The organism is Rhizobium sp. YTUHZ045 (assembly GCF_051124255.1).
Taxonomy (GTDB): Bacteria; Pseudomonadota; Alphaproteobacteria; order Rhizobiales; family Rhizobiaceae; genus Rhizobium.
The window spans coordinates 3808060-3923402 of sequence record NZ_CP101432.1 but is presented as its reverse complement, the minus strand read 5'-3'; the positions used below and the strand labels follow the sequence as shown (position 1 = coordinate 3923402).

108 protein-coding genes, 3 pseudogenes and 1 riboswitch (1 of these 112 running past the window's edge) are annotated in these 115343 nt (G+C 61.7%); of the genes and pseudogenes, 73 read left to right on the top strand and 38 right to left on the bottom strand.

The annotated features are described in order from the left end of the window. From NMA58_RS19320 to NMA58_RS19310, 3 genes are all read left to right on the top strand, one after another. On the top strand, positions 1–191 hold the final stretch of the coding sequence (locus NMA58_RS19320; protein ID WP_430959604.1) for a septation protein A. 454 nt of this gene lie to the left of the window's left edge; only the last 191 of its 645 coding nucleotides appear in the window; its start codon lies beyond the left edge, outside the window; it ends in the stop codon at positions 189–191. Continuing rightward, complete coding sequence (locus tag NMA58_RS19315) at positions 188–775, top strand: DUF2585 domain-containing protein (protein WP_434711626.1); 588 nt, start codon at positions 188–190, stop codon at positions 773–775. Before NMA58_RS19320 ends, NMA58_RS19315 begins: the two co-directional genes overlap by 4 nt. 87 nt (positions 776–862) lie before the next feature. After that, a protein-coding gene (locus NMA58_RS19310) for an IS630 family transposase (RefSeq protein ID WP_176536422.1) occupies positions 863–1805 on the top strand; the annotation gives its coding sequence in 2 pieces (ribosomal slippage) (positions 863–1198 and positions 1200–1805; 942 coding nt in all). Between the two features lie 191 nt (positions 1806–1996). Here the strand turns inward: NMA58_RS19310 and NMA58_RS19305 are convergent. The 5 genes from NMA58_RS19305 to ccmA form a co-directional block, all read right to left on the bottom strand. Then, positions 1997–2605, bottom strand: coding sequence for a DsbE family thiol:disulfide interchange protein (locus tag NMA58_RS19305; protein WP_434711625.1), 609 nt, complete (start codon positions 2603–2605; stop codon positions 1997–1999). Then, on the bottom strand, positions 2602–2769 hold the full coding sequence (ccmD, locus tag NMA58_RS19300) for a heme exporter protein CcmD (protein ID WP_097598197.1): 168 nt from the start codon (positions 2767–2769) through the stop codon (positions 2602–2604). The genes NMA58_RS19305 and ccmD overlap by 4 nt, the downstream gene beginning before the upstream one ends. Before the next feature lie 3 nt (positions 2770–2772). Beyond that, complete coding sequence (locus tag NMA58_RS19295; protein WP_434711624.1) at positions 2773–3534, bottom strand: heme ABC transporter permease; 762 nt, start codon at positions 3532–3534, stop codon at positions 2773–2775. Between the two features lie 47 nt (positions 3535–3581). Beyond that, entirely contained in the window at positions 3582–4241 is a 660-nt protein-coding gene (gene ccmB / locus NMA58_RS19290; protein WP_434711623.1) for a heme exporter protein CcmB, read from the bottom strand. Positions 4242–4479: 238 nt separating this feature from the next. Continuing rightward, entirely contained in the window at positions 4480–5124 is a 645-nt protein-coding gene (gene ccmA / locus NMA58_RS19285) for a heme ABC exporter ATP-binding protein CcmA (protein WP_434711622.1), read from the bottom strand. A gap of 261 nt (positions 5125–5385) precedes the next feature. Here ccmA and acnA point away from each other — a divergent pair, with 261 nt between their 5' ends. The 3 genes from acnA to NMA58_RS19270 all read left to right on the top strand — a co-directional run bounded on the left by acnA (position 5386) and on the right by NMA58_RS19270 (position 9862). Next, positions 5386–8076: an aconitate hydratase AcnA gene (gene acnA / locus NMA58_RS19280; RefSeq protein ID WP_430959610.1), complete on the top strand. Its 2691-nt coding sequence runs from the start codon at positions 5386–5388 to the stop codon at positions 8074–8076. Positions 8077–8421: 345 nt separating this feature from the next. Beyond that, positions 8422–9162 (top strand): DUF1223 domain-containing protein, encoded by a 741-nt coding sequence (locus NMA58_RS19275; RefSeq protein WP_434711621.1) that lies wholly within the window; start codon positions 8422–8424, stop codon positions 9160–9162. A gap of 298 nt (positions 9163–9460) precedes the next feature. Further along, a complete protein-coding gene (locus NMA58_RS19270) occupies positions 9461–9862 on the top strand; it encodes a DUF2794 domain-containing protein (protein WP_085779745.1) in 402 nt (133 codons plus the stop codon). A gap of 6 nt (positions 9863–9868) precedes the next feature. On the opposite strand, the gene NMA58_RS19265 is transcribed toward NMA58_RS19270, so the two are convergent. The 4 genes from NMA58_RS19265 to NMA58_RS19250 form a co-directional block, all read right to left on the bottom strand. Then, on the bottom strand, positions 9869–10426 hold the full coding sequence (locus NMA58_RS19265) for a GNAT family N-acetyltransferase (protein ID WP_097598192.1): 558 nt from the start codon (positions 10424–10426) through the stop codon (positions 9869–9871). Between the two features lie 107 nt (positions 10427–10533). Next, positions 10534–11262 carry a Bax inhibitor-1/YccA family protein gene (locus NMA58_RS19260; RefSeq protein WP_085779743.1) on the bottom strand — a complete coding sequence of 243 codons (729 nt, stop codon included), beginning with the start codon at positions 11260–11262 and terminating at the stop codon, positions 10534–10536. 174 nt (positions 11263–11436) lie between these two features. Next, positions 11437–13980, bottom strand: coding sequence for an ABC transporter permease (locus NMA58_RS19255; protein WP_434711620.1), 2544 nt, complete (start codon positions 13978–13980; stop codon positions 11437–11439). Next, entirely contained in the window at positions 13977–14684 is a 708-nt protein-coding gene (locus NMA58_RS19250; protein ID WP_434711619.1) for an ABC transporter ATP-binding protein, read from the bottom strand. Before NMA58_RS19250 ends, NMA58_RS19255 begins: the two co-directional genes overlap by 4 nt. 72 nt (positions 14685–14756) lie before the next feature. Here NMA58_RS19250 and NMA58_RS19245 point away from each other — a divergent pair, with 72 nt between their 5' ends. Together NMA58_RS19245 and thpR are read left to right on the top strand one after the other, a co-directional pair. Next, positions 14757–15401, top strand: coding sequence for an arylesterase (locus tag NMA58_RS19245; RefSeq protein WP_434711618.1), 645 nt, complete (start codon positions 14757–14759; stop codon positions 15399–15401). A gap of 68 nt (positions 15402–15469) precedes the next feature. After that, on the top strand, positions 15470–16063 hold the full coding sequence (gene thpR / locus NMA58_RS19240; protein ID WP_097598187.1) for an RNA 2',3'-cyclic phosphodiesterase: 594 nt from the start codon (positions 15470–15472) through the stop codon (positions 16061–16063). Here thpR and NMA58_RS19235 read toward each other — a convergent pair. After that, positions 15970–16470, bottom strand: coding sequence for a low molecular weight protein-tyrosine-phosphatase (locus NMA58_RS19235; protein WP_434711617.1), 501 nt, complete (start codon positions 16468–16470; stop codon positions 15970–15972). The two genes, thpR and NMA58_RS19235, sit on opposite strands and share 94 nt — an antisense overlap. A 33-nt stretch (positions 16471–16503) precedes the next feature. Here NMA58_RS19235 and NMA58_RS19230 point away from each other — a divergent pair, with 33 nt between their 5' ends. Beyond that, the gene (locus tag NMA58_RS19230; protein ID WP_085779737.1) at positions 16504–16809 is read left to right on the top strand and encodes a 4a-hydroxytetrahydrobiopterin dehydratase; all 306 of its coding nucleotides are present in this window, start codon (positions 16504–16506) and stop codon (positions 16807–16809) included. Between the two features lie 67 nt (positions 16810–16876). Further along, positions 16877–17269 carry a YkvA family protein gene (locus NMA58_RS19225; protein ID WP_085780227.1) on the top strand — a complete coding sequence of 131 codons (393 nt, stop codon included), beginning with the start codon at positions 16877–16879 and terminating at the stop codon, positions 17267–17269. Between the two features lie 15 nt (positions 17270–17284). Here NMA58_RS19225 and NMA58_RS19220 read toward each other — a convergent pair. Then, positions 17285–17827, bottom strand: a pseudogene (locus NMA58_RS19220) (sigma-70 family RNA polymerase sigma factor). Positions 17828–18163: 336 nt separating this feature from the next. Between NMA58_RS19220 and NMA58_RS19215 the strand changes: the two are divergent. From NMA58_RS19215 to NMA58_RS19195, 5 genes are all read left to right on the top strand, one after another. Continuing rightward, entirely contained in the window at positions 18164–18685 is a 522-nt protein-coding gene (locus NMA58_RS19215; RefSeq protein ID WP_085779735.1) for an invasion associated locus B family protein, read from the top strand. 245 nt (positions 18686–18930) lie between these two features. Beyond that, entirely contained in the window at positions 18931–20160 is a 1230-nt protein-coding gene (gene rlmN / locus NMA58_RS19210; RefSeq protein WP_434711616.1) for a 23S rRNA (adenine(2503)-C(2))-methyltransferase RlmN, read from the top strand. A 93-nt stretch (positions 20161–20253) separates the two neighbouring features. Further along, complete coding sequence (locus NMA58_RS19205) at positions 20254–21207, top strand: ABC transporter substrate-binding protein (protein ID WP_085779733.1); 954 nt, start codon at positions 20254–20256, stop codon at positions 21205–21207. Positions 21208–21328: 121 nt separating this feature from the next. Then, positions 21329–22207 carry an ABC transporter permease gene (locus NMA58_RS19200; protein WP_434711615.1) on the top strand — a complete coding sequence of 293 codons (879 nt, stop codon included), beginning with the start codon at positions 21329–21331 and terminating at the stop codon, positions 22205–22207. Further along, the gene (locus NMA58_RS19195; RefSeq protein ID WP_085779731.1) at positions 22204–22998 is read left to right on the top strand and encodes an ABC transporter ATP-binding protein; all 795 of its coding nucleotides are present in this window, start codon (positions 22204–22206) and stop codon (positions 22996–22998) included. The genes NMA58_RS19200 and NMA58_RS19195 overlap by 4 nt, the downstream gene beginning before the upstream one ends. Positions 22999–23058: 60 nt before the next feature. Here the strand turns inward: NMA58_RS19195 and NMA58_RS19190 are convergent, their stop codons facing one another. Both NMA58_RS19190 and NMA58_RS19185 read right to left on the bottom strand, forming a co-directional pair. Next, a complete protein-coding gene (locus NMA58_RS19190) occupies positions 23059–23700 on the bottom strand; it encodes a LysE family translocator (RefSeq protein WP_434713455.1) in 642 nt (213 codons plus the stop codon). A gap of 184 nt (positions 23701–23884) precedes the next feature. Then, positions 23885–24736 (bottom strand): SDR family NAD(P)-dependent oxidoreductase, encoded by an 852-nt coding sequence (locus NMA58_RS19185; RefSeq protein ID WP_434711614.1) that lies wholly within the window; start codon positions 24734–24736, stop codon positions 23885–23887. A 178-nt stretch (positions 24737–24914) separates the two neighbouring features. Here NMA58_RS19185 and NMA58_RS19180 point away from each other — a divergent pair, with 178 nt between their 5' ends. Together NMA58_RS19180 and NMA58_RS19175 are read left to right on the top strand one after the other, a co-directional pair. Beyond that, positions 24915–26138 carry an argininosuccinate synthase gene (locus tag NMA58_RS19180; RefSeq protein WP_434711613.1) on the top strand — a complete coding sequence of 408 codons (1224 nt, stop codon included), beginning with the start codon at positions 24915–24917 and terminating at the stop codon, positions 26136–26138. A gap of 253 nt (positions 26139–26391) precedes the next feature. Further along, entirely contained in the window at positions 26392–27033 is a 642-nt protein-coding gene (locus NMA58_RS19175) for a LysE family translocator (protein ID WP_434711612.1), read from the top strand. Between the two features lie 30 nt (positions 27034–27063). Here the strand turns inward: NMA58_RS19175 and NMA58_RS19170 are convergent, their stop codons facing one another. Next, positions 27064–27495, bottom strand: a complete 432-nt coding sequence (locus NMA58_RS19170; protein WP_434711611.1) for a hypothetical protein — start codon at positions 27493–27495, stop codon at positions 27064–27066. Between the two features lie 226 nt (positions 27496–27721). Between NMA58_RS19170 and NMA58_RS19165 the strand changes: the two genes are divergently transcribed. The 4 genes from NMA58_RS19165 (at position 27722) to ppa (ending at position 33180) form a co-directional block, all read left to right on the top strand. Beyond that, positions 27722–29809 carry a M3 family metallopeptidase gene (locus NMA58_RS19165; protein ID WP_434711610.1) on the top strand — a complete coding sequence of 696 codons (2088 nt, stop codon included), beginning with the start codon at positions 27722–27724 and terminating at the stop codon, positions 29807–29809. A 159-nt stretch (positions 29810–29968) separates the two neighbouring features. Continuing rightward, a complete protein-coding gene (gene typA, locus NMA58_RS19160; protein WP_085779724.1) occupies positions 29969–31789 on the top strand; it encodes a translational GTPase TypA in 1821 nt (606 codons plus the stop codon). A gap of 200 nt (positions 31790–31989) precedes the next feature. Next, a complete protein-coding gene (locus tag NMA58_RS19155; protein ID WP_011427107.1) occupies positions 31990–32496 on the top strand; it encodes a GNAT family N-acetyltransferase in 507 nt (168 codons plus the stop codon). 147 nt (positions 32497–32643) lie between these two features. Next, positions 32644–33180 (top strand): inorganic diphosphatase, encoded by a 537-nt coding sequence (gene ppa, locus NMA58_RS19150; RefSeq protein WP_064805467.1) that lies wholly within the window; start codon positions 32644–32646, stop codon positions 33178–33180. 4 nt (positions 33181–33184) lie between these two features. On the opposite strand, the gene NMA58_RS19145 is transcribed toward ppa, so the two are convergent. Together NMA58_RS19145 and NMA58_RS19140 are read right to left on the bottom strand one after the other, a co-directional pair. Beyond that, a complete protein-coding gene (locus NMA58_RS19145; protein ID WP_434713454.1) occupies positions 33185–33496 on the bottom strand; it encodes a DUF167 domain-containing protein in 312 nt (103 codons plus the stop codon). Further along, entirely contained in the window at positions 33493–33792 is a 300-nt protein-coding gene (locus NMA58_RS19140; protein WP_430959624.1) for a YggT family protein, read from the bottom strand. The genes NMA58_RS19145 and NMA58_RS19140 overlap by 4 nt, the downstream gene beginning before the upstream one ends. 139 nt (positions 33793–33931) lie before the next feature. Here NMA58_RS19140 and NMA58_RS19135 point away from each other — a divergent pair, with 139 nt between their 5' ends. After that, positions 33932–35164, top strand: coding sequence for an MFS transporter (locus NMA58_RS19135; RefSeq protein WP_434711609.1), 1233 nt, complete (start codon positions 33932–33934; stop codon positions 35162–35164). A 13-nt stretch (positions 35165–35177) separates the two neighbouring features. Here the strand turns inward: NMA58_RS19135 and NMA58_RS19130 are convergent, their stop codons facing one another. The 6 genes from NMA58_RS19130 to hemC form a co-directional block, all read right to left on the bottom strand. Beyond that, on the bottom strand, positions 35178–35933 hold the full coding sequence (locus NMA58_RS19130; protein ID WP_434711608.1) for a glutamine amidotransferase: 756 nt from the start codon (positions 35931–35933) through the stop codon (positions 35178–35180). Then, positions 35920–36405, bottom strand: coding sequence for a TerB family tellurite resistance protein (locus NMA58_RS19125; RefSeq protein WP_085779719.1), 486 nt, complete (start codon positions 36403–36405; stop codon positions 35920–35922). The genes NMA58_RS19130 and NMA58_RS19125 overlap by 14 nt, the downstream gene beginning before the upstream one ends. Positions 36406–36422: 17 nt before the next feature. Further along, positions 36423–38024: a heme biosynthesis protein HemY gene (locus NMA58_RS19120; RefSeq protein ID WP_434711607.1), complete on the bottom strand. Its 1602-nt coding sequence runs from the start codon at positions 38022–38024 to the stop codon at positions 36423–36425. 4 nt (positions 38025–38028) lie between these two features. After that, on the bottom strand, positions 38029–39294 hold the full coding sequence (locus NMA58_RS19115) for a COG4223 family protein (protein WP_434711606.1): 1266 nt from the start codon (positions 39292–39294) through the stop codon (positions 38029–38031). 68 nt (positions 39295–39362) lie between these two features. Beyond that, positions 39363–40070, bottom strand: coding sequence for a uroporphyrinogen-III synthase (locus NMA58_RS19110; RefSeq protein WP_434711605.1), 708 nt, complete (start codon positions 40068–40070; stop codon positions 39363–39365). A gap of 7 nt (positions 40071–40077) precedes the next feature. Further along, positions 40078–41007: a hydroxymethylbilane synthase gene (gene hemC / locus NMA58_RS19105; protein ID WP_434711604.1), complete on the bottom strand. Its 930-nt coding sequence runs from the start codon at positions 41005–41007 to the stop codon at positions 40078–40080. Between the two features lie 71 nt (positions 41008–41078). Between hemC and tsaD the strand changes: the two genes are divergently transcribed. Genes tsaD through NMA58_RS19080 form a run of 5 tightly spaced genes read left to right on the top strand, consistent with a single transcriptional unit; the run spans position 41079 to position 44551 of the window. Beyond that, on the top strand, positions 41079–42176 hold the full coding sequence (gene tsaD / locus NMA58_RS19100) for a tRNA (adenosine(37)-N6)-threonylcarbamoyltransferase complex transferase subunit TsaD (RefSeq protein WP_221113722.1): 1098 nt from the start codon (positions 41079–41081) through the stop codon (positions 42174–42176). Continuing rightward, positions 42173–43156, top strand: a complete 984-nt coding sequence (locus NMA58_RS19095) for an NAD(P)H-dependent glycerol-3-phosphate dehydrogenase (RefSeq protein WP_434711603.1) — start codon at positions 42173–42175, stop codon at positions 43154–43156. The genes tsaD and NMA58_RS19095 overlap by 4 nt, the downstream gene beginning before the upstream one ends. A gap of 10 nt (positions 43157–43166) precedes the next feature. After that, positions 43167–43460: a YciI-like protein gene (locus NMA58_RS19090; RefSeq protein WP_085779712.1), complete on the top strand. Its 294-nt coding sequence runs from the start codon at positions 43167–43169 to the stop codon at positions 43458–43460. A gap of 2 nt (positions 43461–43462) precedes the next feature. Then, the gene (locus tag NMA58_RS19085; protein ID WP_285195355.1) at positions 43463–43894 is read left to right on the top strand and encodes an EVE domain-containing protein; all 432 of its coding nucleotides are present in this window, start codon (positions 43463–43465) and stop codon (positions 43892–43894) included. A gap of 6 nt (positions 43895–43900) precedes the next feature. After that, on the top strand, positions 43901–44551 hold the full coding sequence (locus tag NMA58_RS19080; RefSeq protein ID WP_434711602.1) for a class I SAM-dependent methyltransferase: 651 nt from the start codon (positions 43901–43903) through the stop codon (positions 44549–44551). 37 nt (positions 44552–44588) lie between these two features. Here the strand turns inward: NMA58_RS19080 and NMA58_RS19075 are convergent, their stop codons facing one another. Next, positions 44589–45080 (bottom strand): hypothetical protein, encoded by a 492-nt coding sequence (locus tag NMA58_RS19075; protein WP_434711601.1) that lies wholly within the window; start codon positions 45078–45080, stop codon positions 44589–44591. Positions 45081–45395: 315 nt separating this feature from the next. Between NMA58_RS19075 and sdhC the strand changes: the two genes are divergently transcribed. The 18 genes and pseudogenes from sdhC to NMA58_RS18985 all read left to right on the top strand — a co-directional run bounded on the left by sdhC (position 45396) and on the right by NMA58_RS18985 (position 63174). Then, positions 45396–45791, top strand: a complete 396-nt coding sequence (sdhC, locus tag NMA58_RS19070; RefSeq protein ID WP_434711600.1) for a succinate dehydrogenase, cytochrome b556 subunit — start codon at positions 45396–45398, stop codon at positions 45789–45791. A 10-nt stretch (positions 45792–45801) separates the two neighbouring features. Beyond that, on the top strand, positions 45802–46182 hold the full coding sequence (gene sdhD, locus NMA58_RS19065; protein WP_085779708.1) for a succinate dehydrogenase, hydrophobic membrane anchor protein: 381 nt from the start codon (positions 45802–45804) through the stop codon (positions 46180–46182). A gap of 7 nt (positions 46183–46189) precedes the next feature. Further along, positions 46190–48031 carry a succinate dehydrogenase flavoprotein subunit gene (gene sdhA, locus NMA58_RS19060; protein ID WP_434711599.1) on the top strand — a complete coding sequence of 614 codons (1842 nt, stop codon included), beginning with the start codon at positions 46190–46192 and terminating at the stop codon, positions 48029–48031. Positions 48032–48049: 18 nt separating this feature from the next. Beyond that, complete coding sequence (locus tag NMA58_RS19055; protein WP_011427088.1) at positions 48050–48829, top strand: succinate dehydrogenase iron-sulfur subunit; 780 nt, start codon at positions 48050–48052, stop codon at positions 48827–48829. A 222-nt stretch (positions 48830–49051) separates the two neighbouring features. After that, positions 49052–49567: an AprI/Inh family metalloprotease inhibitor gene (locus NMA58_RS19050; RefSeq protein WP_434711598.1), complete on the top strand. Its 516-nt coding sequence runs from the start codon at positions 49052–49054 to the stop codon at positions 49565–49567. A 63-nt stretch (positions 49568–49630) separates the two neighbouring features. Next, positions 49631–50794 (top strand): cell division protein ZapE, encoded by a 1164-nt coding sequence (gene zapE, locus NMA58_RS19045; protein WP_434711597.1) that lies wholly within the window; start codon positions 49631–49633, stop codon positions 50792–50794. Between the two features lie 174 nt (positions 50795–50968). Next, the gene (gene mdh / locus NMA58_RS19040; protein ID WP_004679265.1) at positions 50969–51931 is read left to right on the top strand and encodes a malate dehydrogenase; all 963 of its coding nucleotides are present in this window, start codon (positions 50969–50971) and stop codon (positions 51929–51931) included. Between the two features lie 34 nt (positions 51932–51965). Continuing rightward, positions 51966–53159: an ADP-forming succinate--CoA ligase subunit beta gene (gene sucC / locus NMA58_RS19035; protein WP_085779704.1), complete on the top strand. Its 1194-nt coding sequence runs from the start codon at positions 51966–51968 to the stop codon at positions 53157–53159. 19 nt (positions 53160–53178) lie between these two features. Continuing rightward, the gene (gene sucD / locus NMA58_RS19030; protein WP_008528022.1) at positions 53179–54081 is read left to right on the top strand and encodes a succinate--CoA ligase subunit alpha; all 903 of its coding nucleotides are present in this window, start codon (positions 53179–53181) and stop codon (positions 54079–54081) included. A gap of 167 nt (positions 54082–54248) precedes the next feature. Then, positions 54249–57233, top strand: coding sequence for a 2-oxoglutarate dehydrogenase E1 component (locus NMA58_RS19025; protein ID WP_434713453.1), 2985 nt, complete (start codon positions 54249–54251; stop codon positions 57231–57233). A 15-nt stretch (positions 57234–57248) separates the two neighbouring features. Continuing rightward, positions 57249–57557, top strand: coding sequence for a YciI family protein (locus tag NMA58_RS19020; RefSeq protein ID WP_085779703.1), 309 nt, complete (start codon positions 57249–57251; stop codon positions 57555–57557). A gap of 39 nt (positions 57558–57596) precedes the next feature. Beyond that, on the top strand, positions 57597–58856 hold the full coding sequence (gene odhB / locus NMA58_RS19015; protein WP_097598163.1) for a 2-oxoglutarate dehydrogenase complex dihydrolipoyllysine-residue succinyltransferase: 1260 nt from the start codon (positions 57597–57599) through the stop codon (positions 58854–58856). 11 nt (positions 58857–58867) lie between these two features. After that, a complete protein-coding gene (locus NMA58_RS19010; RefSeq protein ID WP_097598162.1) occupies positions 58868–59617 on the top strand; it encodes a DUF4241 domain-containing protein in 750 nt (249 codons plus the stop codon). Beyond that, a complete protein-coding gene (locus NMA58_RS19005) occupies positions 59614–60144 on the top strand; it encodes a hypothetical protein (RefSeq protein WP_434711596.1) in 531 nt (176 codons plus the stop codon). Before NMA58_RS19010 ends, NMA58_RS19005 begins: the two co-directional genes overlap by 4 nt. Continuing rightward, entirely contained in the window at positions 60141–60893 is a 753-nt protein-coding gene (locus NMA58_RS19000; protein WP_434711595.1) for an SDR family oxidoreductase, read from the top strand. Before NMA58_RS19005 ends, NMA58_RS19000 begins: the two co-directional genes overlap by 4 nt. A gap of 17 nt (positions 60894–60910) precedes the next feature. Beyond that, positions 60911–61141 (top strand): annotated as a pseudogene (locus tag NMA58_RS18995) (LysE family translocator); the annotation flags it as partial. Positions 61142–61165: 24 nt separating this feature from the next. Further along, complete coding sequence (lpdA, locus tag NMA58_RS18990; protein WP_434711594.1) at positions 61166–62572, top strand: dihydrolipoyl dehydrogenase; 1407 nt, start codon at positions 61166–61168, stop codon at positions 62570–62572. Positions 62573–62673: 101 nt separating this feature from the next. Beyond that, positions 62674–63174, top strand: a complete 501-nt coding sequence (locus NMA58_RS18985) for a cytochrome b (protein WP_434711593.1) — start codon at positions 62674–62676, stop codon at positions 63172–63174. 12 nt (positions 63175–63186) lie between these two features. Here the strand turns inward: NMA58_RS18985 and NMA58_RS18980 are convergent, their stop codons facing one another. Then, on the bottom strand, positions 63187–64263 hold the full coding sequence (locus NMA58_RS18980; RefSeq protein WP_434713452.1) for a TraB/GumN family protein: 1077 nt from the start codon (positions 64261–64263) through the stop codon (positions 63187–63189). A 176-nt stretch (positions 64264–64439) separates the two neighbouring features. Next, positions 64440–65375: a tyrosine recombinase XerC gene (locus NMA58_RS18975; RefSeq protein ID WP_434711592.1), complete on the bottom strand. Its 936-nt coding sequence runs from the start codon at positions 65373–65375 to the stop codon at positions 64440–64442. Between the two features lie 139 nt (positions 65376–65514). Here NMA58_RS18975 and NMA58_RS18970 point away from each other — a divergent pair, with 139 nt between their 5' ends. Together NMA58_RS18970 and NMA58_RS18965 are read left to right on the top strand one after the other, a co-directional pair. Continuing rightward, entirely contained in the window at positions 65515–66465 is a 951-nt protein-coding gene (locus NMA58_RS18970; RefSeq protein ID WP_434711591.1) for a GNAT family N-acetyltransferase, read from the top strand. A gap of 4 nt (positions 66466–66469) precedes the next feature. Beyond that, positions 66470–66910, top strand: a complete 441-nt coding sequence (locus tag NMA58_RS18965) for a GNAT family N-acetyltransferase (protein ID WP_434711590.1) — start codon at positions 66470–66472, stop codon at positions 66908–66910. Positions 66911–66927: 17 nt separating this feature from the next. On the opposite strand, the gene NMA58_RS18960 is transcribed toward NMA58_RS18965, so the two are convergent. Further along, complete coding sequence (locus NMA58_RS18960) at positions 66928–67860, bottom strand: dihydrodipicolinate synthase family protein (RefSeq protein ID WP_434711589.1); 933 nt, start codon at positions 67858–67860, stop codon at positions 66928–66930. A gap of 186 nt (positions 67861–68046) precedes the next feature. Here NMA58_RS18960 and NMA58_RS18955 point away from each other — a divergent pair, with 186 nt between their 5' ends. From NMA58_RS18955 to NMA58_RS18920, 8 genes are all read left to right on the top strand, one after another. Further along, positions 68047–70263 carry a primosomal protein N' gene (locus NMA58_RS18955; RefSeq protein ID WP_434711588.1) on the top strand — a complete coding sequence of 739 codons (2217 nt, stop codon included), beginning with the start codon at positions 68047–68049 and terminating at the stop codon, positions 70261–70263. Between the two features lie 70 nt (positions 70264–70333). After that, positions 70334–70723, top strand: coding sequence for a DUF4345 domain-containing protein (locus NMA58_RS18950; RefSeq protein WP_434711587.1), 390 nt, complete (start codon positions 70334–70336; stop codon positions 70721–70723). Positions 70724–70978: 255 nt separating this feature from the next. Next, positions 70979–71545 (top strand): F0F1 ATP synthase subunit delta, encoded by a 567-nt coding sequence (locus NMA58_RS18945; protein WP_085779690.1) that lies wholly within the window; start codon positions 70979–70981, stop codon positions 71543–71545. Next, entirely contained in the window at positions 71545–73074 is a 1530-nt protein-coding gene (gene atpA / locus NMA58_RS18940) for a F0F1 ATP synthase subunit alpha (protein ID WP_008527976.1), read from the top strand. The genes NMA58_RS18945 and atpA overlap by 1 nt, the downstream gene beginning before the upstream one ends. A gap of 26 nt (positions 73075–73100) precedes the next feature. Then, positions 73101–73985: a F0F1 ATP synthase subunit gamma gene (locus NMA58_RS18935; protein WP_097598151.1), complete on the top strand. Its 885-nt coding sequence runs from the start codon at positions 73101–73103 to the stop codon at positions 73983–73985. 22 nt (positions 73986–74007) lie between these two features. After that, positions 74008–75435, top strand: coding sequence for a F0F1 ATP synthase subunit beta (atpD, locus tag NMA58_RS18930; protein ID WP_183705101.1), 1428 nt, complete (start codon positions 74008–74010; stop codon positions 75433–75435). Next, a complete protein-coding gene (locus tag NMA58_RS18925; RefSeq protein WP_097598149.1) occupies positions 75435–75674 on the top strand; it encodes a hypothetical protein in 240 nt (79 codons plus the stop codon). Before atpD ends, NMA58_RS18925 begins: the two co-directional genes overlap by 1 nt. Then, entirely contained in the window at positions 75674–76081 is a 408-nt protein-coding gene (locus NMA58_RS18920) for a F0F1 ATP synthase subunit epsilon (RefSeq protein ID WP_085779686.1), read from the top strand. Before NMA58_RS18925 ends, NMA58_RS18920 begins: the two co-directional genes overlap by 1 nt. 402 nt (positions 76082–76483) lie before the next feature. Here NMA58_RS18920 and NMA58_RS18915 read toward each other — a convergent pair whose 3' ends face one another. From NMA58_RS18915 to NMA58_RS18895, 5 genes and pseudogenes are all read right to left on the bottom strand, one after another. Then, complete coding sequence (locus NMA58_RS18915; RefSeq protein ID WP_085779685.1) at positions 76484–77221, bottom strand: sugar transferase; 738 nt, start codon at positions 77219–77221, stop codon at positions 76484–76486. A 167-nt stretch (positions 77222–77388) separates the two neighbouring features. Beyond that, positions 77389–78608: pseudogene (locus NMA58_RS18910) on the bottom strand (acyltransferase family protein). 89 nt (positions 78609–78697) lie between these two features. After that, complete coding sequence (locus NMA58_RS18905; protein WP_434711586.1) at positions 78698–79708, bottom strand: ABC transporter substrate-binding protein; 1011 nt, start codon at positions 79706–79708, stop codon at positions 78698–78700. A 64-nt stretch (positions 79709–79772) separates the two neighbouring features. Next, the gene (locus NMA58_RS18900; RefSeq protein WP_434711585.1) at positions 79773–80585 is read right to left on the bottom strand and encodes an ABC transporter ATP-binding protein; all 813 of its coding nucleotides are present in this window, start codon (positions 80583–80585) and stop codon (positions 79773–79775) included. Further along, positions 80582–81388: an ABC transporter permease gene (locus tag NMA58_RS18895; RefSeq protein WP_097598145.1), complete on the bottom strand. Its 807-nt coding sequence runs from the start codon at positions 81386–81388 to the stop codon at positions 80582–80584. The genes NMA58_RS18900 and NMA58_RS18895 overlap by 4 nt, the downstream gene beginning before the upstream one ends. 148 nt (positions 81389–81536) lie before the next feature. After that, a riboswitch (TPP riboswitch) is annotated at positions 81537–81650 on the bottom strand. Positions 81651–81982: 332 nt separating this feature from the next. On the opposite strand from NMA58_RS18895, the gene soxR reads away from it, so the two are divergent. The 9 genes from soxR (at position 81983) to NMA58_RS18850 (ending at position 91148) form a co-directional block, all read left to right on the top strand. Next, complete coding sequence (soxR, locus tag NMA58_RS18890) at positions 81983–82453, top strand: redox-sensitive transcriptional activator SoxR (protein ID WP_434711584.1); 471 nt, start codon at positions 81983–81985, stop codon at positions 82451–82453. Positions 82454–82577: 124 nt separating this feature from the next. After that, positions 82578–83348, top strand: coding sequence for an SDR family NAD(P)-dependent oxidoreductase (locus NMA58_RS18885; protein WP_097598320.1), 771 nt, complete (start codon positions 82578–82580; stop codon positions 83346–83348). 103 nt (positions 83349–83451) lie between these two features. Beyond that, complete coding sequence (locus NMA58_RS18880; protein ID WP_085779680.1) at positions 83452–83793, top strand: ArsR/SmtB family transcription factor; 342 nt, start codon at positions 83452–83454, stop codon at positions 83791–83793. A 77-nt stretch (positions 83794–83870) separates the two neighbouring features. Beyond that, a complete protein-coding gene (locus NMA58_RS18875) occupies positions 83871–84764 on the top strand; it encodes a LysR family transcriptional regulator (RefSeq protein WP_085779679.1) in 894 nt (297 codons plus the stop codon). A 134-nt stretch (positions 84765–84898) separates the two neighbouring features. Further along, positions 84899–85378: a formate dehydrogenase subunit gamma gene (locus NMA58_RS18870; RefSeq protein WP_183705099.1), complete on the top strand. Its 480-nt coding sequence runs from the start codon at positions 84899–84901 to the stop codon at positions 85376–85378. Next, the gene (locus NMA58_RS18865) at positions 85375–86931 is read left to right on the top strand and encodes a formate dehydrogenase beta subunit (RefSeq protein ID WP_434711583.1); all 1557 of its coding nucleotides are present in this window, start codon (positions 85375–85377) and stop codon (positions 86929–86931) included. Before NMA58_RS18870 ends, NMA58_RS18865 begins: the two co-directional genes overlap by 4 nt. Positions 86932–87135: 204 nt before the next feature. Further along, positions 87136–90015: a formate dehydrogenase subunit alpha gene (gene fdhF, locus NMA58_RS18860; RefSeq protein ID WP_434711582.1), complete on the top strand. Its 2880-nt coding sequence runs from the start codon at positions 87136–87138 to the stop codon at positions 90013–90015. Between the two features lie 73 nt (positions 90016–90088). Then, positions 90089–90913, top strand: coding sequence for a formate dehydrogenase accessory sulfurtransferase FdhD (gene fdhD, locus NMA58_RS18855; RefSeq protein WP_085779674.1), 825 nt, complete (start codon positions 90089–90091; stop codon positions 90911–90913). Continuing rightward, positions 90903–91148 (top strand): formate dehydrogenase subunit delta, encoded by a 246-nt coding sequence (locus NMA58_RS18850; protein WP_430959651.1) that lies wholly within the window; start codon positions 90903–90905, stop codon positions 91146–91148. Before fdhD ends, NMA58_RS18850 begins: the two co-directional genes overlap by 11 nt. A 249-nt stretch (positions 91149–91397) precedes the next feature. Here NMA58_RS18850 and NMA58_RS18845 read toward each other — a convergent pair whose 3' ends face one another. The 3 genes from NMA58_RS18845 to rocF form a co-directional block, all read right to left on the bottom strand. Beyond that, the gene (locus NMA58_RS18845) at positions 91398–91874 is read right to left on the bottom strand and encodes a chemotaxis protein CheW (RefSeq protein WP_430959652.1); all 477 of its coding nucleotides are present in this window, start codon (positions 91872–91874) and stop codon (positions 91398–91400) included. 196 nt (positions 91875–92070) lie between these two features. Then, positions 92071–93270, bottom strand: a complete 1200-nt coding sequence (gene rocD / locus NMA58_RS18840; protein WP_434711581.1) for an ornithine--oxo-acid transaminase — start codon at positions 93268–93270, stop codon at positions 92071–92073. A gap of 21 nt (positions 93271–93291) precedes the next feature. Then, positions 93292–94227, bottom strand: coding sequence for an arginase (rocF, locus tag NMA58_RS18835; RefSeq protein WP_064811477.1), 936 nt, complete (start codon positions 94225–94227; stop codon positions 93292–93294). Between the two features lie 122 nt (positions 94228–94349). Here rocF and NMA58_RS18830 point away from each other — a divergent pair, with 122 nt between their 5' ends. Then, positions 94350–94787 carry an Lrp/AsnC family transcriptional regulator gene (locus NMA58_RS18830; RefSeq protein WP_176536244.1) on the top strand — a complete coding sequence of 146 codons (438 nt, stop codon included), beginning with the start codon at positions 94350–94352 and terminating at the stop codon, positions 94785–94787. Between the two features lie 6 nt (positions 94788–94793). On the opposite strand, the gene NMA58_RS18825 is transcribed toward NMA58_RS18830, so the two are convergent. The 3 genes from NMA58_RS18825 to NMA58_RS18815 form a co-directional block, all read right to left on the bottom strand. Beyond that, a complete protein-coding gene (locus NMA58_RS18825; protein WP_434711580.1) occupies positions 94794–101537 on the bottom strand; it encodes a translocation/assembly module TamB domain-containing protein in 6744 nt (2247 codons plus the stop codon). Between the two features lie 60 nt (positions 101538–101597). Beyond that, positions 101598–103526: an autotransporter assembly complex protein TamA gene (locus tag NMA58_RS18820; RefSeq protein WP_434711579.1), complete on the bottom strand. Its 1929-nt coding sequence runs from the start codon at positions 103524–103526 to the stop codon at positions 101598–101600. A 167-nt stretch (positions 103527–103693) separates the two neighbouring features. After that, positions 103694–103951 carry a YMGG-like glycine zipper-containing protein gene (locus NMA58_RS18815; RefSeq protein WP_011427043.1) on the bottom strand — a complete coding sequence of 86 codons (258 nt, stop codon included), beginning with the start codon at positions 103949–103951 and terminating at the stop codon, positions 103694–103696. Between the two features lie 327 nt (positions 103952–104278). Between NMA58_RS18815 and hemA the strand changes: the two genes are divergently transcribed. From hemA to NMA58_RS18780, 7 genes are all read left to right on the top strand, one after another. Continuing rightward, on the top strand, positions 104279–105493 hold the full coding sequence (hemA, locus tag NMA58_RS18810) for a 5-aminolevulinate synthase (protein ID WP_434713451.1): 1215 nt from the start codon (positions 104279–104281) through the stop codon (positions 105491–105493). 296 nt (positions 105494–105789) lie between these two features. Next, positions 105790–106812: a LacI family DNA-binding transcriptional regulator gene (locus NMA58_RS18805; RefSeq protein ID WP_434713450.1), complete on the top strand. Its 1023-nt coding sequence runs from the start codon at positions 105790–105792 to the stop codon at positions 106810–106812. 54 nt (positions 106813–106866) lie between these two features. Continuing rightward, positions 106867–108105 carry an ABC transporter substrate-binding protein gene (locus NMA58_RS18800; protein WP_085779669.1) on the top strand — a complete coding sequence of 413 codons (1239 nt, stop codon included), beginning with the start codon at positions 106867–106869 and terminating at the stop codon, positions 108103–108105. 74 nt (positions 108106–108179) lie between these two features. Then, positions 108180–109097: a carbohydrate ABC transporter permease gene (locus tag NMA58_RS18795; RefSeq protein WP_183705322.1), complete on the top strand. Its 918-nt coding sequence runs from the start codon at positions 108180–108182 to the stop codon at positions 109095–109097. Continuing rightward, entirely contained in the window at positions 109094–109957 is an 864-nt protein-coding gene (locus NMA58_RS18790; protein ID WP_434711578.1) for a carbohydrate ABC transporter permease, read from the top strand. Before NMA58_RS18795 ends, NMA58_RS18790 begins: the two co-directional genes overlap by 4 nt. Positions 109958–110084: 127 nt before the next feature. Then, positions 110085–112007 carry a glycoside hydrolase family 127 protein gene (locus tag NMA58_RS18785; RefSeq protein ID WP_434711577.1) on the top strand — a complete coding sequence of 641 codons (1923 nt, stop codon included), beginning with the start codon at positions 110085–110087 and terminating at the stop codon, positions 112005–112007. Positions 112008–112030: 23 nt separating this feature from the next. After that, positions 112031–113104: an ABC transporter ATP-binding protein gene (locus NMA58_RS18780; RefSeq protein WP_430959660.1), complete on the top strand. Its 1074-nt coding sequence runs from the start codon at positions 112031–112033 to the stop codon at positions 113102–113104. A gap of 12 nt (positions 113105–113116) precedes the next feature. On the opposite strand, the gene dxr is transcribed toward NMA58_RS18780, so the two are convergent. Beyond that, positions 113117–114307: a 1-deoxy-D-xylulose-5-phosphate reductoisomerase gene (dxr, locus tag NMA58_RS18775; protein ID WP_434711576.1), complete on the bottom strand. Its 1191-nt coding sequence runs from the start codon at positions 114305–114307 to the stop codon at positions 113117–113119. A gap of 374 nt (positions 114308–114681) precedes the next feature. On the opposite strand from dxr, the gene NMA58_RS18770 reads away from it, so the two are divergent. Continuing rightward, positions 114682–115332, top strand: a complete 651-nt coding sequence (locus NMA58_RS18770) for a hypothetical protein (RefSeq protein WP_434711575.1) — start codon at positions 114682–114684, stop codon at positions 115330–115332. The last annotated feature ends 11 nt before the right edge of the window (positions 115333–115343 follow it).

Sequence of the window (115343 nt, the reverse complement as noted above, 5' to 3'; positions counted from 1 at the left end):
CCATCCGCTGGGGCGTCTTCTTCCTGTTTCTCGCCGTGCTGAACGAAGTCGTCTGGCGCAATTTTTCCGACGATACCTGGGTCGCCTTCAAGGTCTGGGGCACGATGCCCATCACCATCATCTTCACGCTGGCGCAGATGCCTCTGGTGCTCAAACACAGCATCAACCTGGAAACGGATGGCGAGAAGTGACCGCTGCAGACGCCGAATATCGGGTCAGGCATCAGAGCTTTTGGTTCGTCGCCTGCATCGCAGTCCTGGCTGCCCAGATCATCGCAGAATATATGATGGGCCGTGTGCCGATCTGCGCCTGCGGTTATGTCAAGCTGTGGGAGGGCGGGGTCAATACCAGCGGCAATTCGCAGCATCTGTCGGACTGGTACACGCCGTCGCACATCATCCACGGGTTCCTGTTCTACGGACTGAGCTATCTGCTCTTGCGCCGCAAGCCGCTGATGGCGCGTCTGCTCCTGGCGCTCGCCATCGAGTCCGGCTGGGAATTATTGGAAAACTCGCCTCTCATCATCGACCGCTACCGCACGGCCACGATCGCGCTCGATTATTACGGCGACAGCATCCTCAATTCGGCAATGGACACCGTCTTCATGTGCCTCGGCTTCTTCTTCGCCTGGCGCGCGCCGGTGGCGCTGACGGTCGCGGTCGCCATCTTCTTCGAGATTTTCACCGGCTATATGATCCGCGACAATCTGACGCTCAACGTGCTGATGCTGATCTGGCCGGTTGAAGCGATCAAGGGCTGGCAGAGCGGGGTTTAGAGCACGCTTCGATTTTTCAGAATCGCAGATTCGCAAATCAGCTGAAATATGATTCTCTGTCCTACCGGAAAAGGACGGCCGGCAAGGATGACGCACCCATATTCTGAGGATCTTCGCGAACGGGCGATGGCGCGCCTGAACACCGGAGAAACGATACGATCGATCGCAGCAGCACTTGCGATTGCTCCCTCCTGTGTTTCGAAGTGGAAGAAGCGCCTTGCGGAGACCGGCGCTCTGACGCCCGGCCGCGTCGGCGGTCGCAAGCAGCGGACTTTGTCCGGCGAACGGGCCGACTGGCTGCGCCAGCGCTGTCGATCCGGCCCGTTCACGACGCGAGGCCTTGTGGCGGAACTGGCCGAACGCGGCATCAAGACCGAGCGACGCGCCGTTTGGGTGTTCGTCCGGGCCGAGGGCCTGAGTTTCAAAAAAAACGGTTCTGCCGGCCGAGCAGACGCGGATGGATATCGCCAGGAAACGGTTGCGTTGGAAGACCCATCAACGGCGGATCGAAGCGCAGCGGCTGGTCTTTCTCGATGAGACCTGGATCAAGACCAACATGGCGCCCCTCAGGGGGTGGGCACCGCGTGGTCAACGCCTATGTGCCGCGGTTCCGCATGGGCACTGGAAAACCCTGACATTCATTGCCGCCTTGCGCTGCGACCGCATCGACGCCCCTTGGGTCATCGATGGGCCGATCAACGGCGAACTCTTTACCCTCTATATCCAGAGGATCCTCGTGCCCACGCTCGCCAAGGGCGACATCGTCATCCTCGACAATCTCGGCAGCCATAAGGGCCAAGCTGTCCGTCGTGCCATCCGGGCCGCAGGCGCGCACCTCTTCTTCCTGCCGCCTTACAGCCCGGACCTCAATCCCATCGAGCAAGTCTTTGCCAAGCTCAAGCACCTAATTAGGAGAGAACAGCCTCGCACAGTCGAAGCGACATGGCGCAAGGCTGGTGAAATGCTCGACTGCTTCTCGCCAGCAGAATGCGCAAACTACCTCACAAACTCAGGATATGCTTCCGTATGAAAGCAGCAGGCTCTAGGGCCAGGAAAAGTTCCCTCCCCAACCCCTCCCCACAAGGGGCTTGGATGCCGCGCCGCCTCTATCCCTTTCATCGTCTGATCCGCAGAAACGTTGATGGTTTGTCGTGGGGCGGTTCCGCGACAGTCCCTCCCCCTTGTGGGGAGGGGTTGGGGAGGGCCTTCCTTGGATATGAATTACGAAGCCGGCTTGCCCAGCACCTTTTCCATCGCCGGAAACAGGCCTTCCTTCAGGCTGATCTCGTCGAAGGGGCCGACGCGCTTGTAGAGAATGGTGCCGTCGGGGCCGACCAGATAACTTTCCGGTATACCATAAACACCCCAGTCGATCGCCGCCTTGCCGTTCGGATCGATTCCGATCGCCTGATAGGGATTGCCGAGTTCGCCGAGGAAGCGCAGGGCGTTCTCGTTCTTGTCCTTGTAATTGATGGCGACAATGTTTAGCCGGCCGTCTTTCGCCAGTTCCTTCAGGATAGGGTGCTCGTCGCGGCAGGGGATGCACCATGAGGCGAAGACGTTGACGAGGGTCAGCTTGCCGCTGACTGCGGAGTCGGTCAGCGCCGGCAGGTTGGTGCCCTCGAGCGGAGGAAGGTTCAGCGACGGCGCCTTGGTGCCGATCAGGGCGGACGGAATTTCGGCGATGTTCTTGCCGTGAAAATCCTGGTCGTAGAGCATCTTCGCGGCCGTCGCGGCAATGCCGCCGAACACGATCAGCGGCAGAAGCGCCAGTGCATAGCGGCCAAATCCACCTGGCTTGGCAGTTTTGGTATCCGGCGTCTCGGTCATTCGCCGTCCTTTGGCCGCGCCGAGCGGCGGCGGATACCGGCGGCTTCGAGGCTCGCAAGCTCGCGGCGGCGCGCCCGGCCGTCGGCCCAGGTCCACAGGATGACGGCGATCGTCACCAATGCGGCGATGCCATAGGATGCATAGACATAGAAGGCGTGCGTCACGACCTATTCCTCCCGACTCGCCATGCGGGCGGCGAGACGGCGCTGGGCGGCAACACGGCGGCGCCAGATCTCGTTTCTCATGGCCATGATATGCAGCGTGAAGAACAGCAGGGTGAAGGCGATCGCCATGACGAAGAGCGGGCGCAGGAATTCCGGATCAATCGCCGGGCCGCCAAGGCGCATCACGCTTGCCGGCTGATGCAGCGTGTTCCACCAGTCGACGGAAAACTTGATGATCGGGATGTTGACGAAGCCCACGAGGGTCAGCACGGCGGAGACGCGCGCCGCCCTCGAAGGATCGTCGATGGCGCGGCTCAGCGCAATGAGGCCGAGATACATCAGGAAGAGGATAAAGACGGAGGTGAGCCTCGCATCCCAGACCCACCAGGTGCCCCACATCGGCTTGCCCCAGAGCGAACCGGTGATGAGCGCAATCAGGGTAAAGGCGGCGCCGAGCGGGGCTGCTGATTTGGCGGAAACATCGGCGAGCGGGTGGCGCCAGACGAGCGTGCCGATCGCCGAGAGGCTCATGATCGTGTAACACATCATCGAAAGCCAGGCCGCGGGCACGTGGATATACATGATGCGCACGGTCTCGCCCTGCTGGTAATCGCCTTCGGTCGCGAAGCTCAGATAAAGACCGACCGCAAAACAGAGGGTGGTGATGCCGGCCATCCAGGGAATGATGCGGGCCGCCAGCGCCAGGAACCGCGTCGGGTTGGCGAGATCGCTGATTTTGCTGATGGCAAGGCTGGTTTGGCTCATGAGCGCTTCCTTACCTTGATCCGGCTTTTCCCGCAATCGAAAGGCATTCAATCCGACGTGTTTCGCAGCGCCAAGGCGGCGGCGGCCGGGCCGATGACCGCGAAGAAGAGCGTCAGTGCGATCAATATGAGGAAAGGCGGCAGGAATGGCGCCGGTTCCTCGACCGCGGCATAGGTGGCGCTGACGCCGAAGATCAGTACCGGAATGGTCAGCGGCAGCACGAGGATCGAGACCAGCAGACCACCGCGGGGCAGAGCGACGGCGACCGCAGCGCCGACGGCGCCGATGAAGGTGATCGCCGGCGATCCGACGAAGAGCGTCAGCACTGTGGCGCCGATCGCCGTCTCGTCCATGTTCATGAACAGGCCGAGCAGCGGCGAAGCGATGACCAGCGGCAGGCTGGTCGCGGTCCAGTGGGCGAAGCATTTGAGGAGCACGGTCAACACCAGCGGCGTTTCCTGCATCAGCATCAGATCGAGCGATCCGTCGTCGCGCTCGGCCTGGAACAGGCGGTCGAGGCCGAGAAGGGCGGCGAGCAGTGCGCCAATCCAGACGATGGCGGGGCCGATGCGGGAGAGAAGCTTGAGGTCAGGGCCGACGCCGAAAGGGATGACGGCGACGACGGTCAGGAAGAACAACACGCCGATCAGTGCGCCGCCGCCGGCGCGAATCGAGAGTTTGAGGTCGCGGAGGAAGAGGGCGATCATGCTGGGTGGCACTCTGCATCTACGGAGGACGGGGCACCGCCCTCTGCCCTGCCGGGCTTCTCCCCCGCAAGGGGGGAGATCGGCAAGATGCACCGGCTTCGCGAAATCTTGATCGCACGCCAGGCGCCTGCGATCATCTGTGGCGTTTGATCAGGGCAAGAGGGCGCCTCCTGCCGATCTCCCCCCTTGTGGGGGAGATGCCCGGCAGGGCAGAGGGGGGTAGCCACACCGAGAAACATCAACCCCACACCCCCTGATCCACACCGGCGAAGCCCGTCATCTTCATTTCCTGCACATTCTTCAGACCCAGCGGCTGATGCGTCGCTGCCAGCACGATGCCGCCTTTGGCCAGATGCGCCTCGATCAATCCGGCAAACAGCCGGTCGGCACTCGCATCCAGTGCCGCCGTGGGTTCATCGAGGATCCAGATGGGGCGGTGGGCGACGAGCAGCTTGGCGAAGGCGAAGCGGCGCTGCTGGCCGGCGGAGAGATAGCCGAATGGAAGGTGGGTGATCCCCGAGAGGCCGACGGCTTCGGCGGCATCTTCGAGAGCGAGGCCGGCGGTGCCCGGGCTGCTGAGGAAGGACTGCCAGAATTCCAAATTCTCTGCAACCGTAAGTTCATTCTTCATCGCATTTCGGTGGCCGAGGTAGTGGCTGACCTCGCCCGGATGGCGGCCTTGCGGGCTCTCTTTATCGCGGAAGATGACAGTTCCTTTTTCGGGCTTCAGAAGGCCGGCGGCAACGCGCAGCAAAGTGGATTTTCCCGATCCATTTTTGCCGGTCAGGACAAGGGCTTCTCCTGCCGTCAAGTGAAAGGAAATGTTTACGAAAATGAGATCCTCACCGCGCCTTGCAGCCAGATTTTCGGCGGTGAGTTGCATGCGTCGGCTCTTTCTTCGTTGCGGCTTTCGGAAGGCTCAAAAAATGTCTGGTTTTGGCAGTGCTCGGGTATGGCAAGTTTTTAGGAAATTATCTATAAGACCGGCAACCACGCCAGCGGTCGGCGTGAATTTCATCCTTGCGCCGAACTTGGAGCATCTGCTCCACGTGCGGACAGCGGAAATGGCCGTACCCGCATCCTGATGTGCATTAAGTGCATAGGCGTTCGCACGACTGTGTTGGCTATCAGAACGGGGTCTCTCGTGTCTAAATCTCTTGACAGTTTCAATTGTCGTTCCACGCTTTCCGTTGGTGGAAAGGACTATGTCTATTACAGCCTGCCCAAGGCTGAGGCAAACGGTCTGGCCGGCGTATCGAAGCTTCCCTATTCGATGAAGGTGCTGCTCGAAAACCTGCTGCGCTTCGAAGACGGCCAGTCGGTCACCAAGGAGCACATCCTCGCCGTTGCCGCGTGGCTGAACAACAAGGGCGCTGTCGAAAACGAAATCGCCTATCGCCCGGCGCGCGTGCTGATGCAGGACTTCACCGGCGTTCCCGCGGTCGTCGATCTGGCCGCGATGCGCGACGCGATGGTGTCGCTCGGCGGCGATCCCGAGAAGATCAACCCGCTCGTTCCTGTCGACCTCGTCATCGATCATTCCGTCATCGTCGACGAATTCGGCACGCCGCAGGCGTTCGCCAAGAATGTCGAGCTGGAATATCAGCGCAACGGCGAACGCTACCGCTTCCTGAAGTGGGGTCAGCAGGCATTCAAGAACTTCCGGGTCGTTCCCCCCGGCACCGGCATCTGTCACCAGGTCAATCTCGAATATCTCGGCCAGACCGTCTGGACCAAGGAAGAGGACGGCGAGACGATCGCTTATCCGGATACCTGCGTCGGCACCGACAGCCACACGACGATGATCAACGGTCTCGGCGTTCTCGGCTGGGGCGTGGGCGGTATCGAGGCTGAAGCCGCCATGCTCGGCCAGCCGGTTTCGATGCTTCTGCCCGAAGTTATCGGCTTCAAGCTGACCGGCAAGCTCAAGGAAGGTGTCACCGCGACCGACCTCGTTCTGACCGTCGTGCAGATGCTGCGCAAGAAGGGTGTCGTTTCCAAGTTCGTCGAATTCTTCGGCCCCGGCATGGACAACATGCCGCTCGCCGACCGTGCGACGATCGGCAACATGGGTCCGGAATACGGCGCGACCTGCGGCTTCTTCCCGGTTGACGGCGAAACCATCAACTATCTCACCATGTCCGGCCGCACGCATGATCGCATCGCGCTTGTCGAAGCCTATTCGAAGGCCCAGGGCATGTGGCGCGAAGGCGACGGTTCCGACCTCGTCTTCACCGATACGCTGGAGCTCGACCTCGGCGACGTCGTGCCGTCGATGGCAGGCCCCAAGCGTCCGGAAGGCCGCATCGCGCTTGAAAACATCGCTTCCGGTTTCGCGACGTCGATGGAAGCCGACTACAAGAAGCCCGGGCAGCTCAACAACCGCTATGCAGTCGAAGGCACCGATTTCGATCTCGGCCATGGTGACGTGGCGATTGCCGCCATCACCTCCTGCACCAACACCTCCAACCCGTCGGTGCTGATCGCTGCCGGCCTTCTCGCCCGCAATGCCGTTGCCAAGGGCCTGAAGACCAAGCCGTGGGTCAAGACGTCGCTCGCGCCCGGATCGCAGGTCGTCGGCGAATATCTCGCCAAGTCGGGCTTGCAGGCCGACCTCGACAAGCTCGGCTTCAACCTCGTCGGCTTCGGCTGCACCACCTGCATCGGCAACTCCGGCCCGCTGCCGGCGCCGATCTCCAAGACGATCAATGACAAGGGTCTGATTGTTTCCGGCGTGCTCTCCGGCAACCGCAACTTCGAAGGCCGCATCTCGCCCGACGTCCAGGCGAACTATCTCGCTTCGCCGCCGCTTGTCGTCGCCTACGCTCTTGCCGGCACGGTCCAGAAGGACCTGACCAAGGAGCCAATCGGCGAAGACCAGAACGGCAAGCCGGTCTACCTCAAGGATATCTGGCCGACCTCGCACGAGGTGCAGGAGTTCATCCAGAAATACGTCACCCGCGAACTCTACGAAACCAAGTATGCCGACGTCTTCAAGGGTGATGCCAACTGGCAGGCCGTCCAGGTCCCGCCGGGCCAGACCTATGCCTGGGACGACAACTCCACCTATGTCCAGAACCCGCCCTATTTCGTCGGCATGGGCAAGAAGGGCACCGGCGTCTCCGACATCAAGGGCGCCCGCGTCCTCGGCCTGTTCGGTGACAAGATCACCACCGACCACATCTCTCCGGCCGGTTCGATCAAGGCGGCATCGCCGGCCGGCGCATACCTCATCGGCCATGACGTTGCCGTTGCCGACTTCAACCAATACGGCACGCGGCGCGGCAACCATGAAGTGATGATGCGCGGCACCTTCGCCAATATCCGCATCCGCAATCACATGCTCGGCCCGAACGGCAAGGAAGGCGGCTACACGATCCACTACCCGTCGAAGGAAGAGACATCGATCTACGACGCCGCCATGCAGTACAAGGCCGAAGGCGTGCCGCTCGTCATCTTCGCCGGCGTCGAATACGGCAACGGCTCCTCGCGCGACTGGGCTGCCAAGGGCACCAACCTGCTCGGCGTCAAGGCCGTGATCGCCCAGAGCTTCGAGCGCATCCATCGCTCGAACCTGGTCGGCATGGGCGTCATCCCCTTCGTCTTCGAAGAGGGCACGACCTGGCAGAGCCTCGGCCTCAAGGGCGACGAGCTCGTCACCATCGAGGGGCTGGACAAGATCAAGCCGCGCGAGAGGAAGATCGCCAAGATCACCTATGGCGACGGCACGGTGAAGGAAGTTCCGCTGCTGTCGCGCGTCGATACGCTCGACGAGGTGATCTACCTCAACAATGGCGGCATCCTGCAGACGGTTCTGCGTGATCTCGCTGCCTGATTGTCGAGCATGATGCCGAAAAGTGTGAGCGGTTTTCGGAAAACATCATGCTCTGCTTCTTTGATGTAGATCCGGATTAAGATTTTAGGCCGAATCGGCCTGAAATCATCCGGATCTAGGAGATTGCTATGATAATGGCCGCCGGAGAGCAATTTCCGGCGGCTCCTCTTTGCGGCGACAGTATTCGATGGGGCTCACGATGATTTGTTTTCAGCGCTTTCCGGGCGAGCTACGTCTCACCCGTTCGTGACTTTTCGTTTGGACCCGGAAGGATTATTCGTACGTTCATGTCTCAGAGCCTTCGGTTCCTAAACGCCGCCGGCGCTGAAAAAGAGGTGCAGGTGAATGTCCCCCCGTTTCTTGATTTCGCTGATCGCCGGCGTTGCTTTTGCAGGCTCGCTGCATGCCGAAAACGGCAAGCCGAGAGGCGTCGTCGAGCTTTTCACGTCACAGGGCTGCTCCTCCTGTCCTCCCGCTGATGCCGCCTTCCGCAAGCTGGTGAACCAAGGCGATGTCATCGCGCTCGCCTATCACATCGACTACTGGAATTATCTCGGCTGGGCCGATACGCTGAGCTCGAAGGAAAATACCGAGCGGCAGTACGGCTATGCCAGGACGATGGGTCGCAGCAACGTCTATACGCCGCAAGCCATCGTCAACGGGCGCGGCCATTTGGCCGGCGCCGATCTCACCGGCATCAACAGCAAGATCGACACCTACAGCAGCGAAGGCAATGGGCTGACCGTTCCCATCAGCGCGGCGATGCGCGGCGACGAGCTGGAGATCAAGATCGGTGCCGGACAGGGCAAGGCCAATGTCGTCATGGTGTATTTCGACAAGGAGAAGACAATCGAAGTCGAAAAAGGCGAAAACAGCGGAAAGAAGATCTCCTATCTGCACAGCGTCACCAACGTCGAAACTGTCGGCATGTGGGATGGCAAGGCGACCAGTCTGACGCTACCGGCGAGCGTCTTGCAGCGGCCGCAGCTCGAGGGCTGCGCAATCCTGCTACAGTCGGCCACGGCCGACGGCGATCCGGCGGCGATCCTCGGCGCGACCGTGGTGATGGCGGGAAAAAGCATCTGATATTTCACCCGAGTACGGGTGAAATGCGGGCGGCCCGGCCGAGCGTATTCGGGGCTGGGGTTAAGGTCGATACGCTCCGCCGGGCCCTTTGGCGCGCTGGCGCCAAACCGGGATGCATAAATCTCCCGCAAATGAGGCGCTGTTTTGACTGAAATGCGGCACTGGGGAGAAAGCATTGCTTGGTCCCCAGCGAACGTGACTGGACGTGCGGCGAATGTGAGGAGCGCCGCTCTTGCAATTTGCGGCGGCTCGGGCAAACTGTCACTCTCCTGTCACAAGCGGAGGCCTTGGAGACCTGATGACAGATCAGCCGGATTTGCGACACGGCGAAAGCCGCTCCGTCGACAATAGTTCCTCGGTCATCGTCGATCTCAGGGAATACAAACAAAGCAAGGACCCGCTTCCGGTGACTTTCCACCGGCGCGAGCTGGATGCGATCCTCTGGATCTACGGCCGCATGGTGGGCGAGGGGGAATGGCGCGATTACGCCATCGACCATCTGAAGGACAGAGCGGTCTTTTCCGTCTTCAAGCGCTCCGGCGAGATGCCGCTCTTCCGGATTGAAAAGAACCCGAAGCTTGCCGCCAAGCAAGGTGCCTATTCCGTGATCAATATCAACGGCATGATCCTGAAGCGCGGACACGAGTTGAACCAGGTCCTCAAGGTATTCGACAAAACCTTGAAACTCGTGGATAAATAACTCTTATCAGCCCGCAAACAGCGTACCGGGGTAGGTGGAGGGATTCGGATCGGTTGTCATGCCCTCGCCGAGGCTGCGCTGCATGAGCATCGTGTCCAGCCAGTGGCCGTGCTTGTAGCCGGTGCCCTTCATCAGGCCGACCTCCACAAAACCTGCCTTCAGATGAAGCGCGATCGAGGCCGGGCTCGCGCCACCGATGACGGCTACCATCTGACGAAAACCAAGCGCGGTGCAGCGGTCGATCAGCTCGATCATCAGTGCCTTGCCGATGCCACGGCCGCGGGCTTCGGGGGCCAGGTAGATCGAATCCTCCACCATCCAGCGATAGGCGGGGCGGGTGCGGAAGGCCGACGCATAAGCGTAGCCCAGGAGTTTCCCGTCCGCATCGGCCGCGGCGATGTAGGGATATTGCTGACTGACTATCGCGGAAAAACGCTGGGCCATTTCGGCCTCGGAGGGCGGCGCAATCTCGTAGCTTGCAACGCCATTCAGGACCGAGTCACGATAGATCTCCGTGATGGCGGGGATGTCGGCTTGGGCGGCGTTGCGCAGAAGGAAGGACATCGGGGCGGCAGGTCCATCGGAAGAGCAGGCTCCTCTAAAATCATCCCTGCGAAACCGGCGCAACAAAAAAGGCGGCCGAAGCCGCCTTTTCGATCTCATTGCGCCTGTTATCTGCGGTTGCCCATGAACTGCAGCAGGAACATGAAGAGGTTCAAGAAGTCGAGGTAAAGCGTCAGTGCACCCATGATCGCCTTGCGACCGGCGACAGCGACGTCATCGGCTTCATAGTAGAGTTCCTTGATCCGCTGCGTGTCGTAGGCAGTGAGGCCTGCGAAGATCAGCACGCCGATCACCGAGATCGCGAACTGCAGCGCGGATGAAGCCAGGAAGATGTTGACGAGCGAGGCGATGATCAGGCCGAAGAGACCCATGATCAGGAACGAACCCATCGCCGACAGGTCACGCTTCGCGGTATAGCCGTAAAGCGACAGTGCGCCGAAGGAGGCGGCGGTGACGAAGAAGGTCTGAACAACGCTCTGGCCGGTATAGACCAGGAAGATCGACGAGAGCGACAGCCCTACCAGGGCGGCGTAGATCCAGAAGGTGGTCTGGGCGGCGGAGACGCTCATCTGATGAATGCGGAAGCTCAGGAAGAAGACGACCGCAAGGGGGGCAAGGATGACGACCCAGCGCAACGGCGACTGGAACAGAAGCGCGCCAAACTGGGTGAGCTGGCCGTCCTGGACCGCGAAGTTGAATCCGAGATATGCGGCCACGCCGGTGATCGCCAGGCCCAGCGCCATCAGGTTGTAGACCTTGAGCATATATGCGCGCAGGCCTTGATCAATCATCTCGCCGGTCTGGACGCGGCTTTGATAGTTACGAAGATCAGCCATAGTTTCCTCTTACAAGCTCCGAAGGAGATACGGTGTCGGGGTTCTCGACCCGGGCGCCGCTGCGGAGCTCCAGCATGCCTGCAGACAATATGAGGCTTTCGCCCTTTGCAAACAAGGGGCCTGCAACGGCGCGGCCGGTTAAATCGCCGTAAGGTGAAGGCTTTTGGGACAGCTTCAAAGCTCGCGCAGCACGGGCGCCGCCTTCTGCCCGAGGATGCGCCAGGTGCCGATGAGACCGATGCCGACTGTCAGAACGAGTGCCGTCACCAGCGTCAGGCCCGCCACGTCAGGCAGGAAGGCAGACGGCAGTCGCATGATGCGGGCGACGATGAACCAGGCGGCGACGGCGCCGGCAAAGAGTGCGAAGATCGCAGTCGCCAGTCCGAGGATCAGATATTCGTAGCTGAAGGCACGAATCAGCATGGCGCGCGTGGCGCCGAGCGTCTTCAGCACCACCGCATCGTGGGTGCGCGCCCTGTTGCCGGCGGCGAGCGCACCGGCCAGGACAAGGATCGAGGCGATGAGCGCCACCGATGCGGCGGCACGGATCGCTGTCGCAAGCTGCCTGACGAGCTGGTTGACGATGTCGATCGCGTCCTTGACTCGCACGCTGGTGATCGTCGGATAGGTATTGGTGACGGATTTCAGGATCGCCGCATCTTCGGCCGGCGTCGAGGAGGGATCGGTCAGGGTCGCCAGCCAGGCATGCGGGGCGCCGCGGAAGGTGTTCGGTGAGAAGACCATGACGAAATTGATCGACAGTGATTCCCATTGGACGCGGCGCAGATTGGCAATCTTTGCCGTGATATTGCGCCCCAGCACGTTCACGGTCACCGTGTCTCCGATCTTGAGCCCGAGTTCATGCGCCTCTTCCGAGGAGAAGGAGACGAGCGGCTCGCCGCTATAATCCTTGTCCCACCAGATGCCTTCGGTGAGGGCGGCATTTTCCGGCAGCGTGTCGGCGTAGGTGATGCCTCGATCGCCGTTCAGCACCCAGCGGCCGGCGGCCGGCACATTCATCTTGGTGACGTCCTCGCCGTTGAAGGCGACGATCCGGCCGCGCAGCATCGGCACCTCCATCAACTTGCCCTTCGGCGCCTGCGTCTGGACAAGATTTCGGAAGGCGTCGACCTCGGCACTCTGGATATCGACGAAGAAGAAGTTGGGTGCACCCTCGTTCATTCGGCCGGTCAGCTGCTGGCGCAGGTTGCCGTCGATCAGGGTCAGGGTCACCAGCAATGCCAGGCCGAGGCCGAGCGAGAGCACGACCGATGGCGTCAGCGCGCCGGGGCGGTGGATGTTGCCGATTGCGAGCCTCAGCGCCGGCGAATGAACGCGCGGGCTGCGGCGCGCGAGCCAGGCGATCAAGGCGGCGACGAGGCGCAGGACGACGAAGGCGAAGACGATTGCGCCGACGAAGACGACGCCGATGAAACGGTCATAGGCGGTGAGGATGGCAAGGCCGGCAAGGGCAGCCATGAAGAGGGCGGCAAGCAGGATATAGGGCCAGGACGGTAGACGGAGGGCCTCAAAACCCTGCTCGCGGAAGAGCGCGGTGGCCGGTACTTCGCGGGCATGGCCGAGCGGCAGAATGGCGAAGGCGAGCGTGGTCAGGATGCCGAAGAGCGTCGCAAGCAGCAGGGCACTGGGATAGAGGGTCGGCTCGGTCGAGACCGGCAGGAATTGCGCCAGGAACTGTGCTGCAAAGATCGGCGACAGGGCGCCGATGACGAGGCCGGCCATAATGCCGCCAAGGGCGATGATGGCGATCTGAAAGAGATAGATCAGAACGACGACGGCGGCCTGAGCGCCGAGGCATTTGAAGGTGGCGATGGTGGTGCGCTTGGAATCGAGGAAAGCACGCACGGCGTTGGCGACGCCAACACCACCGACGATCAGGGCTGTGAGGCCGACCAGCGTCAGAAATTGCGAGAAACGGGTGATGTTTTCAGTGAGCGAGGGTGCTGCGCGGTCGCTGGTGCGGATCGCCCAGCCGGCAGAGGGAAACTCCTTGGAGGCACGCGCCTGGATGCCCGACATGGCGCGCTTGTCTTCCAATCGGATCTTATAGGCGTGTTCAACCAGACTTCCGGTCTGGATCAGCCCCGAGGCTTCGAGCGCCTGTCGGCTGACAAGCAGACGCGGCGCAAAGCCGAAGCCTTCCGACAGCGCGTCCGGCTCGGTCTTCACTGTACCGGTAATGCTGAGCTTGACATTGCCGAGCAGCAATTCGTCGCCGATCGCAAGGCCGAGCCGATCGAGAAGCAGCGGGGCGGCGACCGCGCCATAGGTGCCGCCTTGGCCGGAAAGCAGGGCTGCAAGCGGATAGTCCGGTTCGGCGACGAACCTGCCGTAGAGCGGATAGGCGTCATCGACCGCCTTGACCTCGACCAGCGCCTGATCAGAACCGTCGGGCTTGCGGGCCATCGAGCGCAGACCCGTTGAAACCGATACGGTTCCCAGGCCCTGAAGGAAGCTCATTTCCTGAGGTGTCGCCTGGCGATTGTTGAGTTCGAAGCGGACGTCGCCCGCCAGCAGCTCCTGCCCCTGCGAGGCGATCGTGTCGGTGATCGACTGCGAAACGGAATTGACGGCGGCGATCGCCCCGGTGCCGAGTGCGATGCAGGCCAGGAAGATATAGAAGCCGCGGATGCCGCCGCGCAACTCGCGAAGCGCCAGGCGAAAAGCGAGCGCGACGCGTGGCGTGACCATGCTCATGCGATTGCCGCTTCGCTGCGGCGGGCAGCGCTGTCGCCCTCGATCCTGCCGGAACGGACGCGGATCTGGCGCGAGCAGCGGTTTGCAAGCGAGATGTCGTGGGTGACGAGAAGCAGGGTCATGCCGCGCTCGGCCTGCTTGGCAAAAAGAAGGTCGGCGATCTGTCGGCCGGTCTCGGTATCGAGATTGCCTGTGGGCTCGTCGGCAATCAGCAAGGCGGGCGAAGGAGCGAGCGCTCTGGCAATCGCCACGCGCTGCTGCTCGCCGCCGGAAAGCTGGCCGGGATAGTGGTTCAGCCGTTCGCCGAGTCCGACCGAATTCAGTTCGCGATGGGCGATTTCGAAGGCGTTGCTGATATTGGCGAGCTCCAGCGGCACCGCGACGTTTTCCAGCGCCGTCATGTTGGCGATCAGGTGGAAGGACTGGAAGACGATGCCGATGTTGCGGCCTCGGAAATCGGCGACCTCATCCTCACTGAGGGCGTGGAGCGGCGTGTCATTGATGTTGATTTCGCCGCTGTCGAGCTTCTCCAGTCCTGCAAGCACCATCAGCAGAGTGGATTTGCCGGAACCGGAAGGCCCGACGATGCCGACGGATTCGCCGGCTGATATATCGAGATCGATACCCTTCAGAACATGGACGGAGGCGGCCGCACTGCCAAGGGTGAGATCGGCGCCCTTCAACTCGATGATGGTTTTTGCCAACGGAAATCGCCCTATATTAATCTCTAACGCAATGGCCGCATAACGGCACCTCGCCAATCTAGGGAAGCCAGAATGAGATTTAAAGTTGCCGCGCTTCAATTCACCGTCATCGCGGTGTCGCTGATCTTTGCCGTTGGAGCGAATGCGCGGACGATCAATCTCGTCGGATTCGGGGACAGCCTGATGGCGGGTTATCAGCTGCCGCCCGGCCAGGGCTTTCCGGAAAAGCTGCAGGCGGCGTTGAAGGCGAAGGGGCTCGACGTTTCCATTGCCAATGCCGGGGTTTCCGGCGACACCACGACAGGTGGGCTTGCCCGGATCGACTGGTCTGTCCCCGACGGCACCGATGGCGTTATCCTCGAGCTTGGCGCCAACGATGCGCTGCGTGGAATTCCGCCGGAAGAGAGCGAGAAAAATCTCGACCAGATGATTGCCCGGCTCAAGGCGCGCGGCATAGGGGTGCTGCTCGTCGGCATGATGGCGCCACCGAACATGGGAGCGGATTATGCGGCGCGCTTCAATCCGATTTATCGGAAACTTTCGGAGAAACACGGAGTTCGACTCTATGCCTTCTTCCTCGACGGGGTTGCGCTCGATGCGGGGCTGAAGCTCGATGACGGCATGCATCCGAACGCGAGGGGTGTCGACGTCATGGTCGAGAAAATGGAAGCTGATGTCACAAATTTCATCGATACGATTTCTTCTGTGAAGAATTAGGGGCTTGCACGGCCATTGATTGCGTGATTCCGTGTAAGCACCTGCAAAAGATTCGGGGAGTGCTCGTTATGCCGAGACTGTTTACCGCCCTCGAAATTCCGCGCAATGCGGCAATGAGCCTTTCATTGCTGCGCGGTGGCCTCCCCGGAGCACGATGGATCGATGTGGAAAATTACCACATCACGCTACGCTTCATCGGTGATGTCGACGGCCGCACGGCCGATGAAATCGTTGAACGTCTCGACCGGATCGATCGGCCGGAATTTCAGTTCCGGCTCGAAGGCATCGGCTCGTTCGGTTCAAAGAAGCCGCATTCGGTCTGGGCAGGCGTTTCTCACTCGCCTGAAATGTACGCCCTGCAGGCCGAGATCGAACGGATCTGCCAGCGCATCGGCCTGCCGCCGGATCCGCGCAAATTCACGCCGCACGTGACGCTGGCACGGCTGAAATCCTCGCGGCTCGACGATGTCGTGCAATATCTGAGCGGGCGCGGCAACTTCCACACCGCGACCTTCACGGCGCCGCGTTTCGTGCTGCTTTCATCGCGCGAATCGGTCGGTGGCGGGCCCTATCTCACCGAGGAAGTGTTCCCGCTGCACGAAGTACGTCCGGCGACCAGCGTTTCGAGCAGGCTGCTGCAGCCGGTCAAGAGCCTGGTATAGAGCAGCTCGAAACCTTCCGGACCGCCATAATAGGGGTCGGCAATGTCCTCCCCTGTTCCCAGCGCGATATCGCCGAACAGCTGGATATTCGCCTCGGGAGAGGCGATCCTGTTGAGTTCCGCCACGTTGTCGCGGTCCATGGCGACGATCAGATCGACACTGACGATATCGATCGAACGGATGCGCCGGGCACGTTGCCCTGCTATGTCGATGCCGTGGTTGCGGGCAACAGCGATCGAACGGCGGTCGGGCGGTTCGCCTTCATGCCAGTCGCCGGTGCCGGCGGAATCGATCGTGAAACGATCGGTCAGCCTCGCCTCGGCGACAAGGTGGCTAAAAATTCCCTCCGCAAGCGGAGAACGGCATATATTGCCCATACAAACGAAAAGGATGCTGATGTCTTTCATCGGTAACCTGTTGACAGATGAGAGGACCATGGCATGAAACAGGAAAGACTGGAACGGGCCGCGGCCGAGGCACGAATGGCCGAGCTTTCGGGCTGGGCGCTCAACGATGCGGCCTCTTCGATCTCGAAAACGTTCAAGTTTTCAAATTTCATCGAGGCCTTCGGTTTTATGACGCAGGCGGCGATTACGGCCGAGAAACTCAACCACCATCCCGAATGGTTCAACGTCTATTCCAGGGTGGATGTGACGCTGAACACGCATGATGCCGGCGGGCTGACGGAGCTGGATTTCAAGCTCGCCAGGGCGATGGACAAGGTGGCAGCACGCGGTGCCGTTTGAAAACGAGCGCTGATTGAAAGCCGAAGCGCCATCACCATATGTTCGCATGGACGAAAGGATGTCAGGGATGGACGAGGTCAAATTCGGGGAAATCCTGCTGCCGGGCGACGAGGACACCCAGAACCGGCGGGAGGAAACCGTACGGCAGAAGTTCTGGCCGACCTTCCGCCGGGCTGTCCGGCAGATTCCCTTCTCGCGCGACGTCGTCGCTGGTTTCTACTGCGCGCTCGATCCGCAGACGCCGACCAAGGTGCGCGGCGTGCTGCTGGCAGCGCTGGCCTATTTCGTCATGCCGGTCGACATGATTCCGGATATTTTCGCCGTCATCGGCTTTTCTGACGACATCGCCGTGCTTTCCGCCGCCTTCGCCATGGTGCGCGGTCATATCCGGCCGAGCCATTACGACGCGGCGGACAGGGTCCTCGCCGACAGGCCCGCCGAAACGATGAAAACGATTTGAAGACCGCGGCTCGGTTCAGCCGAGTTCCCGCTCCAGCATCTTGCGAAGCTTTCCAAATGCAAGCCGAATACGTGATTTCAGCGTGCCGAGCGGCAGCCGGAATGCGATTCGCCGAGGAAGAAAGCTGCACGCATCATGTCGCGCTGTTCTTCGGGCAGTTGTTCGACAGCGGCGCGTAGCTTGGCGTCGCGATCGCCATTGGCGATGATTTCATCGGCGCCGATCTCGGCCGATGGCAGCAGGCTCGGGTCGGTTTCGTCGAAAGTGCGGGTGCTGGTGCGGCGCCGCAGATCGATGCGGCGGTTGCGGGCGATGCGTAAAAGCCAGGTCGACAGAGAAGATCGCGTGGCATCGTAGAGACAGGTCTTGTGCCAGAGCACGATCATGATCTCCTGGACCAGCTCTTGGGCGTCGCCTGACGTAATCTTCTGGCGCGTCAGCCAGGTCTTTCAGGCGCGGGCCGAAATAGTCGAACAAGATGGAAAAGGCCTGCTGGTCGCGATCGTCTGCGACGGCCTTTGCGAGGGCAGCGAAACGCTGTCTTTCCCGGGCACCCATCTCGTCTCACCAGCCCCCTAGGACAAAAATTTCGTCCCGGATTTCCAAAGTCTTAATGAGGTACAGCGGATTTTTGAAAGGTCAAACTCTTGCCTGAATCTTTGTGTCTTAAGTTCAGCCGAACGGCCAGCCGTGCCCATCGGCGCACCGGCATCGCAGCCGATTTCGGCAAGGGGCAAAAGTGGTAGTCGAGCTGAAATGACACAGGCACATACAAATCGCAGCTATTGTTGACCATTTGGTAACCTGAATTAAGTCAAAATAAAGCAGATCGTGATTATGCGGCGCCCGCTATGATCGCTTCGGGCCTTGAATCGCAAGAACCGGCAGGAATCCATGTTTGTAAGAAGTATCGTATCCGCCCTCGCCCTCACCATGACAATGGCCGGAGTGGCGGCAGCGCAGCAGGCCGCGACCGCCGCCGCGCCGACCCGCATTCAGCAGTTCCAGGCCTGGGGGGCTTATTCCTACAAGTCGGGCAACAGCACCGTGTGCTACGTCCTGTCGGTCCCGACGGCAAAGCAGCCGGCAAGCGTCGACCACGGCGACAATTTCTTCATCGTTTCGCAGCGTCCGGGCCAGAACATCTCCTATGAGCCGCAGGCGATGATGGGCTATACGGTGAAGGAAAATTCGAAGATCAACGTCGTCATCGACAACAAGACCTTCGTCATGTTCACCAAGGACAAGGCCGGCTGGGTCGAGAATGCTGCCCAGGAGCCGGCCCTCGTCGCGGCGATGAAGACCGGCCATTCGATGACCGTGAATGCGGTTTCGCGCAAAGGCACCGGCACGTCCTACAGCTATTCGCTCTCGGGCATCTCGGCAGCGCTCAAGCAGATCGAAAGCTGCAAGTAAGCGGCTTTTGCTGAGAGAGTTCAAAAGGCCGGCCTTGCGCCGGCCTTTGTTATTTCCATCTATAGTGACGCGCAGCCAAAATGATGCTAAAGGCCGCGTAAACAGCGGACAGTTCGCGATATCAGTCGCCGTCTGCGATCAATTTCTGCCAATGTGCCCTCATGCGCCCGCAAGTCTTCCGGATCACACCGTGAAGTCAGCGGCTTGCGGAACGGTTACGTGTTTGAATTCGGGGTCAGAAGCCTATGTCCGTCATGGATGCGATCGTCGTCAACAAACCTCAGGCCGCGCGCCCGCCTTCCGGCGCCGAGAAGCCGTCGTTGATCGGGCTCTCCCGCGAGGAAATGGCGGCATCGCTCCGGGAAAAGGGAGTACCCGAAAAGCAGATCAAGATGCGCGTCTCGCAGCTTTGGAACTGGATCTATGTGCGCGGCGTCTCTGATTTCGACCATATGACCAATGTCGCCAAGGATATGCGTGAAATGCTGAAGACGCATTTCACCATCGCGCGTCCGGAAATCGTCGAGGAGCAGGTCTCGAACGACGGCACGCGCAAATGGCTGCTGCGTTTTCCCGCGCGAGGCGCAGGACGCCCGGTCGAGATCGAGGCCGTCTACATTCCGGAAGAGGGCCGCGGCACACTCTGCATCTCAAGCCAGGTCGGCTGCACGCTGACCTGTTCCTTCTGTCATACCGGGACACAGCGCCTGGTGCGCAACCTGACGGCGGAGGAAATTCTGTCGCAGTTGCTGCTCGCTCGCGACCGGCTCGGCGACTTCCCGGATCGTGAAGCGCCGCAGGGCACGATCATGCCTGCCGAGGGCCGCAAGGTCAGCAATATCGTGATGATGGGGATGGGCGAGCCGCTCTATAATTTCGACAGCGTCAAGCAGGCGCTGCTGATCGCCACGGATGGCGACGGCCTGTCGCTGTCCAAGCGCCGCGTGACGCTTTCCACCTCCGGCGTCGTGCCGGAGATCTTCCGCACCGGCGAGGAGATCGGCGTCATGCTCGCGATCTCGCTGCATGCGGTGCGCGATGACCTGCGCGACATCCTCGTGCCGATCAACAAGAAATATCCGCTGAAGGAGCTGATCGACGCCTGCAAGGCCTATCCGGGCCTTTCCAATGCGCGGCGCATCACCTTCGAATATGTGATGCTGAAGGATGTCAACGACAGCCTCGAAGACGCGAAGGGTTTGATCAAGCTCCTGAAGGGCGTGCCGGCGAAGATCAACCTCATTCCGTTCAATCCCTGGCCCGGTACCAATTATCAGTGTTCGGATTGGGAGCAGATCGAGAAATTCGCCGATTTCATCAATTCGGCGGGTTACGCTTCGCCGATCCGCACGCCGCGCGGCCGCGACATCCTTGCCGCCTGCGGCCAGCTGAAATCGGAATCCGAACGCATGCGCAAGACCGAGCGCCTGGCCTTCGAGGCGATGATGATCGCCAATCACGGCGCCGACGACTGATCAGCAAGTTTGATCCTCGCTACAATTCTCCTGCATTGATTTAAGCATGCGCTTTTCCTAATAGTGCCGCCAAAATCATTCAGGAGGACACCCATGCGCCCGATTCTGCTCGCTCTTGCCGCCACTTTGGCCCTTTCCCTGCCCGCAAAGGCCGACAACGTGACCGTCGCCGTCACCGCGATCGTCGAGCACCCGGCGCTGGATGCCGCGCGCAAGGGCGTTCTCGACGTGCTGACGGCCGCTGGCTATAAGGAAGGCGAGAACCTGAAATTCTTGTTCGAATCGGCGCAGGGCAATCCGGCCACCGCTGCCCAGATCGCCCGCCAATTCGCCGGCGACGAGCCCAACGTAATCGTGCCGATCTCCACGCCCTCGGCCCAGGCGGTCGTTTCCTCGACGCGTGACATTCCGGTCGTCTTCACCGCCGTCTCCGATCCGCTCGGCGCCCAGCTCGTCAAGAACATGAACAAGCCCGGCGGCAATGTGACCGGCCTTTCCGACATGTCGCCGGTCGCCGAGCACCTGGCGCTGATCAAGGAAATCGTGCCGAAGGTCAAAACCATCGGCTACCTCTACAACTCAGGTGAGGCGAACTCGGTTTCGCTGCTCGCCGTCTTGAAGGCCGAGGCCGAAAAGGCCGGCCTGACGGTCGTGGAATCGGCTGCCACCAAGTCTGCCGAGGTTCAGGGTGCGGCGCGCGCCCTCGTCGGCCGCGCCGACGCCATCTACGTTCCGACGGACAACACGATCATCTCCGCGCTCGAAGGCGCCGTTGCGGTTGCCGAAGAAAGCAAGCTGCCGCTCTTCACCGCCGACACGGATTCGGTTTCGCGCGGCTCGATCGCCGCCCTCGGCTTCAACTATTACGATGTCGGCAAGCAGACGGGCGAAATCGTCGTGCGGGTGCTGAAGGGCGAAAACCCCGGCGATATCGCAGTCAAGACTGCCGCCGGCAGCGATCTCGTCGTCAACAAGGCGGCGGCCCAGAAGATGGGCGTCACCCTGCCCGAGAGCGTGCTTTCGCGCGCCAACAAGGTCATCGAATAACCGCTCATCGCTGCATCGACCCATTCACATTCAGCCGCTCCCGTTTGCGTGGGGGCGGCTGAAGTATTAAAAGGCTGCGGTTTCGCGACGGGCGGAACGGAAACAAAAGGGGCTGAAAGCCTTGAGCCAAATCGCATTCTGGGGGGCCGTCGAGCTCGGCCTGGTCTATTCCTTCGTCGCCCTCGGCGTCTATCTCGCCTTCCGCGTCCTCGATTTCCCGGACCTGACGGTGGATGGTTCCTTTCCGCTCGGCGCGGCGGTGACCGCGGTGCTGATTATTGCCGGCGTCAATGCCGGGCTCGCGGCGCTGATTGCGATGGCGGCGGGCGCGGCGGCCGGCATGGTGACGGCGCTGCTCAACGTGCGCTTCAAGATCCTCAACCTGCTCGCCTCGATCCTGACGATGATCGCGCTCTTCTCCGTCAATCTGCGGGTGATGGGAAAACCTAACGTCGCTCTCATCAATGCCGATACGATGATCAGCTCCTTCTTCGGTCATGGCCTGCGCGATTTCTACGTGCGGCCGCTCTTTGTCGGCGTTCTGGTGATCGTCGCGCTGATCCTTGTCTGGCGCTTCCTCGAAAGCGATGCCGGGCTTGCGATGCGCGCGACCGGCGCCAATGCGCGCATGGCCCGCGCCCAGGGCGTAGACACCAGCCGGCAAATCTATCTCGGCATGGCGATTTCGAACGCGCTGGTGGCGTTCGGCGGCGCCTTGTTTGCCCAGACCAACGGCTTTGCCGACGTCACTTCGGGCGTCGGCACGATCGTCGTCGGGCTCGCGGCGGTCATCATCGGCGAGACGCTGTTCGGACGCCGCGGCCTGCTGATCGCGCTTGCCGGCTGCGTGCTCGGCTCGATCCTCTATCGCATCGCGATCCAGCTGGCGCTGTCGAGCGACGTCATCGGCCTGCAGGCCTCCGACCTCAATTTCGTGACGGCGGTGCTCGTGACCTTCGCGCTCATTCTTCCCCGTCTTCGCCGAGGTGCCGTGTCGTGATCAGCGTCAAAGACATCAAGGTCGTTTTCGGACGCGGCACGCCGCTGCAGAAGCAGGCGCTGAATGGCGTCAGCCTGACCATCGAGCAAGGCTCCTTCGTCACCGTCATCGGCTCCAACGGTGCCGGCAAATCGACGCTGCTCGGCGTGCTCGCCGGCGATGTCATCCCGAGCGAAGGACAGGTGCTGATCGGAAAGAGCGATGTGACGCGCAAATCGACGGCGGCGCGCGCCGGCCTGGTGGCACGCGTCTTCCAGGATCCGCTGACGGGCAGCTGCGGCTCGTTGTCGATCGAAGAGAATCTTGCTCTGGCTGCCCGGCGCGGCGAAAAGCGCGGGCTTGTGCCGGCGCTTGGCGGCAAACGTCGGGACTATTTCAAGGAGCGGATCGCCGAGCTCAATCTCGGGCTGGAGAACCGGCTGAAGGATCGCATGGATCTGCTCTCGGGCGGGCAGCGGCAGGCGGTGTCGCTCGTCATGGCGACACTTGCCGGCTCCGAAGTGCTGCTGCTCGACGAACATACGGCGGCCCTCGATCCCGGCATGGCCGAGTTCGTGATGAACCTCACGCAGAAGATCGTTGCCGAGCGCAAGCTGACGACGATGATGGTCACGCACTCCATGCGGCAGGCGCTTGATTACGGCCACCGCACGATCATGCTCCATGGTGGCGAGATCGTTCTCGACGTGGCGGGCGACAGCAGGAAGGACCTGCAGGTCGAAGATCTGATCGCCATGTTCCGCAAGATGCGCGGCCAGACGCTCGATGACGATGCTTTGCTGATTGGCTGAACCAACAGCGTGCTGATCGGCTGAGCCGTCAGCGTGCGGATCGGCAAAGCCGACCGCGACCTATCGGGCCTGGGTGAGCAGGATTTTGGCGGCGAAGACCGAGAAGACGCCGGCGAAGGTGTAATCCATGCCCCGCAGAACCTTCTTGTTGTTCTGCAGCCAGGACGCCAGCCGGTCGGCGGCAAAGACGACAGCGGCATTGACGGGCATGCCGATCAGGATGAAACAAAAGCCGAGAAACAGCAGCTTCTGCGTGACGGCGGGATCGCCGGCGCTGACGAATTGCGGCAGGAAGGTCATGAAGAAGATGATGACCTTGGGGTTCAGGAGATTGACCCAGAAGCCTGATGAGACGTTGGCAAGCGCGGTGCCCTTCTGCGTCTCGACCTTGGCGACCGTCAGCTTCGAGCCGAAGCGGATCGCCTGCACTGCGAGCCAGAGCAGATAGCCGGCGCCGCCGGTCTTCAGGATCAGGAAAGCGGTCGGCGAAGCGGTGATCAGCGCCGAAATGCCGAAGGCGACCAGCATGGTGTGGACGACGATGCCGAGGCTGGTGCCGACGACGACGAAAAGGGCCGCCTTCTTGCCCTGGGCGAGTGAACGGCTGATCGACAGCGTCATATCGGGACCTGGGGTCGCCGCGAGCAGTAGCGTCGCGGCGGCAAAGGCGAGAAGGGTCGGCAGGTTCGGCAGGAAATCCATGGCACGCTCGAAAAGCTGGACAGTCAAGGTGACTACTTATCCAGCCTTCAGAAAATTACCAATCAAACCTTCTCATGCGCGTCGCACTAAACTTGATTCATGCGGCGCGCATTCGCTGTTTGTTTTGTGCATGTCGTTATCCCGGAACCGCTGCACGCTTCCGGGTGAAATGCAGTGGCACCGATTACTTCTCTTCGAGGAAGGCCTTGAACTTGTCGGCGTAATCCTTGTGCCAGCGCGACAGCGGCGGGCGGTTCTCGATGATATCGCCGGCGGCCCAGGCCATGCGGCGTTCATCGACCGCGCGGGTCACGTCGTTGTCGGGGCAGAGGATATAGAAATCGCCGCGTTCCAGGCTTTCGACCATGAAATCGACCGTCTGTTCCGGTGTCCAGGCGCCGGCTGGCTTTTCCGCCCGGTCGCCCTTAGTGAGGCCGGTGAAGACGAAGCCGGGGATCAGCAGATGCGCTGAGATCTTTGAACCCGCGGTGTTGCGCAGTTCGTGTTCGAGCGCCTCGGTAAAGACTTTCACGCCAGCCTTGGAGATGTTGTAGGCGGGGTTGCCCGGCGGCGTGGTGATGCCCTGCTTGGAGCCGGTATTGATGATCAGGCCGGGCTCGCCGTGGGACAGCATCTTCGGCCCGAAGACGCGCGTGCCGTTGACCACGCCCATCAGGTTGACGGCGAAGATATGGTCCCAATTTGTCTGCGAACTGAAGATCGAGGTTTCCGGGCCGATGCCAGCATTGTTCATCAGCACGTGCACGCGGCCGAAACGCTGGAGTACGGCGCGTTCCAGCGCCTCCAGGGATTCCCGGCTGGCGACGTCGGTCTCAACTGCCATCACATCCTCTTCGCCGGCAATGGCTTTGAGCTCCTCGGCGGCGTTGGCCAGCCGATCGCCGCCGAGATCGGCGATGACGACGCTCATGCCCCGTCCGGCAAAATACTTCGCCGCCGCAAGCCCGATGCCGGAAGCGCCGCCGGTGATGACGGCAACATTGGACTTCTTGAAAATATCTTGAATATTCGTCACGGGGACAGCCCTTCCTCGAGCGTTGTTCGCACGCAGCCGAATATGGGCGCCGCTTTCGCACTGTCAAACGCTATCGGCGCCTCAGCCATCGCACTTGCCCTTGCGTCACGCGCCAATCTCGCTAAAAGTGCCGCGACACCGGGTTTTCGCCGGCCTTTATGCAACGGACCTCATCATCATGGCATCATACAAAGACGTGAAGAAAGTCGTGCTCGCCTATTCTGGCGGCCTCGACACCTCGATCATCCTGAAGTGGCTGCAGACGGAACTCGGCGCCGAAGTCGTCACCTTCACCGCCGATCTCGGCCAGGGCGAGGAGCTGGAGCCGGCGCGCAAGAAGGCCGAAATGCTCGGCATCAAGGAGATCTATATCGAGGACGTCCGCGAGGAATTCGTGCGCGACTTCGTCTTTCCGATGTTCCGCGCCAATGCCGTCTACGAGGGCGTCTACCTGCTCGGCACCTCGATCGCCCGTCCGCTGATCTCAAAGCATCTGATCGATATCGCCCGCAAGACCGGCGCGGATGCGATCGCCCACGGCGCGACCGGCAAGGGCAACGACCAGGTTCGTTTCGAGCTCTCCGCCTATGCCCTGAACCCTGACATCAAGATCATTGCGCCGTGGCGCGATTGGTCCTTCAAGAGCCGCACCGACCTGCTCGAATTCGCAGAGAAGCATCAGATCCCGGTTGCAAAGGACAAGAAGGGCGAGGCTCCCTTCTCCGTCGACGCCAACCTTCTGCATTCCTCTTCCGAGGGCAAGGTTCTGGAAGACCCTGCTCAGGAGGCGCCGGAATATGTGCATATGCGCACGATCTCGCCGGAGGCCGCTCCCGACAAGGCGACGACAATCAAGGTCGGCTTCCGCAAGGGCGATGCCGTGTCTATCAATGGTGTCGAGATGTCGCCGGCGACGCTGCTCGCCACTCTCAACACCTACGGCCGCGACAACGGCATCGGCCGTCTCGATCTCGTCGAGAACCGTTTCGTCGGCATGAAGTCCCGCGGCGTCTACGAAACGCCCGGCGGCACGATTCTGCTCTCGGCCCATCGCGCCATTGAATCGATCACGCTCGACCGGGGTGCCGCCCATCTCAAGGACGAGATCATGCCGCGCTACGCCGAGCTGATCTATTACGGCTTCTGGTTCTCGCCGGAACGCGAGATGCTGCAGGCGCTGATCGACAAGAGCCAGGAGCATGTCGAAGGCGAAGTGACGCTGAAGCTCTACAAGGGCAATGTCATGGTCATCGGCCGCGAGAGCGAAAAGTCGCTCTATTCCGATAAGCTCGTCACTTTCGAGGACGACCAGGGCGCTTACGACCAGAAGGATGCAGCCGGCTTCATCAAGCTCAACGCGCTGCGCCTGCGCACGCTCGGCAAGCGTAACCTCGCGAAGTAATCACGTTTTCTTGGACTCGATACGAGCCCGCCGGCATTTTTGCCGTGCGGGCTTTTTCGTGAAATGAGGTACGGACGGTCAAAGCACGGCGCACCGCGCAACCGGACGGTGATGACGAGATGCAGATTGCGATCGAGCGGTTCAGCTTTTCACCGAGTGCAGAACCGCTCTGACCTTTTCATGGCCGTTTAATCGCCCTTGACCGGCGCCTGCCATCACTTAGTCTGCTCTGGTCATTCTTCGGAGCATCCCCATGACGCAGTCCCTGTTTTTCGGCGCCTTTCTGGCGGCGCTGTTCTATGTGCTCATTCCGGGACCCGCCTTCCTGCAACTGCTCGGCATCGGCGCCGGGCAGGGGCGTAAGGCGGGCGCCTTGTTCATGATGGGGCATCTGGTCGGGGATCTCGTCTGGTCATCGCTGGCGCTGATTGCGATCGTCGGGGCGAAGACGATCGGGACCTTCGTCTTCGATCTGCTCGGGCTCGCCTGCGGTTTCTACCTCGCCTGGATCGGTTGGGGCGCAGTCAACGCCAAGCCGAAACCGGACGGGCAGGCGCTTGTTATGGTCGAGCGGCCGTTCCGGCGTGGCCTGATTTTCGGCGTCACCAATCCGAAGGGTTATCCGGTCGCGCTTGCCACATTCACGGCGCTGGTCGCAGGCTCGGCCGGCGCGCTCGATTTCGAGGCGCTGCCGGTGCTTCTCGTTGTGTCTTTCCTGGGTTTCGTGACAGCCGACGTCATTCTGATCGGCATCATCGGGGCGGGGGCGGTTCGTCGCTTCTATCGCGCGCATGAGCGGCTGATCGTGCGCTCGTCCGGCGTGCTGTTCATGGGCTTTGCCGCCCAGGCGCTATGGCATGCAACGCCCGGCCTCATCGGCTGGCGCAAGGCTTGAAGCGCCTCATTTCATGCGAGGCGCATTCGCTCAGCCGTTCAGGAAATTGACGATCGACTTTAGGGTCTGGACTTCATGAGGATCGCCGATCGACATGGCGACCTGCAGCTGATTCTTATAATAATCGAGGAAATTGAAACTCGTGCCGTCGGTGACGCTGGAGAGATCGATGATATTGCCCAGTGGATCGATCGCATGCATCGGCAATGGTTCGGAGATCGCGGCGAAAGTGTTCTGATCGATCAGGCCGCTATCGAAGCTTTGGCGGGCGTAGTTGCGCAGCTCGCCAGGGCTGACGGCGGTGAAATCCGGCCCCTCGTCGAGATTATCTTCGAGCTGGAACGAAACCGGGGCCGGAGCCTTGGTCTCGATTTGAATATCGGCAGTCTTCGAATTTCTTGCGTTATTAGGGTTGTTTTTAAACAGCAAACTCTGAGAAGACCGCAGGGAAAAAATTTCCATGGCGCATGTCCCCTGGCAGGAAGATCATCGGGAAACTAGCGCCTGTGGGTGATTCGCGTCAATCGTTAACAAATAGTTAATTTTCAATTGTCAAATCTTGTGTGCCGGCTCTGGCTGACCTGCGTCAGATCGCCCGACGAGGCAAACGCCTGACGCGGCGACATACCAATTCTGCGGCGGCTCTCCTATATTGACCATCCGTTCGCGTACCAAAAGGAATTCTCCGATGGCTTCTCCCCATGATTTCAATCCGGCGCTCGTAAACTGGGACGCTCTCCACGGTCTGCCACGTTTCGATGCCATCGAGGATGGCGATTTTTCTGCCGCTTTCGACGCAGCGCTCGCCGCGCATGAACAGGAGATCGATGAGATTGCCGGAAATAGCGATGCGCCGACATTCGACAATACGGTGGTGGCGCTTGAGATCGCCGGCGATGCACTGTCGCGCGTTTCGGCGCTGTTCTGGAACAAGGCGGGCGCACATACCAACGAAGTCATCCAGGCGCTCGAGCGGGAGATTTCGCCGAAGATGTCACGGCACTATTCGAAGATCGGGATGAATGCCGCGCTCTTTGCCCGCATCGACACGCTCTGGGAGAATCGTGAGAGCCTCGACCTGACGCTGGAGCAGACGCGGGTGCTGGAGCGGCATTGGAAAGGCTTCGTCAAATCCGGCGCCAAGCTTGAAAAGCCCGAGCAGGAGAAGCTTGCAGCGATCAACGAAAAGCTCGCGGGTCTCGGCACGCAGTTCGGCCAGAACGTGCTGGCCGACGAGAAGGCCTGGGCGCTGATGCTATCCGAGGGTGCAGAGCTCGACGGGCTGCCGGAATTCCTGCGCGACGCGATGGCAGCGGCGGCGCGCGAACGCGGCGAGGAGGGCAAATATGCGGTGACGCTGTCGCGCTCGATCATCGAGCCGTTCCTGACCTTTTCGGAGCGCCGGGATCTGCGCGAACAGGCTTTCAAGGCATGGGTGGCGCGCGGCGCAAACGGCGGGGAGACGGACAATCGCGGCGTCATCAAGGAAACGCTGGCCCTGCGCCACGAGGTGGCGAAGCTGCTCGGCTACGGCAATTTCGCCGAGCTGAAGCTCGACAACACGATGGCCAAAACGGCCGATGCGGTGAACGACCTGCTGAGGGCCGTCTGGGCGCGGGCGGTGAAACGCGCCGGCGAGGAAGAGCTCGACATCGCGGCACTGATCGCCGAGGAGGGGCGGAACCATGAGGTGATGCCGTGGGACTGGCGCCACTACGCCGAAAAGATCCGGGCGCGGAAGTTCGATTTTTCCGAGGCCGAGCTCAAGCCCTACCTGCAGCTCGAAAAGATCATCGACGCCTGCTTCGACGTGGCTGGCCGGCTGTTCGGCATCCGCGCGGTCGAGAAGAAGGGTGTCGCGGCTTATCACCCCGACGTCAGAGTGTTCGAAATCAGGGATCGGGACGACAGGCTGGTCGCCCTTTTCCTCGGCGATTATTTCGCCCGCAGCTCGAAACGCTCAGGCGCCTGGATGAGCTCGCTGCAATCGCAGCACAAGCTGCAACTGAAGAACGGCCGCCGCGGCGAATTGCCGATCATCTACAATGTCTGCAATTTCGCCAAGCCCGCTGAAGGCAAGCCGGCGCTGCTGTCGCTCGACGATGCCCGCACGCTGTTTCATGAATTCGGCCATGCGCTGCACGGCATGCTTTCAAACGTCACCTATCCCTCGGTTTCCGGCACCGGCGTCTCGCGCGATTTCGTGGAGTTGCCCTCGCAGCTTTATGAGCACTGGCTGACTGTTCCCGCCATCCTCAAGGAATACGCCGTGCATTTCGAGACAGGCGAGCCGATGCCACAGGCGCTCCTCGACAAGGTGCTGGCGGCCCGCACCTTCAATGCCGGCTTCAATACCGTCGAATTCACCTCGTCGGCGCTTGTCGATATGGCGTTTCATACGCGCGAAGCGGTTGACGATCCGATGGCGGTACAGGCGGAGGTGCTGGCCGAGATCGGCATGCCGAAGTCGATCGTCATGCGCCATGCCACACCGCACTTCCAGCACATCTTCTCCGGCGGTTATTCGGCCGGCTATTATTCCTACATGTGGTCGGAAGTTCTCGACGCCGATGCCTTCGCCGCCTTCGAGGAGACGGGAGACGCCTTCAACGGCGAGATGGCGCGCAAGCTCAAGGAGAATATCTATTCCACCGGCGGCTCAGTTGATCCCGAGGATGCCTACAAGGCCTTCCGCGGCAAGCTGCCGAGGCCGGATGCTATGCTGGTCAAAAAGGGACTCGCCACCTTCGAGGAATTGACAGGCAGCGACGCTTAAGACAGTTTGATGACAGAGAAGCGAGCGGCATGGCGGCAGCCATGCCGCAGCTTTCGCGCGCGACCCCCTTTCGCAATCGCGAAAAAACCGGTAAGAGCGCGCCAAACGTAAATGGCGCGTCCACTTGGCGTAGCGCCCCAGCCTCAGAGATTATGACATATGGCACTTCGCAACATCGCGATCATCGCGCACGTTGACCATGGCAAGACCACTCTCGTTGACGAGCTTCTGAAACAGTCCGGCTCGTTCCGCGAGAACCAGCGCGTCATGGAACGCGTGATGGATTCCAACGACATCGAAAAAGAGCGCGGCATCACCATTCTTGCCAAGGCGACTTCCATCGAATGGAAGGACACGCGCATCAACATCGTCGACACGCCCGGCCACGCCGACTTCGGTGGTGAAGTCGAGCGTATTCTCTCGATGGTGGACGGCGCGATCGTTCTCGTGGACGCTGCCGAGGGCCCGATGCCGCAGACCAAGTTCGTTGTCGGCAAGGCCCTCAAGGTCGGCCTGCGTCCGATCGTTGCGATCAACAAGATCGACCGTCCCGATGCGCGCGCCGATGAAGTGGTCAACGAGGTTTTCGACCTTTTCGCGGCGCTTGATGCGACCGACGAACAGCTCGACTTCCCGATCCTCTACGGTTCCGGCCGCGCCGGCTGGATGAACTACGATCCGGCAGGCCCGAGCGACGAAGGTCTCGCGCCGCTGCTCGACCTCGTCGTCAAGCACGTGCCCGAGCCGAAGGTCGAAGAAGGTCCGTTCCGGATGATCGGCACCATCCTCGAGGCCAACAACTTCCTCGGTCGCATCATCACCGGCCGTATCGCCTCCGGCTCGATCAAGCCGAACCAGGCCGTCAAGGTTCTCGGTCAGGATGGCAAGCTCATCGAGCAGGGCCGCATTTCCAAGATTCTCGCCTTCCGCGGCATCGAGCGTCAGCCGATCGAGGAAGCGCATGCGGGCGATATCGTCGCCATCGCCGGCCTTTCCAAGGGCACCGTCGCCGACACCTTTTGCGATCCGTCCGTGACGGAAGCCCTGAAGGCACAGCCGATCGATCCGCCGACCGTCACCATGTCGTTCATCGTCAACGACTCACCGCTTGCCGGCACTGAAGGCGACAAGGTGACCTCTCGCGTCATCCGCGACCGCCTGTTCAAGGAAGCCGAAGGCAACGTTGCCCTGAAGATCGAGGAAAGCGCCGACAAGGACTCGTTCTTCGTTTCCGGCCGTGGCGAACTTCAGCTCGCCGTTCTGATTGAAAACATGCGCCGCGAAGGCTTCGAGCTTGCCGTTTCGCGTCCGCGCGTCGTCATGCACAAGGATGAGAGCGGTCAGCTTCTGGAGCCGATCGAAGAAGTCCTGATCGACGTCGATGAAGAACATTCCGGCGTCGTGGTGCAGAAGATGTCGGAGCGCAAGGCCGAAATGGTCGAGCTTCGCCCGTCGGGCGGCAACCGCGTCCGTCTGGTTTTCTACGCGCCGACCCGCGGTCTGATCGGCTATCAGTCGGAACTGCTGACGGATACGCGCGGTACCGCGATCATGAACCGCCTGTTCCACAGCTACCAGCCCTACAAGGGTGAGATCGGCGGCCGCGTCAACGGCGTGCTGCTCGCCAATGAAGCCGGTGAAGCCGTTGCTTACGCCCTGTTCAACCTGGAAGACCGCGGCCCGATGATCATCGACGCCGGCGAAAAGGTCTATATGGGCATGATCATCGGCATTCACACCCGCGACAATGACCTCGAGGTCAACGTCTTGAAGGGCAAGAAGCTGACCAACATCCGCGCCGCCGGCAAGGACGAAGCCGTCAAGCTGACCCCGCCGATCCGCATGACGCTGGAGCGCGCGCTCTCCTGGATCCAGGAAGACGAACTGGTCGAGGTCACGCCGAAGTCCATTCGCCTACGCAAGATGTATCTCGACGCCAACGACCGCAAGCGGTTCGAAAAGACCAAGGCGGCTCTCTAAGAGCTCAGTCGTTACCGCTTTCAAACCCCGGCCTTCGAGCCGGGGTTTTTTATTGTGCGCTGCGCTGATTCCGACTTGTGACAATCGTTAAAAAAGCGTTAAATTTTATCCGTCGTCCACATATCAAGTCTGTGGGCAATCGATCACGATGCGCTCGCCGCATATGGTTAATTGCCTGCGGCAGGACCAGAGTAAACGTTATGAAGACGTTGTCGATCGATGTCCGGCGGGCCGAACCGCACGATGCCCGAGCCATTTCGGAAACGCACAGGCTCGCGTGGCAACATACCTATGCAGGCATCATTCCGCATCGCGCGCTGACGCAGATGATCGAGCGTCGCGGCGAGAACTGGTGGCGCAAGGCCACGCGCGGGCCTGCGACATTGCTGGTCCTTGATGTGGCAGGGACGGTCGCCGGTTATGCGACGCTCGGTCTCAACCGTGCCCGCGCCCTGCCGCAGGAAGGCGAAATCTACGAGCTTTATCTTCGCCCCGAATATCAGGGCATCGGTCTCGGCCACATGCTGTTCGGCGAGGCGCGCCGGCTGTTGAAGTCGCTCGGCTGCAACGGCCTGGTCGTCTGGTGCCTCGAGGAAAACGAGGCCGCCAGCCGCTTCTACCGACACCACGGCGGGACCGATTTCTGCGAAGGTATGGAAAATTTCGACCACAAGCAGTTGAAGAAGATCGGTTTCATCTGGAACTGATCGGCCTGCTCGGGCGTCGCACGCCTCTCTTCCAAAGTTTTTGCGGCATCACGCCGGTGTCATCACGCATCGGTGATCTGCCGTGTTGCGTTGCGAGATGAAACTGATTATCTGGCTTCGAGCAATTCAACCCCGCGGGAGTATCCTATGCGCATCGACGCCATTTCAATCGGTAACAATCCACCTGAAGACGTCAACGTTATCGTCGAGGTTCCTGTTGGCGGTCATCCGATCAAGTATGAAATGGACAAGGAGGCCGGCACGCTGGTCGTCGATCGTTTTCTCTATACGCCGATGACCTATCCGGGCAATTACGGTTTCGTACCGCACACCCTGTCTGAAGACGGCGACCCGATCGACGTGCTGATCGCCAGCACCCGGCCGCTGGTTCCGGGCTGCGTCATCAACGTCCGCCCGATCGGCGTGCTGAAGATGGAAGACAATTCCGGCAAGGACGAGAAGATCATTGCCGTGCCGTCGCCGAAGCTGACGCTGCGCTATGAGAAGGTGAAGGACTTTACCGATCTCCCCGAGATCACGCTGAAGCAGATCGAGCACTTCTTCGAACACTACAAGGATCTGGAGCCCGGCAAGTGGGTGAAGATCTTCGGCTGGGGCGATTCCAAGGAAGCCGGCCAGCTCATCATCGAGGCCGTCGAGCGGGCCAAGAAGGCGAAGGGCTGAACCCTCAGCCTAATAACGCTTCGAGCTTTTTTACCAAATCCTCCGGATCTCCGTCGATCCGGAGGATTTTTTTGCGCGCCGTCTCGCCGGAGACGAGGCTGACGCTGGATTTCGGAATGCGCAGCGACCGGGCGATCAGAAGGATCAGCGCCTTGTTGGCCTTGCCCTTCTCGGGCACCGATGTGACGCGTGCCTTCAGCAGGGTCTCGCCGTCGCTATCCGTTTCGATGCCATCGATCGCGTCACGTCCGCCATTCGGCGTCAGCCGAATGGCGAGGCGCAGATGATCACTGAAAAGGCTCCAGGGACGGCTCAGAGGCCAACGCCGAACATCGGCGCAATGGTGGTTGCTAGAAGCATGCGGATGAAGAAGATGATCAGCAACAGGATGATCGGCGAAATATCGATACCGCCGAGATTGGGCAGGAAGCGGCGGATCGGGCGCAGCACAGGCTCGGTGATGTTGTAGAGGAACATCCCAATCTGACTGACGAACTGGTTGTGGGAATTGATGACATTGAAGGCATAGAGCCACGAGAAGATCGCGCTGCCGACCAGAATGAACGTATAAATTCGCAAAGCTAAATCAATGGTGGCCAGCAGCGCATACATCGTCATCTCCAAATTCGTTGTTGACAGACATGTAGACATTGGCGACTAAACGAGCAAGTGCCGTGTGGAGACGCATGGCAGATCATGTTTAACGGGCCGCTTCGCAGCCATTCCGCGCCCGCTTCCTCGGACAAGGCCCATGTCGTTTTCGCCCACCGGAGACCGTTTTGCCGCGTTCCGGCATCCGTCGTACAAGCGGTTCTTCTTCGCGCGCTTCCTGCTGTCCTTCTCGCAGCAGATCGTCAGTGTCGCCGTCGGCTGGCAGATGTACGATCAGACCGGCAAGGCGATCTATCTCGGTCTGATCGGGCTGGTACAGTTCCTGCCGTCGCTGCTGCTCATCCTGGTCACCGGTTCGGTCGCCGATCGGCACAATCGCCGGGCCATCGCCGCTCTTTGCTCTCTGGTAAGCGCGCTCTGCACGCTGGCGCTGCTGATCATGACGGCGACGGAGACCTTCGCGCCCTGGCCGGTCTTTGCGGTGCTTCTTATTTTCGGGATCGAGCGTGCCTTCATGTCGCCGGCGGTGCAGTCTCTCGCACCCAATCTCGTGCCCGAGCACGCCCTTTCCAATGCGATCGCCTGGAATTCATCGTCCTGGCAGCTCGCGGCGATCACCGGGCCCGTGATCGGCGGCCTGCTCTATGGCGTCAGTGCGACGACCGCCTATACGGTGGCGGTCATCTTTTCCATCCTCGGCGCGGCTCTCCTCTTCATGATCCCCAAGCCGGAACAGAAGACGACGGGCGAGGCCAAGAGCTGGGCGATGATCCTCGGCGGCTTCAGTTTCATCCGTGCCGAAAAGGTGGTGCTCGGCGCGATCTCGCTCGATCTCTTCGCCGTTCTGCTCGGCGGTGCGACTGCACTGATGCCGATCTTCGCCCGCGATATTCTGACGCTTGGCCCTTGGGGACTCGGACTGCTGCGGGCAGCGCCAGGACTCGGCGCCATCGTCATGGCGATCTTCCTCGCAGCCTACCCGCTGAAACACCGCGCCGGTCTCTATATGTTCATCGGCGTTGCCCTGTTCGGTGTCGGCACCATCATCTTCGGCGCCTCGACCAATACCGAAATTTCGATCGCAGCACTGGCGCTGATGGGCGCGGCCGACATGGTATCGGTCTATGTGCGCGAGAGCCTGATCGCGCTCTGGACGCCGGACCAACTCCGCGGCCGGGTCAATGCGGTCAACATGGTCTTTGTCGGCGCTTCCAACGAACTTGGGGAGTTCAGGGCGGGCACGATGGCGTCGGTCTTCGGCGCGGTGCCAGCAGTCATCATCGGCGGGATCGGAACTCTGGCGGTTGCGGCGATCTGGGCTTCCAGTTTCCCGAAGCTGCGCAGGATCGACACGCTCGACGCGCCCGCCTGACCGCTAAGCGGAATTATGCGTGCAGAGTGATAGACGGTGTCGCCTTCGCCGACTTTCCCTCGAAGACGAGATCCAGGAATTCTGTCAGCCAGGCTCTCAGCGGCGCGTCGAACAGCATGCGGCCCTCAAGGTGTTCGCGGCCCTGCTGGGCGTTCGGCAGAATGAAGCGATGCGCACCATGCACGACCCAGCGATGCATCATCACCCGGGTGAGCTCGGCATGGAACTGCAGGCCCCAGGCGTTGCCGTCGTAACGAAAGGCCTGGTTCGGGTAGGCATCGCCTTCGGCGAGCAGGTCGGCGCCGTGTGGCAGCTCGAAGCCTTCGCGGTGAAAATGATAGACCATCTTCGGCCAGTGCATCAGCAGGCGGCCCTTCTCGGTCGGGTGCAGCGGGTACCAGCCGATCTCCGTCGAGCCGTCGGCATTCGGCTGCACCTTGCCGCCGAGTTGACGCACCAGCATCTGGGCACCGAGGCAGATGCCGAGAAAAGGGCGTTTTTCCCGTAGCGGGACCTCGATCCAGTCGATCTCCTTCTTGACGAAGTCGTCCGGATCGTTGGCGCTCATCGGCCCCCCGAAGACGACGGCGCCGGCATGGTCTGCGAGCGTCATCGGAAGCGGATCACCGAGGACCGGGCGACGGATATCGAGGCAGTAGCCTTTTTCGACCAGCAATTGCCCGACACGGCCGGCACTGGATCGCTCCTGATGCAGGACGATAAGGATCGGGCGCCGGTCCCGGTTCGGGTTTTGCTCAGTCGGCATCATCTTGCGCAACCTGGATATCCGTTACCCTGGCGGCCGCCTCCTGCCGCTTCTGGATGCGTTCGCGTGAGGAGACCCCGAGCAGATCGGCGATACGCCAGATGACATGGTCTTCCATCTCGCTGCGCTCGCCATCGGCGTAGACGATATCCCAAAGAATGCCGATCAGCTCCAGCCGTTGCTCGGTATCGAGATGGCGTTTCAGGTCGGCGGTGAAGCGATAATAGTCGACGGCGGAGCTTTCGGCTTCGAGGCCGGCGGCCATCAAAGCATCGAGCTGCTTGCTGTCGAGCGAATACTGCTCCTTCAAGAGCTTGCGCAGCCGCTTCTTTTCACTGGCCTTGATCTGGCCGTCGGCTTCCATGACCTGCATGCAGAGTGCTGCCACTGCGATGCGCGGGTCATCGGGGGCAAAGCCTTTCTTCGGACGATCGGCGGTGAGATTCTGGAAGAATGCCTGAAAGCGTTCGAACATGCGGGTTTCGTTCCGTGTCAGAAAAGGCGAAGCCGTGTCTTGGGTTCCGGCTCCGTCCTGGGATCGCGAACGCCGGGATCATCCGGCAGCCCGCCGAAAAAGGGCTTTGCTTCGTTCGGTGCTGGCGCTTTGCCGCTGGCGGCGGCTTCGACGGGTTTCGGCTTTGCCGGCGCCGGGCGCACAGCCTCGGCGATCGTCGCGGCGCGTTCCAGCTCTATAATGCGGTGATCGTTGACCGGGCTTTCCGGTTTGACGTCACGCAGCGGCGGCAGGGTCTTCAGAGCCGTTTCGATCGAGGCCGGGACCGAGCCGTCTTCGACCGGCCCCTCGATCTGACCGAAGGGCGCCTTCCATTCGAAGGCGTCGAGACGACCGGTGACCGGCGACACCGGCAGCCATTTGTCGGAGACGAAACCATCCGCAACCCAGGCGGGATCGCGCGGGGCTTTCAGCGCCTGGGCGAGCCAGTGGCGCACGCGGCCCTGGTCGCCGGTCTCGGCCTCCTCGATGTCGGCCAGGAGCAGGAAGGCGGCTTCACGCGGCTCAATGCGCGCCGCCGCTTCCGCCTTGGCGCGCGCCTTAGCAAATTCCTGCGCGTCGAGCGCCGCCTTAGCGACGACAAGAAGAGATTCAACATTGTTCGGGCGCATCGCTTCCAGCCGTTCGGCGCGTTTCAGGCGGTCGAGTGTGGAATCGCCGCTGCGGGCTCTGACATAAGTCTGGCCGATCTCGGGATGAGGCGCCGATTTCCATACTTGTTCGAGGATTGAAGCGGCCTTGCGCAGACCGCCTTCGCGGAACAGTGCCTTTGCGGCAATGAGAGCGGCCGGAACGAAATCGGCGGCGAGCTTCAGCGCCTGCAGGGCGTCGTCGCGGGCGCCGGCCGGGTTGCCTTCCAGCTTTTCGGTGGCGCGTGCCGTCAGCAGCACGGCGTGCAGGCGGTTGGCCTCGGGTTTGTCAACGACGCGGGCGGCCTTCTGCTGCTCGAGCAGTCGGATCGCATCGTCCCAGCGGCCGGCTTGGCTGCGATATTCGAGCGTCGCCTGGGCGGCCCAGGGCAGATAGGGGGCGTTGTCGGCGGCCTTTTCGGCATATTGGCGGGCGGCCTCGTTGGCTCCGAGGCGGCGGGCTTCGAGATAGAGGCCGCGCAGGCCAAGTTCGCGCGTTTCCGGGTCGTTGGCCATGGCTTCGAACTTGGCGCGCGCCTCATCATGGCGGCCTTCGATCAGTGCCGCCTGAGCCTCGAGCAGATTGATCAGCGGCTCCTGATCGGCGCGGATGAGGCCACGCGAACGAGCCGCCATCTTGCGGGCGAGCAATGCATTGCCGGCGCCCGCGGCGATCAGGCCGGTCGACAGCGCCTGATAGCCGCGATCGCGCTTGCGGGCGCGGAAATAGCGTGTCACCGAATGCGGCGAAGTCCAGATCAACCGGACGAACCACCACGCGATCATCACGGCGGCGATAAGGGCGATGATCGCGCTGACGGCGACGATCAGTTTCGTCTGGTAGATCTGGCCCTCCCAGATCAGCGAGATGTCCCCGGGACGGTCGGCGAACCAGGAGAAGCCGTAGGCAAGAAGCAGGACGAGCAAGGCGAAGATGACTAGCCTGGTCATGGTCTCACCCTTCCTTGCCGGCGCCGCTGACGGCTTTCGACAGCGCCCCGCCGACCAGTTCCTCGACACGGATACGCGCTTCCAGCGACTGCTTGAAGGCGGCGGACGCCTGCTTGCCGGGGGGCGGCAGATTGTTCCATTCGGCGGAAGCACCGGGCAGATCGCCGTTCTTCACCTTGTCCTCTAGGCGGGCGGCGATCGCTTCGACGCTTTCGCCTTCGATATTGCCGACGGGCCGGACCGACACCAGCGATTTTGCGCTCGCCATCAGCCGATCCGACCAGCTCTGGTTCGGATCCGGCTGATTGACCGATTCGACGATTGCGGTGGCGACGCCGGGAACCTGACGCATCAGCTCGGCGCGTGAGGGAACGCCGCTCTCGGCAAAGCCGCGCAAGTCGGCGACAGCAGGATCATCGGGTGCGACGCCGGCGAACGTATCCAGCTCAGCCAGGAACGGCCCGCCGCGATCGATCGCCGCCTTCAGGGCGGCGGCCGCGATGGCTCGGGCGACGGCAACATCCTCGCGCGGCTCATTGAGCTTCTTTTCGGCCTCGGCGAGGCGCTTGGCGATATCGGCGTCGCTGCTCGTCTGCTGGTCGGAGGACTGGGCAAGCATCGAGCGCAGCTGGTCGACCTGACTGCTGAGCTCTGCAACCTTCTGGTTGAGCGCCTCGACATTTGCAGGATCTGCCGATGGCGCCGCCGCGGTGTTCTTCGCAGCCGTTTCCAGCGCGGCAATCCGCGTCTCGAACGCGCCGTCACCCGTGTTTACGGGATTGGCGGCAAGGTTGGCGACGGTCTGTTTCAAGCCTTCGATCTCACCGGAGAGATCGGCGATCTGGGACGAGGTCTGCGGGGCGGAGGAACCCGGGAGGTAACCGGCATATTGAATGACACCCGCGCCAAGCAGCGCCACGAGACCGCCGAAAATGCCGGCGGCGATAAGACCGGAAGTGCCGGCGCCCCGCGCGGGCTGTTCGGCAGGGGGTGTGAAGAAAGATTCGGCGGCCGCCGACTTCTCCTCCTCCTCCTGCTCCGATTCGGGCCTGCTTTCGGGTTCTGGCTGCGACCCCACTTCGGTTTCGGGCGGCGGGCCGAGATCCGCAGGGTGGCTGTCGGCGTCGCCGGAATGATTGTTCACCGGCTTTTCGGTATCGGCTTCGGAGGCGAAGTCCTGTGCATCGAGGTCGATCGTGACCGGCTCATCGGCGCTCTTCGAATGGCGTGGCGGGTTTCCCGATACCATGAGGTCCTCTTTATCCTGCATTGCAACGAAACTAGACAGTGATGCCAGTTAAGGGAAGAGGTTAGATCAAATTTGGGCGGCTAGAGCCTTCAAAGCAGCGACAAAAGACTTTGCTCATCCGGCATGGACGAAATCGCCACGGTTTTTTTCAGGGACATCGGAATGGCCTGTGCTACCGCTTCGCTCAGGCAGAGAAGGCGGGTTTCGCGGTGTTCCGACAGGGCTGATCGCAGCTCCGCCAGGTGAAAAAAATCTTCCACCGCCTGCCGGGAATAGAAGAGAACGGCGTTAGGGCGGCCGCCGGAAAAGAGAGCTTCGATCTCAATCGGGCTCGGAACAACCGGCGTCATGCGATAGCATTCGGCGACGGAAAAACGGATGCCGCGTTCAAGCATTCCTTGTTCAAAAGTTTCGGCGCGCGGTATCCCGGCAAGATAGAGCAAACCATTCACCCCTTGCGCCGCGACGAGTTCGGCGAGATCGCGTCCGTTGCCAGAGGAAGAGGCGACCGATCGGAAGCCGAGGCTTTCCGCGGCTTGCGCCGTCGCGTCTCCGACCGCGAAAAGCGGGCGGGCCAGATGCGGGTGGAGCTGATCGCCGAGGGCGGAAACGACCCTGACCGCCTCGGCGCTGGTCACCGCGATTGCACCGCTGCTGGCCGTAAGCGCGCTTGCGGCTGCGGCCCTGTCGTGCACCGGCCGACGCAGTGGCAGCAGCAGCGGCTCGTGGCCCATGTCGCGCAGACGTTGTGCTGTTATTGTCGCCGAATGCGCGGGGCGGGTGACGAGCACACGCATGGCCGCTTCAGTGCCAGTCGTCGAAGAAGGCGCTGCCGGCTCTAGCGCGCACATCCTGGCCGGCGCGGGTGCCGAGTGCGGCCGCGTCGCGGCGGTGGCCGTCGGTGGTCACCGCATGCTGGCTGCGGCCGTCGGGCGTGATGATCAGGCCGGAGAATCGAATGAGATCGCCCTCGCAAACGGCATAGCCGCCGATCGGCGTGCGGCAGGAGCCGTCGAGAGCAGCGAGGAAGGCGCGTTCGCAGGAGACGGTGTCGAAGGTCGCGGCATCGTTGACCGCCGCCAAGAGGTCATCGATTTTTGTGTCGCCGACGCGGCTTTCGATGCAGATCGCCCCCTGCGCCGGCGCCGGTGGGAAGCTATCGGGGTCGAGGATATCGGTGATCACCTCGACCTTGCCGAGGCGTTTGAGGCCGGCTAGCGCCAGCAAGGTCGCATCCGCTTGCCCCTCTTCGAGCTTGCGCAGGCGGGTTTCGACGAGGCCGCGGAAGGTGATGACGTTGATGTCGGGCCGCATGCGGCGGATCAGCGCCTGGCGGCGCAGCGACGAGGAGCCAACGGTGGCGCCATGCGGCAGGTCGATCAGTCTGGGTGCGGTCCGACCGACAACGGCGTCGCGGATATCCTCGCGCGGCAGATAGGCAGAGAGGTGGAGGCCCTCCGGCAGGTGCGTCGGCATGTCCTTGGCGGAGTGCACGGCGAAATCCAGCTCGCCCGACACAAGCTTCTGCTCGAGTTCCTCGGTGAAGAGGCCCTTTCCGCCGATCTCGGCCAGCGATCGGTCGGTGATGCGGTCGCCCTTGGTGGTCAGCACGACGATTTCGAACATCTCTTCAGGCAGATTATGTGCCGCCATCAGCCTGTCGCGGGCCTCATGCGCCTGGGCAAGCGCCAGCGGGCTGCCCCGCGTGCCGATCCGGAAAGGTTTTGTTTGCATCCGCTCTGTTCCGTTGTTACCGGAATTCTCGTAAACGGGTTTCCGTTCCATCGCAATCAACGAACAGGCCAATGGTTCCCTTTCTGCGCATCCTCGGCATCGAAACAAGCTGCGACGAGACCGCCGCCGCCGTCGTCGAGCGTGATGCGGAGGGGCATTGCAACGTCCTGTCGGACGTCGTGCTTTCCCAGCTCGACGAGCACAGCGCCTATGGCGGCGTGGTGCCGGAGATCGCCGCGCGCGCCCATGTCGAGGCGTTGGACGAACTGATCGAACAGGCGCTGAAACGCGCCAATGTGTCGCTCGATGATGTCGACGCCATCGCCGCCACGTCAGGCCCGGGTCTGATCGGCGGATTGCTTGTCGGATTGATGACCGGCAAGGCGATCGCCAGGGCCGCCGGCAAACCGCTCTATGCGGTCAACCATCTCGAGGGCCATGCGCTGACGGCGCGGCTGACCGACGGGCTCTCCTTTCCCTATCTGGTGCTGCTCGTTTCCGGCGGCCATACGCAGCTGATCCTGGTGCGTGGCGTCGGACAGTATGAACGTTGGGGCACCACGATCGACGATGCACTCGGCGAAGCTTTCGACAAGACGGCAAAATTGCTCGGCCTGCCCTATCCCGGCGGTCCGGCGGTGGAGCGGATGGCGCGCGACGGCAATGCCGATCGTTTCGATTTTCCGCGCCCGCTCGTCGGCGAGGCGCGGCTCGACTTCTCGTTTTCCGGCCTTAAGACGGCGGTGCGGCAGGCGGCGCAAGAGATCGCGCCGCTCAGCGATCAGGATGTGGCTGATATCTGCGCTTCGTTCCAGAAGGCGATTTCGCGCACGCTGAAGGACCGCATCGGCCGCGGCCTGCAACGATTCAAGACGGAGTTCCCGAGCAGCGGCGAGAAGCCGGCGCTGGTCGTTGCCGGCGGCGTCGCTGCCAATCTCGAGCTGCGCGGCACGCTCCAGGCGCTCTGCGACAAGAACGGCTTCCGCTTCATTGCGCCGCCGCTCAGCCTTTGCACCGACAATGCAGTGATGATCGCCTGGGCGGGGCTCGAGCGCATGGCGACCGGTGTAGCGCCTGATACACTCGACGTGCAGCCGCGTTCGCGCTGGCCGCTCGATGCCAATGCCGAAACGCTGATCGGCTTTGGAAAGAGAGGAGCCAAGGCATGAGTGAAAGGATCGCCGTCATCGGATCGGGCGCATTCGGCACGGCGCTTGCCGCTGTGATCGCCCTTGCCGGCCGCAGCGCCGTGACGCTCGTCGGGCGCGATCCGTCCCTGATCGAGGATCTGAAAGAAGAACGGCTGCATGATGCCGTGCTGCCCGGCATCTCGCTGCCCGAAGCCCTGGAATTTTCCGCCGAGGCGGATGCGATCACCGGGGCGTCCATCGTGCTTTTTGCGATGCCGTCGCAGGCACAGGCCGACGCGGCGCGGCAATATGGTCCCTACCTGTCAAAGGATGCCGTTGTCGTCACCTGCGCCAAGGGCATCGAGCGGACGACCGGCAATCTTTTGACCGATATGCTCGAGCGGGAACTGCCGGACCATCCGGTGGCGGTTCTCTCCGGCCCGGGATTTGCCGCCGATATCGCCAAAGGGCTGCCGACGGCGATGGCAATTGCGGCTAATGACATGGAGACGGCCGAGCGGCTCGCTCAGGCGATCTCCGGACGGACCTTCCGGCTCTATGCCTCCACCGATCGTATCGGCGTGCAGCTCGGCGGCGCGCTCAAAAATGTGCTGGCGATCGCCTGCGGTATCGTCGAGGGCCGCGGCATCGGCGAATCCGCCCGCGCCGCGTTGATTGCGCGCGGTCTCGCGGAAATGTCGCGCTTCGTCGTCGCCAAAGGCGGGCAGGCCGATACGGTGCGCGGACTTTCCGGTCTCGGCGATCTGGTGCTGACGGCAACGAGTCATCAATCGCGAAACCTGCGTTTCGGCATTGCGCTCGGGCGCGGCGAAAAGACCGATCCCACCCACGGCGCCCTGGTGGAGGGTGCGTTTGCCGCTTCCGTCGCCTCCCGGCTTGCCGCGGGGCTTGCGATCAGCATGCCGATCACGGATGCCGTTTCTGCCATCATCGACGGCCGGCTCGACATATCAGACGCCATCGAGCAGTTGATGACGCGTCCAATCACCACCGAATAGGAGAATAGACATGCTTTTCGCCCTGCTCTGCAAGGACAAGCCGGGACATCTGAACGTTCGCATGGAGACGCGGCCGACGCATCTTGCCTATCTCGACAAACTCAATGCCGAAGGCAAGCTCTCCATGGCCGGCCCTTTTCTTGACGACGAAGGCAAGGCCTGCGGCAGTCTGGTGCTTGTCAAGGCGGAGACAGCGCAAGAGGCAAAGGCGCTCGCCGATGCCGACCCTTACGCCATGGCCGGTTTGTTCGAAAGCGTCGATATCAAGCCCTTCAACTGGGTCTTCAACAAGCCGGAGGCGTGAGCATGGCGCATTGGCTCTATAAATCCGAACCTGCCTCCTGGTCCTGGGAGCAGCAGAAGGCCGCCGGTGAAAAAGGCACGGAATGGACCGGCGTGCGCAACTATCTGGCGCGCAACAACATGCGGGCGATGCAGATCGGCGACAAAGGGTTCTTCTACCATTCCAATGACGGGCTGGAGATCGTCGGCATCGTCGAAGTCGCAGCGCTGTCGCATCCCGACTCCAGCGCCAAGGGCGATCCGAAGTGGGATTGCGTCGATATCCGCGCCGTCATGGACATGCCGAAGCCGGTAACGCTGAAGGACATCAAGGCGAATGCGAAACTCGCCAAAATGTCGCTCGTCACCTCCATGCGCCTTTCCGTGCAGCCGGTGACTGATGACGAATGGGCCGAAGTCTGCCGCATGGGCGGCCTCGACAATCCGCCGCGCTGAAGACCATTGAAGACCGACCCGGAAACCTTCATTCGCGCCAATACGAGTCTGCTGCCGCCGCCGCATGTGCCGGAGATTTCGCTCTTTCTGGCGAACGAGGCGCATGAACTCTGGCTGAAAACGGAAGAGGAGCTGGAAGCCATCGGCCTGCCGCCGCCCTTCTGGGCTTTTGCCTGGGCGGGCGGGCAGGGGCTGGCGCGCTACATCCTCGATCATCCGGACATCGTGCGGGGCAAACGCGTGCTGGATTTTGCCAGCGGCTCCGGCCTTGTCGGCATTGCGGCGGCCATGGCCGGCGCCGGGGAGGTGATGGCTGCCGATATCGACCCCTGGGCAAAGACGGCAATCCGGCTGAATTCCGAGGCCAATCATGTTGCGCTCGGATTTACCGGCGCCGATCTGGTCGGTGCGAGTGTCGAGGCGGACATCGTGCTAGCCGGCGATGTCTTTTACGATCGCACATTCGCCGATGCGCTCGTCCCCTGGTTCGCGCGGCTGGCGGCCGAGGGCAGGCCGGTACTGGTCGGCGATCCCGGGCGCAGCTACCTTCCGCGGGACCGGCTGGAATTCTGCGCTGTCTATCAGGTGGCGGTGACGCGGGCGCTAGAGGATAGCGACATCAAGAAGACGACCGTATGGCGCTTCGCGCCCGGCTGATACGGAACTCTAACGCGCGTCGCGATGCGCCATGCGGTTAAGGCCGGATGACGCAGACATTGGCTTCATAGGAGCAGGGATCGTCCTGGATGGCGACGTCGATGACCTTTGCCTTCGGCGCCAGCGTCTCAGGCCGGGCTGCATGATAGTAGCCGTAGCCGTTGCCACCGACATAGGTCCCGCCGTCGGTCTCGTAGACATAGGAAGACCCGGCATAGGTGCCGCTGCCGTATCCGCCGGCTGTCTGGGGCAGGAGGACGACGAGACTGCCGCGGGTGACGCGATTGGCTGTCGGCGGCGAAAACCGTTCCAGCATCGGCATCCGCTTTCTGCCGTATCGATAGCCATAGGTGCTGTCGAAACGAACGCCGCGATCGCGCCAACTCAGCCTTTCGCCGAGATAAAGTCCATCGTGAAAGACACGGCGATGGGGAAAGCGACGATCGTCGCGGTGCTCGCCCGCCATGGCGGGAAGTGCGGCCAGCGCGGCAAGGGTAAGCAAGGTAGCTCTCGACAGACTGCGAAACATCGACGCCGGCCTCCGGAATTGCAATCGTTAACAAATCGTTAACGCCAGATTGCGCCAAAAGCTGCAGCTTGTCCATGCGCGCCTTAGAAGTGGCCGAAATATTGAGCGGAAAAGACCAGTTTCGTTAGTCCGCAAACTTCCCGGTAACCCGAATCGATTAAATTAAAAGCAGACAGCGATTGTGCTTGTCGTATGGCTTTCCGGTGATTAAACGTGCGCAATTGATGCAACGCACACAGAGAATTTTGTCATTCGTGTGGTTGACTGAGCATGCTCCGAAATCCGGGAGCGCAGAGAAGCCGCCGCGAGGTTCTGATGGCGAACGTGACAAATAACCGGCCCCTGTCGCCGCATTTGCAAGTCTATAAACTTATTCCCACCATGGTCATGTCGATCGTCCACCGCATCACCGGTGGCGCGCTCTACGTCGGCACGCTGCTGGTCGCCTGGTGGCTGATCGCAGCGGCAAGCGGCCAGAGCTCTTACGACTGGGCCAATTGGGTGCTCGGCAGCCTTTTCGGCAAGCTCGTGCTGCTCGGCTATACCTGGGCACTGCTGCACCACATGCTCGGCGGTTTCCGCCATCTCATGTGGGACCTCGGCTACGGCTTCGAGAAGGAAGTCTCGACCAAGCTCGCCATCGCCAACGTCATCGGATCGCTCTGTCTGACCGTTCTGGTCTGGGCGATCGGCATTCTCATTCGCTTCTGAAGGTCCTCTCATGGATATGCGCACCCCCCTCGGCAAGGTTCGCGGGCTCGGCTCCGCCAAGGAAGGCACAAGCCACTTCTGGCGTCAGCGGCTGACCGCGGTCTCCAATATTCCGTTGATCCTGTTCTTCGTCATCTTCATGATCACCTATGCCGGCGCGCCCTATGCGGATGTTGTTCGCGCCCTGTCGAACCCCTTTGTCGCCGTCGTCATGGGATTGATGGTGATATCGGGCGTCATCCATATGAAGCTCGGCATGCAGGTCATCATCGAGGATTATGTGCATGGCGAATTCGGAAAGATCGCTCTGCTGATGCTGAACACGTTCTTTGCGATCGTGGTCGCCAGCCTCTGTCTCTTCGCCATTTTGAAAATTGCATTCGTAGGATAAGCTCGACATGGCACCGACTTCACCAGCCCAGAATGGCAAGGCCTACAAATATGTCGACCACTCCTATGACGTGATCGTCGTTGGCGCCGGCGGTGCGGGTTTGCGCGCGACGCTCGGCATGGCCGAGCAGGGATTCCGTACCGCCTGCATCACCAAGGTTTTCCCGACCCGCTCGCACACCGTAGCGGCGCAGGGCGGCATCGCCGCCTCGCTGCGCAACATGACGCCGGATAGCTGGCAGTGGCATCTCTACGACACCGTCAAGGGTTCGGACTGGCTCGGCGACGTCGACGCCATGCAGTATCTGACCATGGAAGCGCCGAAGGCGGTCTATGAGCTCGAGCATTACGGCGTGCCGTTCTCGCGTAACGAGGAGGGCAAGATCTATCAGCGCCCCTTCGGCGGCCACATGCAGAATTACGGCGAGGGCCCGCCGGTGCAGCGTACCTGCGCCGTCGCCGACCGTACCGGCCACGCCATCCTGCATACGCTCTACGGCCAGTCGCTGCGCAACAATGCCGAATTCTTCATCGAATATTTTGCGCTCGACCTGATCATGTCCGAAGACGGCAGCCGCTGCACCGGTGTCGTCGCCTGGTGTCTCGATGACGGCACGATCCATCGCTTCGCCGCCAAGATGGTGGTGCTGGCGACCGGCGGCTACGGCCGTGCCTATTTCTCGGCAACGTCTGCCCATACCTGCACCGGCGACGGCGGCGGCATGGTGGCACGCGCCGGCCTGCCACTGCAGGACATGGAATTCGTGCAGTTCCACCCAACCGGTATCTACGGATCGGGCTGTCTGATCACCGAAGGCGCGCGCGGCGAAGGCGGTTACCTCGTCAACTCCGAGGGCGAACGCTTCATGGAGCGTTATGCGCCTTCGGCCAAGGATCTTGCCTCGCGCGACGTCGTTTCGCGCTGCATGACGCTGGAGATCCGCGAAGGCCGCGGCGTCGGCAAGAACAAGGACCACATCTTCCTGCATCTCGATCATCTCGATCCGGCCGTTCTGCATGAGCGCCTGCCGGGCATTTCCGAGAGCGCCAAGATCTTCGCCGGCGTCGACGTCACACGCGAGCCGATCCCGGTTCTGCCGACCGTTCATTACAATATGGGCGGCATCCCCACCAACTATTGGGGCGAAGTGCTGAACGCCGATGGCGCCAATCCGGAGCGGATCATTCCCGGCCTGATGGCTGTGGGCGAAGCAGGCTGCGCTTCGGTGCACGGCGCCAATCGCCTCGGTTCCAACTCGCTGATCGACCTCGTGGTCTTCGGCCGCGCCGCCGCAATCCGCGCCGGCGAGGTCATCGACCGGGCGGCGCCGATCCCGCATCTCAACGTAGCCGCCTGCGACAAGATCATGGACCGCTTCGACGGCCTGCGCCACGCCAGCGGCGGCACGCCGACGGCTGTGCTGCGCGAGAAGATGCAGCGCGCCATGCAGGAAGACGCGGCGGTGTTCCGCACCCAGGAATCGCTGGAATCCGGTTGCCGGCGTATTTCGGCGATCTGGGGCGAAATGAAGGACATCAAGGTCACCGACCGGTCGATGGTCTGGAACTCCGATCTCGTGGAAACACTCGAGCTGCAGAACCTGATGGCCAACGCCATCACGACGATCTACGGCGCCGAGGCCCGCAAGGAGAGCCGCGGTTCGCACGCACGTGAGGATTACACCGAGGGCGCATTCGCCGGCCGCGACGACGTCAACTGGCGCAAGCATACGCTCGCCTGGGTGAACGAGGCAGGCGAGGTGAAACTCGACTATAGGCCTGTTCACACCGAGCTGATCGCCGAAGGCATCGATCCGCACAAGATCGAGCCGAAGGCGCGCGTCTACTGATCTCAAGAGGAACCTCGCATGGTTGAACTCGCTCTCCCCAAGAACTCCCAGATGCGCGAAGGCAAGGTCTGGCCGAAGCCGGCCGGTGCAACAAACACGCGCGAATTCCGCGTCTATCGCTGGAGCCCGGATGATGGTCAGAACCCGTCGATCGACACTTTCTACATCGATGTCGACGATTGCGGCCCGATGGTTCTCGACGGCCTGCTCTACATCAAGAACAAGATCGATCCGACGCTGACGCTGCGCCGTTCCTGTCGCGAGGGCATCTGCGGCTCCTGCGCGATGAACATCGACGGTACCAACACGCTTGCCTGCACCAAGGGCCTCGACGATATTACGGGCGCGGTGAAGATCTATCCGCTGCCGCATCTGCCCGTCGTCAAGGATCTGGTGCCCGATCTCAGCAACTTCTACGCCCAGCATCGCTCGATCGAGCCGTGGCTGAAGACGGTGTCGCCGACGCCGGCCAAGGAATGGAAGCAGAGCCATGAGGACCGGCAGAAGCTCGACGGTCTTTATGAATGCATCCTCTGCGCCTGTTGCTCGACCTCCTGTCCGAGCTACTGGTGGAATGGAGACCGTTATCTAGGTCCGGCCGTTCTGCTGCAGGCCTATCGCTGGCTGATCGACTCCAGAGACGAGGCGACCGGCGAGCGTCTCGATAACCTCGAGGATCCGTTCCGTCTTTACCGCTGCCACACGATCATGAACTGTGCGCAGACCTGCCCGAAGGGCCTCAATCCAGCCAAGGCAATCGCCGAAATCAAGAAGATGATGGTCGAGCGCCGGGTCTGATCACTGCGGGAGTCGGGCGGAGATACGCGCGTGCAACACCTTCCTGACAAAATTCATGTGCAGGAAGTTTTGCAGCGGTGCGGTTGAACTGTATCGTTTTTCGGTTAGGTGTTGTCACGGGCAATTTCTGCAACCCGACTTGATTAACCAAAGCGAATTACGATAATCGAACTTGTCTCACGCCCGTTCTTTGCGGCGATAGCCGAATTCAGGAGTATGATGATGCAGTTGCGATATGCGATGACAGGTCTGGTGGTGGCTCTCGCGCTAGCCGGTTGTCAGCGTACGGCATATGATTATAGCTCCAACTCGAACGCCGGACCGGCGCCGTTGACGGCGCAGCCTGTGCCCTCTGTGCAGGGCGGCCAGCTTCCGCCGCCGACCGGCAGCTCGCAGTTTCCGGCCGCGCCGACGGCGACGGCACCGATGCCTGGGACGCAGTCAGGCGCCATGGCAGCGAATGCGCTCGACGTCACCAAGGAATCGATGGTCGGAAGCTGGCGCGTCAACGGCAGCTGCGACATGTTCCTGACGCTCACCAATCTCGGCAGCGGGTCGCGTGGCGGCACGCGCGGCTGCGTCGGCGAGCTGACGGCGATGGGCTCCTGGGAGGTCGCCGGCAAGCAGGTGCTGCTCAAGGATCGTTCGGGCAACCAGATCGGCAGCGTCTACAAGACGGCCGACAATCGCTTCCAGGGCCAGACGAATACAGGTCAGCAGATCAGCCTCAGCCGGTAAACCAACCGCGCGGTAAACGATCCGGCGGTGCGCCGCTGATGACCGACAGGCGGACGTGCCCTCATGCAGCCAATGCCAGATTATACGCTCAGCGTTTGCGAACAGCTTAAATCGCTGACGCTTGCCGGTACGTTGCAGGTCGATTCCGCCCAAATCGAGGTGGCCAAAAGCCTGGATCGGGTGCTTGCCGGGCTGAAGCAGTTGCGGCCGGCGGCCAAAGCGAGCGCGCTCGGTTGGCTGTTTGCCAAGAAGAAAAAAGCCGCCGACGGCATTAGGGGGCTCTATATTCACGGCAGCGTCGGACGCGGCAAGACCATGCTGATGGACATGTTCTTTGCCATGGCGCCGTGCAGGAAGAAGCGCCGGGCGCATTTCCATGAATTCATGGCGGATGTGCACAACCGTATCGCGGCACACCGGCTGAAGCTCAAGAACGGCGAGACGAAGCAGGCCGATCCGATGCCGCCGGTCGCCGCAGCCCTCTACGATGAAGCGGAACTGCTCTGCTTCGATGAATTCACCGTCACCGACATTGCCGACGCGATGATCCTGTCGCGGTTGTTTTCCGAACTCTTCGCGCGGGGATGCGTGCTGGTGGCGACCTCGAATGTCGAACCGGACAATCTCTACAAGGATGGGCTCAATCGCGGCCTGTTCCTGCCCTTCCTCGCTCTGCTCAAGCAGCGTGTCGATGTCGTCACACTGGATTCGCCGACCGACTACCGGATGGAGAAGCTGAATAGCCTGCCGGTCTATCTCGTGCCGCTCAGCGAACATAATGACATGGCGATGGAAGCGTCCTGGACGCAGGCGCTGCATGGGCGCAAGGCGCAGCCGCTCGATATACCGATGAAGGGGCGCTCCATCCACGTGCCGCTTGCCGCCGACCGCATGGCGCGCTTCTCTTTCGCCGATCTCTGCGACAAGCCGCTCGGGGCCGCAGACTTCCTGGCCATCGCCGAACGCTTCGATATGGTCTTCCTCGATCACGTTCCCTTGCTCGGGCCGGAGAAGCGGAACCAGATCAAGCGTTTCATCATTCTGGTCGATACGCTCTACGATCATGCCGTGCGGCTTTACATATCGGCAGCGGCGATGCCGGAGGACTTGCTCGTCAACCGTCGTGGCACCGAGAGCTTTGAATTCGATCGCACGGCATCGCGCCTGTTCGAGATGCGGAGCGCGGAATACCTTGCACTGCACCATGATAAACGCGCCGCTGAATAACAGCATTGCGACAAAATATCTTACGTTTACGTAAGAATTTTGGCATCTAAACGATTGAAAACGCTGCATCAAAATTAATGGATTGCCATTTTTAGCCTTTGGGTCTATGCGATTGCGTCATTGAGCGGCCTTGCAGCGTCGTTCGACGGATTTGATCGCAAAGGAAACAGCGAAATGGCGCGTAACAAGATCGCACTCATTGGTTCTGGCATGATTGGTGGTACACTGGCGCATCTCGCCGGCCTGAAGGAACTGGGCGACATCGTCCTCTTCGACATCGCCGACGGCATCCCCCAGGGCAAGGGCCTCGACATCGCACAGTCCTCGCCGGTCGAAGGCTTCGACGCCAATCTGACCGGCGCCAGCGACTACTCGGCGATCGAAGGCGCCGACGTCTGCATCGTCACCGCTGGCGTCCCGCGCAAGCCGGGCATGAGCCGCGACGACCTGCTCGGCATCAACCTCAAGGTCATGGAGCAGGTCGGCGCCGGCATCAAGAAGTATGCCCCGAACGCCTTCGTGATCTGCATCACCAACCCGCTCGATGCCATGGTCTGGGCGCTGCAGAAGTTTTCCGGACTTCCGGCAAACAAGGTCGTCGGCATGGCAGGCGTTCTCGATTCCTCGCGCTTCCGCCTCTTCCTCGCCAAGGAATTCAACGTCTCCGTTCAGGACGTGACGGCCTTCGTTCTCGGCGGCCACGGCGACACGATGGTGCCGCTCGCCCGCTACTCGACGGTCGGCGGCATTCCGCTCACCGACCTCGTCACCATGGGCTGGGTCACCAAGGAGCGCCTCGAAGAGATCATCCAGCGCACCCGTGACGGCGGCGCCGAGATCGTTGGCCTGCTGAAGACCGGTTCGGCCTATTATGCGCCGGCTGCCTCGGCGATCGAAATGGCCGAATCCTACCTCAAGGACAAGAAGCGCGTTCTGCCTTGCGCGGCCCATCTGACCGGCCAGTACGGCGTCAAGGACATGTATGTCGGCGTTCCCACCGTCATCGGCGCCGGCGGCGTCGAGCGCGTCATCGAGATCGACCTCAACAAGACTGAGAAGGAAGCCTTCGACAAGTCGGTGGCCGCTGTCGCCGGTCTGTGCGAAGCCTGCATCAACATCGCGCCTGCCCTGAAGTAATCGGCGCTGAAGTAATCGAAACAGGGATAGACCCATGAACATTCATGAATATCAGGCCAAGGCTCTGCTGAAGGGCTATGGCGCGCCGGTTGCCGAGGGTGTGGCAATTCTCAAGGTTGAAGAAGCCGAGGCGGCCGCCAAGTCGCTTCCCGGCCCGCTTTACGTGGTCAAGAGCCAGATCCATGCAGGCGGCCGCGGCAAGGGCAAGTTCAAGGAACTGTCGCCGGAAGCCAAGGGCGGCGTACGTCTCGCCAAGTCGATCGAAGACGTCGTTGCCAACGTCAAGGAGATGCTCGGCAACACGTTGGTGACTGCGCAGACCGGCGAAGCCGGCAAGCAGGTCAACCGTCTCTACATCGAAGACGGCGCCGACATCGAACGCGAACTCTACTGCTCGCTGCTGGTCGACCGCTCGGTCGGCAAGGTCGCCTTCGTCGTCTCCACCGAAGGCGGCATGGACATCGAGGCCGTCGCGCACGATACGCCCGAAAAGATCCAGACGATCGCCATCGATCCGGAAGCCGGCGTGACGACTGCCGACGTCGCCAAGATATCCGCCGCTCTCAAGCTCGAAGGTGCTGCCGCAGAAGACGCCAAGTCGCTCTTCCCGCTGCTCTACAAGGCCTTCAACGAGAAGGACATGTCGCTTCTCGAAATCAATCCGCTGATCGTCATGAAGAATGGCCATCTGCGCGTTCTTGACGCCAAGATGTCCTTCGACGGCAATGCGCTCTTCCGTCACGACGACGTCCGGGCGCTGCGCGACGAGACCGAAGAAGACGCCAAGGAAATCGAGGCTTCCAAGTGGGACCTCGCTTACGTCGCGCTCGACGGCAATATCGGCTGCATGGTCAACGGCGCGGGCCTCGCCATGGCAACGATGGATATCATCAAGCTGTACGGCAAGGAGCCGGCCAACTTCTGCGACGTCGGTGGCGGCGCCGGCAAGGAGAAAGTCGCTGCGGCCTTCAAGATCATCACCGCAGACCCGAAGGTCGAGGGCATTCTCGTCAACATCTTCGGCGGTATCATGAAGTGCGACGTCATCGCTGAAGGCGTCATTGCCGCGGTCAAGGAAGTCGGTCTCAAGGTTCCCCTCGTCGTGCGCCTTGAAGGCACCAATGTCGAGCTCGGCAAGAAGATCCTGAACGAGTCGGGTCTCGCGATCACGGCGGCTGACGACTTGGACGATGCGGCCAAGAAGATCGTCGCGGCGATCAACGGCTAATTTTGAGGGATCGGAAAGAATGTCTATTCTCGTCAATAAAGACACCAAGGTCCTCGTTCAGGGTCTGACCGGCAAGACCGGCACGTTCCACACCGAACAGGCGCTCGCTTATTACGGCACCCAGATGGTCGGCGGCATCCACCCGAAGAAGGGTGGTGAAACCTGGACCGGCGCAAAGGGCGAAAGCCTGCCGATCTTCGCGACCGTTGCCGAGGGCAAGGAAAAGACCGGCGCCGATGCGACCGTCATCTATGTTCCGCCGGCGGGCGCTGCCGATGCGATCATCGAAGCGATCGACGCCGAGATACCGTTCATCACCTGCATCACCGAAGGCATTCCGGTCATGGACATGGTGCGCGTGAAGGCTCGCCTCGACCGCTCCAAGTCGCGCCTGCTTGGGCCGAACTGCCCGGGCATCCTGACGCCGGAAGAATGCAAGATCGGCATCATGCCGGGCTCGATCTTCCGCAAGGGTTCGGTCGGGATCGTGTCCCGCTCGGGCACGCTGACCTATGAAGCCGTCTTCCAGACCTCCAACGAAGGTCTCGGCCAGACGACGGCCGTCGGCATCGGCGGCGACCCAGTCAAGGGCACCGAGTTCATCGATGTGCTCGAGATGTTCCTCGCCGACGAAGCCACGACTTCGATCATCATGATCGGCGAAATCGGCGGCTCCGCCGAAGAAGACGCAGCCCAGTTCCTGAAGGACGAGGCTAAGAAGGGCCGCAAGAAGCCGATGGCCGGCTTCATCGCAGGCCGTACGGCACCGAAGGGCCGCACCATGGGCCATGCCGGCGCCGTGGTATCCGGCGGCAAGGGCGACGCTGAATCGAAGATCGCGGCGATGGAATCGGCTGGCATCAAGGTGTCTCCGTCTCCGGCCCGCCTCGGCAAGACGCTGGTGGAAGTCCTGAAGGGCTGAAGCCGCCTATAGACCGGGCGGAGGAACGGCATCTGCGCCTTCGCCCGGCTTGCATACGAGAGCAGCAGATGCGCCGCGGACAGGCGGCGATCGGAATGCGGCAGCCGGCGATCGATCCGGCAAAATCATCAAAGTCAGGAGGCGGACGGAAGCGTTCGCATATCACCATGGCACGGCAAGAAGCCAACGAGCAGTTTCAGATCACCTCGTTTCTGGATGGCGCCAACGCGGCCTATATCGAGCAACTCTATGCGCGCTACGAAGAGGATCCGGCGTCGGTCGACGATCAATGGCGCGCCTTCTTCAAGGCGCTGGAAGACGATCCTGCCGATGTGAAAAAGGCGGCAAAGGGAGCTTCCTGGCGTAGACAGAACTGGCCTCTGGCAGCCGGCGGCGATCTGGTGTCGGCTCTCGACGGCGACTGGGGCATCGTCGAGAAGGTGATCGAGACGAAGGTGAAGGCCAAGGCCGCAGCCGAGGGCAAGCCTGCCGACAGCACCGACGTGCTGCAGGCGACGCGCGATTCCGTCCGCGCCATCATGATGATCCGCGCCTACCGCATGCGCGGCCACCTGCACGCCAAGCTTGACCCGCTCGGAATCGCCGCCACCGTCGATGATTATCGCGAACTGTCGCCGGAAAATTATGGCTTCACATCAGCCGATTACGACCGCAAGATCTTCATCGACAACGTGCTCGGCCTGGAATACGCGACAATCCGCGAAATGATCGAGATCCTCGAGCGCACCTACTGCTCGACACTCGGCGTCGAATTCATGCATATCTCCAACCCGGAAGAGAAGGCGTGGATCCAGGAGCGCATCGAAGGCCCGGACAAGGGCGTGGCCTTCACGCCTGAGGGCAAGAAGGCCATCCTTTCGAAACTCGTCGAAGCCGAAGGCTACGAGCAGTTCCTCGACGTCAAGTTCAAGGGCACCAAGCGCTTCGGCCTGGATGGCGGCGAATCGCTGATCCCGGCTCTGGAGCAGATCCTGAAGCGCGGTGGTCATCTCGGCCTGAAGGAAGCCGTGTTTGGCATGGCCCATCGCGGCCGCCTCAACGTGCTCTCGCAGGTCATGGGCAAGCCGCACCGCGCCATCTTCCACGAATTCAAGGGCGGTTCCTACGCACCCGATGAAGTCGAAGGCTCGGGCGACGTCAAGTACCATCTCGGTGCATCCTCCGACCGCGAATTCGACGGCAACAAGGTACACGTGTCGCTGACGGCGAACCCGTCGCATCTCGAAATCGTCGATCCTGTCGTGATGGGCAAGGCTCGCGCCAAGCAGGACATGAGCGCTACGGTGTGGGAAGGCGACATCATTCCGCTTTCCGAACGCGCCAAGGTTCTGCCGCTGCTGATCCATGGCGATGCGGCCTTCGCCGGCCAGGGCGTCATTGCCGAAATCCTCGGTCTTTCCGGTCTGCGCGGCCATCGTGTTGCCGGCACCATGCACGTCATCATCAACAACCAGATCGGCTTCACCACCAATCCGGCCTTCTCGCGCTCGTCGCCCTATCCGTCCGACGTCGCCAAGATGATCGAAGCACCGATCCTGCACGTCAACGGCGACGATCCGGAAGCGGTCGTCTACGCAGCCAAGATCGCGACCGAATTCCGCATGAAGTTCCACAAGCCTGTGGTACTCGACATGTTCTGCTATCGCCGCTACGGCCACAATGAAGGCGACGAGCCGTCCTTCACGCAGCCGAAGATGTACAAGGTGATCCGCGGCCACAAGACCGTGCTGCAACTCTATGCGGCCCGCCTCGTCGCCGAGGGCCTGGTCACCGAAGGCGAAGTCGAGAAAATGAAGGCCGACTGGCGCGCGCATCTCGAGCAGGAGTTCGACGCCGGCCAGCACTACAAGCCGAATAAGGCCGACTGGCTGGATGGCGAGTGGTCGGGCCTGCGCACGGCCGACAATGCCGACGAACAGCGCCGCGGCAAGACCGCGGTGCCGATGAAGACGCTGAAGGAGATCGGCCGCAAGCTCTCTGAAATCCCGGCAGGCTTCAATGCGCACCGCACGATCCAGCGTTTCATGGAAAACCGGGCCAACATGATCGCCACCGGCGAGGGCCTCGACTGGGCGATGGCTGAAGCGCTCGCCTTTGGCGCGCTCTGCCTGGAAGGCCACAAGATCCGTCTGTCCGGTCAGGATTGCGAACGCGGCACCTTCTCGCAGCGTCACTCGGTTCTCTACGATCAGGAGACCGAGGAACGCTACATTCCGCTCGCCAATCTTTCGCCGACGCAGGCCCGCTACGAAGTCATCAATTCGATGCTTTCGGAAGAGGCCGTGCTCGGCTTCGAATACGGCTACTCGCTCGCCCGCCCGAATGCGCTGACGCTCTGGGAAGCGCAGTTCGGCGATTTCGCCAACGGCGCGCAGGTGGTCTTCGACCAGTTCATCTCCTCGGGCGAACGCAAGTGGCTGCGCATGTCCGGCCTCGTGTGCCTGTTGCCGCACGGCTATGAAGGTCAGGGTCCGGAGCACTCCTCGGCTCGCCTGGAACGCTTCCTGCAGCTCTGCGCGGAAGACAACATGCAGGTCGCCAATGTCACGACGCCGGCGAACTATTTCCACATCCTGCGCCGGCAGCTGAAGCGCGACTTCCGCAAGCCGCTGATCCTGATGACGCCGAAGTCGCTGCTGCGCCACAAGCGAGCGGTCTCGACACTTGCCGAACTGGCCGGTGAATCCGCCTTCCACCGCCTGCTGTGGGATGATGCCGAGGTGATCAAGGACGGCCCGATCAAGCTGCAGAAGGACAACAAGATCCGCCGCGTCGTCATGTGCTCCGGCAAGGTCTATTACGATCTTCTCGAAGAGCGTGAAAAACGCGGCATCGACGACATCTATCTCCTGCGCGTCGAGCAGCTCTATCCGTTCCCGGCAAAGGCGCTGATCAACGAGCTGTCGCGCTTCCGCAATGCCGAGATGGTCTGGTGCCAGGAAGAGCCGAAGAACATGGGCGCATGGTCGTTCATCGACCCGTTCCTCGAATGGGTGCTCGCCCATATCGATGCGAAATACCAGCGCGTCCGCTATACCGGCCGTCCGGCCGCCGCCTCGCCGGCGACGGGCCTGATGTCGAAGCATCTGTCTCAGCTCGCCGCATTCCTCGAGGATGCATTGGGCGGCTAAATCAAGGGGGGCGCAATGGCTTACTTCTTTCTGAGACTGCTGCCGCCGCGCCCCACTTTTCCGCACGACGGGACGGGGGAAGAAATGGCGGCGATGAAACGCCACGTCGAATATTGGCATCGGCAGGCCCTTGCGGGATCGGCAATTGTCGTCGGTCCCGTGTTCGAGGGTCAAGGCGCCTTCGGCATGGCAGTCGTCGAAGTCGAGGATCAGGCGGCGGCACAAGCGCTTGCCGACGGCGATCCCATCATCGCTTCCGGTCTCGGTTTCCGTTTCGATATCCTGCCGATGCCCTCGATCATTTTGCGGCCGCCCGCCGTCTGAAACGCATAAACGAAAACACACGAAATCAGGATTTGAACAATGGCCACAGAAATCCGCGTTCCAACTCTCGGTGAATCCGTCAGCGAGGCAACCGTCGGCACCTGGTTCAAGAAGGTCGGCGACGCCATCAAGGCCGACGAGCCGATTCTGGAGCTTGAAACCGACAAGGTGACCATCGAAGTTCCCGCGCCCGTCTCCGGCACGCTTTCGGAAATCGTCGCTGCCGCCGGCGAGACCGTCGGCCTCGGTGCGTTGCTCGGCCAGATCTCCGCAGGTGCCGGCGCCGCCGCCGCGCCGGCTGCTGCCGCACCGGCCGCCGCTCCCGCCCAGCCAGCCCCGGCTGCCGCGGCCCAGCCAGCTGCTGCTGCCGCTGCATCGTCGTCGAGCGCTTCCGTCTCCACCATGCCGCCGGCACCGGCGGCTGCGAAGATGCTGGCCGAAAGCAATCTTTCCGCCGATCAGGTCGACGGCAGCGGCAAACGCGGCCAGGTGCTGAAGGGCGATGTCATCGCCGCCGTCGCCAAGGGCATTTCCGCTCCGGCGGCCGTACCGGCAGCGGCGCCGGTTGCAGCGCGTGGCCCGTCGACGGTCGAGGATGCCTCACGCGAAGAGCGCGTGAAGATGACGCGCCTGCGCCAGACGATCGCCAAGCGCCTCAAGGACGCGCAGAACACCGCCGCCATGCTGACCACCTATAACGAGGTGGACATGAAGGCAGTCATGGACCTGCGCAACAAGTACAAGGACATTTTCGAGAAGAAGCACGGCGTCAAGCTCGGCTTCATGGGCTTCTTCACCAAGGCGGTGACGCATGCCCTGAAGGAACTGCCGGCAGTCAATGCCGAGATCGACGGCACCGACATCATCTACAAGAACTACTGCCATGTCGGCATGGCCGTCGGCACCGACAAGGGCCTCGTCGTTCCTGTTATCCGCGACGCCGACCAGATGTCGATCGCCGAAATCGAGAAGGAACTCGGCCGCCTTGCCAAGGCGGCCCGTGACGGCTCGCTTGCTATGGCCGACATGCAGGGCGGCACCTTCACCATCACCAATGGCGGCGTCTACGGTTCTCTGATGTCTTCGCCGATCCTCAACGCGCCGCAGTCCGGCATTCTCGGCATGCACAAGATCCAGGAGCGGCCGGTTGCGATCGGCGGCCAGGTGGTCATCCGTCCGATGATGTATCTGGCGCTGTCCTACGATCACCGTATCGTCGACGGCAAGGAAGCGGTCACCTTCCTCGTGCGTGTCAAGGAGAGCCTCGAAGATCCGGAACGTCTGGTTCTCGATCTCTAAGGAGCATTTCGATGCGGAACCGGGTCATGCGAGCGGCGCGCCTTCTTCTTTGCGCTGCCGCCGCGCATGCGCCGGTCTCCGCATCGGCTGCCGGCTGGGATGTCGGCAAGGCCAGCAGCAACTTCGAGTTGGTGGCGTTTGATGATGCCGAACTCTCCAGCCGGTCGATCGACGTGGTCCATATGGGCGATGTCGAGCTGACGTCGGGGCGCATTGTCGCTGCCGATCCGCTTGCTCAGCCGGATCGTCCGGCGCTGGCAAGAACGGTTGCGCCGGGTGACTATCCGGTGACGCTCTACCGGGCCTTCGGTCGCATCGCGGCGGCCAGCATGCGGTTTGCCGAGGGCAAGCCCGATCATTGGGAGCTAGCCGTCCTTCCCGGGCAGGACCCGGCGATGCTGAAGGATGACGAGATCTTCGGCTATCCCGTCGATGCCGGCATCGGCTGCTACATGGATGCCGATACGCTGGCGCTGATCGATGAGCGTGAAGCGCAGGTCCAGGCGCAGAAGCCGGGCGTCGACATCAACTATTATGATGACGTGCTGGCTTCGGACCTGGATGCCAACAAGAACCACTATGCGCTGCACCGGCCGATTGCCGGCAAGAAGGGCAACGTCGCCGTGTTCTGGAGCGGCTGGGGCGACGGTGTCTATCCTGTCTTCTGGGGCCTCGACAAGGACGGTCGTCCATTGGTGCTTTTGACGGATTTTGGTGTGATCGAGAATGCCGATGGACGGCGAGAGGCGAAGGTGCAATGAGCGGGGCGATCGGGATCATGGCAGGGCGGAAAGGCGTGGCTGCAATTGCAGCTGCCGCGGTTTTCGCCATTCCGGTTGCCGCGTTCGCCGCCGACTGCAAACAGGAGCACGCCGTTTATGTCGACCGTGACGGCGCCTACGAACTGCGTTTTACACCGCTGAATTCTCCCTCGGCTGCCGCCAGCAACCAGTTCAAGGTCAATGCGCTCGAGACATCCGTCGTCATGGAAGGCTACGTGATGCCATCGGAAGATCCGGTGCGGGCGATCGGCATCCTGATGTTCAACTGCCCGGAGGGAGACGCGACCGGCGCCGACCTCGATGCATGCACCGTCTGGCAGGGCGCCGTCTACGGTATGAATGCCCAGGGCGAGATGGACAATCTGCAGCCGGAGGGCGCGGCGGCGGCCGAAAAGCTCGTGCTTCCCGGCCTTGGTCCCGCCATTCGTGAATCGAGCGCCTGGGGCGAGGGCAAGGCTTCGGTGGCGCCGTGGGACGTGCTGACTTTCAAGGAGTGTGCGACATGAGTGATGCACCTGTTGTTCTCGTGACCGGCGGCAGCCGGGGTATTGGCGCCGCGGTCTGCCGGCTCGCCGCGCGCCAGGGCTGGCGCGTCGCCGTGAATTACGCCTCCAGCCGACAGGCGGCGGAGGCTGTCGTTGCGGCGATCACCGAGGCCGGCGGCGAGGCCGTGGCGATCCAGGGCGATGTCGGCAAGGCTGCCGATATCGCCGCGATGTTTGCAGCGGTCGACCGTCATTTCGGCCGGCTCGACGGGCTGGTCAACAATGCCGGCATTGTCGATTATCCGCAGCGGGTCGATGAGATGTCGATGGAGCGGGTCGAAAGGATGCTGCGCGTCAATGTGACCGGCTCCATCCTGTGCGCGGGAGAGGCCGTTCGCCGGATGTCGAGCCGTCACGGCGGGCAGGGCGGCGCGATCGTCAACATCTCGTCGATGGCCGCGATCCTCGGCTCGGCGGCGCAGTATGTCGATTATGCCGCCTCGAAGGCCGCTATCGACACGTTTACGGTGGGGCTCGCGCGCGAGGTCGCAGCCGAGGGCATTCGTGCGAATGCCGTCAGGCCCGGTATCATCGAAACCGATCTGCATGCTTCGGGCGGACTGCCGGACCGGGCACGCGAAATGGCGCCCTCGGTCCCGATGCAGCGTCCGGGCACTGCCGAGGAGGTGGCGGACGCCGTCCTCTACCTTCTTTCTCCATCCGCCTCCTATGTCACGGGCTCGATCCTCAACGTGAGCGGCGGCCGCTAGAAAGACGGGTAAAGAACAGCATGCAGTATACGCTCGTGCATCACGATACGCCTGTCCTTATCCAGTTTTTCCTACGGCATCGGCATGGCGACGGCGCTGGTCGCCTTGTTTGCCGGCGTCTTTTATTTCTTCACGGTCAGGCGATCCGTGACCGCTTCATCGCCAGCGGCAAATGGTTCAACCGCATCACCGGAGCGGCACTCGTCGCCTTCGGCTTCCGCCTGGCGCTGTCGCGCGCAGTCGACTAAACGATAAATTCAAAGGGAAAAGCAATGTCTTATGATGTGATCATTATCGGAACCGGCCCGGGCGGCTATGTCTGCGCCGTCAAGGCAGCCCAGCTCGGCCTCAAGGTCGCCGTCGTCGAAAAGCGCGCGACTTATGGCGGCACCTGCCTGAACGTCGGCTGCATTCCGTCGAAGGCGCTGCTCCATGCTTCCGAAATGTTCCATCAGGCCGGCCACGGATTAAGCGCGCTTGGCATCGACGTGCCGGCGCCGACGCTCAACCACGGCAACATGATGGCGCACAAGGATGCGACGGTGAAGTCGAATGTCGACGGCGTCGCCTTCCTCTTCAAAAAGAACAAGATCGACGCTTTCCAGGGTACCGGCAAGATCGTGTCGGCCGGCAAGGTTTCCGTCACCGCCGAGGATGGAACGGCGCAGGAGATCGAGGGCAAGAACATCGTCATCGCCACCGGCTCCGACGTCGCCGGAATTCCCGGCGTGCAGGTCGAGATCGATGAAAAGACCATCATTTCCTCCACCGGCGGCATCGCACTGGAAAAGGTGCCGGAAACGTTGATCGTCGTCGGCGGCGGCGTCATCGGCCTCGAACTCGGCTCGGTCTGGTCGCGTCTCGGCGCCAAGGTCACCGTCGTCGAATATCTCGACACCATCCTCGGCGGCATGGACGGCGAGGTCTCCAAGCAGTTCCAGCGCATGCTTGCCAAGCAGGGCATCGATTTCAACCTCAGCGCCAAGGTCACCGGCGTCGAGAAGGGCGGCAAGGGAGCCGAGGTCACGTTCGAGCCGGTCAAGGGCGGTGACGCGGTGACGCTCGACGCCGAAGTCGTGCTGATCGCCACCGGCCGTAAGCCCTATACCGCAGGCCTCGGCCTGGAAGAGGCAGGTGTCGTGCTCGATAATCGCGGCCGCGTCGAGATCGACGGTCACTTCAGGACCAATGTCGCCGGCATCTATGCGATCGGCGACGTGGTGAAGGGTCCGATGCTGGCGCACAAGGCGGAAGACGAGGGTGTGGCGCTCGCCGAAATCCTCGCCGGTCAGCATGGCCACGTCAATTATGAGGTCATTCCGAGCGTCGTCTACACCCAGCCGGAAATCGCTTCGGTCGGGAAGACCGAGGAAGAGCTGAAGGCGGCGGGCATTGCCTACAAGGTCGGCAAGTTCCCGTTCACCGCAAACGGTCGCGCCCGCGCGATGCTGGCGACTGACGGCTTCGTCAAGATCCTCGCGGACAAGGAGACCGATCGCGTGCTCGGCGGCCATATCGTCGGCTTCGGCGCCGGCGAGATGATCCACGAGATCGCCGTGCTAATGGAATTCGGCGGCTCGTCGGAAGATCTCGGTCGGACCTGCCATGCACATCCGACGATGTCCGAAGCGGTCAAGGAGGCTGCACTCGCGACCTTCTTCAAGCCGATCCATATGTAATCTTACATCTTCGTAATGAAGCGCGCAGCCGCTTGCCGAGAGGCAAGCGGCTGTTTTAGTTGTCTCATATCGCAAAGTTCGAGCATCGGGGGAGATCAGGAATGCAGCAGCCGTCCATCCTGAGTTATAGTCTCAGCCAACGTTTCCTCCACTGGGCCGTGGCGCTGCTGATCTTCTTCAATCTGCTGTTTCCCGACGGGATGAATATGTGGCACCGGCTCGTTCGCAGGGGCGAGGTTCCGACGCCCGAGCAGATTGCCTCGGCGAATATTCACGCCTACGTCGGCATCGCCATTCTGCTGCTTGCCGTCCTCAGGCTCTGTCTGCGTTTTATGCAGGGTGTGCCGCCTGAGGTTTCGCAGGAGCCGGCGATCTTTCGTCTAGGGGCAAAACTCGTCCATGCGGGGCTTTATATCCTGCTCTTCGCGCTGCCGCTTTCCGGCATCGCCGCTTACTATTTCGGCATCAATCCCGCCGGCTTCGTGCACGCGGATGTCTTGAAGGTCATTCTTTGGGGGCTGATCGCCGCCCACGTCGCCGGCGCGCTCGTCCATCAGTTCTATTGGAAGAGCAATGTGCTGCGCCGCATGACGCTCGGCTGACCGAAAACGAGTTCAGTTCACGGCGGTAACGGTGAAGCCCTGCTTGCGCAGCAATTCGATGACGCCGCCCTCGCCGGGCAGATGCAGGGCGCCGACGGCCATGAAGACGTTGCCACCGTCGAGAATGGGTGCGGCGCGCTCTGCCATGACCTTGTTTCGATCGAGGATGACCCGCTGTTCGAAGGCAGCATAGTCGCTGCTATCTCCTTCGTTCTCCGGCGTCACTGTCTTCAGGATCGGCATGGTCATGCCGATATCGCCGGAGAGGTAGAGATCGGTCATCGTTTCGACGACATCATTCATTTTGGCTCCGAGTTCCAGCGTCTCGATCAGCGACTTCATATGGAATTCGACCGGCAGATCGGCCATAGCCTGGATCTGCTCGGCAAGGGTTTCCAGCCCCTTGACCTGCTTGCCTTCAGCAACGGCGTCGCTGGCAATTTTCTGGTCGAGAAACTGCACGCCTCTGGCCTTGCGTGCGAGTTCGCAGGCCGGAAGGGCGACGGCGCTGGCGATCATCCATGGCCGCATGCGGGAGACGGCGGTGAGGGGGATGCCGCGCTGCTTGAGGCCGGCTTCCAGGCGCTTGTAATCCTCGGCAGAGAGCAGCTTGTCGATCGTCGTGCCGTCGGTGAACATCGTCAGTTCCGGCCGCGCGAGCAGGGCGGCGGTTGCCTTGCGTTCATCGAGGATCTCGTCGGATTCGATGATGATCGTATTGGCTGCGTCGTGGGCGGCCTGGGCGCGCGGTGGCAGAGCAAGCACACGGGGATCGGTCACATGCATGCTGCCGAGCAGCCATGAGGGGGCAAGTCCAGGCTTTTCGATCTTCCAGAAGATGCCCTTGCCGTTCGGCGTTGCCTCGGCTTCCTTGACTGCCTCGGCATATCGGGCGGGGTCGCTCTGCTGCAAGTCGACCATCAGATTGCGGCCGGTGCAGGCAGCGTCTTCGGCCGCCGCCGGCCTTGCGGCCAGGAGGGCGACAAACAGGGCTGCTACAAGCAGCATGTGGAAGGCCGCAATCAGCCAGAGCAGCAGATTGCCGGGTGTTGCGAGGAAAAAAGCCCGGCGGCTGATCGAAGTCGTCATCATGGTATTCCCCACATGCCCAATCGCTTCTGCTCTACGCTCGGCTTACGCATAATCCTTTAAGAGAATGCGTTAACGAAAACTTAGCGCAGGCATCGAGCCGAATTCATGGGCGCTGAGCGTGTCGAATGTGGGGTGCCGTCGTCACAAGCGCTACGCATTTTGGACGACATCCATCAAGCGCGCGGATGGGCTCGATCATACGCCTCAAGCAGCCGCGATGCATCGACGCCGGTATAGACCTGTGTTGTCGAAAGGCTGGCATGGCCGAGCAGTTCCTGGATGGTGCGCAGATCGCCGCCGCCGGCAAGCAGATGGGTGGCGAAGGAGTGGCGGAGCGCATGCGGCGTCGCCGTCTCCGGCAGGCCGAAGGCGCCCCGTAGCTTCTGCATGGCCCGCTGGATGATCGCCGCCTGCAGCTTGCCGCCGCGGGCGCCGCGAAACAGCGGCCCACCGCTGTCGAGATCATATGGGCAGAGTGCGCGATATTTTTCGACCGCGTCGAAAACCACGGGCAGAAGCGGCACCAGCCGTGTCTTGTTGCCTTTGCCGGTGATGCGCAGCGTCGTCGCGCCCTTTTGCAGGTCGGCGGGAACGAGATTCAGTGCCTCGGAGATGCGTAGGCCGCAGCCGTAGAGCAGTGTCATGACAGCCGCATCGCGCGCGGCAATCCAGGGTTCGTCATGCAATTGGGCTTCATCGCTGACGATGGTGATCGCCTGCGTGTCCGACAGCGGTTTGGGCAGCGACTTCGGCTGCTTCGGCGAACGGATCGCGCCGGCGCCGGCGGCATTGACCAGGCCCTTCTTTTCGAGGTGACGCAACAGCGAGCGAAGGCCGGCGAGATTGCGGCCGAGCGAACGGGCGCCGGAGCCTTGCCTGCGCCGAGCGGCAAGGAAGGCGCGGAAATCGGCGGGGCGCAATTCCCTGATATCCGCGAGGGTCGCCGGGCCGGCGAGATGGCCGGTCAGGAAGGTCAGAAACTGGCGGGTGTCGCGCTCATAGGCATCGATCGTATGCTCGGAAAGACGGCGTTCACGAGCGAGGTTTTCGAGCCACGCAGCGCGTTCCGCCATCAGGCGCGGGTCGGCGATTACAAGCAGTTCATTCACGTTGCTGGCCTTGAATTTGCCTTCAAGTCCGCCAATTTGAAGCAGGAACGGTTATCGAATTGCTAATGCCGGCCAAGCCATTGTCATCCTTCGATCATATTGTACTGCGATAGCTTACAGCCCATAGACAGGATCTTTCATGGCACGGCGCGATTCCATGACGGCTTTCGGACAACTCGCGGAAGCGATCGCTCTCGTTTCACAGGGAAAGCCCGGTCACATCGTCGATACGCTGATTGCCGAACGCGGCCAGAGGATCGTGAAACATCCGCTCTGGCCGGTCATGCGACCGTTCCTCTACACGCTTCTGCGCTATAACAAGGCGATCGAATTCGCCAATGCGGTTGCCAAGATGCCGGGGTTCCAGTCGTTCGAATATTTGAGCGACGTGCTGAAGCTCGACATCGGCGTCGCCAACGGCGAACGCATTCCCGACAGCGGCGGCTTCATCCTCGTCAGCAATCACCCCACCGGCATTGCCGACGGGGTCGCCGTATTCGATCTGCTGAAAACGCGCCGGCCCGATATGATGTTCTTTGCCAATCGCGACGCGATCCGCGTCAACCCGCGTTTTGCCGAGATGGTCATCCCCGTCGAATGGCGAGAGGAGCACAAGAGCAAGCTTAAGGCGCGCGAGACGCTACAATTGACGAACCACGCTGTGCGGGAAGGCAAGGCCACCGTGCTCTTTCCGTCCGGCCGCATTGCCTATTGGGCGAACGGCCAGCTCAACGAGCGCCCATGGAAAACGTCGGCCGTCGGGCTGGCGCGCAAATACAATCTGCCGATCCTTCCCGTCCACATGACGGCGCGCAATTCCGGCCTGTTCTACTGGCTGGCGAAGTGGTCGACGGAGCTTCGCGACATGACGGTTTTCCACGAACTCTTGAACAAGCGCGGCGACCGTTTCGATTTCGTGATCGGCAATCTCATTCCCGCCGAACATCTCGATGGCGATGTCAACGAGGTGACGAAGGCGCTGGAGAAACATACTGTCCACGACATGTCCCGCGATGGGGACGCGACCTTCGTGCCGGTCGCCGGGCCGGCTGCGGCGATGCCGCGCGAGATGTCGGTTCTGGCCGTCTAGAACCGTGACGATCGATATTCGCATCTTCCGTGATCGTTTGCCGGAGGCGATGGCGGGGCTTGCGCACGACGCCCGGCAGGAAGGCCATCTCCATATCGGCCGGCTTATCGATGAGTGGGCAGCTGGCGACATCCGCTTCGCACGTTACGGCGAAAGGCTGCTCGGCGCGTTTGCCGGCGAAACACTCGTTGGCGTTGGTGGCATGACCATCGAACCCACCCTGCCGGAAGCGCTGCGGATGCGGCGTTTCTACGTCCGCCCCGCGATGCGCGGTCGCGGCGTCGGGCGGATGCTTGCGCTCGCCCTTCTGGATCATGCGCGGCGCTTCTGCCGTTGTGTCACCGTGGATGCGGGAAACGACGGTGCGGCGAAATTTTGGGAGTCGCTTGAGTTTCGTCCCAGTGAGCAGGATGCCTACACCCATGTTCTCGACCTGCGCGGTTGAGGCGAGACCGCACACCATCATGCGCCGATCTCCTTGAGGCGGACCTCCTGGCGGGCCAAAAGCCGCTCGACATCGGCAATGTCGAGCGCTGAAAGTCTAGGCCCCGGCTCGCGCACAGTGGCGGACTTGATGACGCCGCGCTTGGCAAGCACGTATTTGCGGCAGGCAAGACCGATGCCCTGCTGCTGTTCATAGCGGGCGAGCGGCAGGTAGGCATTGAAGATTTCGTAGGCGCGATCGGAATTGCCGGCGCTATGGGCTTCGACGACGCCGACCATCATTTCGGGATAGCAGAAGCCGGTCATGGCGCCGTCGGCGCCCCGGCCCATTTCTTCGGGCAGGAAAAGCCCTCCATTGCCGCAGAGAATGGAGATGCGCCGCATGCCGCGCGTGTCGCTGGCTGCGCGGAGTGCGGTGATTTTCGACAGGCCAGGCCAATCCTCGTGTTTGAGCATGACGCAATTCGGCACCTCCCTGACGATGCGCTCGATGACCGCGGATGCGATCGTCACATTGGTCGTGAGCGGATAGTCCTGCAGCACGAAAGGCGTATCACCCAGGGTTTCACCAACCGACTGGTAGAAGGCGAAGGCCTGATCGTCGGTCCTGATGGTCCACGGCGGCGCAACCATGACGCCGGCGGCACCTTCGCCCATGACGGCCTTGGCGAGTTCCCTCATCGGGGCAAGTCCGGGCGCCGACACGCCGACGACCACCGGCAGGCGCCCGTCGAGGCGCTTCAGTACACGCTCGACCACGATCCGCGATTCGTCCGCAGACAGCTTCGGGGCCTCGCCGAGCTGGCCGAGCACTGTCAGGCCGGTGACGCCGGCGCCTTCGTAGAAATCGACCATGCAGTCGACGCTTTCGAGATCGAGCGCGCCGTCGTCGGCAAAGGGAGTTACGGCGATAACGTAGACGCCTTTGGCATTCTCGGTCAGTCTGGCCATTCATGCTCTCCGATTCAGCTGTCGAACAAATCTACCGGAAATCTAGGCGGCCGATTGCTTGCCCCGCAACCTTTTCGTCAAGCCGCGGTCCGTCTTGGCGCGTCTTCGTTATCCACATTCTCCCCCGACGAGCCATCGCGTCTTTGCGGTTCCAATTCCAGCGATTTGCGGGCATGGTCTCGCGCGATGAGCATAGATTCGTCCGATCTCTTTGGCGCGCTTTTCGAAGCACCGCCCGCGAACCGAACGGTTCCGGTGCTGGTGCCGATGCCGGCGCCGAAACCCTATTCCTACTCGGTGCCTGAGGGCATGGCGGTCGAGCCCGGCTCGGTCGTGCAGGTGCCGCTCGGGCCGCGGCAGGTGATCGGTGTCGTCTGGGACGGCGGCGAAGATGGCGTCGATCCGAAGAAACTTCGGCCGATCAGCCATGTCTTCGATTGCCCGCCGCTTTCCAAGGAAATGCGGGATTTCATCGATTGGGTGGCGAGCTATACGCTCTCCCCGCCCGGTCTCGTCGCGCGCATGGCGCTCAGGGCGCCGAACGCCTTCGAGCCGGAGCCTATGGTGGAGGGGCTGAAATTCGTCGGCGGCGAACCTGAGCGGATGACACCGGCGCGTGCGCGCGTGCTCGCGGCCGCCTCCGACGGTCTCTCCTGGACGCGCAGCGGTCTGGCGCATGCGGCCGGTGTTTCGACGAGCGTGGTCGATGGACTGGTCACGCTCGGCATTTTCGAAACGGTGTTCCTGCCGCCGCCGCCCGTCGTGGCGATGCCGGATCCCGACTTTGCCGCCGCGCGCCTCGAAGGGCCGCAGAAAGAGGCGGCGGCGGAAATCGTCTCCGACGTCCGCAGGGGCGAATTTTCGGTGTCGCTGATCGATGGCGTCACGGGTTCCGGCAAGACGGAAGTCTATTTCGAGGCGATCGCCGAGACCTTGAAACGTGGCAAGCAGGTGCTGATCCTGCTGCCGGAGATCGCGCTGACGGCCAGTTTCCTCGAGCGTTTTCAGGATCGCTTCGGAGCAAAGCCGGCCGAATGGCATTCCGATCTCGCCCCGCGCATGCGCGAAAAAGTCTGGCGCCAGGCGGTGACCGGCGAAGTGCGCGTCGTGGCCGGCGCCCGCTCGGCGCTCTTCCTGCCTTTTGAGAATCTCGGCCTCATCATCGTCGACGAGGAGCATGATCCCGCTTACAAGCAGGAAGATCGGGTCTTCTACAATGCCCGTGACATGGCCGTCGTGCGCGGCCGCATCGGCGATTTTCCCGTCATCCTGGTCTCTGCGACACCATCGGTCGAAAGCCAGGTCAATGGGCAGAACGGCCGCTACAGCACTGTCCACCTGCCCACGCGTTTCGGCGACGCGGCGCTGCCGGACCTGCATCTCATCGATATGCGCAGACACGCGCCGGAGCGGGGTGGCTTCCTGTCGCCGGTGCTGATCCGGGCGATCGGCAAGACGGTGGAGAGGCGGGAGCAGGCGCTGCTTTTTCTCAATCGGCGCGGCTATGCGCCGCTGACGCTCTGCCGGGTCTGCGGTCACCGCTTCCAATGCCCGCAATGTTCGAGCTGGCTAGTCGAGCATCGCTTCCGCAAGCAGCTGCAGTGCCATCAATGTGGTCATGCCGAGGGCACGCCCGAGGCATGCCCGGAATGCGGGACACTCGACCATCTGGTCGCCTGCGGGCCAGGCGTCGAGCGCATCGCCGAAGAGGTGGAACGACATTTCCCCAAGGCGCGGACGATCGTCCTCTCCTCGGACATGATGGGCGGCGTGAAGCGGCTGCGGCTGGAGCTTGATGCGATTGCCAAGGGTGAGGCCGATATCGTCATCGGCACCCAGCTCGTTGCCAAGGGGCATAATTTTCCGCTGATGACGCTGGTCGGCATCGTCGATGCCGACCTCGGTCTTGCCAATGGCGATCCGCGCGCGGCCGAGCGCACTTTCCAGCTTCTGTCACAGGTAACCGGCCGCGCCGGGCGGACAGGCCTGAAGAGCCATGGGCTGCTGCAAACCTACCAGCCGCAGCACCCGGTCATGCAGGCAATCGTTTCCGGCGACTCCGATGCCTTTTACGAGCGCGAAATCACCGAGCGCGAACGTGCAGCATTGCCGCCGTTCGGCCGGCTCGCCTCGATCATCGTTTCGGCCGAAATGCGCCAGGACGCGGAAAATCATGCGCGCGGCATGCGCAACGCAGCACCCCAGGTCTCCGGCATCTCAGTGCTCGGCCCGGCGGAAGCGCCGCTTGCCCTGGTGCGCGGCCGCCACCGCTTCCGCCTTTTGGTCCACGGACGGCGCAACTCCGACATGCAGGGATTTCTGCGGGCGATGCTGTCGCAATCTCCGAAGGAGCGCGGGTCGGTACAGGTGCAGCTCGACGTCGATCCGCAGAGTTTTCTCTAATGGCGCCATTTCCTCCTTTTCCGGCTCATGTCATAAAACACCGATTCTTCGGGTGATTTGAGGCTGATGCATGGAATTCTATTTTCCGAGCGAGCTCGGCGAGCAGCTGGCGTTCTGCGCCGCCGCTTTTACGGCGCTGGCCGGTTTCATCATGATGTTTGCGCCGGGCCATGCTTTCCGTCTTCTCGGCTTGCAGGTGCAGGAGGGGCGGTCGGAAGGATATGGCGAGGGACGCTCGATGGGCGGCTTCTATCTCGGCTTCGGGCTTTCGGCGATCCTGCTTGCGCAGGATTGGATCTACATGGCGCTCGGCGCCTCCTTCAGCATGGCTGCCTTTGCGCGGATCATATCGATCCTGTCCGATAAGGGGAGCAATCTGGTCAACTATTTACTTCTGGTTGTGCAAGTCGTGCTTGCTGCGTTACCGCTGCTTTATGTTTTCGGCTTCATTCAAACGTGAATTTCACCGCTGGCGGGCCGCCTTCGCGGCCTGTCCGGAAGCCTTTGCGCAATTTTGCGAACAGAAATTCATGCGAAAGGCGTATTCGGACGTTACGCGTGTTGCGAGTCCGAACATCCTATGTTAGACGGACCCCGAATTTCGGAAGAAGCAAGAGGCTTCTCTTGTGATTTCTGGGGGAAATCAAAACGAATTCAAGATCATAGGTTCGGCGCCCGCCGAGAGCCGGATTTTGGATTGAAATCAGGGAAATTTGTGCCAGTGGCAGACACGTCCCAGCTTACTTCTGGTGTTGCAGAGCGCTATGCCTCGTCGCTTTTCGAGCTGGCGCTCGAAGAGGGTGCCGTCGCTACCGTAACTGCAGACCTTGACCGTTTCCAGGCGATGCTGGATGAGAGCGATGATTTGAAGCGCTTCATACTGAGCCCGGTTTTCTCTGCCGAGGACCAGCTGAAGGCCATCGTCGCCATCAGTGAAAAGGCCGGCATCTCGGGCTTCTTCGCCAACTTCCTGAAGGTCGTGGCGCGCAACCGCCGCCTCTTCGCTCTGCCCGGCATGATCAAGGCCTTCCGGCTGATCGCCGCCAATCATCGCGGCGAAATTTCTGCCGAGGTCACCTCGGCCCATGCTCTCTCAGCAGAGCAGGAAAATGAATTGAAGGCGGCGCTGAAGGGCGTCACCGGCAAAGACGTGGCAATTGCTGTCACGGTTGATCCGTCAATTCTTGGTGGTCTGATCGTCAAGGTCGGGTCCCGTCAGATTGATACGTCTCTTCGTACCAAACTCTCTACCCTTAAGCTTGCATTGAAAGAGGTCGGCTGATGGATATCCGCGCCGCGGAAATTTCCGCAATTCTCAAAGACCAGATCAAAAATTTCGGCAAAGAGGCAGAAGTCTCGGAAGTCGGCCAGGTTCTCTCCGTCGGTGACGGTATCGCTCGCGTTTACGGTCTGGACAATGTTCAGGCTGGTGAAATGGTCGAGTTCCCCGGCGGCATCCGCGGCATGGCCCTGAACCTTGAATCCGACAACGTTGGTGTCGTTATTTTCGGCTCCGACCGCGACATCAAGGAAGGCGACACCGTCAAGCGCACCGGCGCCATCGTCGACGTGCCGGTCGGTCCGGAGCTGCTCGGCCGCGTCGTCGACGCTCTCGGCAACCCGATCGACGGCAAGGGCCCGATCAACGCGACCCGCCGTGCGCGCGTTGACGTCAAGGCTCCAGGCATCATTCCGCGCAAGTCGGTTCACGAGCCGATGTCGACCGGCCTCAAGGCCATCGACGCTCTGATCCCCGTCGGCCGCGGCCAGCGCGAGCTCGTCATCGGCGACCGCCAGACCGGCAAGACCGCCATCCTGCTCGACACCTTCCTGAACCAGAAGCCGATCCACGACAACGGCCCCGACAACGACAAGCTCTACTGCGTCTACGTCGCCGTCGGCCAGAAGCGCTCGACGGTTGCCCAGTTCGTCAAGGTTCTCGAAGAGCGCGGCGCCCTGAAATACTCGATCATCGTCGCCGCGACCGCTTCCGATCCGGCTCCGATGCAGTTCCTCGCTCCGTTCGCAGGTTGCGCAATGGGCGAATACTTCCGCGACAACGCTCAGCACGCCCTGATCGGCTATGACGACCTGTCCAAGCAGGCTGTCGCTTACCGTCAGATGTCGCTGCTGCTGCGCCGCCCGCCGGGCCGCGAAGCCTATCCGGGCGACGTTTTCTACCTGCACTCGCGCCTGCTCGAGCGCGCCGCAAAGATGAACGACGACAAGGGCGCCGGTTCGCTGACCGCTCTGCCTGTCATCGAAACGCAGGGCAACGACGTCTCGGCCTTCATTCCGACCAACGTGATCTCGATCACCGACGGCCAGATCTTCCTTGAAACCGACCTGTTCTACCAGGGTATCCGCCCGGCCGTTAACGTCGGCCTGTCGGTTTCGCGCGTCGGTTCCTCGGCCCAGATCAAGGCGATGAAGCAGGTTGCCGGCTCAATCAAGGGCGAACTCGCCCAGTATCGCGAGATGGCCGCATTCGCCCAGTTCGGTTCGGACCTCGACGCTGCGACGCAGCGCCTCTTGAACCGCGGTGCACGCCTGACCGAACTCCTGAAGCAGCCGCAGTTCTCGCCGCTGAAGACGGAAGAGCAGGTCGCCGTGATTTTCGCAGGTGTCAATGGCTACCTCGACAAGCTGCCGGTCGCTCAGGTCGGCAAGTTCGAACAGGGCCTGCTGTCCTATCTGCGCTCGGAAGGCTCGGCCATCCTCGATGCGATCCGCACGGAAAAGGCAATCAGCGACGATACTCGGGGCAAGCTCACCGCTGCTCTCGATAGCTTCGCCAAGTCTTTCCAGTAATCGGGCCCAGTTAGGACGGATAACGGATGCCTTCACTTAAGGATCTGAAAAACCGGATCGCCTCCGTCAAGGCGACGCAGAAGATCACCAAGGCGATGAAAATGGTCGCCGCGGCGAAGCTTCGGCGTGCGCAGGAGGCGGCCGAGGCCGCCCGGCCCTATTCGCAGCGCATGGGTGCGGTTCTGGCGAACATTGCCAAGGCCGTCACCGAGGCGGATGGCGCGCCGGCGCTGATGACCGGCACCGGCAAGGACCAGGTCCATCTGCTGGTGGTCTGCACGGCCGAACGCGGTCTTTGCGGCGGTTTCAACTCGCAGATTGCCCGCTTTGCGCGCGACCATGTCCGCAGGCTGCTTGCCGAGGGCAAGACGGTGAAGATCTTCACCGTCGGCAAGAAGGGCTACGATATCCTGCGGCGTGAATATGCATCGCTGATCATCGAGCGCAAGGAACTGCGCGAAGTCAAGAAGATCGGTTTCGAGAATGCCGACCAGATCGGAAAGCGCGTCATCGAGATGTACGAGGCCGGCGAGTTCGACATCTGCACGCTGTTCTACTCCGAGTTCAAGTCGGTCATCTCACAGGTTCCGACCGCCCAGCAACTCATCCCGGCCAAGGCTCCGGAAGCCGTCGCCCAGGATGCAGAACATGCAGGCGCCGTCTATGAATACGAGCCGGATCCGGCGTCGATCCTCGACGACCTGATCCCGCGCAATATCTCCGTCCAGATCTTCCGTGCTCTCCTTGAGAACGTCGCGGGCGAGATGGGCGCCAAGATGAGCGCGATGGACAATGCGACGCGCAATGCCGGTGAGATGATCAACAAGCTGACGCTGAGCTACAACCGTCAGCGTCAGGCTCAGATCACCAAGGAATTGATTGAAATCATTTCGGGCGCGGAAGCGCTCTGAGTTAGGGAAAGAGGGTAAGAATATGGCTGAGGCAGCTACCCGCTCTGTCGGCAAAGTCACCCAGGTTATCGGCGCCGTCGTCGACGTTGCTTTCGAAGGCGAACTGCCGGCGATTTTGAACGCGCTTGAAACCGACAACAACGGCGTCCGCCTGGTTCTCGAAGTCGCTCAGCATCTGGGCGAAAACGAAGTCCGCACCATCGCGATGGACTCGAGCGAAGGCCTCGTTCGCGGCCAGCAGGTCATCGATACCGGCGCTCCGATCTCGGTTCCCGTCGGCGACGAAACGCTCGGCCGTATCATGAACGTCATCGGCGAGCCGGTCGATGAAGCAGGCCCGCTGACCACCGCTCACAGGCGCGCCATCCACCAGGACGCTCCGGCTTACGTCGAGCAGTCCACGGAAGCGCAGATCCTCGTCACCGGCATCAAGGTCGTCGACCTTCTCGCTCCTTACGCAAAGGGCGGCAAGATCGGCCTGTTCGGCGGCGCCGGCGTCGGCAAGACCGTTCTCATCATGGAGCTGATCAACAACGTCGCCAAGGCGCACGGTGGTTACTCGGTCTTCGCAGGCGTTGGTGAGCGTACCCGCGAAGGCAACGACCTCTACCATGAAATGATCGAATCGGGCGTCAACAAGCATGGTGGTGGCGAAGGCTCCAAGGCTGCGCTCGTTTACGGTCAGATGAACGAACCGCCGGGCGCCCGCGCTCGCGTCGCTCTGACGGGTTTGACGGTTGCAGAACACTTCCGCGACCAGGGCCAGGACGTTCTGTTCTTCGTCGACAACATCTTCCGCTTCACGCAGGCAGGCTCGGAAGTGTCGGCTCTGCTCGGCCGTATTCCTTCGGCCGTGGGTTATCAGCCGACGCTCGCAACCGACATGGGCTCGATGCAGGAACGCATCACCACGACGACGACCGGCTCGATCACCTCGGTTCAGGCCATTTACGTTCCGGCCGACGACTTGACCGACCCGGCACCGGCAACCTCGTTCGCCCACTTGGACGCAACGACCGTTCTGTCGCGCTCGATCGCTGAAAAGGGTATCTACCCGGCCGTCGACCCGCTCGACTCCACCTCGCGCATGCTCGACCCGATGGTCGTCGGCGAAGAGCACTACGAGGTCGCTCGTAAGGTTCAGTCTACGCTGCAGCGCTACAAGGCCCTGCAGGACATCATCGCCATCCTCGGCATGGACGAACTGTCTGAAGAAGACAAGCTGGCCGTCGCCCGCGCCCGCAAGATCGAGCGCTTCCTGTCGCAGCCCTTCTTCGTCGCCGAAGTCTTCACCGGCTCGCCGGGCAAGCTGGTTGCTCTGGAAGACACGATCAAGGGCTTCAAGGGCCTCGTCAACGGTGAATACGACAACCTGCCGGAAGCTGCCTTCTACATGGTCGGTTCGATCGATGAAGCCATCGAAAAGGCCAAGAAGCTCGCTGCTGCTTGATGAGCGACGCTAAGGACGAGATATTCTGCTGCGACTCCCTGAAGGGGGTCGTAGCGGAACTCCCAGAGCCAGCCGCGCCGACCATCTACCGTGCCGATAACGGCGTGATCATGATGGTCGTGGGACTGGTTCAGACCGAAGAAGGTCTCGGATATCTCGACCAGGCGATACTGCACTGCCCGTTCTGCGGGACCAAATTGCAAGATGCAAAAGCCATAGCCGAGAAGGTAAGTCACTGATGGCTGACAATTTCAACTTTGAGCTCGTTTCGCCGGAGCGTCTGCTGCTGTCGGAGATGGTGACCGAGGTCGTCATTCCCGCGACTGAGGGCGAGATGACCGTGATGGCGCACCATGCGCCGACGATGACGACGGTCAAGCCGGGTGTCGTGAGCGTGCGTTCAGCTTCTGGGAAGAAGCAGGACTATGTCGTGTTCGGCGGCTTTGCCGACATTCTGCCGACCGGCTGCACGTTGCTGGCAGAGTCCGCCGTTCCAGTCGAGGAACTCCATAAGGACGAACTGACCCGTCGCATCGAGGCAGCCCGCAAGGAACTTGAACATGCCGAGTTGCACGAGCACAAGTCGAAGCTCGAGCATTTCATCATGGAACTGACGCATCTTAGCGGCATCGTCCAGCAGGATTGACCAATCGACAGCTTCGATGAAAGGCGGCCCGCGAGGCCGCTTTTTTGTTTCTGCGAGCGACCTCGAAGCGCCTCATCAAAGATTTGAAAAAGAGCGGGCGTTCAAAACCGCTTTTGTCCGGCTCATGACCGAGAGGCCACATTTGCAGCGCCGCGCGTCTTCAGGGCGCGCAAAGGCGCTACGGCCCTTGATACTCGCGTTGCTGACTTGCTTCTCGCGCTTTAGCGCTTCGTTTGGCTGATGTCCTTTTCGCAGTGTCGCACTTTTGCGCGCGCGACGCTATGGACCAACCAGGAGGGTTCGAGACCGGTTCAGGTTTTCACCGAAGCGCAGAATCGCCCTAAGATTTCGTTTTACGCGATTCCGAACGGAAAACCGTTCCATACTTTTCCTGGAATTGCCCTAGAAGCCGGTGCCGCCGCGCAGCTCGATGACCAGCGTCTTGAACAGGATTTTCAGGTCGAGCAGCAGACTGAAATGCCTGACATAATAGATATCGCAGGCGATCCGGGCCCGGGCTTGCAGCGGCCGTGCGGTCGGCCCGCGCCAGCCGCGTGTCTGCGCGAGGCCGGTGATGCCGGGGCGCATGACGTGACGATGGTGGTAGTTCGGCACCAATTCTTCGTAGAGCCGGCCGGCTGCGCGCATGTTGATGGCATGGCAGCGCGGCCCGACCAGGGACATGTCGCCCCTGAGGACGTTCAGAAGCTGCGGCAGCTCGTCAATGTTGGTCCTGCGGAGCATAGCGCCGAAGCCGGTCACCCGGCTGTCGCCCTTGACGGTCTGCTGAATGCCGCTGGGATCGCAAGCTTCGATGTGCATCGAGCGGAACTTGAAGACGGTGATCTTCCGCCCGTTCAGGCCCCAACGGATCTGGCGGAAGAATACGGGGCCTCCATCGTCGAGCTTGATGAAAAGAGCGATTGCCAGGAAAAGCGGCGCCAGTACGAGCAGAGCGCTGGCCGAGATGACGATATCAATCAGCCGCTTTACGGCCAATCGCAGAGCCGCCCTCCCTTCGACACCGGAAAAGCTGTCCGGTTGGCGAATGTTGGAGTTCGCTACAACCAGAGTCCGGATTTTGTTCTGACGCTGAGACGAATCGAAGCGTGAACTTATCTTCGAAGTAAAAGCATACATTACTCAATGCCCAGAAGTTTAGATGCGATACTGAACAGCGGGGAGACAGATACATGCTTACGTATGGTTTGTCATCGTTATAAATAAGAAATCGGTAAGCATAAAGACGCCAAAAATGGGAGTATTTCGCGTTAACCTTAATGCCTCTAGTTGAGCGGCGTTCGAAATTATACTTCTAAAGGAGTAGCCCGATCAGGCGGCGCGATGTCAGGCGATTGCCAAAATCGATTACTGGTCGTTCCAACAGATAATAACTGAGGCTTGCCACCAGAAAAACGAGCGCCGCTGTCAGTGTGCAGGATTGCAGCCAGCCGGTGACCACATTCTCGGAGGAGGCGCCGAACGAGCCGGGGTCCAGTCTCTGGATTAATGTCAGGATGATCTCCTGCCAGATGTAAATGCCGAAGGAGATCTTGGCGATGTAGCGGACGGGGGCGTTATCAAGCAGCCTGACCAGACGCTGCGAATGGTTGAGTGAAACGAGCGCTGTTGCGACGGCCAGTGGGAAGACCGGAAATCCATAGGGGATGTCAAGCCAACCGTAACCTTCGGCCGAGCCGCCTGGGGATATGAGGAGGCGGTAAGCGGCAACCGCGACGGCGAGGAGTGCCGCGGCGTCGAACCAGGGAGATCGTCTTGCGGGCAACATCACTTCGATGCCGGCGGCAAGCGCGCCGAGCGCGAAGACAGCAAAGAAGCCGATCGGATTATAGTTGGGCATCCATTCCTTCGCTCCACCCTGAAGGCCATATGCCCAGCCGCGCCCGATATCGTCGAGCGCAAAGAGCCTCAGGATCATCAGATGAGCAAGAAGGACGACGGCAATGACGCAGAGCCAGGCGGCGCGGGCGAAGAACGGACGTTGCCGTAGCAGCGGCAGGCGAAACAGAAGGAGAAAGCCGACCGGGAGGAGCACATAGCTGGTGACCTCGAAGGGAATGGACCAGAGCGGCCCATCGGCTTCGACGGGAAAAAACGTGCGCCAATGCCACTGGCTCATGAACAACAGTCCCGAGACGTAGCGGACGACGAGTTCTGGCGTCAGCGGCACGGCAAGCAGCGTCAGGCTAAGGACGAAGCTGACGCTGGTGGCGACCCAGAAGCCCGGAGCGATGCGCGCCAACCTGCGGATGGCGTAGTGCCCAAGGCTGGGCATGGCGCCGCCGGCGTCGAGAGCGTGCCAGAAGGGGCGAGCAAGCAGAAAGCCGCTGAGCACGAAGAAGATGGCGACGCCGAAATTGCCGAAGCGGAGGACGTTTGCCGTCGCCGCCAATTCATCCGGTATTCTGCGCATATCCAGCCGGAGCGCGAGATGATGCGCGAGCACCAACAAGCAGGCCATTGCGCGCAGAAAGTCGGCTCCGGCCAGTCTGTCCTGTGCTCGCATGTCGTTCCCCGCCCTGCCCGATTCGGCTCAAACCGCCCAGGCGCAAAGCATTGCCTGGGAAGACCGCCTCGGCAAGGCCCCGGGCGAGCTCAGCCGAGGAGTTCGTTGGTGTAATAGGTGGAAAAGTCCGGCTTCTCCTTGATCACGACGCCATTCGCATCGACGAGAATGCCGTTCTCGACCAGGAAAGCGCCAATGGCATCAGCCTTTGCCGGATCAAGCGTGCCGATCACGCCGGCCTCGGATCTCAGGAAATGGCCTTCGATCAACGCCTTCTGAGATGCTCTCACCAGATCCGTGTTCATCAGCGCACCGTTACTTCCTGATATCAGCAGGTCGCAGGCTTCGTCGGGATGATCGATGGAGTAGACATAGCCTTGACGCGTGGCCTGGATGAAGGCGCGCGCGTGTTCTCGACTGGCAGAGAGATAGGCGTCACTGGAAACGATGACTGTCGTCTGCTCGTCGGGAATGCCGTAATCGGAATAGTGGAAGCGGCTGATCTGCCGATTTTCCAGCTCAGCGGCGATGCCCTCCCAGGTGTAGATCTCCAGCGTGAAGTCAATCGAGCCATTGTCCAGCGCCTCATAGGCGGAGGTGCCGAGGGTGACGGTCTTGACGTCGCCCTTGCCGCCGTCATTGCGGATCATCGCCGAGACCAGCGCGCTTTCCCAAGTGCCGCCGAAGCCTCCATAGGTCTTGCCATCGAGATCTCTAGGGCTCTTGATGTCGTCCCGCCCGCCCTTGAAGATCAGGCGTGCGGTTTCCGTCTGGACGACGCCGTAGACCATCTTCACGTCACCGCCGCCAGCACGCTGCGTCAGGGCCTCGATCTCGCTACTGATGCCGAAATCGGCGACCCCGTTTGATACCAGCGTGCCGGCACTCGTGTCGGTAAAGGGTAGAATTTCGACATCGAGGCCGGCGGCCGTGTAGAAGCCCTTCGCCTTGGCGACGTAGATGCCGATGTGATTGGTGTTGGGCGTCCAGTCGAGCGCGATACGAACCTTTGCGGGCGCCGATTGAGCGAAGGCGACGCGGCCGGCGAGGCTTGTCGCGATGGCGGCGAGCATCGTCTGGCGGCGGGTGAGAAGCGGCATGGTGACCTCCTCAGGTCTTTAGAGCATGACGCCGAAAAGCACGGTTTTCGAACGACATCAGACTCTAACTCTTTAAATTGGAACAGGATTCAGATTTTGGGCCGACCGGCCTAAAACCACCCTGTTCTAGCGGATGAAGCAGGGTTTGCAGGATTTCGGTCTCGATCGCCTGGGCCGCCGGCGAACCGACATCGGCAATGCTTCTCGGGCGGGGCAGGGGAACGCGGAATTCGCGGATGACACGCGCCGGACGGGCAGACAGCACGTAGATCCGGTCGGAGAGAAAAACGGCCTCGCGAACATCGTGGGTGATCAGCAGCGCCGTCCAGCGATGTTCGGTCCACATGCCTTGCAGCCACTCCTGGATCTGCGTGCGGGTCAGCGCATCGAGCGCGCCGAAGGGCTCGTCGAGCAGCAGCATGTCCTGCTCCTGGATGACGGTGCGCAGCAGCGCAGCACGTTGGCGCATGCCGCCGGAAAGAGAGGCGGGGTAGTGATGCTCGAAGCCGGCAAGGCCGAACCGCTCGAAGAGGGGCGCGACAGCGGCGCGTGCAGCCCGGCGAGCCATGCCCTTCACTTCCAGACCGAGCGCGGCATTATCGATGATCCGGCGCCAGGGCATCAGCGCATCGCGTTGTGGCATGAAGGCAAAGGAATGCGGCGTCTGTTCCAGCGCTGCTTCGTTGAAAAGCATGGCGCCGGAATCGGGTCGCAGCGCCTGTGTCAGCAGTCTCAGCACGGTCGATTTTCCGGAGCCGGATGGGCCGACGATCGAGACGAACTCGCCGTCTGCGACGGCGAGCGAAATGTCGTCTAGAACTTTCATGCCGTCGAAGGACTTCGAGATGTTGCGCAGCTCAAGCATCTGACCGGTCATCGGCGCCGCTCCTGGGATGGCTGCCAGGGCATGACGAAACGCTGGATAACCAGCGTCAGCGCGAAGAGGCAGAGCGTCAACAGAGCGCTGACGATCACGGCGGCGAGCACGAGATCGGGACGGAAATTGTTCTTGGCGTTGAGGATATAGATGCCGAGGCCGCTTGCAGCGCCGGCATATTCGGCAAAGATCGCGCCGACGACGGCATAGGTGATCGAGATTCGAAGGCCGGCGAAGAAATAGGGCAGCGACGAGGGAAGCCGCGCCAGGCGGAAAATGCGCCAGCGGCTCGCTTTCATCGAATTCAAGAGCTCGGCAATGTCGCGATCGGTCGCCTCATAGCCCTGAAGCAGGGCAACAAGCAGCGGAAAGAAGGTGACGAGCGCCACCAGCAATATCTTCGGCAAAAGGCCGAAACCGAACCAGAGGACGACGAGAGGCGCGATCGCCACCAGCGGCAAAGTCTGGCTGGCGATGAAGATCGGCAGCATTGCCCGGCGCATGAATGGCATGAAATCCATCAGGATCGAAGAGGCGAAGGCGAAGGCGAGCGACAGGGCGAAACCACCGAGTGTCGCTCCGAGCGTCGGCCAGGTGTTTGATATCAGCGCCTCTCGGTTCAGCCAGCCCTGGACAAGGATACGCGAAGGTGCCGGCAGAATGGACGGTTTGATACCGGAAAGATCGACATAGAGTTCCCATGCCGCCAGAAAAGCAAAGCCTGCGAGCAAGGCGGGCATTGCCCGGTACACGGCGAGATAGAGCGTCGCAAGGCGCGAATCCGATGGTCGTGGCGATGTCATCGGCGTTCGATTTCAGGCTTTCGCCGGGCCGTTCGCGCAAACCTGTCGAGGGCATCGGTCTCGATGCGATTTGGGGCGGTTGCCTTGAGGGCATCGATAGGGATGCCGACGGAATTGCCGGACGTCCGGTAGAGTGACACTTGCGCGCCGGAATACATTTGGACCTCGCTCCGCTGGCATTACCCAGATCAGCTTAGAAGGGTCCGGAGGCTTGCGCCTCACATCTCAGCCCCGGCGACACGGAGCTCCCCTGTTATTTCGGCGAAAACTATCATCGGGGTTTTCTTGCCGCAACCGCAAAATTGCAAACCCGTGCGCCCGGTCGGATGGGGCGCAGATAAAAAAACACCCGGACGGAGGTCCTGTCCGGGTGTTTTCCGAGGTTCCGTACCTGCCGGGAACGGAACCCGAGCGCTTGTCTTTCAGGCGGCAATATCGGCAGGGGCGATTGGTGCGGGCCGGGCAAGCGCCGACGCCATCATTTCAGCTTGTATCGACCGGATGATCTCACTGACGCTCCTTCCTGCGCCTCGTGCTTTACGGCCGGGGAAGCAGCGGTTATAAAACCTCAACTAATATTGAGGTCAATAGGCCATGAATAGGATTTCTGCAACGCCGCTCGGCAGGCTTCTGACGGTCGGCGAAGTGGCGCAACGCAGTGGTCTTGCCGTCTCGGCGCTACATTTCTATGAGGCCAAGGGGCTGATCTCGAGTATCCGCACGCGCGGCAACCAGCGGCGCTACGGACGCGATGTCCTTCGCCGGCTCGGCATCATCAAGGTGGCGCAACGTGTCGGCATTCCGCTTTCGGAAATCCAGACGGCATTTGCCTCCCTGCCGCAGGGGCGCACGCCGACGATTGCCGACTGGCAGACGCTGTCGGTGCGCTGGAAGGATGAACTCGACACGCGAATCAGACGGCTGAGCCTGCTGCGAGACCGTCTGACCGGCTGCATCGGCTGCGGTTGCCTGTCGATCGAAAGCTGTCCGTTGCGCAATCCCTTCGATCAGCTCGGCGAGGAAGGGCCAGGCGCACGGCTGCTGGAGACCGAAATCGAAGTATGAACTTTCAGGGAAGAGCGCCAGCCTCTGGCGGAAAGATGATGCCTGCCTTTCTTTCGGCCGGCGCGCTCATATGTTAAGGGCGAATGGCGCAACAGGCGGCATTGTCCGCGAGGAGGACGGCTTCGTGTTCCATCCGAGACTATTCGAGAATCGCAATGTCATCGTAACCGGCGCCGGGCGGGGCATCGGTCTCGAAGTGGCCCGGCAGTTCCTGGACTGCGGCGCGAAGGTGATCGTCCATACTGGACGCAAACCGGGGCGCGATCTGCCGGATTTTCTGCTGACGGCTGAATCCGAAAGACGGGCGCTGTTGCTGCACGCCGATTTCACTGCCGCTGGCGGCGCTGCGCAATTTGCCGAAAATGCGCTTACCTTTTTCGACAAGGTGCATGTGCTCGTCAACAACGCCGGCACTATGCTCGGCCGTTTTCCAGCTGCCACACTGACTGACGCAGATTATGAGGCGATTGTGCGTTTGAATCAGACGTCGGTGGTGGCGCTGACGCGTGCGTTGCTGCCGGCATTGAAGGCGGCGGAAGGCGCTGCCATCGTCAACACCGTTTCAATTTCCGCGCTGACCGGCGGCAGTCCCGGTTCTTCGATTTATTCTGCCTCGAAAGCCTTCGTTTCAACCTATTCCAAGGCGCTTGCCCGCGAGCTCGCGCCGGATGGCATCCGCGTCAATTGTGTCTCGCCCGGAACGATCGAGACGGATTTCCACGAGCGCTATTCCTCCCGCGAAAAGCTGGAGCAGACGAGAAAGTCTATTCCCTTGCAGCGGCTGGGCACAGCGGAGGATTGCGCTCCCGCCTATCTGTTTCTGGCGGCGCCCTCGCTCTCCGGATACATTACCGGCCAGGTCCTCGAGATCAATGGCGGCCAGCTTATCTGCTGATTTAGTTAGACCTTTTTTGACATTTCTTCACTTTTGGCAAATTCGTGTGTGCGAATATGCTATCGTGCTGATCTGCCTTTTTGCTTCCCTTCCGAGATGTCGAATGCCATTGCCCAAGCCCGAGCCGGGAATGTCCGGTCAGGAACTGCACAAACTCGCTGGAAACGCTCGTGAGGCGAGCGATCTGCTGAAGGCGCTGGCGCACCAGACTCGACTTCTGATTCTTTGCATACTCGCGACCGAGGAGCGGACGGTGAGTGAAATCGAAAACATCCTCGGCATTCAGCAGGCAATGGTCTCGCAGCAGCTCGCGCGTTTGAGGCTCGAAGGTCTCGTCAATACGCGCCGTCAGGGCAGGCTGGTCTATTACCGTATCGGCAATACAAACGTGCTTGCCTTCCTTGAATCGCTCTTCGATCTTTTTCCGGCTGCTGAAAACAATTAGTACCCGCCCTTGCGGAGCACGGTTGCTGCGTCGAAGATAGCTGATCCGGATGATTTCGCGCCGGATCGGGAGACCGGATGATCGACAAGCTGGAATTTTTCATCGCCCTTGCCAACGAAAAGCATTTCGGCCGCGCCGCGGAGGAGTGCGGGGTGTCCCAGCCGACGCTTTCAGCCGCGATCCGGCAGCTCGAGGATCAGCTTGGTGTCATGCTGGTGCAGCGCGGCTCGCGCTTTCAGGGGCTGACGCCGGAGGGCCAGCGCGTCCTGGAATGGGCCCGGCGCATCGTCGGCGATGCCCGCACCATGCGCGAGGAGATGCGCGCGGCCCGCCGCGGACTTTCCGGCCATATTCGCCTTGCCGCCATTCCGACGGCGCTCGCCATGCTTTCGCGCATCACCACGCCCTTTCAGGAACGACATCCGGGAGTGACCTTCTCGATCGTCTCGCGGAACTCGCTGCAGGTGCTGAGCATGCTCGAAAATCTCGAAATCGACGCCGGCATCACCTATCTCGAAAACGAGCCGCTCGGCCGGGTCACCAGTGTTCCGCTCTATGCCGAGCGCTATCATCTGATCACGGCTGCAGGCAGCCCGCTATCCGATCGCGACAATGTGACCTGGAAGGAGGTCGGCGATCTTCGGCTTTGTCTATTGACCGCCGACATGCAGAACCGCCGCATCATCAACCGGCATCTGACGGAAGCCGGCGCCACTGTGCATCCGACGCTCGAATCCAATTCGATGATCGTGCTGTTCTCGCATGTCAGAACCGGACGCTGGGCGAGCATCATGCCGCGCAACGTGGCGAAATCATTTGGTTTTCCGGTGGAGATCCGGATGATTCCGATTGTCGAACCGGAAGCCCACCATCTGGTTGGCCTCGTCGCACCCTATCGGGAGCCCTTCACCCCGCTCGTTTCGGCCCTGCTGCACGAAGCGAGAGTGCTCGTGCGGGACGAGGAGCTCTGATAGAAAAAACCTATCAATCCACGAGATAGCTTTATTGATCGTCGTCGGCTTCCCTGAGATGTTGTCTGCATGATGGCGCTCGGCTGGGGAGGCCTGCCATCCCGAAACGAGCGAGCCGCCGGGAGGGCTGCCTGATGACCATTCATATCGCCGAAGGCGATATCGCAGCGCGTACGCGGACCATCGTCGCCGACCTTCGCTTCCTTGAAGGACCGCTGCTTCCCATTCTGCACGAGGTTCAGCGAGAATTCGGTTATGTGCCGCAGGAAGCCCTGCCTGTGATTGCGGAGGAACTGAACCTCTCGCGCGCCGAAGTGCACGGGGTGATGACATTCTACCACGATTATCGCGACCATCCCGCTGGCCGCCATGTGCTGAAGCTCTGTCGCGCCGAGGCCTGCCAGTCGACGGGCGGCGACGCGTTGGCTGATCGCGTCAAGGCGCTGCTCGGGATCGATTTTCATCAGACGACGCTCGACGGCGCCGTGACGCTGGAGCCGGTCTATTGTCTCGGCCTTTGTGCCTGCGCCCCGTCGGCGATGCTCGACGGCGAGGTTTATGGCCGCGTAGACGATCAGATGGCGGCGGAACTCGTTGCGGAGGCACGTCGATGACAGTCAAGATTTATGTTCCGCGCGATGCCGCTGCGCTGGCGCTGGGGGCCGAAAAGGTGGCAAAGGCGATTGCCCAGGAAATCGCCGCCCGCGGCTTCGATGCAGAGATCGTGCGCAACGGCTCGCGCGGAATGTTCTGGCTGGAACCGCTGGTCGAGGTCGAGGCCGCCGGCAAGCGCATCGGCTACGGGCCGGTGAAGGCAAAGGATGTGCCTGCTCTGTTCGACGCGGGAATGATGAACGGCCGCGGCCACCCACTCTGTCTCGGGGAGGTTGAAGACCTCCCGTTCCTGAAGGAGCAGACCCGCCTGACCTTTGCCCGCTGTGGCATCACCGACCCGCTTTCGCCCGGCGATTATGAGGCGCATGGTGGTCTTGCCGGCCTTCGCCGCGCCGTTTCGATGACGCCTGCCGAAATCGTCAAGGAAGTCACCGATTCCGGCCTGCGCGGACGCGGCGGTGCCGGTTTTCCCACGGGCATCAAGTGGAAGACCGTTCTCGATGCCAGCGGCGAACGCAAATATATCGTCTGCAACGCCGATGAGGGCGATAGCGGCACCTTTGCCGACAGGATGATCATGGAGGGCGATCCCTTCGTCTTGATCGAGGGCATGGCGATTGCGGGGCTTGCGACCGGCGCCACGAAGGGGTTCGTCTACACCCGTTCGGAATATCCGCATGCGATCGCCGTGATGAGCGAGGCCATCGGCATTGCCCGGCAGGCCGGCATTCTCGGGCCGTCAGTGCTTGGCTCGGGCCGCGCCTTCGATATCGAGGTGCGCACCGGCGCCGGCGCCTATGTCTGCGGTGAAGAAACGGCTCTCTTGAACAGTCTCGAAGGCAAGCGCGGCATCGTGCGCGCCAAGCCGCCGCTGCCGGCGCATAAGGGCCTGTTCGACTGTCCGACCGTCATCAACAATGTGATTTCACTGGCCTCGGTGCCTGTGATCATGGAGAAGGGCGCCGCCTTCTACCGCGATTTCGGCATGGGCCGCTCGCGCGGCACCATTCCGCTGCAGATCGCCGGCAATGTCAGATATGGCGGGCTTTATGAGACGGCTTTCGGTCTTTCGCTCGGCGATATCGTCGACAGGATCGGCGGCGGAACGAGGACCGGCCGGCCGGTCAAGGCGGTTCAGGTCGGCGGGCCGCTCGGCGCCTATTTCCCGCGGGCGCTGTTCGATACGCCTTTCGACTACGAGGCCTTCGCCGCCAAGGACGGGCTGATCGGCCACGCCGGCATCGTCGTCTTCGACGACACGGCCGACATGCTGAAGCAGGCGCGTTTCGCCATGGAATTCTGTGCCGTCGAAAGCTGCGGCAAGTGCACGCCCTGCCGCATCGGTTCGACGCGCGGCGTCGAGACGGTCGACAAGATCGCAGGCGGCATCGAGCCGGAGAAGAACCGGGTACTGCTTGGCGATCTCTGCAATACCATGAAATTCGGGTCGCTCTGTGCGCTTGGCGGCTTCACGCCCTATCCCGTGATGAGCGCCATGACGCATTTCCCGGAAGATTTTGCGCCGGCACCGGTCGTGGAGGCTGCGGAATGACCGGCTTCTCCCCAACCTTGCCCCTCACCCTAACCCTCTCCCCGCGTGCGGGGAGAGGGGACGTGCCCTGCGAGACGTGGTGGGGAACGGAGGGGTTGCTGCACGTCCCCTTCGCCCCGTTTACGGGGAGAAGGTGCCGGCAGGCGGATGAGGGGCATGCCCCCCCTACGCGGCCGATACAGAAATCTAGCGGAGGTGCAATCCATGTCTCTCATCCATGAAATCGACTACGGCACTCCCGCTTCGAAATCCGAAACCATGGTGACGCTCACCATCGACGGGCAGCAGATCAGCGTGCCGGAGGGCACCTCCATCATGCGCGCCTCAATGGAAGCCGGCATCAAGGTGCCGAAGCTCTGCGCCACCGACATGGTCGATGCCTTCGGCTCCTGCCGGCTCTGTCTTGTCGAGATCGAGGGCCGCGCCGGCACGCCGGCCTCCTGCACGACACCGGTGGCGGCAAACATGGTGGTGCACACGCAGACGGGACGATTGAAGGATATCCGCCGCGGTGTCATGGAGCTTTATATTTCCGATCATCCGCTCGACTGTCTCACCTGCGCTGCCAATGGCGATTGCCAACTGCAGGATATGGCCGGTGCTGTCGGCCTCCGTGACGTACGCTACGGCTATGAGGGCGACAATCACGTCAAGGCGCGCAGCAACGGCGACATCAATCTGAAATGGATGCCGAAGGACGAGTCCAATCCATATTTCACCTATGATCCCTCCAAATGCATTGTCTGTTCGCTTTGCGTGCGCGCCTGCGAGGAAGTGCAGGGCACCTTCGCGCTGACGATCGAAGGGCGTGGTTTTGGCTCCCGCGTGTCACCCGGCATGCATGAGAATTTCATGGATTCCGAATGTGTTTCCTGCGGCGCCTGCGTCCAGGCCTGTCCGACGGCGACGCTGACGGAGAAATCGGTGATCGAGATCGGCCAGCCGGAGCATTCGGCCGTCACAACCTGCGCCTATTGCGGTGTCGGCTGCTCCTTCAAGGCGGAGATGCGCGGGGAGGAACTGGTGCGCATGGTGCCGTGGAAGGAGGGACAGGCCAATCGCGGCCATTCCTGCGTCAAGGGCCGCTTCGCCTACGGTTATTCCACACACAAGGACCGCATCCTCAATCCGATGATCCGCGAAAAGGTCAGCGATCCCTGGCGGGAGGTGAGCTGGGACGAGGCCTTCGCGCATGTGGCGTCGGAGTTCCGACGCATTCAGTATCAATATGGGCGCGACGCGATCGGCGGCATCACCTCCTCACGCTGCACCAATGAGGAAACCTATCTGGTGCAGAAGCTGGTCCGCGCCGGTTTCGGCAACAACAATGTCGATACATGCGCCCGCGTCTGCCATTCGCCGACCGGCTACGGTCTCGGCCAGACATTCGGGACTTCGGCCGGAACGCAGAATTTCGACAGCGTCGAACATTCCGATGTCGTCGTCATCATCGGCGCCAATCCAACGGATGGCCATCCGGTGTTCGGCTCGCGGCTGAAGAAGCGGCTGCGCCAGGGGGCGAAGCTCATCGTCATCGATCCGCGCCGCACCGATATCGTCCGATCGCCGCATGTCGAGGCTTCCTACCACCTGCCGCTGAAGCCGGGCACCAATGTCGCGGTCATGACGGCGCTGGCGCATGTGATCGTCACCGAAGGGCTCTACGACGAGGCATTCATCCGCCAGCGCTGCGACTGGTCGGAATTCGAGGACTGGGCGGCCTTCGTCGCCGAACCGCAGCATAGTCCCGAAGCGACGGAGGTTTTCACCGGGGTGCCGGCGGCGGATCTGCGCGGTGCGGCAAGGCTCTATGCCAAGGGCGGCAACGGTGCGATCTATTACGGCCTCGGCGTCACCGAACACAGCCAGGGTTCGACGACGGTCATTGCGATCGCCAATCTGGCGATGGCGACCGGCAATATTGGCCGTCCCGGCGTCGGCGTGAACCCGCTGCGCGGCCAGAACAATGTGCAGGGCTCCTGCGATATGGGTTCCTTCCCGCACGAGCTGCCCGGCTACCGGCATATTTCCGACGATGCCACGCGCGACATCTTCGAAAAGCTCTGGGGTGTGAAGCTCAGCGACGAACCGGGCCTGCGCATTCCGAACATGCTCGATGCGGCGGTCGACGGCTCCTTCAAAGGCCTTTACGTCCAGGGCGAGGACATTCTCCAATCCGATCCCGACACGAAACATGTCGCGGCAGGCCTTGCGGCAATGGAATGCGTCGTCGTGCAGGACCTGTTCCTCAACGAAACCGCCAACTACGCCCATGTCTTCCTGCCCGGTTCGACCTTCCTCGAGAAGGACGGCACATTCACCAATGCCGAGCGACGCATCAACCGCGTGCGCAAGGTAATGACGCCGCGCAACGGTTATGGCGATTGGGAGGTGACGCAGAAGCTTGCCCAGACCATGGGGCTCGACTGGAATTATGCCCATCCGTCCGAGATCATGGACGAGATTGCCGCGACGACGCCGAGTTTCGCGCTTGTGTCCTACGATTACCTCGACAAGATGGGCTCGGTGCAGTGGCCTTGCAACGAGAAGAACCCGCTCGGCTCGCCGATCATGCATGTCAACGGTTTCGTCCGCGGCAAGGGCAAGTTCATCCGCACCGAATATGTGGCGACCGACGAGCGCACCGGCCCGCGCTTCCCGCTGCTGCTCACCACCGGCCGCATCCTCAGCCAGTATAATGTCGGAGCGCAGACACGCCGGACCGAGAACGTCGTCTGGCACGCGGAAGACCGGCTGGAGATCCACCCGCACGATGCCGAACAGCGCGGCGTCCGCGATGGCGACTGGGTGAAGCTCGCCAGCCGCTCCGGCGACACTACGCTCCGGGCGTTGATCACCGATCGTGTCGCGCCCGGTGTCGTCTATACGACCTTCCATCATCCCAATACGCAGGCCAACGTCATCACCACCGACTTTTCCGATTGGGCGACCAACTGCCCGGAATATAAGGTGACGGCGGTGCAGGTCTCTCCGTCGAACGGGCCGAGCGAGTGGCAGCTCGAATATGACGAGCAGGCACGGCAATCGCGCCGCATCGCCGGCAAGCTTGAAGCGGCGGAGTGACGATGCCGGGGCGATTTGGCGTTGTCGGCGAGATCCTCCCATCTTTCCTCGGGGAGAAGAGGAGGCGTCTGTGATGACTTTCGCCACCACCGCCCGTGCTCCCGAAACCGCCCGCCGCAACGGCGTCATGCACAGCGGTTCGCGCATCGTGCCCGAGGAAGTGCCGATCGCCTTTTCCTATGGCGGCAGTTCGCATGCGGTGATGATGGCGACACCGGCGGATCTTGAGGATTTCGCCGTCGGCTTCAGCCTGACGGAAGGGATTATCGCCAAGCCGGCGGAGATATCCGCCGTCGAGATCGTCGAGGGGGGGCAGGGCATCGACGTGCAGGTCAGCCTTACCGACGACGTCGCCGATCGGCTGCGGGCGCGCCGCCGCAGCATGGCCGGACCAGTCGGCTGTGGGCTCTGCGGCATCGAATCGATCGAACAGGCGGTGCGGCCGGTGCCCGATGTCTCGGCATCGCCGTTGACGCTGTCTCATGCGGATATCGTTCAGGCCGTTTCGCTTCTGAACGATGCGCAGCCGCTGCATCAGGAGACGCGGGCCGTCCATGGCGCTGGATTCTACCTTCCCGGCCGCGGGCTGATCGCGGTTCGCGAAGATGTCGGCCGCCATAACGCGCTGGACAAACTCTGCGGCGCCGTCATCCGCGCCGGCGAAAGCGGCGGAAACGGCGCTGTCGTCGTCACCAGCCGGCTGTCGGTGGAAATGGTGCAAAAGGCGGCGATCCTCGGCAGCCCAGCGCTCATTGCCATTTCAGCGCCGACGGCCCTTGCCATCCGCACGGCCGAAGCGGCCGGCATGACGCTCGTCGCGCTGGTGCGCGGCGAAGATTTCGAGATATTCACACACCCGCACCGCATCTCGCCCGGAAGCATCGCCGATGTCGCATGATACCAAAGCCAAGCTTGTCTATATGGCAAATCAGATCGCCACCTTTTTCAAAAGCCAGCCGCAAGACGAGGCCGCGCAAGGCGTCGCCACGCACATCAACAAATTCTGGGAGCCGCGCATGCGGCGGCAATTGTTTGAAATTCTCGAGAAAGAGGAGAATGGCCTGGATGCTCTCGTGCTTCAGGCCGCTCCACTGATCCGCAAGCCGGAGGCGGAGGCAAACCGGGTCCGGTAATTCAAAGTGGTGTCTGCCGGAGGGGAGACAGCAGCAAACTGCCTGCGCACGCGCCACTGCCCTCTATACCGGCACCATGTATATCCTTGCCGTCGTGCCGGCGCCCGGTCTCATCGCCAACGCGCTGGTCAGGCCGCTTCCGGACAAGTGGTTCTGAGGGAGGGCGAGGTCGCGGCGCTGCAAGAAAGTCGGCGGCAATAAAAAACCGCCGAAAGCGGCGGTTTTCCGATATCCAATTGTTCCGGCAGGTCAGGCAGCCAGTTCATCCGTCTCATTTTCCTTGAACATCTTGGCGAGGTTCAGGAAGCAGATCATGCCGTTTTCCGAAGCGATGATGCCTTCGCAGAAAGCGCGATCGAAGGAGGCGGTCACCTCGGGCACCGGCTGGACCTGGCTGGATGAGATGGTGAGAATATCCGAGACGCGGTCCACGAGCATGCCGATGACCATGCTATGAACTTCGGCGACCACGATGGCGCTGCGTTCGTTGGCAACCGTACTCTTCATGCCGAGCTTATAGGCGAGATCGATGATCGGGATGACCGAACCGCGCAGGTTCATGACGCCGATGACGTCGGCCGGCGAATGCGGGATCGGCGTCGAAGGCGCCCAGCCGCGGATTTCGCGAATGGTAGTGGTCTTGACGCAAAATTCCTGATCATGCAGGCGGAAGGCAATGATCTCGAGCGTATCGCCGCTGAAGTTAGTGGAATTGATCGTGGCCATTAGAAATTCTTCCCAACTGTCGTAAGCCAAAGCAGAAGCGGGTGCGCCACCATTGGCGCCGACGAGCTTTGCCTTCACACCACGCGATGGCTCTGCACTCAGAGCATCGTTACGGTTAGCGACCACATTAACGGAAGAGTGTTGCCCAAATCTAAATCGGGAGCGGGAGTGCGAAGCTTTTCCGCCCCGATCTACTTCAGCTGATCGTCTTTTCGATCTGCGAGACGGCCCAATCGACCTGTTCCCTCGTTATGACAAGTGGCGGAGCGAGGCGAATCGTGTGGTCGTGGGTATCCTTGGCGAGAAGGCCGCGCTCCTTCAGAGCATGGCAATATTGCCGCGCGCCGCCGGCTTCGGGCTCCAGCTCTATCGCCATCATCAGGCCGCGGCCACGCACGTCCCTGACGATGTTCGAGCGGATCGATCTCAAGCCTTCGAGGAAATAATCGCCCATGGCGGCGGCGTTCTCGATCATGCCTTCCTCCACGAGCACCTTGAGGGCCGTGCGCGCCACCGCGCAGGCGAGCGGATTGCCGCCGAAGGTCGAGCCGTGCTGGCCAGGCTTCAGCACGCCCAGCACCTCGGAATTGGAAAGGACGGCGGATACGGGATAGAAGCCGCCGGAAAGCGCCTTGCCGATCAGCGTCACATCGGCCTCTATGCCTTCGTGCTCCTCCGCCAGCAGCTTGCCGGTACGGCCGAGGCCGGTCTGGATCTCATCGAGGATCAGAGTGACGTTGTTATCAGTGCAGAGCTCGCGGATGCGGGTGAAATAACCGGCCGGCGGGATGATGACGCCGGCTTCGCCCTGGATCGGCTCGATCAGGGCTGCCACGGTATTGCCGTTGATCGCGGCCTCGAATGCCTCGGCGTCGCCGAAGGGAATGATGCGGAAGCCCGGCGTGTAGGGGCCGAAGCTGGTGCGGGCGTCGGGATCTGTGGAGAAACTGATGATGCTCAGCGTGCGGCCATGGAAATTGTCGGCGCAGACAATGATTTCCGCCTTGCCTTCAGGAACGCCCTTGACCTCGTAACCCCATTTGCGCACCGCCTTGATGGCGGTCTCCACCGCTTCAGCGCCGGAATTCATCGGCAGGATCTTGTGCGAGCCCGTCAGCGCCGCAAGCTCCTCGTAGAGATGGGCGAGCTGATCGTTGCGGAAGGCGCGGGATGTGAGCGTCAGCCTGCCCGCCTGTTCCACCATGGCGGCGAGGATCTTCGGGTGGCAATGGCCCTGATTGACGGCAGAATAGGCCGAGAGGCAATCGAGATAACGATTGCCGACGGTATCCCAGACATACACGCCTTCGCCACGCGTCAGCACCACGTCGAGCGGCTTATAGTTGTGGGCGCCGAGCCGCTGTTCCGTTGCGATCAGTTTTTCCGAAGTGTTCATGGCGCTTCTCCCTCAGCTTGTCTATGCGGCGCGTGTCGGACGATCGAAGATGCGGCGGCCGAAGAGGCTTGCCGTCAGTTCCACCAGTATACGGGCGCTCTTGCCGCGATCATCGAGGAACGGATTGAGCTCGACGAGATCGAGCGACGAGACGAGGCCGCTGTCGGAAAGCATTTCCATGACAAGATGCGCTTCGCGGAAGGTCGCACCGCCAGGCACCGTCGTGCCGACTCCGGGCGCGATGTCGGGATCGAGGAAGTCGAGATCGAGGCTGACATGCAGCAGGCCGTTGGCCTTGGCGACAACAGCGAGAATCTCGCGCATGATGGCGCCGATGCCCTGCTCGTCGATCGCCCGCATGTCGAAGACGTTGACGCCGTGTTCATGGATTTCCTCGCGCTCGCGCGCATCGACCGAACGGATACCGACCTGGAAGACATTCTTCGGGTCGACGAAGGGCCGGTCCTTCGGGAGGATTTCGGCGAACTCCGCCTCGCCGCAGAAGAAGGCAACAGGCATGCCGTGAATATTGCCGGAGGGTGACGTTGCCGGAGAGTTGAAATCGGCATGGGCATCGAGCCAGAGCACGAAGAGCGGGCGCTCCTTGCTGGCGGCATAACGCGCCATGCCGGAGACGCTGCCCATCGACAGGCTGTGGTCGCCGCCGAGAATCAGCGGAAAGCGGCCAGCGGCGGCGACGTCATAGACGCTGCTTTCCAATGCGCGGGTGAAGGCACCGACGATCCTCAGATTATGGGCTTTCGGATGATTCGGCAGATCCATCGCCGGCACGATAGAGAGATCGCCGATATCGGCGACGTCGTGGCCGAGATCAATCAGGGTCTGGTCGACGCCGGCGATCCGCAGCGCCGCGGGGCCCATGGCGGCGCCTCTGCGACCCGAACCTTCTTCCAAGGGTGCGCCGATGAGGGTGACAGATCGCGATTGCGCATTCATTCGAGGGCTCCGTTTGAGGCCTGTTTTCGGCCGATAGTGGGATAAAGGGCTGGCGGCAAAAAGATGGAAAAGTGCCGGAAATGGATTATGATTGCGCAGATTGATAAAGCTATTTTGACAAAGTGTTCGACGTGGACGATCTCGATACCGAACTTCTGAGTGCGCTTCGCCACAATGCTCGCATGTCCGTCTCCTCCCTCGCGGCAATGACCGGTGCATCGCGGGCAACGGTCGCCGCCCGTATCGACCGGCTGGTCGCCAGCGGCACCATCGTCGGCTTCACCATCCGCACCAGTCACGAGACGCGATCCGCCGGCGTGCGCGCGATCGTCATGATCGAGGTGCTCGGCAAGCTCGCCGACAGGGTGGCCGATCAGCTCAGGGGCTTGCCGCAGGTGCGGGCGCTTCACAGCACCAACGGCAAATGGGATTTCGTCGCCGAGCTGGAGGACCGCGATCTTGCCGCCTTTGACGAGACGCTGCGCCGAATCAGACTGATCAACGGCATCAATTCGACCGAGACCAACATTCTTCTTAAAACGAGCAAGACGGGTTTCTAAGCTGCTTTAATATTCCCGTTCATAGACGATGCCCGCTTCGCCGGCGCCATTGCCGCCGGCGGCTCCCCGCAATTTGACGCCACGGCCGACATCGAGATTGATGATTGCCTTGGCGCCGGCCGAGCCGCCCTGCTGCAATTCGAAATAGGTACGGTCGTTGAGATAGCGGCCGACGCTGACGCTCGTCTGGCCCTTCGCGTCGGTGCTGATGTCGAAATCGTCGACGCCGAGCTGGTTGCGCAGACCCTCGAAAAGCGAGGTGGAGCGGTTGCCGGCCAGCTGGCTGACGGCGTCGGCGAGCTGGGCGATCTGCACCGGCGAGAGCTTCGACATCGACTGGCCGAAGATCAGCTGCGCCAACACCTCGTCCTGCGGCAGCTGGGGCGATGAGGAGAAGGTGATTGACGGATCGGTGGCAAGGCCTGAGACATCGACCGTCAGGGTCGTCGTGCCGGAGGTGGAGGTCGCTTCCATGTCAAGCGCCGGCGTCAGGTCGCCGGCAAAGGTGATTTTGCTCTTGTCGGAGAAATTGAGGCGACGATTGAGAATGGTGAGCCGGCCGCGGCGCATTGTAAAGCCACCGGTGACGATCGGTGCTGCCGCCGTTCCGCGGATCGTCACGAGACCTCCAAGCTCGGCATCGATGCCGCGGCCGCGCACGAAGATCTGCGAGGGCGCATCGATTTCGAGGTCGAGTGTGATAGTCGAGGACTTCTCGCCCGGCTTGCGTTCACCGTCATCGCGCAGCTGCGCCAGCACCGCTCGCGGTGCGTTTTTATGCCGGATGTCGATTTCACGGAGTGAGGTCGGCAATCTTTCCGGGACGGTTATCGAGGTCTTGTCCAGCCGAAGCTTGCCGCTCAGCGTCGCACTCAGGATCGGCCCGCGCAGGCCGACCGTTCCGTTGACGGTCGAGACGACAAGCGTTCCGTCGACATAGACGGCCTTGTCGAGCTTGATCGAAATGTCGGCGGGAAATCCGCCGGCGGGCTGGATGCCGATGGTACCGCTTGCCGAAATCGTGCCGCCGCCGCCCAGATTGCCGCTGAGGCGCGAGATGACGGCCTGGTTGCCATTGAAGGTGACGGTGGCTGCGAGATTGTTGACGGCAAGATTGCGCCTGACGTCGACAAGCTTGGCGCCTGATGTCGAGACCGTGCCGTTGATGACGGGGGCTGCGGCCGTTCCGCCAATCTTAAGATCGACGTTGGCGACGCCGTCGGCGACAAAGCCCTGCTGTGCGAGCGGGGCGCCAAGCACGGCGAAGGGAACATTGCCGTTGAAGCGCATGTCGAGGGCGCGGTTGCCCGATATCACGACGCTGCCGCCGCCTTTCAGCGACATACCGGCGTCGCCGGCAAGGTTGGTGTCGACCGTCAGCCTGTTATCGGCAAGCTTGCCGGATGCGCCGATGGTGAATGGCGAAAGACCGGCGCCCTTCGTCTGGCTCGTTGCCGCATTCTTCCAGTCGACCTTGAAGTCCACGACGGGCGAGCTCAGCGTGCCAGTCACTTTGGCCGTCGCCGAGATCGTGCCTTCGGCTCCTATGCCAGGAACAAAACCGTTGGCGATGGCGGCCGGAACATTGGCGGCGTTTGCGGTGACGTCGATCGATCGGATCGTTGTGCCTGCAATGGAAAGATTACCAGCGGCTTTCAGCGAAATACCGCCACCGCCGCTGAGGTCGGCATCAAAATCCAGCCGGTCGCCGGCATATTTTCCCGTCGCCGCCAAGGCAAGGCGGGAGAGGCCGGCGGCCTTGGTGTGGCTGGTCGCGGCATCTTTCCAATTCAGCTTGAAATCGACGATCGGGTCTGCCGGCGTTCCCGATGTCTGGGCGCTCGCCGACAGCGTGCCTTCGGCTCCGAGGCCGGGAACAAAGGCATTGGCGATATTTGCGGGCAGCGCCGGAATATCGGCATTGATCGAAAGGTCGCGTATCGCGGTTCCCGCGATCGTCGCGCCACCCGTCGCCTTGGCCAACATGCCGTCCTTGCCGGCAAGGCTAGCATCGAAATCGACCCTGTCATTGGCGAACTTGCCGGTGACCGCGGCACTCAGGCCCGACAAGCCGCTGCTCCTGGTCTGGGCGGTGGCGGCGTTCTTCCAATCGAGCTTGAAATCGACGGCGGGTTTGGGCAGCGCTCCTGAGGCGGATGCCGTTCCCGACACGGTGCCTTCCGCGGCAAGACCGGGAACGAAGCCGTTGGCAAGGCCCGCGGGCAGATTGGCAAGATCGGCTTTGACGTCGATGTTGCGGATCGAAGTGCCCGATATCGCCACATTGCCAGCGGCATTCAGCGACAGGCCGTCCTTGCCGCCAAGATTGGTGTTGAAGTCGAGCTTGTTGTCGGCGAGGTGTCCCGATCCGGCAAGCGCGAGGCCCGAAAGATGCGCGCTTCTGGTGTGGCTGGTCGCGGCGTCCGTCCAGTCGAGCTTGAAATCGGCCTTGGGTGCAGCGGGTGTTCCGGCTGCCGAGAGCGTGCCTGATATTGTGCCGCCGGCCGCCAAATCGGGGACGAAGGCATTGGCGAGAGCAGCCGGGAGTTTGGCGATTTCGGCATCGACGTTCACGCTGTCGATCGCCGTACCAGCGAGAGCGACATTGCCCATGGCCTTCAATGAGAGACCTTGATCGCCACCGGCGGCCGCGTTGAAATCCAGCTTGTTATCGGCAAATTTCCCCGATGCGGTCATGGCGAGAGCCGCAAGGCCGGCACGCTTCGTGTGGTTCGTCGAGGCATCTTTCCAATTGAGGTCGAAATTGGCGGTCGGGGCGGAAAGCGAGCCCGCAGCCGAGACCCTCCCCGAGACTGTGCCTTCGGCGGCGAGATCGGCGACGAAGCTGTTTGCCAGGCTTGCCGGGATATTTGACAGCGTCGCATCGGCCGCGACGGTGCCGATCGTCGTGCCGGTCACGGCGACATTGCCGTTCGCCTTGAGCGAGAGCCCGTCTGCGCCGGCGATCGCGGCGTCGAAATCAAGCTTATTGTCGGCAAATTTGCCGGACGCCGTGGCATCAAGACCGGTGAGGCCGGCTCGTTTCGTGTGGCTCGTCGCGGCGTTTTGCCAATGGAGATCAAAATCGGCGATTGGAGCTGCAAGCGACCCGCTGGCCGCGACCGTTCCGGAGAGAGCACCTTCCGCTGCGAGATCGGGAACGAAGCCGTTGGCAATAGCCACGGGGATATTGTCCAGTGTTGCGTTGATCTGGACGCTGCCGACCGTCGTTCCGGTGATGTCCACGTTGCCGTTTGCCTTGAGCGAGAGGTTGCTGGCGCCGCTGGCCGCAGCGTCGAAATCGAGCTTGTTGTCGGCGAACTTTCCGGACGCCCTAGCGTCAAGACCGGTAAGGCCGGCTCGTTTCGTGTGACTCGTCGCGGCGTTTTGCCAATGGAGATCAAAATCGGCGATCGGAGCTGCAAGCGACCCGCTGGCCGCGACCGTTCCGGAGAAAGCGCCTTCCGCTGCGAGATCGGAAACGAAGCCGTTGGCAATAGCTGCGGGGATATTGTTCAGTGTTGCATCGACCTTGATGTCGCCGATCGTCGCCTCGGCGATATCAACGTTGCCGTTTGCCTTGAGCGAGAGTCTGTCAGCGCCGATGGCTGCGGCGTCGAAATCGAGCTTGTTGTCCGCGAATTTGCCGGACGCGGTCACCTCAAGAGCCGCGAGGCCGGCGCGCTTCGTGTGGCGCGTCGCAGCGCTTTTCCAGGCAAGGTCGAAATTGGCGGTTGGTGCCTTTAGGGAACCGGAAGCGGTCACCTTTCCCGTGATGGCGCCCTCGGCGGCGAGATCCGAAACGAAACCGTTGGCGACCTGCGCCGGCAGGTTGAGGATATCGGCATCGATATTGAGCACCGGCGCCGTCGGATCAGCGAGCCCGACGTCGCCGCTTGCCTTGAGCAACAGGCTGTCGGCACCGGCGATTGTCGTGTCGAAATCGAGCTTCTTGTCGGCAAATTTACCGCTGGCGATGATGCCCAGCGGTGCCAGGCCCGCGCCCTTAAGCTGTCCTGTGGTCGCATCCTTCCAGTCGAGTTTGAAATCGGCGATGGGTGCTGCCGGCGTTCCCGTCACGGCAATCGTTCCCGAGATCGTGCCGCCAGCCGAAAAATTCGGCACGAGACCGTCGACGAGTGATGCTGGCAGCTCTTTGATGATGGCATCGAGATTCAGCGTCTCGCCGGCCGAACCGGTTACCGATACCGAGCCGGTGCCTGTCTTCAGCGTCAGTCCGTCCAGATTGGCGACGCCGCCGGTGACCGTGACCCGCGTCGGCGCAGCGAGTTCGATCGGAATGTTGCGGGGGCTTGCCGAGAGCCGATCGAGGTTGAGGCCGATATTGCCAGCGGCCATCTCGATGGTGCCGTCCGCCATCACGGGATTGCGGTCATAGGCAGCATCGAGGTCGAAGTTGGTGCGGTCTTGCTGCTTGGTAAAGCTGAGAGAAAGTCCGCCAAGTTTGTTCGCTCCGGCAGCTACCTCCTCGGCCCTGAGCGTGCCGTTTGCCGCGAGGGTGCTGAGATCGCTGACCGTGAGGTCGATATTCGGCTTAGCGATCGCCAGCGTATCGCGGCGGATCGAGGCGCCTGACGCAACGAGCTTGAGCGCGATCTTGCCGTCATGGCTATCGATGCCGAGCGAGCCCTTGAGGTCTCCTTCGGCTTTCTGTCCGCCGAGCGCGGCCAGCAAGCCGAGCTTGGGAAAATCGAAGGTCAACCCGCCCGAGGGTGTCAAGGAGGGCGAGAGCTCCAGATTGCCGGTCAGCCGGTTGCCGCCGACATCGGCGGTCAGTGCGGGAATGCTCGTCCTGCCGTTTTCAGAACGGATGTCGCCGTTGATGCCGAGCGGCTGTCCGTCGATCGTGCCGGTGGCCGCAAACTTCCCCTGCGGCGCCTTGGGATCGGCGACACCCGACAGATCGATATTGACGTCGGCGAGCGCGCGATCAGCTATCTCAAGGCTGGGAGCCTTGATATTGGCTGTCACGGAGATCGCCGGCAGTTCGCCTCCGATCCTCAGCGCGTAACCTGCTCCGCCGCTCGCGCCTGTCATCAGCTTGCCGATATCGGGCAGCCGGCCTGAAAGATCGGCGTTCAACATCGAGCCGTCGAGCGCGACGTTGCCGGCAGCTTCAAGCGTGCCGGATTTCAGGACGAGGTTGGACAGCGCGAATTTCGACGGGATCGTGCCGGTCACCTGGCTTTCGACCAAGATCGGCTGATCGAACCTGCTCGTCGCCGCGGCCGGCAGGGCCGCCGGTTCGACGCTCAGCTTGACATTGCCGGTCAGCGCGCGGTCCGCCAGCCGATAGGAGCCGTTGAGGCTGCCGTTGATATTGGCGCTTTCGACGGTGGTGCCGTTGAAGCCGATGTCGCCCGGCGAAATCTGGAGCGGCGCGGCGATCGTGATAGGGCCTTGAACTGCGCGGTTGAGGTTCGGCTCGGCAAAGGTTGCGTCGCCGGCCACGAGGCGTAGCTGAACGCTGCCGGAACGGGCGGCAAGATTGAAGGCGTCGCTCTTTGCTGTCAGCTTGACGTTGCCGATATCGGCCTGCGGCAGGGTTGCGCTGTCGAGCGAGCCGCTGAGGCTCAGTCGGGCGGTCTGCGCGTCGCCTGTTAGAGCCAGGTTGAGGCCTGATATCAGAAAGCGCGCTTCGCCTTCGGCGAGCGGCCAGCGGAAATCGACGGGGCCGGATGTGCCGAGCAGATTGGCGTTCAGGCTGTTGTTGCCGGCCGGATCAAGCGCGCCCGATGCGGCGATGACGACGCTGCCGGTGGCGATGTTGCCGGTCTGGATATCGAGCTTGCCATGATCGTCGAAGGTGGCGGCAAGGTCGATATTGGTCTGGCCGGCGAAAAGCGGCCGGAATGCCGCGGGAAGAAGCGAACTCAGGTCACCGCCACCCTTGAGATCGAGATGGTGCAGTCCGTCTGTGCCAATCGCATGCCGGCCCTCGATTGCAGCGCGCTGCTGTCCGTCGAGCGCAGCCTGCACTTTGCCCGTCCAGTCGGATATCGGTCCCTGACCGTCGAGGTCGATGTTGACGGCAGGATTGTCAGGCAGGCCGAGGAAGCCTGCCAACAGCCCACCCTTCGGCTCGGCAAGCTCAGCCTTCAGCTGCAGCCGGTTTTCGGCCGGCGCGTAGGCGATATCGGCAGTAAGGTGCGCATCCGGAACCGCGTGGCGGCTGACATTGACCATCGCTTCGCCGCCGTCGCCATCCGCCGAAAGGCTGCCGTTGGCGGCGAGCGCGAAGGCGCGCCCGGCAAAAGCTTCGGCCAGTTTGATATCAGGCAGGGCCACATGGTCGATATCGATCTTGACCGGAAGTGCGAAGCCGCCGGAATTTTCGGCGCCGGGCCGCGAGGGCAGGGTGCGCACCGGCTTGCGCAGCACGTTGATCGTGTCGATCTGGAAACGCTTGGCGTGGAATGTTCCCGTCAGCAGCGCCAGCGGGTTCCAATCGATTGCCACGCCGTGAATTTCCGCAAAAACGCCCCTCGTGTCGGATAGGGAGATTTCGGCGGCGCGAAGCCCGCCAGTCAAAAGCCCTTCCGGTTCGCGCACCTCGATCGTCATGTCGCGGTTGGAAAGGGTGGAGGCGATCCTCTCGGTGACGATGCGGGCTCCAAAGGAGGTGAAGCCGAAGATCGCAAGTGCCGCGACAGCGAGAATCAAAATGGCGCCTACGGCATAGCCGGTGACCCGCACGATCCAGTTGACGATTTTTGCCAGCGTTTGCATCGGCGCGGACTACCCCGTTTTCATGCGGCCCATCGATCGGAAGAAGCCGGAATCGCAATCCTAGAAGGATTGGCCGATGCCGGCATAAATTCCATAATCTGTGCCATCTTCGTACTTGTTCAGCGGCACGGCAAAATCAAGCCGCAACGGCCCGAAAGGTGTGGCATATCGTATTCCCGCGCCGGCGCCGGCGCGGATATCGGAAAAACCCGGGAAGGTGCTATCCGATACGGTGCCGACATCGATGAAGGGCACGAGGCCGATTGTATCGGTGATCTTGAAGCGGGCCTCCAACGACCCGGTCACATAGGAGCGGCCGCCGGTGGCATCGCCATTGTCATTGTAAGGCGAAATCTCCTGATAGCTATATCCGCGCACTGAACCGCCGCCGCCGGCGAAAAAACGCTGCGTGGCAGGAATGTCCTCGATCCCGCCGCCGCCGATCAGCACGCCGGCGGCGATCTTGCCGGCAAGCACGAGGCGGTCCTCGGCGCCGAAGGGCAGATAGCCGGAGATCGAGCCCTCGAATGCCGCGTAGGGTGTGGCGTTGAAGATCTCGTAGCCGGGCTTTGCCGATGCTGTCGCCCGATAGCCTTCGGTCGGATTGAACTTGTCGTCGCGTGCGTCACGATCATATTGAAGCGGCAGGGCGATGGTCAGATAGTCATTGGTGCCGAAGGCGTCGTCATCACGCTCCCAGCTGACTTCGCCGCTCGCCGACACCGTGTCCTTGTCGGTCAGTTCATAGGAAAGGCCAAGCGAGGCGGTGACGAGCGTCGCATTATAAGCGTCCGGGTTCTGGGTCTTGGCGACGATGCCGGCCTTCAGCGTGGCGGCCGGGAAGAAGGCGCCGGGCTTGGTGAAGAGGATGCCGGCGGAGTAGTCGAGGCTGCCGACATCGGTTGTTTCGCCGAGCCGCGAGACCGAACCTTCGATTCTCAGCGTCTCGGCCTCGCCGAACAGGTTGCGGTGGCCCCAATAACCCTGGATGCCGAGGCCGTCGGTGGTGGAATATTGCGCGCCGACGCCGAAATAACGCCTCTTGCCTTCGGACACCTCGATCGTCATCGGCAGCGTACCATCAGGCGCCAGCACATCGCCCTCATGAATGGTGACGCTCGAAAAGACGCCGAGGGCGCGAAGCCGCTCGCCGGCCTTCTTCAGCCTTTCCGGCGAATAGGCGTCCCCTTTGTTCAGCCGGGAATAACGCTGGATGAAACCGGGCCGCACGGTTTTTTCGCCGGTGACCCCGACGTCGCCGATCGGGGCGACAGCCCCACCTTCGGCAGCAAGCACGATGTCGACCGTATCGCTCCTGTGATCGGCGACGACCTTGCGTTCGGTCAATTTGGCGAAGGGCCGGCCTTCACTTTTCAACTGTTCGACAATCTTGTCGCCGGCCTTGATGATGGCGAGCGAGCCGGCCTCTGCGCCGGGGGCAAGGTCGTAATCGGCGGGATTGCGATCCGCGGCGTCGCCGCCGAACTGCACCTCTCTGACCCTGAAAACCGGGCCGGGGGTTATTTTGACGGCGACGGGAACCGGCCCGGAGCGGTCGAATGTCGGGTTGGGCGGCAGATCGTCGATATCCTTGCCATCGATGGTGATCGTCACCACGCCGCCGTAACGGGCCTTTTCATAGAGCGCGGCGATCAGGCGCTCGCGGTCGTCACGCGCCTTGACGACGATGCCAAGATCGCCGGAGACGGGCTGTTTCTGGTCGCTGACGAGGCGGGAGCTGTTTTCGAGCGCTTCCTTGAGATCGGGATCGGCGGTGTCGGCCTTGAGCTCGACGTGATAGCGCACCGGATCGGGAACCTGTTCGCTCTCATCCTCCTCTTTGCCGAAGATGGTGATGCCGAAAAGCTTGAAGGCGTAAGCATCGCCGATCAGGACCGGTGAGAAAGCAGCTGCCGCTGCGACCACCATCATGGTGCCTGTTCGCCGATACGCAAAACCTATTTTCGGACTTGTCCCTCTAATCCGCATCCGCTGCTTTTGGTTACGCCTACATGAAGCTTCGTTGCCCAGCCGTGAACAGCTTAGCGGCAAAATCGCGCAGGGTGTACCATTTTAAATTGCCCACGCGCTAATTCAGTACAAAAAATCCCGGATGTGTGTCCGGGATTTCCTGTTTTGCCGCTTTGTCAGCGCTCTCAGCGCGGGCAAGCGTCGATGTAGCGGCGGCCATAGCGGTCGCGATAGTAGCACTGGCCGGGCTGTTCCGCGACGCTGCCGATCAGGGCGCCCGACACGCCGCCGATGGCGGCGCCGACCGCCGCACCTCGGACATTGCCGGTGACTGCACCGCCAATGACTGCGCCGGATGCAGCACCGATGCCCGCGCCCTGCTGGGTCGGTGTGCAGCTTGCGACCGACAGGCCGATCAATGCGAGTATGACAGCTTTTTTCATCTCTTTTCTCCTGGGTTGTCGCCCAATGGGCATAGGCCGTCCCTATTGTTTTTTGGCACGCTAGCTCGAAAACTATGTCGGAAGAAAGGGTTGTCCACTCTTGTCCGGATTTTTTTGCGTTGAAGGGGTGTTGCGGGCCTTGCGGATTTTGCGCCTATGTCGGGCGCTTTTGCCGCACGGCCCCATTGATTGTGGCGCACGTATTTTTTTGTCTGGAATCATTCAAAAAACTGGGCCTTTTGCCGCAGTTGATGTTAAACCAAAGGGTAAGCATTGACGCGCGGACGTCCGATCGGCAAGAACGGCCGCGTGATTCTGGAGCATATGATGGATTTCGAAGCATTTTTCAAAAACGAGCTTGACGGGCTTCATGCCGAGGGCCGCTACCGCGTTTTTGCCGATCTCGAACGTCACCGCGGCAATTTTCCCCGTGCGACGCGCCATACGGCCGATGGCGAGAAGGAAGTCACGGTCTGGTGCTCCAACGACTATCTCGGTATGGGCCAGAACCCGAAGGTGATCGAGGCGATGAAGGCCGCCATCGACCACTGTGGCGCGGGTGCGGGAGGCACCCGGAATATTTCTGGCACCAACCACTATCACGTCCTGCTCGAGCGTGAGCTTGCCGATCTGCACGGCAAGGAAGCAGCACTGATCTTCACCTCGGGCTATGTCTCCAACTGGGCAGCCCTCGGCACGCTCGGCGCCAAGATCCCCGGCCTGATCATCTTCTCCGACGCGCTGAACCACGCCTCGATGATCGAGGGCATCCGTCATTCCAAATGCGACAAGGTGATCTGGAAACACAATGACGTCGCCGATCTCGAAGCCAAGCTCAAAGCCGCCGATCCGAGGGCGCCGAAGCTGATCGCCTTCGAGAGCGTCTATTCGATGGATGGCGATATCGCTCCGATCAAGGAGATCTGCGATCTGGCCGACAAATACGGCGCGATGACCTATCTCGACGAGGTGCATGCGGTCGGCATGTACGGCCCGCGCGGCGGCGGCATCGCCGAGCGCGAGGGGCTGATGGACCGGCTGACGGTGATCGAGGGCACGCTCGGCAAGGCCTTCGGGGTGATGGGCGGCTATATCGCCGCCTCCGCGGCGCTGTGCGATTTCATCCGCTCCTTCGCCTCCGGCTTCATCTTCACCACGGCGCTGCCGCCGGCGCTCGCCGCCGGTGCGGTGGCCTCGATCCAGCATCTGAAGGTCAGTCAGTTCGAGCGCGCCCGCCATCAGGACCGGGTGCGCAAATTGCGCTCGCTGCTCGACCAGCGCGGCATTCCGCATATGCACAATCCGAGCCATATCGTACCGGTGATGGTCGGCGATGCCGCCAAGTGCAAGTGGATCTCCGACCTGCTGCTCGACAATTGCGGCGTCTATGTCCAGCCGATCAACTATCCCACCGTGCCGAAGAAGACCGAGCGGCTGCGCATCACCCCGACGCCGCTGCATTCCGACGCCGATATCGCCCATCTCGTCGACGCCCTGCATTCGCTCTGGTCGCGTTGCGCGCTGGCAAGGCACGTCGCCTGATCTAGCGATCGCTTGGGTTCTAGCTCCGCGAATCAGAACCTCCATCGGGTTCTGACGGCGGTTGTTCGTTCCACATTCATTAGCTGATTAACATTATCCAGCGCTGCCCCGTCGCTCTACGATGAGTGACGCATTGCAATCCGGTCCGATGGATTCGCATCGGCCGTTTCTAGGCCTTCCTTCCAGACAATCCATGCCTCGCCGCCCCGCCTCCCGAATTGCATGAGAAAACCTTTTCTCACTTGACAGGAAGATTGGTAAAAGCTTTTCTCAAGCCACTTGAGAAGGAGGAAGGCCTGAACATATCGGGAGGAAAAAGAGGCAGGATCACCATCCATGAGGTCGCGTCGGCTGCCGGCGTGAGCATCTCAACGGCGTCGAAGGCGCTCAACGACACCGGCCGGATGGGGGCAGAAACCCGCGAGCGGGTTAAGCGGATTGCCGGCGAAATCGGATATCGGCCGAATGCGCTGGCAAGAGGTCTTCTCAGCAAGCGCAGCTTCACCATCGGGCTGCTGACGAACGACACTTACGGCCGTTTCACGCTGCCTGTGATGGCGGGTATTTCGGACGCTCTCGTCGATCATGGCGTCTCGGTTTTCCTGTGCGCCATCGAAGACGATCCGGCACTCGCCCAGATCCATGTCGATGCGATGCTGGACAAGCAGGTCGACGGTATCATCGCAACCGGCAAGCGGCTGGACAAGCGTCTGCCTGTCGATTTGTCGAATTTGCATGTGCCTGTCGTCTATGCCTTCACCGAGGGGACGCCAAACAGCGTTACTTTCCGTTCGGACGACGAGCAGGGTGCGAGATTGGCGGTGGAATGGCTCGTGACGATCGGGCGGCGGCGGATTGCGCATATCACCGGGCCGGAGGACTTCTTTTCGGTGCGGGAGCGGGCCGGGGCCTATCATCAGGTAGCGGGCCACCGCGAGCCGGTGCTCTACGGCATCTGGTCGGAGAGCTGGGGCCATGAGGCGGTGGAGCAGCTTTGGAAGAGGCCGGGCGAAAAGCCCGATGCGCTCTTCTGCGGCAACGACCAGATCGCCCGTGGTGCGGTGGATGCGCTGCGCGAGCGCGGCGTCAAGGTGCCGCAGGACGTCTCGGTGATCGGCTTCGACAATTGGGAGATTGTCGCGGCCCAGACGCGGCCGCCGCTGACGACCGTAGATATGGAACTGAAGGAACTCGGGCGGCAGGCCGGATTGACGGTGCTGGCGCTTGCGGAAGGACGGCCTGTCGAGCCGGGAGTGAGGAAGTTGCCCTGCCGGCTCGTCGTTCGGCGGTCATGCGGGGGTAGGCCTCCCGAGGAATGAGATCAGGGAAATGAGCAAAGGCGCGAGGAGATGCGCCATATTGGGAGGAGTGTCATGATCAAGCGTCTATTGGCTGCGACCGGCATCGCTACTTTGTGCATGGTGTCGGCTGCATCGGCGGCCGAAAACGTCGAAATGTGGGTCCGCTCGGGGATCGGCGACGCCTTCAAGAAGGTCGTCGAAGCCTATAATTCCAGCCATGAGAACAAGGTCGTAATGACCGAAGTGCCGTTCTCCGAGCTGGTGCAGAAATATGCGACGGCAATCGCCGGCGGACAGGCGCCCGACGCGCTGTCGATGGACCTCATCTACAATCCTGCCTTTGCCGCGGCCGGCCAGCTCGAAGACCTGACGGACTGGGCGAAGTCGCTGCCCTATTTCAATTCGCTTTCGCCGTCGCATGTCCGCCTTGGCACCTATCAGGACAAGATCTACGGCCTGCCGCTCTCCGTCGAGACATCGGTCTTCGCCTGGAACAAGGATCTCTACAAGAAGGCCGGTCTCGACCCGGAGAAGGCGCCGGCGAACTGGGATGAAATTACCGCCAATGCGGAGAAGATCCGGGCACTCGGTGACGACACCTACGGCTTCTATTTCTCCGGCGGCGGCTGCGGTGGCTGCATGATCTTCACTTTCACGCCGCTCGTCTGGGGTGCGGGCGCCGACATCCTGTCGGCCGACGGCAAGACGGCGACGCTCGATACGCCTCAGATGCGCAAGGCCGTCGACATCTACCGCAACATGGTTAAAAAGGACCTCGTGCCGGCGGGTGCGGCCAGCGACAACGGTACGAACTTCCTGACCTTCACCAACGGCAAGATCGGCCAGCAGAGCCTCGGCGCCTTTGCCATCGGCACGCTGGTGACCCAGCATCCCGAGATCAATTTCGGTGTGACCCTCATCCCCGGGGTCGACGGCAAGCCTTCCTCCTTTGCCGGCGGCGACAACTTCGTCATCACCAAGGGCACCAAGAAGATCGACGCCGTGAAGGAGTTCCTCGAATATATCTATTCCGAGGACGGCCAGAAGGTGATGGCGAAATATGGCAGCCTGCCGACCCGCGGCGACATCGCCGGTAAGGTGCTGGAAGGTCTCGATCCGCGCATGCAGGTCGGCCTCAAGGCGATCAGCGTCGCCAAGACGCCCTACACGCTGCAATTCAACGACCTGATCAACAGCGCCAACGGCCCATGGGCAAGCTTCACCAACGCGGCGATCTTCGGCGACGATGTCGACGGCGCGTTCTCGAGCGCCCAGTCGGAAATGCAGTCGATCATCGATAGCGGCCAATAACTCTCCCAAGGCCGCGGCCGGGGAGCGGTGGCAGCTTCCCGGCCATTTTCAATTGACAGATGCGGAGCGTTTCGATGACCGGTTCCGGTTCGAATATCCTATTGCCCCGGCGAAAGCGGCGGCGCAGATCGAATTGGCGCGGCCCGCTCTACATCGCGCCGGCCATGGCGCTGGTCATCGTCTTCTTCGTCATGCCGGTTCTCTTCACGGGGTGGATGAGCCTTCACAACTGGCCGCTGATGGGAGCGTCGCGCTGGATCGGCTTCAACAATTATTTCCGTATGTTCAACGACACCCGTTTCATGGCGGCACTGAATTTCACCGCCTATTACACCGTGATCGTCACTGTCGCGATCTTCGCTGTCGCCTTTCCGCTGGCGATCTTCGTCGAAAAGGAACGGCAGTTCGTCAGCGCCTACCGCACGATCATCTTCCTGCCGGTCGTGGTCGGCCTTGCCACGGCCTCGCTGCTCTGGGTCTGGCTTGCCAATGTCGATAGCGGCTTCATCGGCCCAGCCTTGAAAGCACTCGGTCTTCTGGAAAAGAGCCCCAACCTGCTTGCGACCTTCGACACCGCCTTTCTGACGGTCGTGGTGATGGTCGTCTGGAAGATCGCCGGCTTCACCATGATCATTCTGCTGACCGGGCTGCAGGCCATTCCATCCGAGCTGACGGAGGCGGCCCGCATCGACGGCGCCGGCCGCTGGCAGCGCTTCCGGCACCTGACGCTGCCGCTGATGCGCAAGACGATCGCGCTAGCCCTGATCGTCTCGGTTACCGGCTCGATCCTCGCCTTCGACCAGTTCTATATCATGACGGCCGGTGGACCGCAGAACAAGATGATCTCGGTGGTCTATTACATCTTCAACCAGTCCTTCGTCTCCTTCAATCTCGGCTATGGCGCGGCCCTCTCGATTGCGCTCCTCGCCATTCTGGTCGCCATCAGCATCGTGCAGCTCTGGCTGCTGCGCGTCGGGGAGGAGCGTCCATGACGACGTCAAGGCAACGCCGCGCCCGCAAGGCCATCCGCACGAAGTCGGCCTATCATCTGACAGGCATCGCCATCTCCATCTTCTTCCTGGCGCCCTTCGCGATCACGCTGCTCGCTTCCTTCCGGCAGGGTGCCGAAGCCAGCCTGCCGCCCTTGCCGCCGTGGCCGACATCCGGCATCAGCTTTGATGCTTATGCGCTGCTCGATACGTTCGGCGCCGGCATCTGGCGGCACATGATCAATTCGCTGTTCGTTTCGGTCGCCACTGTGGTGCTGACCGTCATCGTCAGCTTGCTCGCCGGATACGGCTTCTCGCGTTATCGCTTCCCGATGAAGAATGCGCTGTTCGTGCTGATCATCGCTACGCTGATGATCCCGTTCCAGTCGATCCTGACGCCGCTCTTCATCATCCTGGCAAAACTCGGCCTCAACAATTCGCTGCTCGGGCTGACGCTCGTCTATGTGACGCTGCAACTGCCCTTCTCCGTTTTCATGATGCGCAATGCCTTCGACGCCGTGCCCAAGGAGATCGAAGAGGCAGCGCGCATCGACGGTGCGCGCGATCTGAGGCTGCTGGCGCGCGTCCTGCTGCCGCTGGTGCTGCCCGGTGTCGCGACGGTGGCGATCTTCGCCTTCCTCAATGCCTGGAACGAGTTTCTCGCTGCGCTCGTGCTGCTTTCCAGCAATGAGAAATACACCCTGCCGGTGCTGATGACGGCGGTTCGCGCCGGGCGGCTCGGCGCCATCAACTGGGGAGCGGTGCAGGCTGGTGTCGTCGTCATGACGATCCCCTGCCTGATCGTCTTCCTGCTCCTGCAACGCTACTACATGCGCGGGCTGATGGCCGGCGCGGTGAAATGATCGCAAGAACAGGATGATTTTAGGCCGTCGGCCTAAAATCTGAATCCTGTTCTAAATTAAAGAGTTAGAGCATGATGTCGTCCGAAAACCGCTTACACTTTTCGGCATCATGCTCAAGGTAGAGCCCATGACCAAGTCAAGCAATGACCGCCAGTTTCGTCCCGTCGCCGTTCCCGATGTCGAGCTCGGCGGCTTCTGGGGCAAGTGGCAGGACGCCGTCTGCAATTCCACCGCCGAGACCCTGCTCGACCGCTGCGTCGAGGCCGGGATGTTGAAAGCGATCGACGTCGACCAGCCGAGCCCGGGCGTTGTCATTCCCATTCAGCCCTGGGGCGGGACGACGCAGATGTTCTGGGATTCCGATCTCGGCAAGTCGATCGAGACGATCGCCTACTCGCTTTATCGCCGGCCGAACCCGAAGCTCGAGGCGCGCGCCGATGAGATCATCGACATGTATGAGCGGATGCAGGACAAGGACGGCTATCTGAACGCCTGGTTCCAGCGTGTCGAGCCATCCCGCCGCTGGACCAATCTGCGCGATCATCACGAACTCTATTGCGCGGGCCATCTGATGGAAGCCGCGGTCGCCTATTATCAGGCGACCGGCAAGCGCAAGCTGCTCGACATCATGTGCCGCTACGCCGATTACATGATCAAGGTTTTCGGCCATGCCGAGGGACAGATTCCCGGCTATTGCGGCCACGAGGAAATCGAGCTGGCATTGGTCAAGCTCGCCCGGGTGACCGGCGAGAAGAAATATCTCGACCTGTCGAAATACTTCATCGACGAACGCGGCACCGAGCCGCACTTCTTTACGGCCGAGGCCGCTCGCGACGGCCGGAGCGCTGCCGACTTCCATCAGAAGACCTATGAATATGGCCAGGCGCACCTCCCGGTGCGCGAACAGACGAAGGTGGTCGGCCATGCGGTGCGCGCCATGTACCTCTATTCCGGCATGGCCGATATTGCCACCGAATACAAGGACGATAGTCTGACGGCGGCGCTGGAAACGCTTTGGGACGATCTGACGACCAAGCAGATGTACATCACCGGCGGCATCGGCCCGGCCGCCTCCAACGAAGGCTTCACCGATTATTACGATCTGCCCAACGACACGGCCTATGCGGAAACCTGCGCCTCCGTCGGCCTGGTCTTCTGGGCGAGCCGCATGCTCGGGCGCGGACCGAACCGGCGCTATGCCGATATCATGGAGCAGGCGCTTTATAACGGCGCGCTGCCGGGCCTTTCCACAGACGGCAAGACCTTCTTCTATGACAATCCGCTCGAAAGTGCGGGCAAGCACCACCGCTGGAAGTGGCACCATTGCCCCTGCTGCCCGCCGAACATCGCCCGTCTGGTGACGTCGATCGGCTCATACATGTATGCGGTTGCCGATGATGAGATCGCCGTCCATCTCTATGGCGAAAGCACCGCCCGGCTGAAGCTTGCCAATGGTGCCGAGTTGGCGCTGGAGCAGCGCACGAATTATCCGTGGGACGGCGCGGTCGCCTTCACTGTCAAGCTGGCAAAGCCGGCTCGGTTCGCGCTGTCGCTGCGCATCCCGGATTGGGCAGAGGGCGCAACCCTCAGCGTCAACGGGGCGATGCTCGACCTCGGTGCCCATGTCCGCGACGGATATGCGAGGATCGACCGCGAATGGGCGGACGGTGATGAGGTGGCCGTCTACCTGCCGCTGGCGCTTCGTCCGCAATATGCCAATCCGAAAGTGCGCCAGGATGCCGGCCGCGTCGCCTTGATGCGCGGTCCGCTCGTCTATTGCGTCGAGACAACGGACAATGGCGAGGACCTCAACACCATCGTTCTGCCCCGCGACCTGTCGGCCGCCGAAACCGTCGTGCTGAAGGACCTCAATGATGCCGTCGCTCTCGATCTCAAGGTCGAGCGTGAGGAAACATCGAATTGGGGCACATCGCTCTACCGCAAGGCGCCGGCCGAAAGGCGGGTCGCCACAGCACGCTTCGTGCCCTATCATCTCTGGGACAACCGCGCGCCCGGAGAGATGCTCGTCTGGGTCCAGGCGGACAAGTAGGTCGTTTGGGGATGACGAACGGTATGGGTAACAAGAGCGTCGTCCTTCAGGACGTGCGAAAAAGCTATGGCAATCTGCAGGTGGTCCATGGCATCGACCTGACGATCGAGGAGGGCGAATTCGTCGTCTTCGTCGGGCCGTCCGGCTGCGGAAAATCGACGTTGCTTCGCATGATCGCCGGCCTGGAGGACGTGACCGAGGGCGAGATCGAGATCAAGGGACGTGTTGTCACCGATCTCGATCCGTCCGAGCGCGGCATCGCCATGGTCTTCCAATCCTACGCGCTCTATCCGCATATGAGCGTGCGCGACAACCTGGCCTTCGGCCTGAAGATGGCGCGTACGAATGGTGCGGAGATCGAGGCGCGCGTCAAGGCAGCCTCGGCGATCCTGAAGATCGACCATCTGCTCGACCGGCGCCCCGGCCAGCTTTCCGGCGGCCAGCGCCAGCGCGTGGCGATCGGCCGGGCGATCGTGCGCGAGCCCGATGTTTTCCTGTTCGACGAACCGCTGTCCAATCTCGATGCGGAGCTGCGTGTGTCCATGCGCATCGAGATCGCCCGCCTTCATCGCGAACTCGGCAATACGATGATCTATGTCACGCATGATCAGACCGAGGCGATGACGCTCGCCGACAAGATCGTCGTGCTGCGCGACGGCCGCGTCGAGCAGGCCGGAACGCCGCGGGAAATCTACGAGAATCCGTCGAACACGTTCGTGGCGGGTTTCATCGGCTCGCCGAGGATGAATCTCCTGAACGCCCGATGGGGCGAAGGCGGCCTGGTCGATATCGCCGGCGGGCGCGTCGAAAGCGGCCTGCTGGCGAAAGACAGGCTGGCCGGTGCGGCCGTGACGCTCGGTCTGCGGCCGGAGCATCTGAAAGTGGCGCCCGAGCTCAATGGCAGCCTGAGGGCAAGAGTCGATTTTTCGGAGTATCTCGGCGGAACGCAGTATCTCTATTGCCAGCTCGGCGATGGTCAGTCGCTCACCGTCGAGCACCGGTCGCCGACCAGCATTGCGGCCGGCGAAGAGGTCAGCCTGCAGTTCGAGCCCTCGAATTGCCGATTGTTCGACGAGCACGGCAATCGGCTGCGCTAGCCGACCGAGCTCTCAACCGACGAGATCGAGTTTCAGCAGCGCCGCCGCGCGCTGCCGGGCTTGCCGGTCGGCGTTGAAGACATCGTCCATGCCGGCAGCCGGCGGCAGGTGGGCCAGGTCATCCATGACCCTCTCGGTGACCTCGGCCATGGCGAGGAAGGAGAGGCGCCCCTCGATGAAGGCCTCGAGCGCCACTTCCTTGGCGCCGTTCAGCACCGCGCCCTGAACGCCGCCGCGCGTCATCGCAAGGCGCGCCAGCCGCAAGGCGGGAAACCGCACCTCATCCGGCGCTTCGAAATCCAGCCTCGCGAGCTTGGCGAAATCCAGCCGCTCGACCGGCAGGTTCGGCCGGCGCGGAAAGGACAGCGCGTAACCGATGGCGGTGCGCATATCAGGCGCGCCGAGCTGCGCCAGCACCGAACCGTCGGTATAACCCACCATGGAATGGATGATCGACTGCGGATGGAAGATCACCTCGATCTGCTCGGGCCTCAGTCCGAAAAGATGGCGGGCTTCGATCATTTCCAGCGCCTTGTTGAACATCGAGGCGCTGTCGATCGAGATCTTCAAGCCCATCGACCAGTTCGGATGGGCGCGTGCGGTTTCCACCGTCACATCGGCCATCTCCTTCAACGAGGCGGTACGGAAGGGACCGCCCGAGGCGGTCAGGATGACGCGCTCGACGGCATGGCGCTGGTTTTCTTCCAGCACCTGGAAAATCGCATTGTGCTCGCTGTCGACGGGAAGCAGCTTGCCGCCGCCGGCGCGGATCGCCCCGATGAAGAGATCGCCGGCCGAGACCAGACATTCCTTGTTGGCAAGGGCGATATCAGCGCCACGGCGCGCAGCGGCAAGCGTCGGCGCCAGACCCGCCGTGCCAACGATTGCCGCCATCACCCAGTCGGCTTGCCGGTCGGCCGCTTCCATCAGGCCGGATTTCCCCGACGCGACCGCGATGCCGCTGCCGAAAAGTTCGCCCTTCAGCGCTTCATAATGCCGGTCGTTTGCCGTCACCGCCAGCCGCGCGCCGAAGGATCTGGCCTGCCGGGCGAGCAGCTGGACATTGCCGTTGCCTGTCAGAACGGAAATTTCGAAGTTCTCCCGCCCGCCCAGATGTTCGACGACATTGAGGGTATTGCGGCCGATCGACCCGGTCGAGCCGAAGATGCTGAGGCGCCGCGGCGCGGTTTTGCCGGTCATCATTTGGAATTTCGCGAAAAATGTCTCTCGTAGGCTCAGGCTCTACTAGGGTTTGGAGGGTGCGGCAAGTGTGCGGTGCAGCAGATTTCAGCTCCTCGGGGGTTTACAGAGCGGCGGCGGGGTGTGATCCTCATGACATTCCTGAAAGGATGTGATTCCCCTGCCGCCGCTCGTCGGCGCATGGGCGGGGCGCTGCGGCGGCCATTGAAAAACGGGCACCTGGCTGCCCTCGGCTTTTTCGGCCAAACACTAAATCGAGGATGACATCGGGATGAACGGCTTGGCCGTGCTGCCTGTCCGTGTTCGCTGCGGCACTTTGGTGCGGTATCGTGCCATTCGATGAGCCAGCACGTGTCAGGTCAAAACGATCGGAACACATGACGATATTCAGAATAGCCATCATTCTTTCCGCCATCGTGCTTTCGCTGACCGTGACCGCAAAGGCGGACGACCTGTTGATCTGGTCGCCTGCCAAAGTCTCGGATCGATCATACAAGGCAACGATGGGTTTTCGTCTGCCGGCGGAATGGGAGACGAGCGCCGGCGCCGATCTCGCATTGGCAGCGACAAAAGGCGGCGCGCCGCTACCCGATTCCGAACAGGCCATGCTCTGGGGCAGGATCAGCAAGACGAGCGTTACGCCGGCAGGCCAATCGCAGCAGGGCGCCAGGGTCAGCGTCGATACGCTGCGCGGCAGCGGCGCTCTGACGCTCAGCCGCTCGCGCAGCTGGATCCTGTCGGATTCGCTCGACATGCAATCGAGCCGCTCCCTGAGCGTCCGTTACGACCCGGTCGATGCCAGGGAGACTTCGGTGACGGCGTCACAGGCGCTGAAGTTGATCCATCCCTGGACGGGAACCTCGCTTTCGGCAGGCGCCGGGGCCAGCAATGCCAGCGGCGACTTCTCGAGCACGGTGGCGGTCAACCAGGCGATCCTGCCGAACCTCAACCTCGATGCCTCGGTCAGCAATCCGTTCTCGCCTGATGAGGCGAGCAGCGTCAATCTCCGCTATCGCGTCAGCTGGTAACGCAGGAAACC

Coding starts and splice junctions, on each gene's coding strand:
- NMA58_RS18915 (WP_085779685.1), bottom strand. CDS start 77,221: ATGTATGCTTTTACTTCGAAGATAAGTTCACGCTTCGATTCGTCTCAG.
- NMA58_RS19165 (WP_434711610.1), top strand. CDS start 27,722: ATGGCTTCTCCCCATGATTTCAATCCGGCGCTCGTAAACTGGGACGCT.
- NMA58_RS19230 (WP_085779737.1), top strand. CDS start 16,504: ATGAAACAGGAAAGACTGGAACGGGCCGCGGCCGAGGCACGAATGGCC.
- NMA58_RS19095 (WP_434711603.1), top strand. CDS start 42,173: ATGAGTGAAAGGATCGCCGTCATCGGATCGGGCGCATTCGGCACGGCG.
- NMA58_RS19005 (WP_434711596.1), top strand. CDS start 59,614: ATGAGCGGGGCGATCGGGATCATGGCAGGGCGGAAAGGCGTGGCTGCA.
- NMA58_RS19020 (WP_085779703.1), top strand. CDS start 57,249: ATGGCTTACTTCTTTCTGAGACTGCTGCCGCCGCGCCCCACTTTTCCG.
- NMA58_RS19135 (WP_434711609.1), top strand. CDS start 33,932: ATGTCGTTTTCGCCCACCGGAGACCGTTTTGCCGCGTTCCGGCATCCG.
- NMA58_RS19295 (WP_434711624.1), bottom strand. CDS start 3,534: ATGAGCCAAACCAGCCTTGCCATCAGCAAAATCAGCGATCTCGCCAAC.
- fdhD (WP_085779674.1), top strand. CDS start 90,089: ATGACTTTCGCCACCACCGCCCGTGCTCCCGAAACCGCCCGCCGCAAC.
- NMA58_RS19110 (WP_434711605.1), bottom strand. CDS start 40,070: ATGCGTGTGCTCGTCACCCGCCCCGCGCATTCGGCGACAATAACAGCA.
- zapE (WP_434711597.1), top strand. CDS start 49,631: ATGCAGCCAATGCCAGATTATACGCTCAGCGTTTGCGAACAGCTTAAA.
- sucD (WP_008528022.1), top strand. CDS start 53,179: ATGTCTATTCTCGTCAATAAAGACACCAAGGTCCTCGTTCAGGGTCTG.
- NMA58_RS19205 (WP_085779733.1), top strand. CDS start 20,254: ATGCGCCCGATTCTGCTCGCTCTTGCCGCCACTTTGGCCCTTTCCCTG.
- rocD (WP_434711581.1), bottom strand. CDS start 93,270: ATGAACACTTCGGAAAAACTGATCGCAACGGAACAGCGGCTCGGCGCC.
- rocF (WP_064811477.1), bottom strand. CDS start 94,227: ATGAATGCGCAATCGCGATCTGTCACCCTCATCGGCGCACCCTTGGAA.
- NMA58_RS19215 (WP_085779735.1), top strand. CDS start 18,164: ATGTTTGTAAGAAGTATCGTATCCGCCCTCGCCCTCACCATGACAATG.
- NMA58_RS19155 (WP_011427107.1), top strand. CDS start 31,990: ATGAAGACGTTGTCGATCGATGTCCGGCGGGCCGAACCGCACGATGCC.
- NMA58_RS18955 (WP_434711588.1), top strand. CDS start 68,047: ATGAGCATAGATTCGTCCGATCTCTTTGGCGCGCTTTTCGAAGCACCG.
- NMA58_RS18925 (WP_097598149.1), top strand. CDS start 75,435: ATGAGCGACGCTAAGGACGAGATATTCTGCTGCGACTCCCTGAAGGGG.
- NMA58_RS18870 (WP_183705099.1), top strand. CDS start 84,899: ATGACCATTCATATCGCCGAAGGCGATATCGCAGCGCGTACGCGGACC.
- NMA58_RS18800 (WP_085779669.1), top strand. CDS start 106,867: ATGATCAAGCGTCTATTGGCTGCGACCGGCATCGCTACTTTGTGCATG.
- hemA (WP_434713451.1), top strand. CDS start 104,279: ATGGATTTCGAAGCATTTTTCAAAAACGAGCTTGACGGGCTTCATGCC.
- NMA58_RS19090 (WP_085779712.1), top strand. CDS start 43,167: ATGCTTTTCGCCCTGCTCTGCAAGGACAAGCCGGGACATCTGAACGTT.
- atpA (WP_008527976.1), top strand. CDS start 71,545: ATGGATATCCGCGCCGCGGAAATTTCCGCAATTCTCAAAGACCAGATC.
- NMA58_RS19305 (WP_434711625.1), bottom strand. CDS start 2,605: ATGACCGAGACGCCGGATACCAAAACTGCCAAGCCAGGTGGATTTGGC.
- NMA58_RS19055 (WP_011427088.1), top strand. CDS start 48,050: ATGGTTGAACTCGCTCTCCCCAAGAACTCCCAGATGCGCGAAGGCAAG.
- NMA58_RS18935 (WP_097598151.1), top strand. CDS start 73,101: ATGCCTTCACTTAAGGATCTGAAAAACCGGATCGCCTCCGTCAAGGCG.
- ppa (WP_064805467.1), top strand. CDS start 32,644: ATGCGCATCGACGCCATTTCAATCGGTAACAATCCACCTGAAGACGTC.
- typA (WP_085779724.1), top strand. CDS start 29,969: ATGGCACTTCGCAACATCGCGATCATCGCGCACGTTGACCATGGCAAG.
- NMA58_RS19275 (WP_434711621.1), top strand. CDS start 8,422: ATGTCCCCCCGTTTCTTGATTTCGCTGATCGCCGGCGTTGCTTTTGCA.
- ccmA (WP_434711622.1), bottom strand. CDS start 5,124: ATGCAACTCACCGCCGAAAATCTGGCTGCAAGGCGCGGTGAGGATCTC.
- NMA58_RS19140 (WP_430959624.1), bottom strand. CDS start 33,792: ATGTATGCGCTGCTGGCCACCATTGATTTAGCTTTGCGAATTTATACG.
- NMA58_RS19260 (WP_085779743.1), bottom strand. CDS start 11,262: ATGGCTGATCTTCGTAACTATCAAAGCCGCGTCCAGACCGGCGAGATG.
- NMA58_RS19170 (WP_434711611.1), bottom strand. CDS start 27,495: ATGGAAATTTTTTCCCTGCGGTCTTCTCAGAGTTTGCTGTTTAAAAAC.
- sdhC (WP_434711600.1), top strand. CDS start 45,396: ATGGCGAACGTGACAAATAACCGGCCCCTGTCGCCGCATTTGCAAGTC.
- NMA58_RS19265 (WP_097598192.1), bottom strand. CDS start 10,426: ATGTCCTTCCTTCTGCGCAACGCCGCCCAAGCCGACATCCCCGCCATC.
- NMA58_RS18770 (WP_434711575.1), top strand. CDS start 114,682: ATGACGATATTCAGAATAGCCATCATTCTTTCCGCCATCGTGCTTTCG.
- NMA58_RS19245 (WP_434711618.1), top strand. CDS start 14,757: ATGAGATTTAAAGTTGCCGCGCTTCAATTCACCGTCATCGCGGTGTCG.
- NMA58_RS18875 (WP_085779679.1), top strand. CDS start 83,871: ATGATCGACAAGCTGGAATTTTTCATCGCCCTTGCCAACGAAAAGCAT.
- atpD (WP_183705101.1), top strand. CDS start 74,008: ATGGCTGAGGCAGCTACCCGCTCTGTCGGCAAAGTCACCCAGGTTATC.
- NMA58_RS18825 (WP_434711580.1), bottom strand. CDS start 101,537: ATGCAAACGCTGGCAAAAATCGTCAACTGGATCGTGCGGGTCACCGGC.
- ccmB (WP_434711623.1), bottom strand. CDS start 4,241: ATGATCGCCCTCTTCCTCCGCGACCTCAAACTCTCGATTCGCGCCGGC.
- NMA58_RS19225 (WP_085780227.1), top strand. CDS start 16,877: ATGGACGAGGTCAAATTCGGGGAAATCCTGCTGCCGGGCGACGAGGAC.
- NMA58_RS18865 (WP_434711583.1), top strand. CDS start 85,375: ATGACAGTCAAGATTTATGTTCCGCGCGATGCCGCTGCGCTGGCGCTG.
- NMA58_RS19190 (WP_434713455.1), bottom strand. CDS start 23,700: ATGGATTTCCTGCCGAACCTGCCGACCCTTCTCGCCTTTGCCGCCGCG.
- NMA58_RS19180 (WP_434711613.1), top strand. CDS start 24,915: ATGGCATCATACAAAGACGTGAAGAAAGTCGTGCTCGCCTATTCTGGC.
- NMA58_RS19125 (WP_085779719.1), bottom strand. CDS start 36,405: ATGTTCGAACGCTTTCAGGCATTCTTCCAGAATCTCACCGCCGATCGT.
- NMA58_RS18790 (WP_434711578.1), top strand. CDS start 109,094: ATGACGACGTCAAGGCAACGCCGCGCCCGCAAGGCCATCCGCACGAAG.
- sucC (WP_085779704.1), top strand. CDS start 51,966: ATGAACATTCATGAATATCAGGCCAAGGCTCTGCTGAAGGGCTATGGC.
- NMA58_RS19130 (WP_434711608.1), bottom strand. CDS start 35,933: ATGATGCCGACTGAGCAAAACCCGAACCGGGACCGGCGCCCGATCCTT.
- NMA58_RS19120 (WP_434711607.1), bottom strand. CDS start 38,024: ATGACCAGGCTAGTCATCTTCGCCTTGCTCGTCCTGCTTCTTGCCTAC.
- dxr (WP_434711576.1), bottom strand. CDS start 114,307: ATGATGACCGGCAAAACCGCGCCGCGGCGCCTCAGCATCTTCGGCTCG.
- lpdA (WP_434711594.1), top strand. CDS start 61,166: ATGTCTTATGATGTGATCATTATCGGAACCGGCCCGGGCGGCTATGTC.
- mdh (WP_004679265.1), top strand. CDS start 50,969: ATGGCGCGTAACAAGATCGCACTCATTGGTTCTGGCATGATTGGTGGT.
- NMA58_RS18920 (WP_085779686.1), top strand. CDS start 75,674: ATGGCTGACAATTTCAACTTTGAGCTCGTTTCGCCGGAGCGTCTGCTG.
- NMA58_RS19270 (WP_085779745.1), top strand. CDS start 9,461: ATGACAGATCAGCCGGATTTGCGACACGGCGAAAGCCGCTCCGTCGAC.
- NMA58_RS18880 (WP_085779680.1), top strand. CDS start 83,452: ATGCCATTGCCCAAGCCCGAGCCGGGAATGTCCGGTCAGGAACTGCAC.
- NMA58_RS18960 (WP_434711589.1), bottom strand. CDS start 67,860: ATGGCCAGACTGACCGAGAATGCCAAAGGCGTCTACGTTATCGCCGTA.
- NMA58_RS19255 (WP_434711620.1), bottom strand. CDS start 13,980: ATGAGCATGGTCACGCCACGCGTCGCGCTCGCTTTTCGCCTGGCGCTT.
- thpR (WP_097598187.1), top strand. CDS start 15,470: ATGCCGAGACTGTTTACCGCCCTCGAAATTCCGCGCAATGCGGCAATG.
- NMA58_RS18785 (WP_434711577.1), top strand. CDS start 110,085: ATGACCAAGTCAAGCAATGACCGCCAGTTTCGTCCCGTCGCCGTTCCC.
- NMA58_RS19075 (WP_434711601.1), bottom strand. CDS start 45,080: ATGTTTCGCAGTCTGTCGAGAGCTACCTTGCTTACCCTTGCCGCGCTG.
- odhB (WP_097598163.1), top strand. CDS start 57,597: ATGGCCACAGAAATCCGCGTTCCAACTCTCGGTGAATCCGTCAGCGAG.
- NMA58_RS18895 (WP_097598145.1), bottom strand. CDS start 81,388: ATGACATCGCCACGACCATCGGATTCGCGCCTTGCGACGCTCTATCTC.
- NMA58_RS18795 (WP_183705322.1), top strand. CDS start 108,180: ATGACCGGTTCCGGTTCGAATATCCTATTGCCCCGGCGAAAGCGGCGG.
- NMA58_RS19115 (WP_434711606.1), bottom strand. CDS start 39,294: ATGCAGGATAAAGAGGACCTCATGGTATCGGGAAACCCGCCACGCCAT.
- NMA58_RS19085 (WP_285195355.1), top strand. CDS start 43,463: ATGGCGCATTGGCTCTATAAATCCGAACCTGCCTCCTGGTCCTGGGAG.
- sdhD (WP_085779708.1), top strand. CDS start 45,802: ATGGATATGCGCACCCCCCTCGGCAAGGTTCGCGGGCTCGGCTCCGCC.
- NMA58_RS19235 (WP_434711617.1), bottom strand. CDS start 16,470: ATGAAAGACATCAGCATCCTTTTCGTTTGTATGGGCAATATATGCCGT.
- NMA58_RS18850 (WP_430959651.1), top strand. CDS start 90,903: ATGTCGCATGATACCAAAGCCAAGCTTGTCTATATGGCAAATCAGATC.
- tsaD (WP_221113722.1), top strand. CDS start 41,079: ATGGTTCCCTTTCTGCGCATCCTCGGCATCGAAACAAGCTGCGACGAG.
- NMA58_RS18900 (WP_434711585.1), bottom strand. CDS start 80,585: ATGACCGGTCAGATGCTTGAGCTGCGCAACATCTCGAAGTCCTTCGAC.
- NMA58_RS19000 (WP_434711595.1), top strand. CDS start 60,141: ATGAGTGATGCACCTGTTGTTCTCGTGACCGGCGGCAGCCGGGGTATT.
- NMA58_RS18985 (WP_434711593.1), top strand. CDS start 62,674: ATGCAGCAGCCGTCCATCCTGAGTTATAGTCTCAGCCAACGTTTCCTC.
- fdhF (WP_434711582.1), top strand. CDS start 87,136: ATGTCTCTCATCCATGAAATCGACTACGGCACTCCCGCTTCGAAATCC.
- NMA58_RS18845 (WP_430959652.1), bottom strand. CDS start 91,874: ATGGCCACGATCAATTCCACTAACTTCAGCGGCGATACGCTCGAGATC.
- NMA58_RS18970 (WP_434711591.1), top strand. CDS start 65,515: ATGGCACGGCGCGATTCCATGACGGCTTTCGGACAACTCGCGGAAGCG.
- NMA58_RS18815 (WP_011427043.1), bottom strand. CDS start 103,951: ATGAAAAAAGCTGTCATACTCGCATTGATCGGCCTGTCGGTCGCAAGC.
- NMA58_RS18820 (WP_434711579.1), bottom strand. CDS start 103,526: ATGCGGATTAGAGGGACAAGTCCGAAAATAGGTTTTGCGTATCGGCGA.
- NMA58_RS18780 (WP_430959660.1), top strand. CDS start 112,031: ATGGGTAACAAGAGCGTCGTCCTTCAGGACGTGCGAAAAAGCTATGGC.
- sdhA (WP_434711599.1), top strand. CDS start 46,190: ATGGCACCGACTTCACCAGCCCAGAATGGCAAGGCCTACAAATATGTC.
- NMA58_RS19010 (WP_097598162.1), top strand. CDS start 58,868: ATGCGGAACCGGGTCATGCGAGCGGCGCGCCTTCTTCTTTGCGCTGCC.
- NMA58_RS19175 (WP_434711612.1), top strand. CDS start 26,392: ATGACGCAGTCCCTGTTTTTCGGCGCCTTTCTGGCGGCGCTGTTCTAT.
- rlmN (WP_434711616.1), top strand. CDS start 18,931: ATGTCCGTCATGGATGCGATCGTCGTCAACAAACCTCAGGCCGCGCGC.
- NMA58_RS19025 (WP_434713453.1), top strand. CDS start 54,249: ATGGCACGGCAAGAAGCCAACGAGCAGTTTCAGATCACCTCGTTTCTG.
- soxR (WP_434711584.1), top strand. CDS start 81,983: ATGAATAGGATTTCTGCAACGCCGCTCGGCAGGCTTCTGACGGTCGGC.
- NMA58_RS18950 (WP_434711587.1), top strand. CDS start 70,334: ATGGAATTCTATTTTCCGAGCGAGCTCGGCGAGCAGCTGGCGTTCTGC.
- NMA58_RS18905 (WP_434711586.1), bottom strand. CDS start 79,708: ATGCCGCTTCTCACCCGCCGCCAGACGATGCTCGCCGCCATCGCGACA.
- NMA58_RS18980 (WP_434713452.1), bottom strand. CDS start 64,263: ATGACGACTTCGATCAGCCGCCGGGCTTTTTTCCTCGCAACACCCGGC.
- hemC (WP_434711604.1), bottom strand. CDS start 41,007: ATGCAAACAAAACCTTTCCGGATCGGCACGCGGGGCAGCCCGCTGGCG.
- NMA58_RS19050 (WP_434711598.1), top strand. CDS start 49,052: ATGCAGTTGCGATATGCGATGACAGGTCTGGTGGTGGCTCTCGCGCTA.